Source organism: Enterobacter nematophilus (genome assembly GCF_026344075.1).
In the GTDB taxonomy this organism is placed as follows: domain Bacteria; phylum Pseudomonadota; class Gammaproteobacteria; order Enterobacterales; family Enterobacteriaceae; genus Enterobacter; species Enterobacter nematophilus.
On record NZ_JAPKNE010000006.1, the window covers coordinates 1 to 114,286 of the forward strand.

Below are 114,286 nucleotides of genomic sequence, written 5' to 3' on the forward strand. Positions count from 1 at the left end.
AGCCCTGAGCTAACGCTCAGGGCTTTTTTCTTATCTATCGTTTAATTATTGCTGAATTAGCAAAAATCCTCTGCGTTTTGCGATCTTTTTCTCTATAACTGCGCCAGCGATAATCTTCCTCAGTTTACGAACATAATGATTGAGGAATATATGACTCTCCCTGCATTTGGTCTGGGCACCTTCCGCCTGAAAGACGACGTAGTTATCGCATCGGTTAAAACCGCTCTTGAACTTGGCTATCGCGCAATTGATACGGCACAGATCTATGAAAACGAAGCAGCCGTTGGACAGGCTCTCGAAGAGAGCGGTGTACCGCGTAATGAGCTGTTCATCACCACCAAAATCTGGATCGAAAATCTCAGCAAAGACAAGCTCATCCCAAGCCTGAAAGAGAGCCTGAAGAAACTGCGTACCGACTATGTCGATCTGACGCTGATCCACTGGCCGTCACCGAACGATGCCGTTTCAGTGGAAGAGTTCATGCAGGCGCTGCTGGAAGCGAAAAAGCAGGGCCTGACCCGTGAAATTGGTATTTCCAACTTCACCATCCCGCTGATGGAAAAGGCGATTGCCGCTGTTGGCGCTGAGAATATTGCGACCAACCAGATTGAGCTGTCTCCATACCTGCAAAACCGCAAAGTCGTGGATTGGGCAAAGCAGCACGGTATCCACATTACCTCTTACATGACGCTGGCCTACGGTAAGGCTCTGAAAGATGAGGTAATTATCCGTATCGCAGAGAAACATAACGCGACTGCCGCGCAGGTTATTCTGGCATGGGCAATGGGTGAAGGCTATGCCGTGATCCCATCATCAACTAAACGTGAAAACCTGGCCAGCAACCTGTTAGCGCTCGATCTTCATCTGGATGACGATGACAAAAAAGCGATCGCAGCACTGGAGTGCAACGATCGCCTGGTCAGCCCGGAAGGTTTAGCCCCTGACTGGGATTAAGTCTGTCCCACCCTCTGTAACCTGAACCCTCACACAGCTCCTCCGGGAGCTGTTTTTATATGCTCGCTCAGGAAGTCGATAAAGGCGCGTATGCGCGTACTCACCGCTCTGTCGCTGTAATATACCGCGCTGAAAGGCATCTCTACCGGCAGACGTTTATCGGCCATTAGCTCCACCAGTTCACCCCGCGCTATCTCCTTATCAATCATATAGTCTGACAAGCAGGCGATCCCATTCCCTTCCAGGCAAAGCTGCTTCAGCGTTTCTCCGCTGTTAGAAGATATCCCGCAGGTAATTTCATGAAGCTGGCCATCATGACAGGCAACAGGCCAGGTGTTCAGCGACACCGGCTCCGTAAAGCCCAGGCACAGATGTTGCTTCAGTTCTTCAACCGTCTCCGGTTTACCATGTTCAGCAATATACTGTGGCGACGCGATAATTTTGCGGTAGCTGGCAAACAGCGGGCGGGCCCGCAGGCTGGAATCCGTCAGGGTTCCCGCCCGGATAGCCACATCCACTTTTCGCTCGATGAGGTTAATAAACGTCTCGGACGAGACCAGAGAGAGCGTCATCTCAGGATAGCGTTCACGGAAAGGTTTGATTAGCGGCATCAGAAAATGAAGCACAACCGGCGTGGCTGCATCAATACGCAGCAACCCGCGCGGCGTGCTGCGGGTTTCCATAATCTCCGTCTCCGCTGCGGCCATCTCCTGCAGCACCGACTGCACGCGGCGGAAATAACGTTCCCCTTCTTCCGTCAGGCTGAGCTGCCGCGTCGTTCGGTTGAGCAGACTCACCCCAAGCTTCATCTCCAGCTTTTTCACCGAACGGCTTATGGCCGAGTTAGCCTGTCCCAGCTGCTCGGCTGCGCGGCTAAAGCTGCCGCTTTCGACGACGGCGACAAAGATTGTCAGCTCTTCCGACGTTGCTTTCATTGTTGCACCACCTGCAAAATTCTATTGATATTTTGACCATTTTTGTTATTTAAGCACTGGCGCATACTGCCTGTCATCTTAATCCTGATGATACGGAGTATTTTATGCCACTGGCGCTACTTGCCCTGACGATCAGTGCCTTTGCAATTGGCACGACCGAATTTGTTATCGTGGGACTGGTTCCCACCATCGCTAACCAGCTTGCCATCTCGCTGCCCTCAGCCGGATTGCTGGTGTCCATCTACGCCCTGGGGGTTGCCGTCGGCGCGCCGGTGCTGACGGCCCTGACCGGACGTTTTCCGCGCAAGCAGCTGTTAGTCGCGCTGATGGTGCTGTTTACCGCTGGCAATATTCTGGCCTGGCAGGCACCGGACTACACCACGCTGGTGATTGCCCGCCTGCTGACCGGCCTGGCACACGGCGTGTTCTTCTCGATTGGTTCCACTATTGCGACCAGCCTGGTCCCAAAAGAAAAAGCGGCTTCGGCGATCGCTATCATGTTCGGTGGGTTGACCGTCGCGCTGGTCACGGGCGTACCGTTGGGAACGTTTATCGGACAGCATTTCGGCTGGCGTGAAACGTTCCTGGCCGTCTCCTTACTGGGCGTTATCGCTCTCGTGACCAGCCTGCTGCTGGTACCGTCGAATATCCCGGGACGGGCAGGCGCCAGCCTGCGCGATCAGCTGAAAGTGCTTACCCATCCGCGTTTGCTGATCATCTATGCGGTTACGGCTCTGGGCTATGGCGGCGTATTCACCGCCTTCACCTTCCTGGCGCCGATGATGCAGGACCTGGCGGGCTTCTCCCCGAATGCCGTGAGCTGGATTTTGCTGGGATATGGTATTTCTGTGGCCATCGGCAATATCTGGGGCGGCAAGCTCGCGGATAAGCATGGTGCGGTACCGGCGCTGAAATTTATCTTCGCCGCCCTGGTCGTTCTGCTGATGATTTTCCAGTTCACGGCTTCAATGCAATACGCCGCGCTGATCACGGTACTGGTGATGGGGATCTTCGCCTTCGGTAATGTGCCCGGGCTGCAGGTTTACGTTGTCCAGAAAGCCGAGCTCTATACGCCAAATGCGGTGGATGTGGCATCCGGTTTGAATATTGCCGCTTTTAATATTGGTATTGCGCTGGGCTCCATTATTGGCGGACAAACCGTCGAACACTTCGGATTAACCCAGACCCCATGGATTGGTGCGGTGATTGTCCTGGTCGCCTTCCTGCTGATTGGCCTGAGTGGACGCCTCGATAAGCCAGCCCGCGTAGCGCTGGGATAATATCAGTAAGTGCTTGCTTACAAAACTGGAAAGCGGTTTCTCAGAAATTGCGTTGAAAGTGTGACCTAAAGTCCCTATAACATTAGAACCAGTCCGTTTTCAGGGCTGGTTCATGTTACAGGGGCTGTTTCCAAAAGTGCGAAAAAATACCTATGCCATGCGTTATGTTGCCGGAATGCCCGCGGAGAGGATCTTACCTCCGGGGTCGTTTGCGAGCATAAGCCAGGCATTACCCGCCGGCACACCGTTAAGCAGCGATGATAAAATCCGGGTTCTGGTCTGGAATATCTTCAAGCAGCAGCGTGCGGAGTGGTTATCGGTCCTCAAAAATTTTGGAAAAGATGCCCACCTGGTTTTGCTCCAGGAGGCACAAACTACCCCTGAACTGGTTCGGTTTGCCACCACTAACTACCTTGCCGCCGACCAGGTGCCGGCATTTGTCCTGCCGCAGCATCCCTCTGGCGTAATGACGCTTTCTGCTGCACATCCGGTCTACTGTTGCCCGCTCCGCGAGCGCGAACCTATCCTGCGTCTGGCGAAATCCGCGCTGGTGACGGTCTATCCGCTGCCGGATACCCGAATGCTGATGGTCGTGAATATCCACGCGGTAAACTTTAGCCTCGGCGTGGATGTATATAGTAAGCAGTTACTTCCCATTGGCGATCAGATTGCGCATCACAGCGGGCCGATCATCATGGCCGGCGATTTTAATGCCTGGAGCCGTCCGCGCATGAATGCGCTGTATCGCTTTGCGCGCGAAATGTCCCTGCGTGAAGTTCGCTTCAGTGATGACCAGCGTAAAAAAGCTTTTGGTCGTCCTCTCGACTTTGTCTTCTATCGCGGTTTGAACGTGCACGACGCCTCCGTTCTGGTGACGCGCGCTTCGGATCACAACCCTCTACTAGTTGAATTCAGTCCCGGCAAGCCTGATAAATAATGGTGTGTCAGGTCTGCCGTGGGGCAGGCCTGCGCGGGTGCTGCCCTTTTATTTTTAACCAACAAAGGACAGTACGATGACAACAACACACTCCCATCATGACAACGTAGAAAAACAGTTTGGTTCTCAGGCAAGTGCTTATCTGAGCAGCGCCGTGCATGCCTCAGGTCGCGATCTGGTGCGTCTCGGTGAACGTCTGGCGGCATTCCCGCAGGCACACGTGCTGGACCTGGGATGTGGGGCTGGGCACGCCAGCTTTACGGCTGCGCAGAAGGTGGCCCGCGTTACCGCATATGATTTATCGAGCCAGATGCTGGACGTCGTTGCTGAGGCGGCGAAAGCGAAAGGGCTGAACAATATTGATACGCGGCAGGGCTATGCGGAGTCTTTACCGTTTGATGACGCGTCGTTTGATGTGGCGATCAGCCGTTATTCCGCACACCACTGGCATGACGTTGGCCAGGCATTGCGCGAAGTCAGACGAGTTCTGAAGCCGGGTGGCACCTTCATCATTATGGATGTGATGTCTCCCGGACATCCGGTGCGTAATATCTGGCTGCAGACGGTCGAAGCGCTGCGCGACACCTCGCACGTGCAAAACTACGCCAGCGGGGAGTGGTTATCGTTTATCACTGAAGCCGGGCTGATTGCGCGCTCGTTAATAACGGACCGTTTACCGCTGGAGTTCAGCTCCTGGATCGCCCGTATGCGTACCCCGGAGGCGTTAAGCCAGGCAATCAGGCTTTACCAGGAGAGTGCGTCCGCAGAGGTGAAGGCGTACTTTGAACTGCAGGCGGATGGCTCATTTACCAGCGACACCATCATGGCTGAAGCGCAAAAAGCGGGATAAACAAAAAAGGCACCGAGGGGAATCGGTGCCTTTTTATCTTTCGATCGTGCTATCAGGAATCTGGCGTGGCGCTGTTCTTCACAAACAGCGTCAGCTGGTCGCCCGGTTTCAGATTGTCAGTATCATTATTCCAGCGCATTACATCTTTGATGTTCACGCCGTGTCGTTTTGCGATACTGGACAGTGAATCGCCTTTGCGCACGCGATAGGTAATGCTATCGCTGTTGCTGGCGAGACGCTGTGCGCTGCTACCTGCACCCACGGTCAACGTCTGACCCACTTTCAGCCCAGAGCTGCGTAGATTATTCCACTGCTGCAGATCTTTCGCCGTCACGCCAAGACGTGAGGCAATGCCTGAAAGCGTATCACCTGAACGTACCTTATAGCTGCGGCTGCTAACGGATGAAGCATCGGCGATCAGCGTTGACTGAACGGCGGCAATTTCACCCGATGCTAAAGACTCACGTAACTGCTCAGCATGTTTCTGCGGAACCATTACATACTGCGGGCCACTAGCCCCCAGCGTTGAGCCTTTAACGCCTGCATTAAAGGTTTTCAATTTACTTACCGACATACCCGTCATATCAGCAACCTGTTGGATATCAACCGGATTGCTGAGGCGAACGCGCGCCAGTGCACGACTTTCGTCTGGTGTTGGCAGTTGTACACCGTAACGCTTGCTGTTCTTGAGAATATCGCTCAAGGCCAGCATTTTCGGTACGTAAATCTTCGTTTCCTGTGGCAGTGAGAGCGACCAAAAATCGGTGGATTTACCCCGTGCTTTATTCGCTTTCATTGCCTTCAGTACACGACCTTCGCCGCTATTATACGCTGCGACCGTTAACAGCCAGTCGCCGTCAAACATCTTGTTCAGACGTTGCATCATGTCGAGAGCGGCTGTCGTTGAAGCGACAACATCGCGACGCGCATCATAGTTGCGGGTCTGTTTCAGACCATAGTTTCGCCCGGTGCTCGGAATGATCTGCCAAATGCCTGCGGCATTGGCGCCAGACGTCGCGTGTGGGTCAAAAGCGCTCTCCACTATGGGTAGGAGTACCAGCTCCATAGGCATGTTACGTTTTTTAACTTGCCCGGCTATCCAGTACATATACGGCTCTGCCCGTAACGTTACATCGTGGAGATAGCTCTTATTTCTTAAATACTTCTGTTTCTGTTCGCGAATCCGGCTGTTTTCCGGAATTCCCATCTTTAGCTCGTCGCCGATAGAGGTCCACAAGTCTTGCTCCTGCGCGAAAGATGTCCCATCGTCCAACCATCGCGCCTGACTTGTAAACTTCCCTGCTTCCCCTTGACCAGCTGCAGAAAGGCTCTGTGCATGCTGTTGTACGTTGCTGCCGTTCTGCGACTGGCAACCTACAAGCAGGACAGAGGCGAGTAATATCGCTTTTGCCTTCATGTGTGTGTCAATAGTTGCTTAAAAGACGAGCGATGATAACGGCGAAATTTTGAAAAGGCAACCCGCATTTATCTGAAGTTATCTTTCTTTGACCTTAACCATGCAAATCGCTGTTCTGGTTGTTGCAAATTTGTTTCTTGGTTAATTTTATTAATTAAATCAATATCATCTGTTCGTAAAAATAAATTAATTCGGCGCTCATTTTTCAGAATTACGGGCAGTGTATTTTGGTTTTTTGCACGTAACTCCTTCACTTTGTGATAATAATCCTGAATCGCCCGATCCTCAGGTAAGAGGCTTGCAGCAAACTTCATATTCCCTAATGTATACTCATGGGCGCAACAAATAAGGGTGTCATCGGGTAACGCACTAATCTTTTGTAAAGACTGATACATCTGTTCAGGCGTGCCTTCAAACAGTCTTCCGCAGCCGCCGGAAAACAAGGTGTCGCCACAAAAAAGATAAGGCTTGCTGTAGAAACACAGATGTCCCAAAGTGTGACCAGGTGTGGCAAATACGGAAAACTCCCACTCGCGGATGAGGATATTTTCGCCTTCTTCGACTACTTGCGTCGTTCCCTTATTTTGTGTCTCAGCCGGTCCGTAAACCACAAGATGCGGAAAATGGGCGCGCAGATCCTGCACGCCGCCAGTGTGATCGTTATGATGATGCGTCAACAGAATGGCTTCAGGCCGCCAGCCGTTATCCTTTATGGCGCGCAGTACTGGGGCGGATTCGCCGGGATCGACAATGACGCATCGACGCTCGTCATCGACCAAAACCCAGATGTAATTGTCCTCAAAAGCGGGAATACTGATAAGATTCATACATTACCTCTTATAGCGTGGCGGGTGTTTTGATGAAACCGGCAAGGATACCTCAGACTGTCGCAGCACCGGAACGTTGGGCGGAATTGCCCTGGGGTGAATACTATCGCGAAGCACTGGAGCAGCAGCTGAAGCCCTGGCTCGCGAAAATGTATGGCTTTCACCTGCTTAAGATTGGCAATCTCAGCGCGGAAATCAATACCGAAAGCTGCGCTATCTCACATCAGGTTAACGTCTCTCTCGGCGGATCGCCGGTTCAGGTGAAGGCAGACCCGTTGCATCTGCCGTTTGCAGAGAAATCCGTTGATGCGTGCCTTCTTGCACACGCGTTGCCCTGGTGCAGCGATCCTCACCGTATGCTGCGTGAAGCCGATCGCGTGCTGATTGACGACGGCTGGCTGATCCTCAGCGGATTCAATCCGCTGAGCCTGATGGGGCTGCGCAAGCTGGTGCCCGTGCTGCGCCGAACGCCACCCTATAACAGCCGAATGTTCACCATGATGCGCCAGCTCGACTGGCTTTCACTGCTGAACTTTGAAGTGCTCTGCTACGGCGGTTTTCAGGTACTGCCGTGGGCGCGGAAGGGGGGAGTGCTGTTAAGCACGCATTTGCCCGCCTTAGGCTGCATGCAGTTTATCGTTGCGCGTAAGCGAACCATCCCCCTTACGCTTAATCCGATGAAGCAGAGCAAATCGAAAACGCCTATCCGGCAGACAGTTGGCGCAACGCGGCAGTACAGAAAGCCCTGATCAGGATTCAGGCTGGTAGCCTGCATCCTCATGGGCCGGGTTTAAAGCCGCCGCGCGCGCCAGTTCGTCGCAGCGTTCGTTCTCAGGGTGACCAGCATGCCCTTTTACCCATTCCCATTTAATCTGGTGTTGACCCAATGCCGCATCCAGACGCTTCCAGAGATCGACATTTTTAACCGGCTTCTTATCCGCTGTTTTCCAGCCGCGCTTTTTCCAGTTATGGATCCACTGGGTGATGCCCTGGCGCACGTACTGGCTGTCGGTACTCAGCACCACGTCGCAGTGTTCTTTTAAGGCTTCCAGCGCCACAATGGCCGCCATCAACTCCATACGGTTGTTGGTGGTCAGGAAATAGCCTTCGCTAAAAGTTTTTTCATGCTGGCGATAGCGCATAATCGCGCCGTAGCCGCCGGGTCCTGGGTTGCCGAGACAAGATCCATCGGTGAAAATTTCTACCTGTTTACGCATCTCTGGTAGACTTCCTGTATTTGAAACGTTCAGTTAAACGATAAGTCTGACATAAATGACCGCTATGAGCACTGCAATTACTCGCCAGATTGTCCTCGATACCGAAACCACCGGTATGAACCAGATCGGCGCGCACTACGAAGGGCACAAGATCATCGAGATCGGTGCCGTTGAAGTGGTGAACCGTCGTCTCACGGGGAACAACTTCCACGTGTACCTCAAACCCGATCGGCTGGTGGATCCAGAGGCGTTCGGCGTTCACGGTATTGCCGATGAGTTCTTGCTGGATAAACCGACCTTTGGTGAGGTGGCTGACGAGTTTCTGGAATACATCAAAGGCGCCGAGCTCGTCATTCATAACGCCTCGTTCGATATCGGCTTTATGGACTATGAGTTTAGTAAGCTCCATCGCGATATTCCGAAAACAAACACCTTTTGCAAAGTGACCGATAGCCTGGCGCTGGCGAGGAAGATGTTTCCCGGCAAGCGTAACAGCCTCGATGCACTCTGTTCACGTTACGAAATAGACAACACCAAGCGAACGCTGCACGGGGCATTGCTCGATGCCCAGATCCTGGCCGACGTCTATCTGGCAATGACCGGCGGACAGACGTCGATGAAGTTCAGCATGGAAAATGAGTCACAGCAGACGCAGGGCGAAGCGGGCATTCAGCGCGTTGTCCGCCAGGCAAGCCGCTTGCGGGTTGTTTTAGCCAGTGATGAAGAGCTACTTAACCATGAATCCCGTCTCGACCTGGTGCAGAAGAAGGGCGGAAGCTGCATGTGGCGCGCCTGAAAAAACGTCACAATGCCTGTAAAATCATCGGTTGGGTGAATTTTGCAGCAAACGATTCAAAACGTGAGAAAAAGCGTTGACGAGATCGGAGGCACACCGTAATATGCGCCTCGTTCCCCAAGCGGGAACAGTGGAGCGGTAGTTCAGTCGGTTAGAATACCTGCCTGTCACGCAGGGGGTCGCGGGTTCGAGTCCCGTCCGTTCCGCCACTATTCAGGCCCACGTTATTTATAACGTGGGCCTTTTTCATATCTGTACTTTTTCGTCTGCGCTTTCAATCTTCACGACTTTCCTTTGCGAGGCGCGAGAGCAGAGGGCAATGCCAAACAGAATCAGTACCGTGCTGACCAGATGATACGAATGCAACGTAACGTGCAGGAACATCACGCTGAACAGACCGCCGCTCAGCGGAATAAGGTGGGAATAAATCTCCCCGCGGGTTGCACCAATAGCCGCTATGCCTTTATTCCACAGCACGTAAGAGAGCCAGGAAGGAAAGACCACCAGGTACAGCAGGCCGCTTAAAAAGCCCGGCGCGGTATAGGCCGCCCAGTCAGGTAAGCCGGTCTTTATCAACGTTATCGCCAGTACCGGTAACAACACCAGGGCACCGAAGATGGCGCTCACGGCCACAAAGGCGTTCCCACCGACGTTGTTCGGCTTCATCCGCAAGAAGGCACAATAAACGGCCCAGCTGGCGGCAGAACCCATGGTCCAGATATCACCGCGATTCAGATTTTTAAGCGTATCCAGATGCAGCAGATCGCCCTGCATTACCAGCCAGACGACGCCCAATGAACTGAGAACAACGCCGGCAATATTCTGCACCGATATTTTCTCTTTAAACACCAGCTTATTTATCAATAAAACCAGGGCTGGCGTGGTGGATAAATAAATAGCTGCATTAAGAGATGAAGTATATTGCAGGCCGATATAGAGCGTGAGCGGGAACATAACCTGTCCGCAAAGCGCAAGAAATATAATCGTACCTTTTGCTTTTTTCATGATCGGCCACTGGGCGCGAATCTGCCTGATATAAAGCATAGATAAAAGAAGTGCCGTCAGTATCCAGCGTGCGGCGGATAATATAATCGGGTCTGCATGCGCCACCAGTAAATGACCGACGACATAATTACCCCCCCAAAAACAGGCCGCGAGACTGAGTAAAAAATAGGGCATAGAGGCTCCTGATAATAAACGTTTTGTCTGCCTTTAGGGTACTGCCGGTGCAGAATTAAATGCTAATATAATATTTTCATCTCACGGTATTGGCTGAAACTATGAAGTTTACTCTCAGGCAACTTGAGTTCTACATTGCGTTAGCGGAAACACTACAAATTTCCAAAGCGGCCAGCCGTTGTCATATATCGCAATCTTCCATGACGGTCTCTATGCGTAATCTGGAGGAGGCGGTGAATGCCCCTCTCTTTATCCGCCATGCAAAAGGGATCCAGTTAACGCCCGTGGGCGAGCGATTTCTCAACCATGCCCGCAAGATCCTCCACGATAGCCGCGCGGCGGTGGAGGATCTCCATCAACAGCCTGAGGCGATTAACGGCGTCGTGCGCATCGGTATTGCCGAAACCCTTTCCGCTTATCTGCTGCCGAATCTCTGGGGCGATATCGCGCAGCGTTTTCCGCTGCTGGAGACGGCGTTTCATGAGGCACCCGCATCACAGCTGCTTCAGGCCTTGCGTCAGGGTGATCTCGATTTTTGTCTTTTGCTGACCTCCAATATCAGCCACGATAGTACGCTTGAGGTCGAAACGTGGATCCGTTCGCCGCGCCGGTTATGGACCGCCATCGGCCATCCTCTCCTCAGCCTGCCGGAGCTTCGGTTAAAAGAGGTGGAAAAGGTGCCCTTCCTGTTGCTGGTGACGGACGACTATCCCGATGTGATATCCGACTACTGGCAAAGCCGGGGCTGTCATCCTGACATTCATTTTCGCACCAACTCCTTTGAGGCGATTCGAAGTCTGGTCGCGCAGGGAAAGGGGGTGACGATTTTATCCGATCTGGTCTATCGCCCGTGGGCGCTCAGCGGTCAGCGCGTGATCCGGCGCACCATTGACGACTGTATCACCTATATGGATGTGGGCATTGTCAAAAACGCCGGGCAGCCGCTCTCTCCGGCCTGTTTGCGGTTGATGGATTTTTTACGACAGCAAACGGCACGCCTGGGCGAAGCGCTCTGAACCGCGCCCCTGAGATTTCCGTTATCCGCCAGATATTTCCTGATTTCCCTGAGGGCCTTCTTGCCCGCAGGTCGTGTATTCCGCTGCAGGGGATGAAGACAATAAGCGCCTTGCTTATTTTCTTTACCGAAACGGAATTGTGTTATGTCTGGTATCACCGCGAGCGGCATTCGTTCCCTGCTCGCCTCCCGTCCACTCTTGTTGGCTCTCAGCTGTGCCACCGCTTTGCCGGCATACGCTGAAGAGTCGATGACCGTTGAGGGGCACTATCGCGATCCCGCGTCATTTATCGCTCCGGCTCATACTCCAGCACAACAATTGCCTGCCAGCGACGGTGCGGGCGCGCTAAAAAACATCCCGGGTTTTTCCGTGCTGCGCAGCGGCGGGAGTAACGGCGATCCGGTGTTGCGCGGGATGTTCGGCTCCCGGCTGACGCTGCTTGCAGACGGCGTCAGCACTCAGGGGGGCTGTGGCTCGCGCATGGATACCCCAACGGCCTATATCACGCCGCAAAGTTACGACACGATAACCGTCATTAAAGGTCCACAAAGCGTGCTCTGGGGGCCAATGGGGTCCGCCGGAACATTGCTTTTTGAACGCCAGCCGGACTACTTCAGCGTCCCTGAGCTAAAAGGCAGCGCTGAGCTGCTGCGGGGCGCTAACGGACGCGCGGATCAAAACCTTAATCTCGCGTTTGGCGACCCGCGCGGCTACGTCCGCCTGGACGGTAATCATTCGGAGGCGGATGACTACCGGGATGGTCACGGCAACCGCGTGCCCGGCCTGTGGCGCAGATGGAACAGCGGCGTCACGGTAGGGCTCACGCCTGATGAGGACACGCTGGCGGAGCTAAGCGTGGGGGCCAGCGACGGTAAAGCCCGCTATGCGGGTCGGATGATGGATGGTAGCCGCTTTGCCCGTAAAAGCGCGGCGTTAAAACTGGAGAAGTATCACCTGAGCGAGCACGTCAGCAAACTTAGCTGGCAGCTCTATGCCAATGATACTGACCACATCATGGATAACTACAGCCTGCGTCAGCCCGTTGGACCGAAGCGTAAGTCTGAAGTTGGCGGCGTGGTGATGGGCAGCCGCCTTGCCGGCATGTGGGAAGATGAAACCACCACGCTTACCGCCGGCGCGGACGTAATGCGTAAAAGCCATCGTAAAAAAAGCGCCGGATCGTGGCGTGACGATGCCCGTTTTACTCAGGCGGGTTTGTTTAGCGAATGGCGCCAGTCCGTCACGGCAGACGACACGATCATCGTGGGTGCGAGACTGGATAGCCTCCGCGTGGACGATCGGCGCAGCGAGCAAAATAGCTCCCGGCACGACCTTCTGCCCGGCGTGTTCACGCGCTATGAGTATCGCGTACCTGACGCACCCGTCATGCTTTATAGCGGCATCGGTTATACCGAACGTTTTCCTGATTACTGGGAGCTTTTTTCCGGTAAAGCCGGAGAACAAAGCTTTCGTCAGCTGAAAACAGAAAAGACCCTGCAATGGGACAGCGGCGTGCAGTTACACGGCGACAAGGTCAGCGCCTGGGCATCGGCCTATGTCGGGCGGACTGCCGATTACATTTTGTTTGATTATAGCCGCACGCCGTCGCAGGCCAGCAACGTCAATGCCGCCGTAATGGGCGCGGAGACGGGCGCAAGCTGGAGCCTGACGCCCGGCTGGGCGCTGACGGGAAGCCTGAGCTACGCCTGGGGCGAGAATCGTAGCGATAAACAGCCGCTGCCGCAGATGCCGCCGCTCGAAGGGCGGCTGGCGCTGGACTATACCGGACAACAGTGGCGCACCGGGTTACTGTGGCGTGTGGTTGCGCCGCAGCATCGCGTGGCGCAAAACAAAGGTAACGTCACCGGCCAGGATCTCGGCCCGAGCGCGGGGTTTGCCGTGCTTTCGTGGAGCGCGGGCTACACATTTAACGACCATTTTGAGTCCCGCGTGGGTATTGAGAATCTGTTCAATAAGTACTACAGCGAGCACCTCAACCTGGCGGGGGCCAGCCAGTTCGGATACGCCGCAAATCAGCAAATCCCTGAACCGGGGCGCGTCTGGTGGCTGGCTATGACATACCATTTCTGATCCTGAGCGTCATTGCTGAGAGCGACCGTTGAGGCGTATGTTTGCCTCTACCGCCTGTTTACAGGCGGTTTTTTTATTTCAGATAGCAATATCGAACATTTGCGTTTTCGCAAGCAGGCAATAGAGCTGACAGTCGCTGTTTACCCCCAGCTTTTCCATCGCGCGCAGTTTATGGGCGCTGACGGTTTTATTACTCAAATGCAGCTGTCTGGCGATCTCGGTCAGGCTCATCCCTTTGCAGAGCATACGCAATACATCAATTTCACGGGGCGAGAGCTCCTGCTCCGTTTGCGCGCCGGTCTGGAACAGGGAATGCATCAGCTCGCGCTCAATATAGACTTCCCCATTAATCACTGACGTCAGCGTTCTGCTCAGGGTTTTCTCACAGGTATCCCGACTAATATAGGCTTTGGCGCCTGCCTCCAGCGACATGCGGATAAGCTGCGTGTTTTTGTAGGGCGAAAGTACAATGATTTTAAGCTGCGGATATTTACGGCTGAGCCATTTAATCAGCAATACGCCGTCCATTCCGTTGAGCGGGTTAACGGTTTGGCTGGTGGCAAGCGAAAAGCCAAGGAACAGAATGTCGACAGGCTGTTGGGATAGCAGTGAAAGCAGCTCAGATGGTGATGCCGTATCGCCCTGGATGCAAAACTCCGGGCGGGGGGAGCCGTCGCTGAAAAGAGAGGGCATATTGGTGATCATGGATAAGACGCCACGACGGATAATGGTGTGCTCATCGGCAATAGCGATACGAACTTTCATGGTTTCTCCTTCGAAAATGCGGGCGACGGTAGGGATAACGCCGCCGGATGACCAGAAAGATACAGATCCTGTGCAGAGCATTCTTTAGTACTTGTCAGATAATTCCTTCAGTGCGGTATCGAGTTGCTGCAGATTCGCTTCCATGCGCGCGCAGAAACGCGATGTCAGCGCAGGCAGGGCTTCAGGCGTTATTACCCCTGCCGCCAGCATCTCCGGCAACACTTCAATCGCCTGACAGGTCCGGGTGGCGTTGCGCATGGCAAAGAGGCTCCAGGAGGCCTTCAGACGATGCGCAAGCTGGCTTAACGTATGCGGTGAAGGGGTGTTTTCCCGTAGCTGGCGTATATCAAGGGTAATGGCTTCGCGCATTTGCTGGCGCATCAGGGCCATGATCTCCGGTTGACCGTTGGCCAGACGCCGGAGTTCGCTGAGGTCAGGCACCTGTTTGCGCAGGCTGTGATGCTGCGCCAGCGCCTGGTGCAGGGCATTGAGGGAGAGCGGTTTTCGCAATAGTGCGTCCATTCCGGCATGTTTTGCCCGATCGTCCTCACTCTGCAGCGCGCTGGCGGTATAACCAAGAATAGCGGCCGGCGCGGTGATACTGCCTGCAATATCGCGCAGGAGTATTAACGATGTAAGTTGGTAGCCGTCCATGAGGGCCATCTGGCAGTCGGTTATCAGGATATCAACCGGCTCGTTTTCCAGGCGCGCAAGCGCTTCGCCAGCGCTGGCGCAGGGAATAACCTCCTGACCCAGCTCCTGCAGCTGAAGCGCCAGCACCGTCAGGTTAGCCGGAAAATCGTCAACGATCATAATGCGATGCGGTGGCAGGGGGGTTATAACAGGTGTCTCATCGGCCGTTGCCGCCGTGCTGGCGACGTGAAGCGGTATGCTCACCGTCACCTGCGTACCGCTCCCCGCTTCGCTGGCTATCGTCAGAACGCCTCCCATCAGCTCGACTAGCTGATAACAGATCGCCAGGCCCAGCCCGCTGCTTTGCGGCGTGCTGCTGTCAGTCTGAAACCACGGCTGGCCGAGGTGTGGAAGGGCATCGGCCGGGATACCGATGCCAGTGTCGCGAATCAACAGCTGCAAATGTTCACCGTTGAGCTGGGCGTGAAAAACAATTTCTCCCTGCGGCGTATATTTAATGGCGTTGCCCAACAGATTGGCGATGACCTGATTCAGCCGTGCTTTATCGAACATGAACCAGCCGTCGTGCGGCACGTTCAACTCGCTGCGCCAGTGGAGGCCTTTAGCGTTGGCGCTGCTGGCAAAAATCTCCGCGCTGGCGTTGAGCGTCTGCCACAGGGGCCAGGCCTGTGGCTCCAGCCTTAGCTCGCCTGCTTCAATGCGCGACAAATCCAGTACGCCGCCAATCACGTCGCGCAATGACCCGGCTGCCTGCCAAGCGATGTTAAGTGATTCGCTTTTGTCGCGCTCCATCTCCAGCAGGCCCAGCATGGCGTTGAGCGGCGTGCGAATGTCATGGCTCATGCGGGCGAGGAAGTTCGATTTCTCAGTGCTGGCCTGCTCCGCCTGCGCCAGCGCCTGATTGAGCGCAGCGGTCAGCGCGGCTTTTTCAGTGATATCGATCCAGCCCCCGACCACGCCCTGAGGCCGCCCCCGCGTATCGGTATAGCGGCAAAGCCACCAGTAAAGGGTGGAAGTGTTCTGAGTGGTTTCACCCGTTAACGGCGACGCGGCATGGAGCAGCGAGAGGCGATGCGGCAACGTAAATTGTTGGGCAAGCTCGCCCAGAGGCAGGCTGGAAAAGGGAGTGCCCTCTTCCGGCAGTGCCGTGAGCAACGGTGAGTGAATAAAGGAGTCGTTATAGCGCGTCAGCCGCCCGGCCGGATCGCAGACAAACAGCGGCACCGGGACATTGTTCATCAGGGTTTGCCAGAGGGAGAGCGCGTTGTGCAATTCTGCCGTGTCCCGCTCGCGCTGGCGCCGCTGGCTCTGCGCGGCGCTAAAGGTCAGCAGGGCGACTAATGCCGCGCAAATCGCCACCACGGCGAGCATGACCAGCCATAGCGATTGCACCGGGGCGGTGGTTGTCGTCTGTGCGGGCTGCGGCAGATTAAGGCTCGCGTAGATATCAGCCTGCGTTACGGACGCCATGACCGCATTCACCCTTTTGGCATCCGCCGGGTCAGAAATATTTGGTACAAACCATAGCGGCACTTCCGGCAGCGCCAGCGGCGTCAGCGACAGATTGCTGGCGTTGTGCTGGCGCAGCAGGTGATGGAGTATAAACGCATCGCCCGCAAGCCCGTCCGCGCCTCCGGCTTTAAGCAACTCAAAGCCTTGTTCGAGAGAGTTAACCAGCACCAGGTTATCCGCAGGTAACACCTGGCGCAGTAACGTGACGAGCGGTGAGATGCGCATGACGGCAATCCGCTTATGCTGTAATGCGGACAAGGAGCCGGAAAGCGGGTTGCTGTCCTCAGTGAGCAGGGCCCAGCTCAGCGAGTCAAACGTGATGGCACTCTTTGACGGTGGCGTCGCGCTGGCGACTATGCGCAACGTGTTATCCGCATACTGCAGCGGAGGCGCATCAAGGTTGAAGGTCAGGCTATACAGGTTGGACGGAAACAGATCGAGCAGCAGATCGCGCCATACGCCCTGAATACGGCCGTCCGCCGTGAGCGTGACCATTGGCGGAGAAATGGCGGGAAGCAAAACGTGCAGCGCGATTTTGGGCGCATTTTCCTTCACGGGGGAATGGCGGGCGTCAAAGACGCTGCCGTCCGGCAAAAGCCACTTTTGTTCCAGCCATTCAGCGTCTTCCGGGTTAAGGGTGTGAATACGCTCGTTGAATATTTCCAGCGTGTTTGCCTGCTCGGGCAGAGCCCAGGCGCGAAAATGTAGCGGGGGAGCATCATCCAGCGGCGTCAGGGCCAGCGTGGTGGCGGGGGAGTGGGTCAGCCAGTTACGTAAAACAAACTCCGGAGCGATGAATTCCCGCGCTTTCCCTGCTGCCAGCTGCCTGACGTTTTCCCCCGGCGAGGCTGAACCTGTCGCAGAGCAGCGGGTCGCGACCTCTGACGGTAATTCAGGAAAGCACAGCGTACCGCCGCGTCCCTCTTTTATGCTCAGGGACGCCAGCGGGAAAGCGAGCATTGGCTCGCTGGCCACCAGATCGGCAGCAGGACGCCGGGCGGCAATTAATACATCGATGCGCTTTCGCTTCAACGCATCCAGCGCCGTTGCCGGGTCGCTAAAACTCTGGACGTCCGGCAGCGTCATATTGCTAAACAATATGCTGAGCTCATCATCCAGAATCCCCGGCGGCCGGTCGACAGCGAGAAAAGGCGGCGCGGCGCTCAGCAGGCCCACGCGCAGCACGCTGGCCGCCGCGTGCCCGCTTATCAGCATGAGAATAAATAATATCGCCAGCCAGCCTCTGCGCATGCTCAGCTAACCAGTCCCAGACTTTGCGCGCACTGGAGAAGCTCGAAATCATTCCTGGCGTTGAGTTTGCTCATGGCACTCTTTTTTTGCGTACTGATGGTCTGCTTCGTCCGGTTTAGCTGGGCGCTGATCTCGTTCACGGTGAAACCGCGCACCAGCAGGCGCAGCACTTCTGTTTCCCGTTCGGTCAACTGTGCCTGAGGCTTCACCGGCTCGATTTGCCCCCGCAGGGTGCTGCGCAGCGTCTGCAGCAAATTGTTGGACAAACTGGCCTTGTTGAGAACGGCATGCACCCCGCTGCGACGCAGCGAGTCCAGAAGCTCAGGATTGGTGATCATGGTGACCACCACAATCATGCTCTGTGGATAATGGCGAATCAGCGAGCGGATCATGGTTAATCCGTCCGGGCTGCGCGTGCCGGGCATACTCAGATCGGTGATGATGATATCGACAGGCTCGCTCGCCAGTTTATTCATGAGTTCATCAGCACTGAGCGCTTCGTGAACGACCCGATAATGGTCCGGGCGCGTCTGCAGCAATGTGCGCAAGCCTAATAAATAGACGGGGTGGTCGTCGGCAATCAGAACTGTTTTTAGCATGACATCCGATCCGGCAAGGAAAAGACAGGTGTTCTCCGCACATCTTAGCGAATGGCGCTTTAGCATCACTCTTACAGTGTAGAGCAGAGTGAGGTGAAAAAGAGTAGCTAAAAAGTGGTGGGCTGTATAGTTGCTGGGGGAGCATCAGCCGATCCTGATGGAAAACCGAAAGGTAAAGTAACGACGTTTTCACATTCTACGAAATAGATTTTTTTCGGAGCAGCTGAATGGTTTGTTATTTATCACGAAATAGCGGCATGGAGGGCGATATTTCTCAGGTACGGAAAGGAATTCCTTATTGTTCAGGTTGAATATCAGGTATTACTCAGGCGTTACTCAGAATAAACTTTCTGAAATCATGAATTGGTTGTGGAAAAATCAGGACGGTAAATAGTGCAAAAGGCGAAGGTACTATCATTTATAGGGATATGTTGTTAATTTGTGCCTGAATTAGATAACAGAGATGTAACTGTTAATATCTGCACTTTTTCGTCATAACAATGTAAACGCTGTAATTTTATTATCCAGGACCTACCCGTGAATAACGAAGAAATCTCTCTTTCAGCGTCAGTAACGTTCGTACCGGAAAAATCATCTCTGGCAACCGTGGATCATGGCGATATACATCTGACGCCCAACGAGCGTCGTTTGCTGGAGTTGATCCTCAGCGGCAAATGTAAAAAAGAGACCATATTTGAAGAGATCTGGCTCAACCAGGGCATGATTGTTAGCGAATCCAGTTATCACCAGCTTATAAAAATGCTGCGCCGCAAGCTGCAAAATGCCGGCCTGCCGGGCTCGATCATCAAAACTATTCCCCGGTATGGTGTAGTACTGGCCCCCTGCGAAACGCAGGACAGTGAGGTAGCTTGCCCGCCAGAAGAGCCAGATAACGCGTCTTGTCCCACTCCCGTCGATTGCCCGTCGTTGCCTGCTATCACGGCGGAGCCATTGAAAACGCCCTCACGTCAATACGGGGCTCTGCTGGCGGCGCTGTGCAGCTTGTTGATCATCCTTCCAACGCTGGTGGTGGTCTGCACGGCGGACACGCCGCAGGCCTTTCAGGAAAATATCTACGTAGATGGCGTCATGTTTCATCTCTCTTCGCTGCGCAGCGTCGATCGGCAGGCGCTGGCGAGAAAGCGGCATGCCCTGCCGGCGGGCATCAATAACGTTTACATCGCGTCGAACGGTCCAAAAGTGTTCGTTGCGCAATGTGAAGGCGAACTATCTCAGGAGGGAAAATGCGGTTACGAATACTATTCGTCATACTGATGGTTTGCATCAGCGTTTCGCTGGGTGGCGCGCTGGCTTACCTGACCAGCAACTACCTGGAGAGCAGAAAAGTGCCCGCCGAGCCCTGCAGCAGCGTCATACGTAACGGCAAATTTATTGATGAAAGCCTGCAGCATTACCAGTTTAATGGTGTGATCACCTGGTGGCCCAAACTGCACAGGCTAACGTTATTTGGTGTAAAAACCGATGAGGCCGGAAATCGGGTATTCAACCGAACCCTGCAGTTAAAATCGGTGACACAGAAGGGAAGCGTCATCAATGGCCGGGTGGCAGAATTAAAAATTGCCGTTGGCGATCAGCTTCCGGAGAAGACCTTTCTGATAAGTGAAGACGATCAGTATATTAATCTGTTATTCAAACCGATTAATAAAGATAGCTGGCTGATGAAAATTAATGATAACTGGGTAGCAATGTGTGAGTATAAATAATCTCACGATAATTTTATTATAAGACATATCCAGGCTGGCGAGTTTTAAATCTGCTGCTGCAGTGAGCTGTTCTCCTGTTTTCAGGGAGATGAATATCCTATCTTGCGGGACAGGATTTCATTATTAAACCTGGAGCAGGATATCTCCCATGTTAAAGAAAAATAAAATATCTCTGAGCGCTATCGCCGCGGGGCTGGCGTTAAGCGGAATGCTGGTCAGCACGTTTAGCCATGCAGCCGCAACCGACGCCGCCTCACAGATGCCGGATATCAGTCAGAAAAAAATTCTCGTAGGTTATTGGCACAACTGGGGGATCAACCCGGAAGAGATAGACAAAGCGCGCGGCTATCAGGGAGGCTTACCTTCTGATATGTCGCTGCGTGAAGTGCCGAAAGGCTACAACGTCATCAGCGTTGCATTCATGAAAGTCATGGATGGGCAGGGTGAGATCCCTACCTTCAAACCCTACAACGCGAGTGATGAAGCGTTCCGCGCTCAGGTTGCAGAGCTGAACGAGCAGGGGCGCGCGGTGCTGATTTCACTGGGCGGCGCTGACGCGCATATTGCATTGAACAAAGACCAGACTGAAGCGCTTGCGGCGGAGATTATTCGCCTGACCGATCGCTATGGTTTTGATGGTCTTGATATCGACCTGGAGCAGACGGCCATTGCCGCGGCTGACAACAGTACGGTGATCCCGGCGGCGCTGAAAATGGTGCGCGCCCATTATCAGCAGCAGGGCAAACACTTCATCATCAGCATGGCGCCAGAGTTCCCTTATCTTCAGTCCGATCGCGGGGTGAACTACAAAGCCTACCTGCAAAATCTTGAGGGCGTGTATGACTTTATCGCTCCACAGTATTACAACCAGGCGGGCGACGGCGTGAATATGATGACGCCTGAAGAGAAGGCCGAAGTGGGCGAGTGGTGGCTGCCTCAGGAATGGGGTACGGGCTACAGCGACCGTCAAAAAGAGCTTTTCCTTTACTACCTCACCGACAGCCTGGCAAACGGGACGCGCGGTTATGTGAAGATCCCGGCGAACAAGCTGGTGATTGGTCTCCCGGCTAATGCGGATGCGGCAGGAACCGGCTATGTGAGAGACGCGCAGAGTGTCTTTAACGCGCTTTCGCGCCTCGAAGCGAAAAATGAGGCGGTAAAAGGGCTCATGACCTGGTCAGTCAACTGGGATAATGGCAACACTAAAAATGGCCAACATTACGGCTATGAATTCCTGAACCGTTACCAGAGCATCCTTGATGGCAGCCTGCCCGGTGGGGGCGACGAAACGGATACTCAGGCGCCAACACAGGTGCAGGGCGTCCAGGCCACTCTGAATGGGCAGGATGTTTCGCTCAGCTGGCTGCCAGCTAAGGATAATACCGGCGTGGCGGGGTATGCCGTCTGGCGCGGTCTGGAAAAGATCGGCGATACCCATGAACTCAACTTTACCGACACCCAAACCCAGCCGGGCATGAGCTATCGCTATACGGTCATCGCCTATGATGCAGCCAACAACTTCGCTACGCCGAGCCAGCCGGTCAACGTTACCGTGCCCGATAATGACGATAGCGGAGGCGAAGAGGGCGGCCAGGACGGCGACGTTACCGCATTCATGCCGGGCAAACTCTATGCCGTAGGGGATAAAGTTTTATATGAGGGCAAAGTTTACCGCTGCCAGATTGGCCATACAGGTGCCAGCCATTGGTCGCCGGATCGGGCCCAAAACTTGTGGGTAGCTGAATAACCTCTTTTTTTAGAACAGCATGGCTTCGCAGGGAGCCGTGCTGTTTGTTTTACAGGACAACGACTATGCAAACTTCTCTGGTTATTGCCAAACGTTACGATCGGTTTTCTCGCCTTCTGCACTGGGTGGTCGCAGCCGTTATTATCTACGCGATGTGCATGGGCTATATTCTGCACGCGCTCGAAGGAACCCGCTGGTTTACCTTCTTTTCCGTGCTGAATATGTCGCTTGGTACCATCGCCACGCCCATCATGATAGTGCGCTTCGTCTGGCGTTTCTTCCGCCCTTCGGTACCCTATCCGGCAACGGTGGCCGGACGTAAAAAACAGCTGGTGGTGTTTATTCATGAGCTGTTTTATCTGACTATTATGGTGGTGCTGGTTAGCGGTTTTTTGATGCTGCAAAAAGATTACAATCTGTTTGGCCTGGTGCCGGTTTCCCGCCCGATTGCCATCGCCGAAGTGAATGCGTTTTTCTTCCAGGTGCATCGCTATAGCTGCATCCTGCTGGGCGTAATTCTGCTTGGGCATGTGGCGGCGGTGTTGAAATACACCTTTAGCGGGCAGCGGGAGATTCTGCAGCGGATGCTGTGAGAAAGAGGCTCACTCCCCCCATCAGATGCGCGGTATTGCCGATCCTGTGAAAAATCACCATCCCGCGCATCTGCCTTCCGTGCAGCGTTTGCAGAACAACTTCCCGGGCAAAGCTGCTTTCACGTTGCTGTGAGTACCAGGCGCGAAAATCGGGCAGGAACGGCGTATCGCAGTGTGCGTCCAGTAGCGTCAGGGTGCTCAGCGTCTTTTCCTCACCAGGGAACAGCGCTTCCGTGCTGCCTTGCCAGCGAATCTCCTCCTCCGGCATCGAGAGGCGAAACACGACGCATGAACCCGTCTGCGACAGGCGAATAATGATGGCACTGGTGCTGGCCGCGAGTGCCTGTTGCTGTTGGATCCAGCGGCGGTACTGATATAAACAGTTGGCAAAAATCGCCGAAAATACCAGATACCACTGCGCCTGCCAGATTGCGGGGATAAGATCGGGCGTTAGCGTGTAAAAAATCCCTTCCCGCTGCTGGGTCGCCAGCACCACAATCAGGTATTGAATAAGCAGCAGAGCGCCAACACCGCGTCCGGAGAGCGCAAACACGCTCAGTAAAACCACCGTCGTTTGCACCAGCAGCAGGTTGAGCCCCTGCCAGAGCGGTGGCAGGAAAAAGTAGCCCGTCACCAGCACAAGGGTATTCGCGGCAAGAAGCAGAGCTTCCCGCCCGTTAAACCGCTGGTGCGACGGCATTTTGCTCTCACGCAGCAGCGGCAGAATGGCGAGAATGCCGGTTAACGCCGCCAGCACCCAGGAAAAAAAATGCAGTGGCGCAATCGGATACCCTGACAGTAACAGCGCCAGATTAAGCAGCAGGCTGCCGCAAAAAATGCTGAAGATTAACTGCAGGGGGTAGATCAGTTCACCAATAATCGGCCTGCGCGCAAAACGCAGCGCAGGCAGTTGCGCATTCAGACGAAAGACGGCGACGCACAGCGGAAATATCGCGACGTCGAAGAGGGCGAACAGGCACGCCAGCGTGAGCGGGCGGCCTATCCAGACGCCAACGAACACATGCAGCAGGCCCGCGGTAGCCAGCCACAGCGGCCACTCTCGCGGGGCCGTCAGCCATAACGCGGCGAAAAGCAGCGGCGCCGGAAGCCAGAGCGTGGTGGAGAGGCTCCAGCTATCCCGCGTATGAAAGCTCAGCAATGCCAGCAGGATGTAGAGACCCGAAAAGGCCAGCCAGCGGATAATATTGGTAATCAGCGTTGTTCTCCCACTGAGGCATTCAGCGTTATTCAGGTATTTATCATTTTAAGCTCAATTATTTTATCGTCGCTATTGATACGCTGGGATTTTTTCTAAAGGGCTTAACGATGGACTGGCAAAGCGACAAACGCGATCCTGCTACCCTGTGGTTTTCACTTTCTTCACGAGCGGCAGAACATGAGCAGGGAAAGGAGTGGCATATTGCGGCATTATTGTGGAAAGAAGCGGCACAATATGCAAAAGCGCATCTGAATATTGAATGGGCGAACTTGCGCGGAGACTTTTGTACTTTACGTGCAAACAGGCTGCCTAAATATAACGAATAGTCTCTGCTATTATCGGAGATTGCATGTCCCTCAGAGTGTGGAACCATGGTTGAGAGTGTAATACTCGTTTTTAGCGTTTTTTTGGGCGCCATTATCGGCAGCTTTTGCAATGTCATCATTTATCGGCTCCCCTTGATTCTCCACGGTGAAGCACTCTCTTTATCGTGGCCTGCTTCCCATTGCCCACGCTGTAAACACCCCATTAAATTTCGCCACAATGTTCCTCTGATTGGCTGGCTGCTGCTGCGCGGGCGCTGCGCCAGCTGTGGTCAGGCGATATCGTGGCGCTATCCGCTGGTTGAAGGGCTCATGGCGCTGCTGTACGGGGTGATTATCTGGCAGCAGGGCGTCACGCCGCAGAGCCTGTTCGACGTGCTGGCGGTGACGTTTTTGCTGCCGCTGCTGTTTATTGACCTGCGCACCATGCTCCTGCCCGACCGTCTGACGCTCCCGCTGCTGGCGATGTCGCTGGCGTTTGCCGTCAGCGGCTATAGCCGGGTGGAGCCAGTGCAGGCAGTCATCGCCGCTCTGCTGGGTTTTGGCGTGCCCTGGACGCTCTCTTTGCTGTTCCGTTTGTTGCGCGGCCATGAAGGGATGGGGATGGGGGATATGAAACTGCTGGCGGCGATCGGGGCGTGGCTTGGCCCGCTGGCGCTGCTGGATGTTTTTGTTGCCTCGACCCTGCTGGCGCTGGTCACGGCGCTGATTCTGTTGCGGATTCAGCCCGGTCAACCGTTTCCCTTCGGCCCGTATCCGATTATCGCCGCGATAGGATGGGTGATCTTGTACCGATAAAAAAAGCGCCGGAACGAAGGGGCGATTTCCGGCGCAAAATAGTTAACGAGTGCGTCATGGGGGAATGACAATGTCAGGCGCGGGTCGGTGAAGACCCGGCCAGAGTTAACTTACTGTATTATTTGCATTCTTTAGGCATGTTGGCAGCACCTTCTTTCTTCCAGACGCCCCACTCGCCATCGGAACCTGGCTTAACGCCTCGGGTTTCCCAGCTGTTCAGCCAGATGTTGCCCTCATAGCTCACTTTTTCACAAGGTGTCTTGTAAGTCTTGCTGTGATCCCAGGCTTTTACATCGGTTTGCGCCGGGCGCAGCTTGATCACCTTCGTTGCCGTGGAGACTTTACCGGTATCAGGCGCCGTCACTTTCACCTGCAGCGTCACGTCCACATTGTCGGTATACGGATGTTTGCCCATAAGGTTGGTGCTGAACGCATTTGGTGACGAGATCTGAATCTTATCGGCGTGATTCAGTGCGGACCATTCAACTTTTGACCCCTTTAAGGAATCATTGTTTTTTGACACGACGGCGGCAGCAATAATGTCACTGCCAACGATGGTGTCCTGGTTGTTGCCCGTATTGATCTGCACATCAGAAGCCTGCTGTGCATCCTTCACGGTCACGGTGATATCGTCGGTGCTGGTTTTGCCATTTTTGGCCGTTACCGTCAGGCGATAGGTCACTTTACCGATTTTGCCAGGTTTAATCAGCGCGCGGGCTTTTGCCGCGTGGACGGTTGAAACCCATTCGCCACCGTTAGCGACCTGCAAAGCACCAAAGTCCTGACCGGAAACGATAGTCCATTGATATTTTTCAGCATTGACGCTTGCGGAACCGTTAAGATCATAACCTCGGGATTCACTGTTGCTGTTAACGGTGAAGTCACTGCCTGCCTTCGCTACCGGTGCCGTGCTATCCGCTTCAGCCTTTGCATTCAGGGTAACGGTTTTTGAGTCACTCACGTTTTTATCGTTGGTGACGGTCAGCTTAACGTTGACGCTAAAATCGCTCTCAGGTTTAGCCTTCAGGCGAATGCTGGCTTTAGCGCTGGTGCTGTTTTCCAGAATGACCTTATCGGCATTGCTGGTGACGGCCCAGCTGTACTTCAGCTCTTTCCCCGTAGAGGCGCTACCGTCCAGCGACAGCGCGCTGGTTGACAGGTTATGGCTGGATGGCGTGACGTTGGCCACCGGTTTGCTAATGACTTCACCGCCGAAATCAACGTCGATCATCTGATAAAATGCGTTATCGGTATCACGCACGCGCCAGACGGCATAAATTTTCTGTTTACCTTCACGCTCCGGTACATCACAGGTGTGAGTTTCGAAGCCTGTCGGGATCGAAATATCGGCCGACGGGTTGCCTGGCGCATAGGTATAAATCTTATGGCAGAATGGCTTATCTTCGAACATCGCCCTGGTCAGGCGCGAATCCGCACCCGGAACAGACTGCCAGTCCGGCTTAGTGATGTAGTAGGTAAAATAGGTGGTGCGGTGCTTAGCCGGTAAATGCCATTTAAACTGGTGCGGGCCCGCAGACATCGGGTTGTTGTAGGTATTCTGCTTTTCGTCATCCAGCTTGCTGAAGTCCGGACTTGCCGTTGAACCACCGCTTGCCAGTTTTCCATCCGGCGGGAACTGGAAGAGCTGTTCGTTAGCGATCGGGGTTGGGCTCATATCGTTGCCAGCCGGGAGCTTCGGCGCTTCCACGGCGTCAGCAGGCCATACGTTACTATGTTCACCTTTATCATTCATCGGCGGGAAATGAACCACCGAACGGGATTTTGGTTCAAAAACATAGCCATGCGCCAGTGCGCCCGTGGAATACATGCCAATCAATGCCACGGCTAACGCCGACGTAATATTATTCATCTTGAGTAGTTTCAAAATAATCTTCCCTGAATTAATTGAAGGACACTTCTACGTGACTGAGGGGGTTGTTCTCTTTGGCATACACCTTATTTGGCTGCGACTCATCGGGCGTAATCTCGCCGTTGCTGTGCCTGAAACCGGCACGCAGTTCGGGGTGCTGCTGGTTGATAGCCTGGGCGAGGGCGTAGGACCAGTGGGCCTCTTCGCCAGCAAGAATGGTGACGCGCGTTTCCAGGTTTGGCAGTTCGGTTCCGTCGTTAAAGAAGCGCGCACGAATCGTTTGCCCTTCAACGACCTTCACTTTCACACCGTTGACGGCGCGTTCCAGTGAACCAAGTTCTTTCATGCAGTTCTGATGACCCTGTTCGCAGTTTGCCGATGGCGAGGTCGTGGCGGCGTTAGCTGAAACGCTGACGCCCGCCCCTGCCAGTAAAGTGGCAAGGACAAAAGCAGATCCTGTTAATTTCATAAGTTCCCTTATTAATTACTGAACAATAACGAGAGGTAAATCTCACCTGCAGCGCAGGTAAAAAAGGCGTTATTACCGTGTGATAACAGGGACAAATAGTAACGGGAGGAGACAGCCGGCTTGAATAAGAGACTTCTCTGAGCCATTAAGAGTCGGGGAGTTTCGGCAGAGAAGAGCGACCGTTCGTGCTGTAAAGAGGGCGGAGCGCGACAGGGTATGAAATAGTACTGCCAATTTCAGTCCTTTAGCTTATTAGTAAAATCTGAGCGAGTACGGTTGTTAAGAAATGTCTTTTTTACGGTTTTCCTGAGCGTTGAGTTAATAAAATAAAGCCTGGCTTATATCCAGGCTTTACTATTATGTTAACCAAAAGGGTATTTAAGGGCAGCTATTATTGGCTGCATCCGACGCTCGCCATGCCCCCCACTCACCGCCGCTTCCTGGCTCCTCTTGTCCTGCGTTGACATACCACTGATTCAACCAGATTTTGCCGTTATGCGATACGCGGGTACATTTCACCGGGTAGGCGATCCGTGGGTTATACGCTTCTGCGCCGTCATCAGGAATATCAGGTAACTGCGGTTTTTTCACCGTTACGGTGATCTTCTCAGAATTCACGCTTCCGTCTTTGCCCGTCACGGTTAACCAGTAGGTTGCTTCTCCGTCAGTATTAGCGGGAATGAGTGCCCGGACGGTAGGGCCTGAAAATTCACGTATCCAGCCTCCGGCATGTTTCTCCTGTAGCCAGAATTTGTCTGCACTGTTTTTGTCGATGGTCCATTTCCAGGAGACGGCATTCTTGCTGGCGCTCCCGTCTAACTGATACGCCCGGGAGGAATCGGTCGTGCCGGTAACGGTAAAGCTTTCTCCAGGCACTGCCTTTACTTCCTCCTGCTCTTCTTCTTTGAGTTCCAGAATCCTGGCTACCGCTTTCGCCATATTTGGGTGAGTACCTACTTTCGCTGAATCCCCTGCCGCTAAAGGTGTACCGGTTTCCTGCAGGATGGAGCGCATCTGTTGAGGCGTGACGGTGATATTGTGAGCTTTTGCAATGGCCGACAGGCTGGCGACCACGCCTGCGATAATCGGGTTCGCGGAGGACGTGCCGGAGAAACTAGAGGTGTATTCCGCATTTTTTATGCTATGCAAACCGCCGTAACCCGTCGTAACCACATCCCAGCAGCCCCAGCTGGCGCTGGTCACGCGTGAGCCATAGGTGCTGAAAGAGGCTTTTTTGCCATTGTTTGCACAAAACGCGCCCGCAATGATCGCGCCGGAATCCCGCTTCTTAACGTCAAATTTTCCATTAAATCCGGCGTGATCGAGGTTGATATTGCCATTGCCTGCCGCCTGAATAACGTGCACTCCTTTATCCGTCAGCGCTTTTATCACGTCGTAATAGGCTGGAGCGTTTTCCTGCGGGACATAGCAAGAGGAGGTGCAGCCTGTCACATCCCCTCCGCCGGTCTGCATACCAATTTGCACCACATCGCCTGCCTGGAGTCTGGGGATCATATTGTAGAGATTATTGGCCTGCCATTTGACGTATCCCATACGGGCGTTCCACGTCAGGCCTTTGATGCCCGCATTGATATCTTTCGCCGCCATAATCCCGACGGAGCTGGTGTCGTGATCTTCACCTGGCGTATAGCGATTATCACCTTCATGGAAATCGATCGGCGGCAAATTCACATGGCTGGTATTCCACGCGTTGTTTTCCATTGAGACCAGCGAAATGCCGCTACCATCGTGCCCTGAATACTGACTCACGCTGTCGCGATTAACGCCACCCATATAGTAGCCGGGCCGTTTTTCCTCTGGCGATTTGCTGTAATCCTGCAATCCACGAAAATCCGGGACGGTGGCCTGGCTGGCACTGTTCAGGGCATAGCTCAGCCCGGAATAGGGCGGCACGTCGGGAGCATTGACACCCTTTTCCAGCGACACCGGCATGGATTCCGGGTAAGCCAGCTCAATATCTTGTCGCGTCGCCAGTTCATTAATTACGCCATTGATATAGGCTGCGTCATGTTGCTTATCGGCTGGCAGGGCTATACGTAAATAACGATTAAAGCCGTAGCGTTCATTAAGCGCATCCATCTCGCTTAATTCACTGCTGCGCAAATGATTTGCCGTAAATAACGGACTCACGGTGAGGGTATTGTCGCGTAATGAGAAGGGTGAAGACTTATTAAGAGTCGTGCCGGGTTTTAATTTCACGATAACGGAGAGATACGAAGTGCCTTCCCAGGCTTGCTCGTGCGTGACGGCATTTTGCGCAAAAGCGGGAGCACTCAGTAGTGCACAAATAAGCAGGGCCAGTCCAGTTTTATTCATGTCAACGATCTTCCTTATAAAAATGACATCCAGAGTATTGCCGGGAGCATCCTGCCATTAGGGGAAAACCTGCATAAGGAGACGGTCAGCAATAAAATTGCGAGGTGTCTGGTCGGTGTTGAGAATTACCTGCTCCGGAAAATATAAGGCTGAAATTAGGCTGAGGGATTTATGAAGCAGGCTGAAAGAGTTTTTAAACATCAACGCGTAACTATTGAATTTAATGAGAGACGGAAAATCTCATGAACATCTCCTGAGTGCTGTATGGAGTTTAGGAATTATCTGGAACTTAATATCACTAACCAGGGAGTTTAATTAATAAGGGATGCGTCACAATGCCCGGTGTTTCGTACTGTTCTTTACGTCAAAAATTATCCGTGTGGATAATCCTCTTACATTATTTATTTTCCATCTTTTTACTCACGGTTCCCCCCGTCGCGCGGGCGCAAACTGAAACTCACGCAACCGTTGAAAGCGAAAGCAATCAACCCCTGCGGGATAAAATGGCCGGCATGTGGGGAAGCGCCCAACAAAACGGCGCGGGCGATGCCCTGCGCGGTGCGGCAAACAGCGAGGTGAATGCCGCGTTAACCCAGGAAGTGGAAGCGTGGTTAAACAATATCGGCGGGAAAGCCCGCGTTACGGCAGACGTCGGTATTGGCGGGAGCGAGAGCCGCGATTTTGGGCTGGACTATCTGTGGCCGGTTAAAATCTGGCAACACGACATTCTGTTCACTCAGATGAGCGCACACCGGTGGAACGAGCGCGATATCCTTAACGTTGGCCTGGGCTGGCGACATACTTTTAACCCGCATCTGATGGCGGGTGGAAACCTCTTTTTCGATCAGGATGTCACGCGCCACCATAACCGAATGGGGGCAGGCGCCGAGCTGTGGAGCGATGGGATTCGTGCGTCCGCGAACTACTACCTGCCTCTGAGCGGCTGGCGTCATTCTGACGACAGCATGTTTAATGACGATCCCGACCGCTATGAACTGTATGAACGTGCCGCCCGCGGCTGGGATCTCAATCTGGAGACGGCCCTTTCACAGCACGTTGCGCTCAAATTGGGCTGGTTCCAGTGGTATGGCGACAAAGTGGACGTTAACGGCAGCCGCAGCGAAGCCAGCCACAATCCTCACGGGCTTAACCTCGGGCTTAAGTGGCAACCTGTGCCGCTGGTGGGGATCAGCGCGGAGCAGAGCATGATTAGCGGCCAGCGGGATAACTTCTCTGTGGGGCTGAATTTCCACTGGGAGTTTGGCCGAAAACTTTCCGAGATGCTGGCAAGTGAAAATGCGGCGGCGTTGCCATCGCTGATGCAGTCCCGCACGGAGTTCGTCACCCGTAATAACAACATCGTTCTTGCCTATAAGCAGGAAGAAAAAGACAGACGCCTCTATTTCAGCCCTACGGAAAAAACCACGCAGGCTGGCGTGCCGCTTCTTCACGCGGTGAAAGGTGGGCAGGGGGGCGTCATTCGCTACACCTCCTCCAGTACGGCGATCGCTACCGTGGAGCCGGGCAGCGGTCTGGTGAACCCAACGCATCGGGGCGATGTCACCATCACCGCGACGGAAACGTCACCTGTCGATCCGGAGCACGTGCTAAGTTCCGCCAGCTATCACCTGACCGTTACGCCGGGCGATTTTGCCCCTTCCGTCGAAAACGTTGCCATTAAGGGTGTCATGTCACCCGGCAAGATCCTGGAGGGAAGTTACCTCTATAAAAGCAATGAAGGGGAAGATGAAGATCCTGAGCAAACCCGGCTGCGGTGGTATGACGCAGTATCAGGCGAGACGCTGAAGGAAGGGAGTGCTACGTATGAGGTGCAAACGCGTGATATGGCCCGAAGCGTGATCTTTGAAGTCACACCGTTCAACAAAAAAGGGATACCCGGGGAGAGCGGAACGGCGAAAATTACCGGTAGCGCAACGATAACTACCCTTCGTATCGATCATCTGCTTTCACCCGGTGAGATCCGCCGTGACGGCAGCGTGAAGTTCTTCGAAGAGAGTCACGGGGCGTTGCTGGTGTTAGCCGAGGTGAAAGACGGTCAGGGCTCCCCTCTGACCGAACAGATGGTGTACTGGCAGAGCAGGAACTCGCTTGGCTCGTTGTCGCAAAACAGCGTACGCACCGATGAGCACGGTCAGGCGTTGGTAAAAATAGAAAACATCATGGCGGATGGTGAAGATGAAATCACGGCCTCGCTGATCCCGCCTGGCGGGAGCCAGACCCTGAGCACCGCCAGTGATAACAATGCTCAGCAGGAGAAGATGGCGCTGGTTGTCGATTTTGCCCACCCGCTTGCCATCCGCTTCGTAGAGTCTCCCGAGCGTGCAGAAGTTGCCACAGAAAAGACGTTCACGATTGAAGTTACCGATCAGGATGGTAAGCCTCTGACGGTTGAGAAAAACGTCACGTGGAGCAGTAACGGTGAAACCCTGAGCGGCAAAACGAATAGCGAGGGAAGAGCATCCATCGCACTTATCGCGCCGCAAAAAGCAGCAGAAAAGTGGGTGGTGAACGCCACGGTAGATACCGTGAGTAGCCCGTCAGCGCCCGTAAGCCTTGAGCCGGGTCCGGTGGCAAAAGTGGTGCTGGACGTCCCGGAAAACGCGGTTGCAGGCGGTGAGGATAAAACCGTCAGCGCGCGGCTGTATGACCGGTTTGATAACGCGGTTATCAGCCGTAAACAGGCCATCACCTGGCGGATAGAAGGGAGTCAGTTCCGGGAAGCGCCCACCGGAGACAGCGATGAGCACGGTATTGCCAGTGCAACCGTGGTCGTACCTGAAAAAGCGCCATCGGAGGTGAAAGTCTCCGCCGGTGATGTGCAGAAGATCATCAGTGTGAATGTCGGGAAGGTGAATCATATCGAGCTTAAAGGTACCCCAGATACGCTGAATGCCAATGGGAGCAGCACTTCGACGCTGACCGCCATCGCGCTGGATGAGCACAACAATAGCGTACCGGACGCTCCCGTAACGTGGACGCTCATCACGCAGCAGTTTGGCGCGCTGAGCAACGCGGTTGAAAAAACCGATGCAGAAGGCAAAGCGACGGCCACGTTTACGACCGCATCAGCGGGGGGCAATGCGCAAATAGAGGTCGACATTGGCGGGCAAAAACAAGCGACGCAGCTGACGCTCAACGGTTACCCGATTATCCGCAGCATCACGCTGAACCAAACCGCCGGGCTGAAGGTGGGCGACACGGTACGTGTGGAAAAAGTGGACGTGGAGCAGAACGGCGGCGGTGAGGTGACGCTGAGCTACCAGTGGCACCGTGACGAGGGGGAGATCGATGCCGCCACGTCGGACACTTATCACCTGACGGAACAGGATACGGGGGCGACTCTCTTTGTGGTGGTGACCGCGACCAACGCGGCCAAAAATGAAGGCGATAAGGCGTCGTCGAAAACGGAGCCGGTCACCGGGAAGGCGTCAGATGTGACGGTAACCGCCAGCGCGGACAGCGTGGATGCGAACGGGCTGAACACCATTACCTATACCGCCACGGCGAAGGACCGCTTTGGGCGTGCGGTCGTGGGCGAGGCGATCGTCTGGGACATCGACAAGCCGGAGCTGGTGAGCCGGGGAGAGGCCAGCGCCGTCACCGGTACAGAAGGCTCGGGTACGATGACCGTCACCACGAAAAATACCGGCGGAACCGTTACGGTGAGCGCCACGGTCAACGGCAAAAAAGGCGAGTCCGGCGTGGCGTTGCAGGGAATTCCGACGATCAAAAGCATCACGCTGAGCAAAACCGCCGGGCTGAAGGTGGGTGACACGGTAAGCGTTGAGAAGGTTGACGTGGAGCAGAACGGCGGCGGCGAGGTGACGCTGAGCTACCAGTGGGGACGTGAAATAAACAACGTGTCCGGGGGCATCAGCGGTGCGAAAGAGGCCAGCTATACCCTGACAGAGCAGGATACAGGGGCAACGCTGTTTGTCGCGGTAACCGCCACCAACGCGGCCAAAAAAGAGGGCTATAAGGCGTCGTCGAAAACGGAGCCGGTCATCGGGAAGGCGTCAGCCGTGACGGTCACTGCCAGCGCGGCCAGCGTGGAGGCTAACGGACTGAACACCATTACCTACACCGCCACGGCGAAGGACCGCTTTGGCCGTGCGGTAGTAGGCGAGGCGATTGTCTGGGATATCGACAAACCGGAGCTGGTGGCCCGGGGGGAAACCAGCGCCATCACCGGAACCGGAGGCGTAGGGATGATGACCGTCACCACGAAAAATACCGGTGGAACCATCACGGTGAGCGCCACGGTCAACGGCAAAAAAGGCGAATCCGACGTGGAGATTTACGGCGCGCCGTTGGTGACAGACCTGCATATCTCCGGCACGCCGAAGGTGGGGCAGACCCTGAGTGCGGAATACACTTTCTCGGCAAACGGGAGCGGGGCGGATGCGTCCACCTTCCAGTGGCAGTGGAAGGACGGTGAGACCTGGAAGAATGCGGCAGCCGCTGGCAATACGGCACGAACGTTCACGCTGCCGGACAGCTATGCGGGCTACAGCGTGCGGGTGGTGGTGACGCCGAAGGGCAGCAGTCACCCGTCGCTGACCGGAACGATCCAGGAGAGCCAGGCGGTGACGGCTTACGGCACGCCAGCGGTGGAGGACGTGCGCACATCCGGCACGCCGGAGGTGGGGCAGACCCTGAGGGCAGAATACACCTTCAAGGCGAACGGAACCGGTGCGGATGCTTCAACCTATATCTGGGCGAGGTATGAGAGAACCAGCTGGATGCCGATTGAAGGGGCCAACGGCCGGGAATACACCCTCCAGGCGGGAGATGCGGGTTACAGCATTAAAGTAACGATAATACCGGAGGGCAGCAGTCAGCCGTCGCTGGTCGGGCCGGTGCAGCACAGCCCGGCGGTAGATGTTTACGGTGCGCCATCGGTGACAGATCTGCACGTTTCCGGCACGCCGGAGGTGGGGCAGACATTGAGGGCGGAATATACCTTCACGGCGAACGGAAGCGGTGCCGATGCCTCAACCTATATCTGGGCGAGATACGAGGGAACCAGCTGGATGCCGATCGATGGGGCCAACAGCCGGGAATATACCCTCCAGGCCGGAGATGCGGGTTACAGCATTAAGGCGGTGGTGACGCCGACGGGCAGCAGCCATCCGGCACTGGCCGGAGCGGTACAGAGCAGCCCGGCGGTAGACGTTTATGGCGCGCCGTCGGTAACCAATCTGCACATCTCCGGCACGCCGAGGGTGGGGCAGACCCTGAGGGCGGAATACTCCTTCACGGCAAACGGCACCGGGCCGGATGCGTCCACCTTCCAGTGGCAGTGGAAGGACGGAGAGGCATGGAGGAATGCGGCAGCCGCTGGCAATACGGCACGAACGTTTACGCTGCCGGACAGCTATGCCGGCTACAGCGTGCGGGTGGTGGTGACGCCGAAGGGCAGCAGTCACCCGGCTGTGGTCGGAGTGGCGCAGGAAAGTTCAGCGGTCGCGGTATATGGCGCGCCGTCGGTGTCGGGCCTGAAGATTTCCGGCACGCCGAAGGTAGGGCAGACCCTGAGGGCGGAATACACCTTCACGTCAAACGGAAGCGGTACGGATAAATCCACCTTTATCTGGGGAAGGTATGAGAGAACCAGCTGGATGCCGATCGAGGGAGCCACGGGTCGGGAATACACCCTCCGGACCGAGGATGCGGGTTACAGTATTAAAGTGACGGTAATTCCGGAGGGCAGCAGCCAGCCTCAGCTGCAGGGCGAGACACAGCACAGCCCGGCGGTGGATGCTTATGGTGCGCCGTCAATAACCAATCTGCATATCTCGGGCACGCCGAAGGTGGGGCAGACCCTGAGTGCGGAATATACTTTCACGGCAAACGGGGCCGGTACGGACGCCTCCAGCTTCCAGTGGCAATGGCAGGATGGCGCAACATGGAAGAATGCCGCAGGCGGCACGGCAAGAACGTTTACGCTGCCGGACAGCTATGCGGGCTACAGCGTGCGGGTGGTGGTAACGCCGAAAGGCAGCAGCCAGCCGTCGCTGACCGGTGCGGTACAGGATAGTCCGACGATGGCAGCCTATGACGCGCCGTCTGTGGCGGGCCTGAGGATCTCCGGCACGCCGAAGGTGGGGCAGACCCTGAGTGCGGAATACACCTTCACGGCAAACGGGGCCGGTACGGACATCTCCAGCTTCCAGTGGCAGTGGCAGGATGGTGCAACATGGAAGAATGCTGCAGGCGGCACGGCAAGCACGTTCACGTTGCCGGACAGCTATGCAGGTTACAACGTGCGGGTAATGGTAACGCCGAAGGGCAGCAGCCAGCCGTCGCTGACCGGTGCGGTACAGAACAGCCCGGCGGTAGCGGTGTATGGTATGCCGTCTGTGACGGGGCTGAGGATCTCCGGCACGCCGGAGGTGGGGCAGACATTGAGGGCGGAATACACCTTCACAGCAAACGGGGCCGGTACGGACATCTCCAGCTTCCAGTGGCAGTGGAAGGATGGCCAGACGTGGAGGGATGTCGCAGGCGGCACGGCAAAAACGTTCACGCTGCCGGACAGCTATGCGGGCTATGACGTGCGGGTGGCCGTGACGCCTAAAGGTTCAGGGCAGTCCTTATCTGGCACCGAGGCCTTTAGTGGCGCTGTTACCATAAGATCTAAGCCTGCGCCTTTCGTTACAAACCTGGGCTACAGCGGCAGAACCGGAGCCTGTAACAGAATAACGGCAACGTACACTTACAATGCGAATGGCGGTGCGTCTGAAGGCAACACGATATTTCAGTGGAAGTGGGGGAGCACTGTGGTTTCCAACGTACAAGGCGTTACGTTAGGCTACTGGGGGGAAGTCACACTTTATGTGACGCCAGTTAATAAAGACGGTATCAGAGGAAAGACGGAATCAAAAACGTTTAAAAATACGGGCTCAAGTAGCTGTGATTGGTAAACACGTTAATTCATTCTGAGGTGTTTTTGTAAACAGGGGGGCATAAGCCCCCCTGAATCCTACCTGTCGAATATTTCTTTACGGAGCGCAGGGCTAAAATTTATGAATAACGTTTATCCTGAAAAGCAAGCATCAATACTCATTGGCGACGCCGCCACGCATTTATCCTTGCAGGGGATTAACATTGATCATGTTTCGCTTAGCCACTATCTGGGTAAAAAACTCGAGTATGCCCGGAGTATTGATGATTGCTTGTACGCTGAAGTTATTTGTATTGCGCTATCAATGTTGAAGGAAAACGCTAAGTCATCCGGGCAATGCTGCTGTAAATATAAAGAATGGCTTGAGGTATCTCTTGATTAAGGGATGGTCTTATTACGTTTTCAGACCTGCCTTTTACTGTCTCGGGCGATTTTCACTTGTTCAGCAAAATCCAGTGCTTCTTTGTAATCAAAGCTACGCGTCCTGGCATTATGCCTGCCCGGTAACGGTGCCGGTATTTTCACGCCGAACAGCTCACCCGTCGTCATAAGCGCATAAACTAATTCAGCTTCAGTGACATCGGCCATCTTCGCCATAATATTCGTCCTGATACAAAAACTTAACTTCACGTTTAGTCCTCCTTTTGCAGAAGTGGTTCAACCATGCTTCATTTGTAAAAATCAATAACGCTGTCGAGATTGGGTAGCATAAAGTTCATGGCATCGATGGTTTCACGCCAGCCTGACAGGGATTCATTTGCTTTCACATACCATCTATGCTGCTCGCTTCGGGGATGATGACCCGTGATCAAAACAAGCATGTCGGGTTTAATTTTTCTGATGAACTCCAGATACTTCACCAGGCGCAACGTCGTGCCAAACGTGTCAGCATCGATAATGCAAAGCATTTTATCTCTGGCGATAAAATAAAATCGTGCTATTTCTTCAAGTCCTTTTTCGAATAAAAAAGAGTTCGTTCGCACGCAAACCCGAATTTTTTCATGAGTCTGTTTAATTAATGGTTCCATCTTATGTCTCGCTCATCAGGGTAAAATATATGAGATGGCTTTTAAGCCTACTATTCCAGCCTGAATAGTGGCAAGGCATTATATTCATTCCTCAGAATAAAATAAGACGGTACTGGTCTTCTGATTAATAAGAATCTTCTCTGTATCTATGAGTTAAAAATAAATAAACGATGATTTTACCTGGATGTATGTTTTACGGCCTGACGCATTAAGGTATGGTCACTGTTGCGTAATCTTGTTGTTTTTCTTTTTCTCAAAGAGGATTTTTTCATGTCAAAGACAGCCGTAGCATTAGCAATGCTTAGCGTTTTTTCAACAGCGTCAGTATATGCCAGTGATTACTCGCGCATGATGAATGTTGAAAACCCTGACCGTCTGAAACTCACGATTAACAATGCTACCTACGAGGAAGGGTACAGCAATGATTTCATTCCTCATTTATACGTCGGAAGTGAAGACAATGGCGTAATGAACATTGTTGTTGATAATGGTATAGTGCTGAACGAATCTATTGAAAACGGTCTTAACTGCAACTATGCCATGATTGTCAGTAAAGATAACGGTGTTAACTTACAGGCGAACGGGAAAAACTGTAGTTATAAGAAAAAGAATTACCGTTCCATTAACTCTCCGGTCGTCACCATTATCAATGATTCCTCTTTAAATCTCAGACCCAATTTCTCAATAAACGGAAATGATTTTTTTGCAGATAACTATAGTATTAATCCGAACGGGATTCGCATGTTCACCGGGGACAGTGGCACATGGAAAAAACAGGGTGTTCGCCACGGTGACAACCTGAAAGTGAAATTCAGCTACACGCTGGAAGAGTCGGGGGCGCAAAAAGAGGTCGTCTGTCCGTCACTGGACTCCTTAACTGAAAACCGGCTTTATCGCCTTCAGGGCGGAGAGCAAAATGCGCTCTGCGTCCTTGAGAGCAACGATATTCATATTAAAAACGATCGTATTGTTGCCGGATGGTACAAACCCCTGACCAAAGCAGAACTTCTGCAACGGATCGAAGCCACCGCCGCAGACGATGACGTCATCATTGATATGCCGGATGATAAATACATGGCCCTTTATACCCAGCCGGGTGAATATAAAATCCCGCTGAAAGCAGGGGACGCAAAGGCGACGATTACCTTAGTGGTTATCAAAGGGACCATTCCCATCGCGCAATAAAAACGGAAATAGGTTAGCGAAAAGCTAACTAAGCAGTCAGGCAACGCCTTATAGAAAGTGTTGCCTGACGCATTATATGCTTAAGGAATGGCAGTCATACCCCGTTGTGGTCGATATTTTTGCTCCCATCTTTCATATACATTGGCAGGTCGTTTTACATAGTTAGGTTCGGATGCCTTTAGCGGCCACAGGCCGAAGGCAACGGGGCCTGCGGATCGCTCTCTACCTGAAATTTCCAGTCGTAATACGTTTTCGCTTTGGCAAACTGTTTTGGATCGTGGCGAAAGCCGATTTTTTTCCGTGGCGTCCCTTTTCCTAGGCTGCGCACGCCAATCCAGCGCCCCTGAGGATCGAGGATCATTCCCCAGTTTTTACTCCCGGTTAGCGGGTCGGCGTAGTGCTGGCGCAGGTGATAAAGCGGTTTTCGCCCGCGTTTATCAATAAGCAGCTGTTCAAAACGCACCGGAAAACAGCCATCACCGTTGCCGCGGTAGGCTAGTATCGCCGCGCGGATTTGATCGCCGCGAAATAAAAGCTCAGCTTCCTGCTGCGCCTGATAACGCATCTGCACCTCGTCGCGGCTTTTCAGCAGCGACAACGCCAGCGTGGAGAGCGCAATCAGCAGCAACAGATAGGTAAAACCCCCCTGTCCTTTAATCGAACGCATCGGGATGATCCTGCCCGGGTTTAGGTGGCGTCTCGACGTCAATAATTTGCCCTTCGTCATCGGTCTTCGCCTCCCAGATATCGCGGCGGTTGGTGATCGGATCCAGCGGCATCTGGCGCAGATAACCGGCCTCGATCAGATCCTCCAGGCTGTATGGCCCCGCCAGGCGATCGCGGCGGTAGTGATCGATCGCGCTGCGCAGCGCATGCAGGTTATGCTCGCGCACCACCTCTTTGGCTCTGTCCGCGTGCTGGAAAAAACGTGGCGCGACAAGGGTCATCAATGTCGCGATGATTGCCATCACCACCAGCAGCTCGATGAGCGTAAAACCTTTTTCACCATTGCGCATAGGGCACTCCATTCAGGCCGCTGGCCGTACTGGTACTACTAACATCAAACACGTCTTTCCCTCCGCCGCTGAAATCGCCGGGTGGCTGCGTGGATGCGCGTAACCGCCAGGTCTCTTCATCATTTTTTCCCTCGCAATCGCACATCGGATCGCGCGGAATATGGCGCAGGAAGTAGATCATCGCGCCAGTGGGCGATGTCTTATCCCGGACGCCTTCCACCAGGCTTTTTAGCGACGGCGGATATCCCGATTCGCTGGTTTTTTTCTCAATGATGCCGTCCACGCTTGCCTGGTGATAACGGTCAATGGCATCGCGCAGCGTGCGCAGCGATTCGCGTAGCTGCGTCTCCTGCTGCCGTTGATGGTAGTTACGCATCAGCGGCGCAGCGGCAGCGGCAAGCGTGGCAAGTAGCGCCAGCGTGACGATCATCTCAATCAAGGTAAAACCGCGCTGGCGCTGCATTACGATGCTCCGTTTTCCGTCTCTGAATCATCTAGGATCGGTGGCGGCAGCGTGGCCGCCCGGTCAGGGAAATGGGCCGGCGGCGCTAGCGCCGGTGCGGTAAACCCGCTGCCCGGCTCGTCGCGCTGCAGGTCGCGCAGCTGAATGCTGTCGCCCGTTAAGTCGTCGCTGCCCATCTCAATGGTACTGACGTGGCTTCCCGGTAAATCGAGGTTGCGCTCAATGGTCGGCGTAATTAACAGCACGACCTCCGTGCGCTCTTTGTTGTCGGAATTGCTGCTAAACAGGCGGCCCAGCCCCGGGATGTCACTTAATAATGGCGTTCCTTTTTGGGTCGTGGTTTCATCCTGCTTGATCAGCCCTGCCAGCATCTGGGTCTCGCCGTTCATACTGCTGAGCGTGGTATTGGCTTCGCGTTTCGTGGTGCGGTAATACTTTGCGCCGTTCTCACCGGGTTCCTCGGCGCCCAGGGCACTGAGCGTGAACTTCACCTCCATTGAGATATTGTCATCCATACTGACTTCCGGAGTGACTTCCAGCTTCAGGCCGACGTCCTGATAATCCACTTTCTGTTGCGAAATCCCGTCATTAACGGTTGTGGTCAGCACCGGGATTGTTTGACCAATATCGACCAGCGCTTTTTTATTGTTTTTCACCCGGATCCGTGGGTTTGCCAGCACTCTGGCGTTGCTCAACACCTTTTTCATGTCAATGGTCATATTGTCGACATCGACCATGATATTTTTGGCGCTCAGGTCGCCCAGCGGGATCCCGCTTCCCTTTAAATCACCGTCTTTACTTTTGGCAAAACCCGCGCTGATGGTTTGCGGCAGCTTCATGCCAAGCGCTTCAAGATCGTTGGTGTTCACTTCCAGCACCTCAACGGCCAGCGTGACCTCCGCTTCAGGCCGGTCGAGCGTCACTAACAGGCGCTCCGCTTTTTCCACGCTCTCTTTTGGCCCGCGCAGGGTGACGGAGTTGGTTCGCTCATCAACGTGCACATCCTTCAGCTTGACCATGTTGCGCAGGGCGACGTTGACCTCTTTCGCTTTCGCGTAGCCCAGGAAGATGGTTTTGACGACCACGTCGCGATAGATCTTCTCTTTTTGCGCGGTGGCGGGGTAGATCAGCAACGTATTGCTGTTCAGCACTTTCTTCCGCAGGTTATTCGACAACAGCAGCACGTTGATGGCATCTTCCGCAGTGGTGCGTTTGGCTATCAGGCTCCCGGTGGTGCTGGAGGAAATATCTTTGTCGAAGATGATATTGACCCCGGTCATCTGGCTGATGGTGTTAAAGATGGCCATCAGGCTGTGCTCGCGAAAATTAAGCGCTATCGTTTTTTGCAGCTCCCGGTTCAGACGCTGCTCCGGCTGGTTGATCCGCGACACCTCACGCATCAGGTGATCGCGCAGGGCGCGCGCCTGGGGCCAGTTGGGATCTTCTTCCAGCACCTGCTGGATTTTGTGCAGCGCGCGCGCCGGGTCGCGGGTGCTGTTAGCCACCGCATCCTTATACAACGCGTCCAGCGCCCGACGGGCATCAAGTTTGCGTAACCCCTGCAGGGCGCGCAGGTTACCGGGCTCATAGGTAAGCGCATCGCGCCACATTTGCGTCGCCAGGGTGTAGTTGTTCTGACGCACCGCGAGATCGGCGTTTTTCAGATAGTCATTTACCAGCTTTTTGCTGATGTCAGCCTGCTCGGCGCGAAGCGCAATATCCTGCGGGCTGGCGATGCGCTGCTGGTCTATCTCCTTCAGCCGCTTAACCAGCACCTGCGGCGAGGCGGTCACTGATTCCCGGACCGGAGGCGCCGCACGTTGTGCACAGCCGCTCAGTAGCGCGCATGACAACAAAAAAGTGAGAGCAATTGTTTTTTTCATGATTAATGTGTCGGTTCCGATTGCAGCTCATCCAGTTCCAGCCGCTGCTGGCTATGGGTGGGCTGCCATTCAAACAGGAGGTGGTCGTTCGCCACCGCTTTTAAAATCCAGTTGTTGACCGGCGAGCTGCCGATCCAGATCCTGCCGTCCGCCCTGCAGCGCTCGCAGACCGGCCAGGTCTCTTTGCCATCCGTCAGCACGACGATCCTCTGACTGTTGTCCCACCAGGCGCCGAGGAGCTGTAGCGGTAGCGGCGGTGCGGCTGGTGCCGCCTCTTCAGGCCGATCGTTCTCCGGCGGCTTTTCTGCTGCGTCCTGCCCCCTGCTGTGTGGGGTTGAAAAGAGATCGACGCGCGTTGCGTGAGCCGTCTCCAGCTTTGCTGGCGCGGGGCGCGAGCGTGAGACCGGCTGCGCCTCAGGCGGCGCTTGCGATATCTCGTCATCGGCAAACTGGCTCCAGAACACAGCACCGGCGGTCAGCACCAGCGCCAGCTGTAAATAGCGCGGCAGTTTCATGGCGACTCCTTCAAAAGACGAAGCTGCACGGTGGCGCTGAGCTGGCTTTCCGATGGCCCGGCGCGCCGCAGGCTTAGCTGTTCAATGCGTAACGGCAGCGTGCGGCTTAGCGTTTCCAGAGCATCCATCAGCGGCAAATATTCCCCGCGCAGCGGAATATCCAGCCGTAGCGCGGTTTTACCGTCGTCGTTTTCCAGCTGATAGCGGCTGGCGTCGACCTTCATCCCCCGGCTCCTGAGCTGCTCAAAAATGAGCCTGACCTGCTGATATTCTCCGAGGCTGATGCGGTTTTGCAGCTCCGGCTGCTGTTTATCCAGCGGCAGCGCGGTTTGTAGCTGCGTCTGGATCCGCGCAAGGTTCTCCTGCAAATGAACGGTATGCGGCCGCACGCCGCCAAGCCATAACAGCAGCAGCCCTGCGGGCAGCCCGGCGAGCACGAGCGGAACCGTTCCGATGCGTCCGGCAAATAACGCCGCCTGCCAGCGCAGCACCGCGGGTTTATTCTGAAGCCGCATGGTGCTCCTCCGTCGTCACCTTAACGTCGAGTACCGCGTTAATCGGCCAGGCGGGATCGCCCTGGGCCGACTGGCGATGGTTCTCCAGCACCACATGTGCGGGTAACTGCTGTAGCCGCTCGCTAAAGGCGAGGAGGGCGTCAAGACTGCCTGCATTTACCGTAAGCCGCGCGTCGCCTTTACTGGCAATGACGTCAATGCTCAGGAGCGCAATATCAGGCGTCAGTACGCTGCCAATGTTGTCCAGCAGCTTGATGGCCGGCGGGACGGCCTGCAGTTGCCGAGCGTGGCGCAACCGGCGCTGCTCTGCTTCACGCAGCTGGCGCAGCACCTGCTGCCGTTGGGCGAGCTGATGCTCTACCTGCGACGTCTCCAGCTCAAGGCGCTGGTGCTCAAACAGGCCATACACCACGGCACCGGTGAGCGGTAAACAGAGGAGTCCGGTTAACAACAGCGTGCGTGCGGCCCACGGGGAGCTACGCGTAAACAGCGGTGTCATGAGGACTCTCCTGTAGCGCGACTTCCTGGTGATGCTCACCGTCGGTATGAATGACGTAGCCAGGACAGTCCTGCATGCCGCTTAGCCGGGCGATAACCCGCAGCTGAGCGTCCATCTCCTGCTGTGGCAGGGTGAGCGTCCAGACGTCGCGCCAGCTGTGGTGCTGACGGCTGGCAATCCGGCTATGGTGGGGACTCATCGCCACAAACAGGCCGTTTTCCGGCAGTGTGCTGGCGAAGTGGCTCAACAGCTTTTGGAACGGCGTAACAACGCCGCGAAAACGCAGCCGCTCCCGACGCGCCAGCGCGGCAAGCAGGTGCCAGCAAGGTTGCTTCAGGCACGCGGCCAGCGCCGACTGCTGCCAGCTAAGGGTCTCGAAGCGCACCTGCCAGTCGACGGGCGGACTCGCGCGAAGAACCGCCTGCTGTCGGGCGAGCTGGAGCAGCTCCTGCGGCGTGGTCACGCCGTCATGCCAGGGCTGAATTAAAAACGTCAGATCGTCGGTATCGAGGTGAAACTCCACCGCGTCACGCCACGGTAAGACGGAAGGGCGCAGGCGCAGCAGCGTTTCGAGCGCGGCTTCAAGAGGCTCATCTGGCTGGCGTTCACGGGTGGCGAGAACCACGCTGTTGCGGCGCAACCGCACGGCATGAGGCCAGATATCGCACTGCCAGGTGTTAGTGAGTGATAACACGGTTCACCTCCTCCCAGGTGGTTTTGCCTTCGACCACGGCGCGTAGCGCGATGGTCGAGAGCGGAACAAAACCGTCATTCAGCGCCACTTCCTTTAGCCTGCGCCGGGGCGATCGCGCCAGCATTGCCTCTTTCATCGCATCGCTGAAATGCAGCACTTCCGCCAGCGCCAGCCTTCCGCGAAAACCGCTGTCGCGGCAGGTATCGCAGCCTCGCCCTCGACGCCAGCGGGGCGTGAGCTGCTGCAGCGGTCCGGATTGCCACGCCGCGAGAAGGTCATCCGTGGGCGTGGTGTCATCAATACAGTCCGGGCAAATCTGGCGCACCAGCCGCTGCGCCACGACGCCGTTAAGGGCGGTGATCAGGCTGGCGGGCTCTACCTGCATATATAAAAAACGTTCCAGTACGCTAAAGACGTCATTGGCGTGAACCGAGGAGAGCACCACGTGGCCGGTGAGCGCCGCCTGCACGGCAATGCCGGCGGTTTCACCGTCGCGGATCTCACCCACCAGGATGATATCCGGGTCGTGACGCAAAATGGCGCGCAGGCCGCGGGCGAAGGTGAGACCTTTTTTATCGTTGACCGGAATTTGCAGCACGCTGTTGAGCTGGTACTCCACGGGATCTTCAATGGTGATAATTTTGCATTCACCGCTGTTGAGTTCACTGAGTGCTGAATAGAGGGTGGTGGATTTCCCGCTCCCCGTTGGCCCGGTGACGAGCACCATACCGTGGGGCAGATGGGTTAACTGACGAATAGCGCCCAGCGTGTGCTCATCAAAGCCGAGCGTCTCCAGGCGCAGGTTTTGATCGTGAGATTTATCCAGCACGCGCAGTACGGCGTCCTCGCCATAGACGCCCGGCATGATGGAGACGCGAAAATCGACGGGACGCTGGAGAATCAATGCCTTAAAGCGCCCGTCCTGTGGCGTGCGGCGTTCGGATATGTCCATGCAGCTTAATACCTTGAGACGGGAGATCACCTGTTCCGCCTGCTGAAGCCCGGCGCAGTGGCGAATGCTGTGCAGAACGCCATCGATGCGGTACTTCACCATCAGACCATCCGCGACGGCGCAAAGATGAATATCGCTGGCGCGGCTTTGCAGGGCATCAAACAGCGTGGCGTTAACCAGCTTAATGACGGCGTGGGGTTCACTGGCGATGGCCGCTGGGGTGATCTCCAGCCACCGGGCCTCTTTATTCTCTTCACTCTGCTGCTGCTCCAGCTGATCGAGCGTGCGCTGCTGTTTTGCCAGTTCATCAAGGCGGGCGTTGAGCTGAGAGAGCGGGGCGAGCGCGGGGAGCGCATTTACGTTATAAGCCCACTGGCGCAGCGCCAGTGAAAACGGATCGCCCAGCGCAACGTGGAGCCGACCATTAACGCGCAGCGGCAATGCTCGCTGGCTGAGCGATTCGGTCAGCGGCACGGCTTCGAAATCCTCCTCGCTGTCGGCGAGCTGTGTGGGTGAGAGCGGCGTGAGCCCCAGGGAGCCGGCGGCTTCTTCTAACGCACCGGGGAAACTGTCCAGCAGTTCCGCCAGCGCCCGACAGCGCTGCTCGTCTGGCAGGTCGAAAAGGGGTTCTACAGACGGTGAGTGAGACATTATTGCAATCCTCCTGCCAGTTCAAAAATGGGCATGTACAGTAAAAACACGACGAGCCCAACGATGCCGCCAACGACCATCATCAGAATCGGTTCAAAAATTTTGCTAAAGGTTTCAATCGCGCGTTCCAGCGATTCATCATAAAAAGCGGCGATCCGCTCGCACATGGCAGGCAGTTCGCCGCTGCGCTCGCCGACCTGCAGCAGACGGCTGGCGACAGGGGTCGTCATCCGTTGCGCTTCCAGCATGCGGGAGAGCGACTCGCCGGCAGCGACGTCGCGGATAACCTGTTCAACCTGCTGACGATGCGTAGCGGGCAGGATCTCCCGGCTCAGCATTAACGCATCTGGCGCGGGAAGGCCGCCCTGTAACAGCAGGCCCAGCGTGCGGTAAAAACGCACCAGCACAGAAAGCTGATGCTGCTGGCGTAAGGCGGGAATGCGCAGCAACAAACCGAGCGCCCGCTGGCGCAGGCGCGGGCTACGCACCGCCATCACCACGCCTGCGACCGCTGCCGCACAGCCGGCCAGCAGCAGCGAGCCATGGGTCTGCGTCAGGCGTCCCCACCAGAGGATAAGCTGTGCGCTGGCGGACGGGTTCTTCATCCCGTCAAACACCACGGAAAAACGCGGAATAATAAAGCCGAGCAGAAAGAACAGAATTATCCCGCCGGCGGCAATGACAATCGTCGGATAGAGCAGGGTTGATTTAATCCGCTTGCGCAGAATTTCCATTCTTGATTCGTAAAACTGAAAACGCTTTAGCGCTTCGGGTAAATGTCCGGTTTGCTCAGACGAGGCAACGGTGTTAATCAGCAGAGGCGGAAACAGTGCTGGTAGCGCCATCATCGCCTGGGATAGCTGTGCTCCTTCATAGAGCTTTTTAACCAGCGTATCCAGAACCAGCGAGGTGCCACCGTCGCGGCTGCTTTCGCGCAGCGCTTCGACGGCCTCGACCACGACCAGCCCGGCCTCCAGCAGCGCGATAAGTTCCTGCAAGAACAGATTCAGTGGAAAGCGTTTCTCCTTGCGGGCGGGGCGTTCCTGTACCTGCAAAACGATGCCGCCGCCGGCAATAATGCGGGCGCTGGCATCGTCAGGCGACGCGGCAAGCACGGTCTGATTGACGCGTTTCCCCCCCTGGAGCATGGTGACGGTATATGGTTTCATTTTGGCGACAGTGTATGGCTCTGCCTTTTAAGGCGGGCATAATGCGGAGCCACTTTTCTTATGTATTGTTGACGAAGCGCGCGGCGCTGGGGGGTATTTGCCGTTCCGGCGTTATACGCCCCCACCGCGTCCCAGGTATAACCAAAGCGCTGGATTTGACCTGCCAGGATCCAGGCGCCGGTCATGACACTTTGGCAAGGGTCGGTTAGCAGATCTTTTTGACTAATACGAAATTTACGCAGCGCATCGAAGTGAATGCTATTGATCTGCATCAGACCGACATCCATTGAGCCATCACGATTTTTATTGATGGCTCGGGTATTACCGTTGGATTCCACTATCGCTATCGCCTGTAATAGCTCTGGCTCAATGCCGTAACGTTCACCCGCCAGCTGCCAGCAATCGGCCCGGCAGGAAAATACGCTGAAGATAAACAGCGAATATAAGGACAGGCGCAGCATATTCAGAACCCGTAAGTCACAGGCTTACCGTCTTTACCGCCGGAGGTTATTTCGACTTCATTAATGGCGTCTTTTGTCCGGGCGGGGTTATGCCACTGGTACGGATTGCCCCACGGGTCTAACGGCACATGCTGGCTGAGATAAGGGCCATTCCAGTTTTGCGCGTTGGAAGGCTTTTCAGTCAGCGCTTTCAGACCTTGTGTTTCACTTGGATAACTGCCGGTGTCGAGGCGATATTGCCCTAGTGCCTCAGCAAGCGAGCGCATCTGGCGCATGGCGGTCTTCTCCTTAGCCGAGTCGACATTTGAGAAGACTTTTGGCCCGACAAATCCTGCCAGCAGCGCAATAATCATCAGCACGACCAGCAATTCAAGCAGGGTGAAACCACCCTGTTTTCGCATCACGTTTGTTGCATATTTCATTGAGAGCGTCCCTTGTTAGATAATAGTTGTGATTAATTCCTGAATTTTCCCTGATAAAAGAGCAGGCACACAGGTATGCCATCTTTTTTAATTGGTGAAGATGGGAAAATTAAATAAAGAAGCGTCTTACAGGATGCGAGAATTTTCCCGGGCTGTCGTTGAAGTATTTATTATAAATGCGAGAGATATTTCTTATTTAATACGGAGGGTTTCCTGATTCACCACTCTATTATCCCCAACGATCTCAGCGCTAAAAAAAAAGACAATTTGCGAGGTAATCCACAGGACTATCATCACAAAGCAATAAGGAACTTTGATGAAAAAACTTACATTATCTCTGTTAATTGGTAGCGCATTAATGGCGCAGTCGGCTTTCGCGGCGCAGGCACCGAGAGCGGTAACTTATCTGACCTCCTGGGGCGTTTCGGTCGAGTCCGTTGAGGATATGAAAGAGGTGAAAGCGGATACGCTCCTGCTTTCATTTGGTGGCTGGGATGCAAGCGGTAAGCTGTCCAGTTCCGATAATATTGTTGCAGTACCACAATATGATCCCTGGTACATTAATGCGCCAGCCTATGTCGTGTGGAGTCAGTTGAAGCTGGCGCACCCGGAGAAAAAAATGATGCTGGCGCTCGGCGGTGAGACGTATTCCGCCATGTGGTCTTATCTGAATAACGCGCAAACGCGAGAAACGCTGGCGCAGAATCTGGTGAATCTGCTTAACACCAACTTCCCGGTGTATAAAAAGAACATGAAGCCTGAAGAGATGGTCGGCGAATGCCTGAGTACCAACTGGGAAGGCAAATGTAATATGGCGAACTACCAGAAGGCGGGTACCGTTCAGCTTGACGGCATCGATTTTGACTTTGAAAAATCCGATCGCGTCACGCCAGAGGAAAATGCAAACCTGCTGGATCTGGCTGAACGGGTTCGTAATAAGCTCAATGCGTCCGGCAGCAAAAAGCTGCTGAGTCTGACTACCTATCACGTTGGCGCTGACCCGGAGAACTGCGACGATAGCGCGGTAACCGAGAATTGCTCCTTCGTTGAGCCGAAGCGTTCTTCACACCACGGCGAAGTTCTGCCGCTGCTGACGCAGGGGAAAAACGTTTTCGATTTCTTCAACGTCATGGCCTATGACGCCGGTCCGCGCTTTAAGTATGACGTGGCGATGGCTAACTACGCCCGGGCGGTGGGTGATAAGAGCAAAATCGTTCTCGGTCAGACCATCAACTCCCAGTGGGGGCCAGAAGGTCGCTTTGTTGAAAGCCGACAGAACAACGTAAACCGTGCGGGCTGGCAGGCGGAAAACGGCTATGGCGGGTTCTTTATCTGGACGTTGGGTTCAAACGATCAGCAGCTGTCCATGTCGCAGCAGGTTGACTATTTCAATGAAATGAAAGAGCGCGCGGACCTGATGTCGCCTGAACGCCCTCAGGACACCGTCGCGCCAACTGCGCCAACAGAACTGAAGGTGCTGAGCAATGGTTTAACGATCGCCCTCGCCTGGCAGCCCTCCACCGATGACCATGGCGTAGCGGGATATGACATCTACCGTAACGACATAAAAGTCGGGTCTTCAACGGACACCCAGTGGACCGATAATGCGGTTGAAACCGGCGGTGTGGTGTACCACTACCGCGTGAAAGCACGTGATGCAGCGAACAATATCTCTGAAAGCAGCAACGTGGTTAAGGTAGAAACCGTACAGGTCGAAGAGGGACGTCCGGACGCGCCAACCGGCCTGGCCCTGGTTTCTTCCACGGAAAACAGCCTGACGGTGAAATGGAATGCGGTAGACAAAGCGGTGAAATACCACGTCCTGCGCGATGGCGCGGAGTTACTCACCGTAAGCGGAACGCAGATCTTCGACAGCGGCCTGCGCGCGGGTACAACCTACAGCTACCAGGTGATCGCCGAAAATGCCAAAGGTCATCAGTCTCTCGCCAGTACACCGTTTAAAGCCACGACGAAAGAGGGGTCAGTGACGCCTGAGCCGGAAGGCGAGTGGAAAGTCGGTACGCGCTATAAGACTGGAGAAATCGTCACGTATAACGGCACGCAGTACCGCTGCGTGCAGGGGCATACGTCTCAGTCCGACTGGGCACCGTCTGCGGCTGCGACGCTTTGGCAGCCTGTTCCTTAATCTTTCGCGGCCCTCGCAAGGGGGCCATTTTCAGATGTGAGCACGCCTTATTTATTACTTTTTGTTAACTTATTATTATCATTCTCAGTGCAAAAATTTAACATTGGCACCATTATAGTGCGATATTTGCACTGACTTTGTGCATTTCATGTTCTTTTCTCGCCTTTATTGTCTCAGGATGCCGCCTGCATCTGTAACAATACGTTGCTGTAACCCCTTCATTTACTATCGCTTTTTTAAATCTTTTTCGAACCAATAAAGAATTGGTTCGTTTATTGCTTAATCATTAGCACGATAAGTAGCACGCCATATCAATAACTTATCGTTCATAAAAAGAAAATAATGATGATAGTGAGCGAACCAATATGGAAAAACCGTCACGGTTTCTGGCCAATTCCAGCACCGCGCTTGAGCAGCTGCGCGGGCTAATCAACCAGCATGAGTCAACACCAGGCACTCCGCTGCCCACGGAACGTGAGCTGTCGGAAACACTCGGCGTAGGACGACGCGAAGTGCGTCGCGCGCTGGACGTGCTGGAAGAAGAAGGGCGGATCTGGCGTAAACAGGGCAAAGGCACCTTTATTGGTCCGGCTGCCCCGGTTGAACCGCTGGCCCTTCAGGGATTGGTTCAGCAGACCAATCTGCTGGAAGTGATGGAAGCTCGTATACAGATCGAACCCGGCTTAGCCCGGCTTGCGGCACTGCGTGCCACCAGGGAAAACCTCGCGCTCATGCAGCGCATGCTGGAACGCATCGACAAGGTCAGCCCGGATGACCGCGATCTCAACGAACTGTGGGATAGCGCCTTTCACCGCGCCATTGCCGAGGCGGCGGGCAACCGCCTGATGCTCGGCCTGTTTGACGCCATTGATGCCGTGCGGCGCGAACCCGGCTGGCAGCATCTGCGTGAATTAGCCCGCACGCCCGAACGTGTCGACAGCTACAACGACCACCATCACAAGATCATGTCCGCGATTATCCATCGCCAGCCTAATGAAGCAGCGGCCGCCATGCGCGAACACCTGCTCAGCCTGCAAAACGCCCTGATTCAGGCGATCCACCTTGAGGACGATTTCACGCTATGACGACGATCCCGTTTAAGGACTCCACGCCCGTACTCCGGCTGAATAATCTCAACGTTAAGTTTTCCGGCTCGCCGGTCAGCGTCCTGGACGGCATTTCTCTGACGGTCAAAGCGGGCGAAACGCTGGCGCTGGTGGGGGAGTCCGGCTGCGGGAAAAGTATCACCTCACTGGCGCTGATGGGGCTACTGCCCGCCAGCGCGCAGATCGTTAGCGGCGAGATGCAGTTTCGCCGCCACGACCTGCGCAAGCTTTCGCCGCGGGAATATGCCGACCTGCGCGGCAGCGAGCTGGCGATGATTTTTCAGGAGCCGATGACCTCGCTCAATCCGGCCTTCACGTTAGGCGATCAGCTCAGTGAAGCGGTCATGCGCCACCAGAACGTTACGCGCCCGGAGGCGATGAAGGTCGCGCTGCAGATCCTTGAGAAGGTGCAGATCCCGGCGGCGGAGATGCGCCTCAAGGCGTATCCGCACCAGCTTTCCGGCGGCATGCGCCAGCGCGTGATGATTGCCATGGCGCTGATCAACCACCCTAAACTGCTGATTGCCGATGAACCGACCACCGCGCTCGACGTCACCATCCAGGCGCAAATCCTGACCCTGCTGAACACCCTAAAAGAGGAGACCGGCACGGCGGTGCTGATGATCACCCACGATTTGGGCGTGGTGGCTGAAGTCGCCCAGCAGGTGGCGGTGATGTACGCCGGGCAGGTGGTGGAGCAGGGAAGCGTGGAGGCGATATTCGCTGACCCGCAGCACCCGTACACCATCGGCCTGATGGGCTCGATCCCTTCGCTGGGCGCACGCAAAGGCCAGCTCTCCACCATTCCCGGATCGGTTCCGCTCCCGGAGTCCATGCCGAAAGGCTGCCGTTTCGCGACGCGCTGCCCGTTTGCGCAGTCGCGCTGCCACGATGAAAAACCGCAGCTCACCACGCTCGGCGCGGGCCATCAGGTCGCCTGCTTCCGCGTGCCGCTCGAACACCACATTGCTCTGGGAGAGACCGCATGACCACGCCCATTCTTGAAGCCCGGGACCTCAGCAAGCTTTTCCCCGGCCCGAAAAAGCTCTTTTCCCCGGCCCGGTTTGTCACGGCGGTCGATCGCGTTTCGCTTTCCGTGATGCCGGGCGAAACGCTGGCGATTGTCGGCGAGTCCGGCTCCGGGAAATCCACCCTCGGCCGTCTGCTGCTGCGGCTGCTGGCCGCCAGCGAAGGGCGCGTGTTTTATCAGGGGGAGGAAATTACCCACGCCACAGGCGCCCGTCTGAACCAGCTCCGGCGCGAGCTGCAGATTATTTTTCAGGATCCTTTTGCCTCGCTCAACCCGCGCATGACGGTGGAGCAGATCGTCGGTGAGCCGCTGTGGCTGCACCAGAACATGAAGAAAGCGGATCGTCAGTACCGCGTTGCCGAGTTGCTCAAGACCGTTGGCCTGCCTGCCGCCTGGGCCGGGCGCTATCCGCACGAGTTTTCCGGCGGGCAGCGCCAGCGTATCGGCATTGCCCGCGCCCTGGCTTCCGGGCCAAAGCTGCTGCTGGGCGACGAGCCGGTTTCCGCGCTGGATGTGTCGGTGCAGGCGCAGGTGGTTAATCTGCTGGAGAGCCTGAAGCACCAGCTGGGGCTGACGATGGTGATCGTCGCCCACGGTCTGGCGGTGATCCGCCACATGAGCGATCGCGTGGCGGTGATGTACCTTGGGCAAATCGTCGAGCTTGCCACCGTCGATGAGATCTTTGACGCCCCGCTGCACCCTTACACCCAGGCGCTGATCGCCTCGGCGCCGCAGATGCAGCCGGGCGTTGAGCGCGACGCGCCGCTGCTGCAGGGGGATCTGCCGAACCCGGCTAACCCGCCGTCGGGGTGTCGCTTCCACACCCGCTGCCCGTACGTCACCGACGAATGCCGCCAGGTCGAGCCGATTAATCAGGTGCTCGACGGCGGGCGTCAGGTTGCCTGCCACCGCTGGCAGGACATTAACCGCGATCGCAGCGTTATCCAGATCGCACCACCATCCGCAGCCTTTCTGCGCCGCCGCGCGCTGTTTGAACACGCGGCCACTCACTCCTCCCTTCCTTCAAGGAACTCATGATAATGACAATGCGTAATTCTCTTTTGACCGTACTGGGAAGTGTTATGTTGCTTGGCGCGGCGCTGCCCGCCCATTCTGAAAACGTTCTGCGGATCGGCCTGGGGGCAGACCCGGACATGCTCGACCCGCACCTGGCGCGCACCTACTATGGCCGCTTCGTGTTTGCCTCCCTGTGCGACAGGCTGGTGGACGTCGACGAGCATCTGAAGGTCGTGCCGGGTCTCGCGAAATCATGGGCCTGGAGCGCCGACGGCAAAACCCTGACCATGGATCTCCGCGAAGGCGTGACCTTCCATGACGGAGAGAAATTCGATGCCGCCGCCGCGAAATACAACCTCGACCGCGCTCTGACCCTCAAAGGCTCCCTGCGCAAAAGCGAGATCTCCTCCGTGGAGTCGGTAGAGGTCACCGGCCCGATGCAGATTGCGCTGCACCTGAAAACCCCGGACGCCGCGCTGCTGATGCAGCTTACCGACCGCGCGGGCGCGATGATGGCACCCGAAGCGGCGAAAAAGCCGGACTTTGCCGCCCATCCGGTCTGTTCCGGCCCGTATAAATTCGACAGCCGCGTGTCGCAGGACCGCATCGTTCTGACCCGCTTCGACAACTACTGGAACAAAGGCGCCTACCACTTCGATAAAATTATCTATCTGCCGATCCCGGATGCCTCCGTGCGCCTTGCGAACCTGCGCGCGGGCGATCTTGACCTGACCGAAGGCATCGCCGCCAGCGACGTCAAAACCGTCGAAGCCGACAGCAAGCTGGCGCTGGCGAAGGTCACCGGCCTGGGCTATCAGGGGATCACCTTCAATATTAACAACGGCAAGGTCCCGGCGAACGATCCGTTCAAGGATGCCCGCGTGCGTGAGGCGTTTTCTCAGGCCATCGACCGTGAGGCGTTAAACCAGGTGGTCTTCGAAGGCCTCTACACCCCGGCAAACCAGGCGTTTTCAACGGTGAGCCCGTATCACGTGAATCTGCCGGTTCCGCCGCGCGACGTTGATAAAGCCAAAGCGCTGCTCAAAGCGGCAGGCGTCACCGCGCCGCTGACCGTCAACCTGCTGGTGCCGAACAACCCAACCTCGCAGCAGGTGGGACAGGTGCTGCAGGCGATGGTCGCCGAGGCCGGCTTCACGCTGAACCTGCAGATGACCGAATTCGCCACGCTGCTGGATCGCCAGCAGAGCGGTGATTATCAGCTGAGCTTCTCCGGCTGGTCGGGTCGTCCGGATCCGGACGGCAGCATCTACGGCTTCATCCACAGCAACGGCACCCTGAACGACGGCCGCTACAGCAACGCGCAGGTCGACGAGTGGCTGACCCAGGCGCGCCAGAGCACCGACCAGGCCGCACGCCAGCCGCTGTACGACAAGGTGGTGAAGCAGCTGCAAACCGACATGCCGATTGCCTACCTCTACTTCGAGCCGCGCATTTTTGGCCTGAACAAGCGCGTGCAGGGCTTTAAGCCTTACCCGGACGGCATCGTGCGTCTGGCAGATTTGACGCTGGCGAAATAAACGTCCTGAGGAGAACCCATGCTGGAACTGATTTGCAAACGTCTGCTGCTGGCTGTCCCGACGCTATTGCTGGTGAGCATGATGGTGTTCGGGCTGCAAAAGCTGCTGCCCGGCGACCCGCTGATTGCAATGGCCGGAGAGGAGCGCGATCCGGCGGTGATCGCCCAGCTGCGCGCGGAGCTGAACCTGGATGCGCCGATCCCGGTGCAGTATTTCCACTGGCTGACGCGGGCGCTGCAGGGCGATCTGGGCGTCTCCTTGCGCACGCACGAACCGGTGACCGAGCTTATCGCCAGCAAGCTGCCGGTTACGCTGGAGCTGTCGCTGCTGGCGATGATTATCGCGCTGGTGTTTGGCATCAGCATGGGGATCGTCGCGGCGGTGAACAAAAACAGCTGGGTCGATCACGGGGCGAACTTCGTGGCGATCTCGGGGATCTCAATTCCCCACTTCTGGCTGGGGATCCTGCTGATTCTGGTCTTCTCGGTGAACCTGCAGTGGCTGCCCGCGTCCGGCTACGTGCCGTTCAGTGAAGATCCGCTTCAGAACCTGCGCACGCTGCTGCTGCCCGCATCCGTGCTCGGAACCGGGCTGGCGGCGACGCTAATGCGCCATACCCGCGCGTCGATGATTGCGGTACTGAAAGCGGATTATATCCGTACCGCACGCGCCAAGGGGCTGTTGCCGAAGGCGGTCATTCTAAAGCACGCGTTTCGCAACGCGCTGGTGCCGGTGATCACCCTCACCACGCTGCTGTTCGGCGAGCTGCTGGGCGGCGCGGTGCTGACCGAGCAGGTGTTCACCATTCCGGGCTTTGGCAAGATGATCGTCGATTCGGTGTTCAACCGTGACTACGCGGTGGTGCAGGGCGTGGTGCTGATCGTGGCGATCGGCTTCCTGCTGCTCAACCTGCTGGCCGACGTGCTTTACGTCCTTATCAACCCGAAAATGCGAGGTTAACCATGGCGGAACTGACGACGCAAACCGTAGCCCCCGCGCTGCCGCGCGCGCAGAACCGGGTGCTGAAGAAATTCCTCGCCAATAAAAGCGCGGTGATTGGCGCCGTGGTGGTGGGCTTCTTTGTACTGGTGGCGCTGCTGGCGCCGTGGATTGCCCCGTTTGATCCGGTTAAAGCCAACTTCCTCGCGGTGCGCAAAGCGCCGTCGGCGATGTACTGGTTCGGCACCGACGAGCTGGGGCGCGACATTTTGTCCCGCATTATCTGGGGAGCGCGAACCTCGCTGATGGCGGGCTGTATGTCGGTGGTTATCGCGGTGGTCATCGGCGTGCCGCTGGGGCTGGTGGCGGGCTACTTCCAGAAGATGTGGGACGGCGTGATCTCGCGCTTTATCGAGGCGCTGCTGGCCTGTCCGTTCCTGATCATGGCGATCGCGCTGGGGGCATTTTTAGGCCCGAGCCTGACCAACGCGATGATCGCCATCGGTCTGTCGGCGATGCCGATCTTCGCCCGCCTGACGCGCGGGCAGGTGATCGCCATTCGCAACGAAGAGTACATCGACGGCGCGCGGGCGATTGGCCTGCCGGATCGCTGGATCATCATTAAATACGTTCTGCCAAACGTGATGTCGCCGATCCTGGTTCAGGCCACGCTGGCGATTGCCTCGGCGATTATTGCCGAAGCCAGCCTGTCGTTTTTAGGGCTGGGGCAGCAGCCGCCCAATCCGTCCTGGGGGTCCATGCTCAATACCGCGAAAGGCTTTCTTGAGCAGGCGCCGTGGATGTCCGTTTTCCCCGGCGTGGCGATTTTCCTTGCCGTGCAGGGCTTTAATTTACTTGGCGACGGGCTGCGCGATGCGCTCGATCCGCGCCACGACTAAGGAGTCATGATGACCAAAGCGCTTGATTTTACGTCCGGTTACGATTCACGCCGCCCGCCGATGATGGGCCATAACGCCGTTGCCACGTCGCAGCCGCTGGCGGCGCAGGCGGGAATGAAAATGCTGCAGCTGGGTGGCAATGCCGTCGATGCGGCCATTGCCACCGCCATGGCGCTGACGGTGGTTGAGCCGACCGGCAACGGGATCGGCAGCGACGCCTTTGCCATCGTCTGGGACGGTGAAAAGCTGCACGGCCTGAACGCGTCCGGGCGCTCGCCGGCCAGCTGGCATGCGGATCTGTTTGCCGGTAAAACCGCGGTGCCGGAAATCGGCTGGGACGCGGTGACCGTGCCGGGTGCGGTGTCGGGCTGGGTGGCCCTGGCGGAACGCTTCGGCACGCTGCCGCTGACCACGCTGGCGCAGCCTGCGATTGACTACGCGCGTAACGGCTTCCCGGTCTCGCCGCTGATTGGCCATCTCTGGCAGCGCGGCTATAGCAAGCTGAAAGATCAGCCGGGCTTTAGCGCCTGCTTTGCGCCGGAGGGCCGCGCCCCGCGCGTGGGGGAGATTTTCCGTAACCCGGCGCAGGCTCATTCGCTGGAGCTGATTGCCAAAACCAACGGTGAAGCCTTTTACCGCGGCGAGCTGGCGCGGAAAATTGCCGCCTTCGCCCAGGAGCACGGCGCTCACCTGACGGCTGAAGATCTGGCAAACCATCGCGTGGACTGGGTTGATCTGCTGTCGCGCGACTTCGCGGGCGGCTCGGTACAGGAGCTGCCGCCAAACGGGCAGGGGATCGCCACGCTGATTGCGCTCGGTATTCTGGAGCAGTGCGGCATTGAGAAACATCATCCGGACTCCGTGCAGTCTCTGCACTTGTCCATTGAAGCCATGAAGCTGGCGCTGGCGGATCTCGACCGCTACGTGGCGGATGAAGAACATATGGAGTTCGCAGCAAAAGAGCTGCTGAGCGACCATTATCTGAAGTCGCGCGCGGCACTTATCAACCACGACAGTGCCTCAGACTTCGTTTACGGTTCCCCGACGCAGAGCGGCACGGTCTACATCAGCACCGCGGACGCCAGCGGAATGATGGTTTCGTTTATTCAGTCCAACTTTATGGGCTTCGGTTCAGGCATTGTGGTGCCGGATACCGGAATCAGCCTGCAAAACCGGGGCTGTGGATTCGTGCTGGATCCCAGTCACCCGAACGCGCTGGCGGGCAGCAAGCGTCCGTTCCACACCATCATTCCGGGCTTTGCGATGGACGGCAGCGGCAAGCCGCTGATGTCCTTCGGCGTAATGGGCGGCCCGATGCAGGCGCAGGGGCACATGCAGATGGCGCTGCGCATTATGCTGCACGGGCAAAACCCGCAGGCGGCCATCGACGCGCCGCGCTGGCGCGTGGTGCAGGGCAGGGAGGTGATCGTCGAATCGACGTTCGATCGCAATACCATTGCCGCGCTGCGCGAGCGCGGGCATCAGATCGTGGTGGAAGATCCGCTCCAGGATTACAACTTCGGCGGTGCGCAGGTGATCTATCGTATGCCGGAAGGACACTACGTGGCCGCGACGGAGAGCCGCAAAGACGGGCAGGCGTTAGTGAGTTAATATTTTATCCCCCTAATGCGAGCAGCGAACAATCCCCTCTCCCCTTTGGGGAGAGGGTTAGGGTGAGGGGAAAATTTCACCCAATACTAAACGGATCCGCATCCTGCCAGGCTGGAAACTTCTCCCGATACTCCTTCAGCGCCGTCAATGACAGCTCTGCATCAATGCGCGTCGCCTGATGCGGCTCGGCGGTGGCAATAATCTCGCCCTGCGGGTTCACCACCCGGCTGTCGCCGCGGTAGTGATGGCCGTTGCCGTCCGTTCCCACGCGGTTACAGCCCACCACGTACGCCTGGTTCTCAATCGCACGCGCCACCAGCAGCGCCTGCCAGTGCAGCGAGCGCGGCGCGGGCCAGTTGGCGACGTAAAGCGCCAGGTCGTAATCGTTGCGGTTGCGCGACCACACCGGGAAGCGCAGGTCGTAGCAGACCAGCGGCAGGATGCGCCAGCCGCGCCACTCGAACACCACGCGTTCGTTGCCGGCTTCATAATGATGATGTTCATCGGCCATGCGGAACAGGTGGCGTTTATCGTAAAAATGCACTTTTCCTTCCGGCTCAACCAGCAGGAAGCGGTTCACCGGGCCGCGTTCCGTTTGCAGTGCGGCGCTGCCGGCGATCAGCGCGTTGGTTTGCTGCGCTTTGGCATGCATCCAGGCGACCACCTCTTCCTGGGGCATCGACTGTTTAGCCGCTTCCATCGCGAAGCCGGTGGTAAACATCTCCGGCAGGACAATCACATCTCGCCCGGTAATCTCTTCCAGTTGACGATCAAAGTGGCGCAGGTTGGCAGGGCCATCCATCCACACTAAAGGCTGCTGCAAAATCGAAATCTTCAAACCAGGCACGATACAGACTCCTCAAACGACCCCTTTTTGACACTGTAGCACGTCATTACGAGAAAATGTGGCAATAAAAAACCCCGCACCGGGCGGGGTTTGTATAAGCGAAACGCGTTATGCCGCTTCAGGTTTGCGGTGCTTCTCCGGCAGCTTTACCGGCTGCGTCGCCAGCTCTTCCGGTTCGAAATCATCCACGTTAATACTGCGCAGACGGCTCTCTTCGGCTTTCACCAGCAGCGCAGCTTCGTCGTTATTGATAATGCCACCGGCCAGCGCCTGTTTCGCCAGTTCGTCCAGACGGGTAAACGGCAGGTTTTTGCCCAGCTGTTTGCAGATCTTCTGGTGAATCGGGTCGGCGGCCATCACGTCCAGCAGCGCCTCTTCCAGCAGGCCCACCGGGTTATGCGGCGTTGGCGCCAAGTACTGACCGCGGCCAATGCGGGAGCGGGTTGCGCTCGGAACCTGCAGGATCTTCGCCACCTTGTGGTCCAGCTTGTCGGACGGCGCCAGATGATGGCGACCGGTCGGGAAGATCACCGCGCGCAGGGCGCCAGCCACGAAGCGGTTCGGGAAGTTGGCCAGCAGGTCGTCAATCGCCTGTTCCGCCTGATACATCGCATCCTGCACGCCCCAGTGCACCAGCGGCAGATCCGCTTCCTGACGGCCTTCGTCGTCGTAGCGTTTCAGCACCGCAGAGGCCAGGAAGATCTGGCTCAGCACGTCGCCCAGACGGGCGGAGATACGCTCGCGACGCTTCAGGCTACCGCCCAGCAACGCCATGGAAACATCCGACAGCAGAGCCAGGTTGGCGCTCAGGCGGTTCAGATGCTGGTAGTAACGTTTGGTCGCATCGCCGGTTGGCGTTGCGCTGGTCAGGCCGCGCGTCAGGCCGAGCCAGAAGCTGCGCACCTTGTTGCTGCCCACGTGACCGATATGCTTGAACAGCAGCTTGTCGAAGGCGTCCACGTCGTTATTCTGCGCGGCGGCCATCTCCTCCAGCACGTAAGGATGGCAGCGAATTGCCCCCTGACCGAAGATCATCATGCTGCGGGTCAGGATGTTTGCCCCTTCCACGGTGATGGCAATCGGTGCGCCCTGATAGCCGCGCGCCAGGAAGTTGCCTTCGCCGAGCATAATGCCTTTACCGCCCGCGATATCCATCGCGTCAATGATCGACTGCTGCGCGCGGTGGGTACAGTGGTACTTCACAATCGCGGACAGCACGGCCGGTTTTTCGCCCAGCATAATGCCGTAGGTAATCAGCGATGCAGCGGCGTCCATCACGTAGGCGTTGCCCGCGATGCGCGCCAGCGGCTCTTCGATACCCTCCATCTTGCCGATGGAGATTTTGAACTGACGGCGAATGTGGGCATAAGCGCCAATTCCCATCGCGACGGACTTCAGGCCGCCGGTTGAGTTCGACGGCAGGGTAATTCCGCGGCCCACCGACAGACATTCCACCAGCATGCGCCAGCCCTGGCCTGCCATTTTCGGGCCGCCGATGATGTAGTCAATCGGCACGAAGATATCCTGGCCGCGGGTCGGACCGTTCTGGAACGGCACGTTCAGCGGGAAGTGACGACGACCAATTTCAACGCCCGGGGTAGAGGTTGGGATCAGCGCGCAGGTAATGCCGAGGTCTTCTTCGCCGCCCAGCAGTTTTTCCGGGTCAGAGAGCTTAAAGGCCAGACCCAGCACGGTGGCGATAGGCGCCAGGGTGATATAACGCTTGTTCCAGGTCAGGCGCATGCCCAGCACCTGCTGGCCCTGCCACTCGCCCATGCAGACCACGCCGGTATCCGGGATTGCACCTGCATCGGAGCCCGCTTCCGGGCTGGTCAGCGCGAAGCACGGGATTTCCTGACCGCGCGCCAGACGCGGCAGATAGTGATCTTTCTGCTCTTCCGTACCGTAATGTTGGAGCAGTTCGCCCGGGCCTAAGGAGTTCGGCACGCCGACGGTAATCGCCAGGATCCCGGAGACGCCCGCCAGCTTTTGCAGCACGCGAGCCTGAGCGTAAGCGGAGAACTCAAGACCGCCGTACTCTTTCTTAATGATCATCGCGAAGAAGCGATGCTCTTTCAGGTACGCCCACAGCTCCGGCGGCAGGTCGGCCATTTCGTGGGTGATAGCAAAGTCGTTCGCCATGCGGCACGCTTCTTCCACCGGGCCGTCAATAAAGGCCTGTTCTTCGGCGGTCAGGCGCGGCTGCGGATAGTTGTGCAGCTTTTTCCAGTCCGGGTTGCCCTGGAACAGGTCGCCTTCCCACCAGGTGGTGCCCGCATCAATCGCTTCTTTCTCGGTGCGCGACATCGGCGGCATCACTTTGCGAAAGCCTTTAAACACCGGTGCGGAGATCATCGACTTACGCATCGGAGCCAGGTTAAACGGCAGCAGAATGATGGCAAGAGGGACCAAAATCCAGATATTCCAGAGACCTGCGACGCCAAGCGCAGCCGTCCAGGCCAGAAGAATCAGGCTGCTCAGGAATAAACTGACGCGGTGATAGAACAACACACCGAGCAGTACAACGGTTGCGAGAATGCTCAAAATCATCATAAAGAAAAGCTCCCTTGCTTGTAGGAGGTCTGACCACTTGTGATGATATGGTTGTAGTTGATGTAAATTCCTTTAGCAATGTGTTTACAAAATAATTACAACTTGGTTCACATTGTTCGCGTTTTCGCCGGCACAAAAAATCAAAACGCCGGACGATTCGCATGGCTTTAGCTTCTCGCTTTTCCCGCTATCCGGTACACTCCACTGTGTTATTTCATCAATACTGAAGGATTATCCTCATGTACCAGGATCTTATTCGTAACGAACTGAACGAAGCGGCGGAAACGCTGGCGAACTTTCTGAAAGATGATGCCAATATTCACGCTATTCAGCGCGCGGCGGTCCTGCTGGCCGACAGTTTTAAGGCCGGTGGCAAAGTGCTCTCCTGCGGTAACGGCGGTTCCCACTGTGACGCCATGCACTTCGCCGAAGAGCTGACCGGACGCTATCGTGAAAACCGTCCGGGCTACCCGGCGATTGCGATTTCCGACGTGAGCCACATCTCCTGCGTAGGCAACGACTTCGGTTACGACCACATCTTTTCCCGCTACGTTGAGGCAGTAGGCCGTGAAGGCGACGTGCTGCTGGGTATCTCTACCTCCGGTAACTCCGCGAACGTGATCAAAGCGATCGCCGCCGCGCGTGAAAAAGGGATGAAGGTCATCACCCTGACCGGGAAAGATGGCGGTAAGATGGACGGTACGGCGGATATCGAAATTCGCGTTCCGCACTTCGGCTATGCAGACCGGGTTCAGGAAATTCACATCAAAGTGATCCACATCCTGATCCAGCTGATCGAAAAAGAGATGGTTAAGTAAGACTTCGCTGGGGGGCACCGCTGCCCCCCGCTGTTGTGGAGGTGATATATGTGCGAACTGCTCGGGATGAGCGCCAATGTGCCAACCGATATCTGCTTTAGCTTCACCGGGCTGGTGCAGCGCGGTGGAGGAACCGGGCCGCATAAAGACGGCTGGGGCATCACCTTCTACGAAGGCAAAGGGTGTCGCACGTTCAAAGATCCACAGCCCAGCTTTAACTCACCGATTGCCAAACTGGTGCAGGATTACCCCATTAAATCCTGTTCAGTGATCGCGCATATTCGTCAGGCAAATCGCGGCGAAGTGGCGCTGGAAAATACCCATCCCTTTACCCGCGAGCTGTGGGGCCGTAACTGGACCTACGCGCACAACGGGCAGCTTACGGGCTATAAATCGCTGGAGACGGGCAACTTCCGTCCGGTCGGCGAAACGGACAGCGAGAAGGCCTTCTGCTGGCTGCTGCATAAGCTGACGCAACGTTATCCGCGCACGCCCGGCAACATGGCCGCCGTATTCAAATTCATCGCGACGCTGGCAACGGAATTGCGTGAAAAAGGCGTGTTTAACATGCTGCTGTCTGACGGGCGCTACGTGATGGCGTTCTGCTCGACGAATCTCTTTTGGATCACGCGCCGCGCGCCGTTTGGCGTCGCTACGCTGCTCGATCAGGATGTGGAGATAGATTTTCAGAAAGAGACCACACCGAACGATGTGGTCACAGTCATTGCAACGCAGCCGCTGACGGGCAACGAAACCTGGCAAAAGATTATGCCAGGCGAGTGGGTGCTATTTTGTCTCGGGGACCGTGTAATTTGACGCCAGCTGCGGGTGGACGACTTCGTGGCTCAGCGGTTTGCTGACCACGTAACGGCCATCGACGATTGAGACCACAGGTGGTTTGTGGGTCTGCTCAAAGTAGTCATAACCCGGCTTCAGCTGTTTCCAGAAATCGGCGTAGTAAGAGTACTTATGGCGCGCCATGTTGGCATCCGTCATGCGGAACGGATAGATGCTGACCTGAACGTTAGGCTGCCCAAAGACCAGCGCGCCGGTCACGAACTGGAAAATTTCATCAATGCCGGAGTCGGTCATCGCGTAGCAGCCGACAGACACGCAGGCACCGTGGATCATCAGGTATTTCCCTTCGTAACCGTGAGCACGGTCATAGGCGTTCGGGAAACCGATGTTGATTGCTTTATAGAAGCGGCTATCCGGCTTTAACTGGTTACGCTGAACGTTGTAAAATCCTTCCGGACTCTTGAAATCGCCCTGGCGCTGTTTTGGACCCAGTCCGCCGGAATAGTTACAAATTTTGTAGCTATCAAGCAGCTGATACGTCTCGCCCATTTTTACAAACAGATCGAGCGTGCGCTCTTCCTTGAAGATCTGAATATAAACCGGGGATCCCATTAACTGCTGTTTGTATTCTTTGCTGATCGGCGTGGTGGAGCTGTTGCTGCTGAGCAGCCCGGCAAACGATACGCACGGAATCAGAAGCATCGCAATGAACAATGCGATTTTACGCATACTACAAATTCCTTGATAAAACCTGGACTAACTTGCCAGGACGGCAAAAGAGACCCGAAATCAGATTATTCTGTTAGGTGCGCTCACATTAGCACCGCTATAGATTTTCGCAAGAGCCGGGCGGTGAGTTTACAAATTAGTTTTACTTTATAAACCATCAAAAACGCGCTGGCTCCAGGAACTTTGCGTAATAGCTCGCAATTTGGCGCGCTCAAAGGCGGATTCCCTGCCCGAGAGAGAGGAGAAAATGGTACACTTCGCGCCCACTGGATTGTTGTTTATGGAAACCTGCTAACCACATGTTTAAAATAAAAAAAGGACTTAATCTGCCGATTGCAGGCGTGCCTGAGCAGCACGTCTCGTCTGGCGCAAGCGTCCGTCATGTCGCAATTTTGGGTGACGATTATCTGGGAATGCGTCCTTCAATGCTGGTGCAGGAGGGCGATCGCGTGATCAAAGGGCAGGCGCTCTTTGAGGACAAAAAAAATCCCGGCGTCTTGTTCACGGCCCCCGCCAGCGGTACCGTTGTGGCGATCAACCGCGGCGAGCGTCGCGTGCTGCAGTCGGTAGTTATCCGCATCGAAGGCGATGAACAGCGTGAGTTTGCTCGTTATGATGCGGGAGACCTCGCGACGCTTAGCCGCGAAGATGTGCAGGCTCAGCTGCTGGCATCCGGGTTGTGGACGGCGCTTCGTACGCGCCCATTCAGCAAATCACCTGTTCCTGATACCGCCCCGGCTGCCATTTTCGTTACGGCCATCGACACCAACCCGCTCAGCGCAGATCCGCAGCCCATTATCCTGGCGCAGCGTAAAGCCTTTGATGCCGGGCTGACCGTTCTGACTCGCCTGACGCCCGGAAAAGTGCACGTTTGCCAGGCCGGCGGCGGCAAGCTTGGCGGCCATCCGCTGGGACAGGTCACGTTTAATGAATTTTCCGGCCCGCATCCGGCGGGGCTGGTCGGGACCCATATCCACTTCCTTGAGCCGGTGAGCCTTAAAAAACAGGTCTGGCACCTTAATTATCAGGATGTCATTGCCATCGGTAAGCTCTTTACTACGGGTGAACTCTGCGCTGAACGGATCATTGCTATCGGCGGGCCACAGGCCGCAAACCCGCGTCTGGTTAAGACGCTTCTGGGAGCAGACATTAATGAACTGCTGGCAGGGGAAACGAAAGAGGGTGAAAACCGCCTGATTTCCGGTTCGGTACTCAGCGGCCGCCGCGCTGTCAATGCGCACGCGTACCTGGGACGTTTCCATCTTCAGGTGAGCGTCGTTCTGGAAGGGCGTGAGAAAGAGCTGTTCGGCTGGGTTCTGCCTGGCGCAGAAAAATACTCCGTCACCCGCACCACGCTTGGCCATTTCCTGCGTCATAAGCTCTTTAACTTCTCCACCAGTACGAACGGCGGCGAGCGCGCGATGGTTCCGATTGGCAACTACGAACGTGTAATGCCGCTGGATATTCTGCCGACCGTGCTGCTGCGCGATCTTCTGGCCGGCGACACCGACGGCGCGCAGGCGCTCGGTTGTCTTGAGCTGGATGAAGAAGATCTGGCGCTCTGTACCTATGTGTGTCCAGGTAAATACGAATATGGACCCGTATTGCGCGAGGTGTTAACCCGCATTGAGCAGGAAGGATAACCATGGGATTAAAACACCTCTTTGAAAAAATTGAGCCGCACTTTACCGAAGGGAAGCTCAAAAAGTACTACCCGCTGTATGAAGCGACGACGACTATTTTCTACACTCCGGGTCTGGTGACGAAAGGGGCAGCGCACGTTCGCGATGCCATCGATCTGAAACGCATGATGATCCTGGTGTGGTTTGCGGTCTTCCCGGCCATGTTCTGGGGTATGTACAACGTCGGTCTGCAAACCATTCCGGCGCTGCATCATATGTACGATGCTCAGCAGCTGGCGCAGGTGATCCAATCTGACTGGCACTATCGTCTGGCGCAGTCGCTGGGCGTCAGCTTTGCGGCTGATGCAGGCTGGGTCAGCATGATGACGCTGGGGGCCGTCTTCTTCCTGCCGATCTACATGACCGTCTTTATCGTGGGCGGCTTCTGGGAAGTGCTATTCGCCATCATCCGCAAACACGAGATCAACGAAGGCTTCTTCGTCACCTCCATTCTGTTTGCGCTGATTGTTCCGCCTACGCTGCCGCTCTGGCAGGCGGCGATGGGGATCAGCTTTGGCGTGGTGATTGCTAAAGAGATCTTCGGCGGAACCGGACGTAACTTCCTCAACCCGGCGCTGGCGGGGCGTGCGTTCCTGTTCTTTGCTTACCCGGCACAGATTTCGGGCGACCTGGTGTGGACGGCAGCGGACGGTTTCTCCGGCGCGACGCCGCTTTCTCAGTGGGCGGCAGGCGGCGGCGAAACGCTAGTCAACAATGCTACCGGCCAGCCGGTGACCTGGTTTGATGCGTTTCTTGGCAACATCCCGGGCTCCATTGGTGAAGTGTCTACCCTGATGATTTTGATCGGTGGGGCCATCATCCTCTTTGGCCGCGTGGCGTCCTGGCGCATCGTTGCGGGCGTTATGCTCGGCATGGTGCTTACCGCCACGCTGTTCAATCTTATTGGTTCAAACACGAACCCGATGTTCTCCATGCCGTGGTACTGGCACCTGGTGCTGGGAGGCTTTGCGTTTGGCATGATGTTCATGGCCACCGATCCCGTCTCGGCCTCCTTTACCGACAGGGGGAAATGGTGTTACGGCGCGCTTATTGGCGTGATGTGTGTACTGATTCGCGTGGTCAACCCGGCCTATCCGGAAGGGATGATGTTGGCCATTCTGTTTGCCAACCTGTTTGCGCCGCTGTTCGACTACCTGGTCGTGCGCGCCAACATTAAGCGGAGGAAGGCGCGTGGCTGAGATTAAAAATAACGACAGCATCAGCAAAACGCTGCTGGTGGTTTTGGTGCTGTGTCTGGTCTGCTCCATCGTGGTTGCCGGCTCTGCCGTAGGGTTAAAACCGCTCCAGCAGGAGCAACGCGCGCTGGATAAACAGCGCAACATCCTGGCCGTAGCCGGGCTGATGCAGGAAGGCATGACTAAGGACGACGTCGCGGCCGTGTTTGCTGAGCGCATTACCGCGCGGCTGGTGGATTTAAAAACCGGCGAGCTGATGGATAAAGACCCGGCGAAATACAACCAGGCGCTGGCGCTGAAAGATCCACAGATGAGCACCGTGCTTGATGCCTCGCAGGATCCGGCAGGCATTAAGCGCCGCAGCAACATCGCGGAGATTTACCTGGTGCGTGATGAGCAAAAGCGCGTGCAGGAAGTGGTTTTGCCGATCTACGGTAACGGGCTATGGTCAATGATGTACGCCTTTGTGGCACTGGATACCGATGGCCGCACGGTCAAAGGCATTACTTATTACGACCAGGGCGAAACCCCGGGGCTGGGTGGTGAAGTGGAAAACCCTAACTGGCGTGCGCAGTTTGTCGGTAAAAAAGTGCTCGACGAAAACGGCCAGCCCGCGCTGAAGGTGGTGAAAGGAGGCGCGCGTCCCGGAGATGAATTTGCCGTTGACGGCCTTTCCGGCGCTACGCTCACCTCTAACGGGGTACAGCACAGTTTTGATTTCTGGATGGGTGAACTGGGCTTTGGTCCCTTCCTGAAAAATGTACGTGAAGGAGCGCTGAACAATGGCTGATACGGGTGAACTGAAAGAAGTTAAAAAAGTGCTGATTGGCCCACTTTTAGCCAATAACCCGATAACCCTGCAGGTGCTGGGAGTCTGTTCAGCCCTGGCGGTGACCACTAAGCTGGAAACGGCGGTGGTGATGACGATGGCGGTAACGCTGGTGACGGCGTTTTCCAGCATGTTTATCTCCATGATCCGCCACCACATCCCTAACAGCGTGAGGATCATCGTGCAGATGGCGATCATCGCCTCGCTGGTGATCGTGGTCGATCAGCTGCTGCGCGCTTTCGCCTACGAAACCTCGAAGCAGCTTTCGGTGTTTGTCGGCCTGATTATCACCAACTGCATCGTGATGGGGCGCGCTGAAGCCTACGCCATGAAAATGCCGCCGCTGGCGAGCTTTATGGACGGTATCGGCAACGGCCTGGGCTACGGCGTGATCCTGCTGACGGTCGGTTTCCTGCGCGAGCTTATTGGCAGCGGCAAGCTGTTTGGCGTTCAGGTGCTGGATACGGTACAGAACGGCGGCTGGTATCTGCCGAACGGCCTGTTCCTGCTGGCCCCAAGCGCGTTTTTCATTATCGGTTTGCTGATCTGGCTGATTCGTACGTTGAAGCCTGAACAGCAGGAAAAGGAGTAACCGACAATGGCTCATTACCTGAGTTTATTTGTGCGCGCGGTGTTTGTTGAAAACATGGCGCTCGCCTTCTTCCTGGGCATGTGTACGTTCCTTGCCGTTTCTAAAAAGGTCTCGACGGCATTTGGCCTGGGCGTGGCGGTCACCGTTGTGCTGGGGCTTTCGGTTCCGATTAACAACCTGGTGTTCAACTTCGTGCTGCGGGACAGCGCGCTGGTGGAGGGCGTTGATCTCAGCTTCCTTAACTTCATCACCTTCATCGGGGTGATTGCGGCGCTGGTACAAATCCTGGAGATGATCCTCGATAAGTATTTCCCGTCGCTGTACAACGCGCTGGGGATTTTCCTGCCGCTGATCGCGGTGAACTGCGCCATCTTTGGTGGCGTCTCGTTTATGGTGCAGCGTGATTACAACTTCAGTGAATCGGTGGTGTACGGCTTCGGTTCCGGTATCGGCTGGATGCTGGCGATTGTCACCATGGCGGGGATCCGTGAAAAAATGAAATATGCCAACGTGCCCGCTGGGCTGCGTGGCTTAGGGATCACCTTTATCACCACCGGCCTGATGGCGTTGGGCTTTATGTCCTTCTCCGGTGTGCAGCTATAAGGGCTAACAGATGGAAATTATTCTTGGCGTGGTGATGTTCACGCTGATAGTACTGGTGCTGTCAGGGCTGATTCTGGCGGCGCGCGCAAAGCTGGTTAATTCCGGGGATGTGATCATTGATATCAATGACGATCCGCAGAACCAGATCCGCACTCCGGCAGGGGACAAGCTGCTTAATACGCTCTCGGGCAACGGGATTTTTGTCTCGTCAGCCTGCGGTGGAGGCGGCTCATGCGGGCAGTGCCGTGTGACGGTGAAAGAGGGGGGCGGAGATATTCTGCCAACTGAACTGTCGCATATCACGAAGCGTGAAGCGAAAGAGGGTTGCCGCCTGGCGTGCCAGGTCGCGGTGCGTCAGAACATGAAGATTGAGCTGCCGGAAGAGATCTTCGGCGTGAAAAAATGGGAGTGCGAGGTTATCTCGAACGATAACAAAGCTACGTTCATTAAAGAGCTTAAGCTGCGTGTCCCTGAAGGGGAGAGCGTGCCGTTCCGTGCAGGCGGGTATATCCAGATTGATTGTCCGGCGCACACCGTGGCGTATGCGGACTTCAACGTGCCCGATGAGTACCGGGCCGACTGGGATAAATTTAATCTCTTCCGCTTTGTTTCCGAGGTAAAAGAGCCCGCGCTTCGCGCCTATTCCATGGCTAACTACCCGGAAGAGAAGGGCATTATCATGCTCAACGTGCGTATCGCCACGCCGCCGCCAAACGTGCCTGACGCGCCGCCGGGCGTGATGTCGTCGTATATCTGGTCCCTTAAGCCAGGGGACAAGGTGACGATCTCCGGTCCGTTCGGTGAGTTCTTTGCTAAAGATACCGACGCGGAAATGGTCTTTATCGGCGGCGGTGCGGGTATGGCCCCTATGCGCTCGCACATCTTTGACCAGCTCAAGCGGCTCGGCAGCAAGCGTAAAATCAGCTTCTGGTACGGTGCGCGCTCGCTGCGCGAAATGTTCTACGACGATGAGTTCGAACAGCTGGCGCGTGAGAACCCTAACTTCACTTTCCACGTGGCGCTCTCCGATCCGCAACCGGAAGATAACTGGACGGGCTATACGGGGTTCATTCACAACGTGCTGTATGAAAACTACCTCAAACAGCATCCGGCACCGGAAGACTGCGAGTTCTATATGTGTGGTCCGCCAATGATGAACGCCGCCGTGATCAAGATGCTGAAAGATCTCGGCGTGGAAGATGAGAATATCCTTCTTGATGATTTCGGAGGCTGATCGTGCTGACCTTTCTGGCAACCTTTGCGGTATTTTTGCTGGTGATCTTCGGCATGTCTTTAGGCTGGATCATCAAGCGTAAAAGCATTCAGGGCAGCTGTGGAGGTATCTCTTCCATCGGAATGGAAAAGGTGTGCGACTGCCCGGAACCGTGCGATGCGCGTAAAAAACGGATGGCTCGGGACCAGCATAGGATCATCTAGAAAAAGGCCGCTTCTTGCGGCCTTTTTCATTTATTTCCAGCTTTTGGCTTTGGCTGGCGAGTCCACAAGAACCCCTTCGGCACCCAGTGTTTTCGCCTTCTGGTAATCCTCTTCAGAGTTCACGCCGATAAAAATCAGATGGGCATTGCCCTGAGAGCGGAAGCAATCAACGGCCTCTTTGTCCCACGTTAATGTTGCAGGAGAGACACCTTCGCCTAAGGTGAATTTCTCAACCACCTCTACTTTTCGATTTAACTCAAGCCCATACCAGTAATCGTCCATTTTTTGTGAAGGAGGCAGACATTCGTGGCTCAGCGAAATCGTGGCCAGACGCGTGCGAGTCTCGCTGCGTGTGACAAAGCGGGGGATTTCGGCAGGCAATGCTTCCATATAGCGATCTTCGGTTGAATAGACGCGAACCCGATTCAGGCTGTTGGTCTCTTTCAATACGTTAAGCAGCGCGTTGCTCATGGTCGCCGGATCGGCATCCGGCGATTTGATGTCAATGAAAAATCGCGTGTCTGGCCAGGCGCTCAGTACCGACTTCAGCGTCGGTATCGGGGAATTAAGCAGGTTTTCCGGCAGGCCCTTATCTTTCCACTTCACGCTGGCATCCGCCTTTGCCAGTTCTTCAGCGGTATACTGTGACACCTTTCCCTGCAGATTGGTTAACGCTTTCAGATCGGCTGGTCGATAGAGAACCGGTACGCCATCCAGACTTAGCTGCACGGTTATCCAGACGATATCTGCTTTGTTTTCAAGCGCGAGCTTAATGGCTGGCAGAGTGTTTTCAGGTGCATCCGCAGTGCCACCCCGATGAGCGATGATTTCTGGATTTGCTGATGCAGCACTCGCCAGAAACAGTAGCGAAATCGATAGAATTTTCTTCATGAATGATTACCCTCCATTAATTCCCTAAATATATGTATATAAAGGCTTTATTACGAATGTTTGTAACACATTTATATGACAGCCGTGAGTAAGGAAAATAGCTGACGCATTTTTTGCCTTTTGTTATACTGTATATAAATACATGTGTGGTATGACCGATGCGCAAAATAATCCATGTCGATATGGACTGCTTTTTTGCCGCAGTGGAGATGCGTGACAACCCGGCGCTGCGGGATATTCCCATCGCCATTGGCGGCAGCCGCGTTCAGCGCGGTGTGATCAGCACCGCCAATTACCCTGCACGCAAATTTGGCGTGCGTAGCGCCATGCCGACGGCGATGGCGCTGAAACTGTGTCCGCACCTTACTCTTTTGCCCGGGCGCTTTGACGCCTATAAAGAAGCCTCAAACCATATTCGGGAAATTTTCTCCCGCTACACCTCACTGATTGAACCGCTTTCGCTGGACGAAGCTTATCTGGACGTCACCGATAGCCTGCACTGTCATGGCTCCGCTACCCTGATGGCGCAGGAGATCCGCCAGACCATTTTTAACGAGCTGAATCTCACCGCGTCGGCAGGCGTCGCGCCGGTAAAATTTCTCGCCAAAATCGCTTCCGATTTAAATAAACCCAACGGCCAGTACGTCATCACCCCTGAAGAGGTCCCGGCGTTTTTAAAAACGCTGCCGCTTGGCAAAATTCCCGGCGTAGGTAAAGTCTCCGCCGCGAAGCTGGAAAGTATGGGGTTACGTACCTGCGAAGACGTGCAGCGAAGCGACCTGGCGATGCTGCTCAAGCGCTTTGGGAAGTTTGGCCGCGTGCTGTGGGAGCGCAGCCAGGGCATCGATGAGCGCAGCGTAAGCAGCGAACGGCTTCGTAAATCGGTCGGGGTTGAGCGCACGCTGAGCGAAGACATCCATGACTGGTCGGAATGCGAAACCATTATTACGGAACAGCTCTATCCGGAGCTGGAACGACGCCTGATCAAAGTAAAGCCTGATTTACTGATTGCCCGACAGGGCATAAAACTGAAATTTAACGACTTTCAACAGACAACGCAGGAGCACGTCTGGCCGCGCCTGAATAAAGACGATCTTATCGCGACAGCGAAAAAGGCGTGGGAAGAGCGGCGGGGCGGAAGGGGAGTTCGGCTTGTGGGACTGCATGTCACATTACTGGACCCGCAGTTAGAACGTCAGTTGGTTTTGGGATTGTAATAGCCCGGTGGCACCAGATTGTTCACCCTCTCCCTTGAGGGAGAGGGCTGAGGTGAGGGTATTACTTCGCAGGAATCGCCTTCAGCAGTTCCGTCAGCAGCGTCCAGTAATGGCCGACGCTTTCGATATGAACCTGCTCATCCGGCGAATGTGGACCGGTAATGGTTGGCCCGATGGAGACCATGTCCATGTCCGGATACGGCTTCTTGAACAAGCCACATTCCAGACCCGCGTGGATCACCTGGATGTTCGGGGTGCTGTTGAACAGACGCTGATAAGTTTCACGCACCAGCGCCATTACCGGAGAACTTGCATCCGGCTGCCAGCCCGGGTAACTGCCTTTTGCAGACGTTTTCGCGCCCGCCAGCGCACCCAGAGATTCCAGCATGCTTACTACATACTCTTTACCGCTGTCGATCAGGGAGCGGATCAGGCAGATAATTTCCGCGCTGTCGTCGCTCATGGTCACCACGCCCACGTTCAGAGAGGTTTCCACCACGCCTTTCGCCACGTCAGAGTTACGAATAACGCCGTTTGGCGTCGCGTTCAGCAGCTGAACGAAGCTGTCGCGAGACTGCGAGGTCAGCGCGGCTTTATCCGTAGACACAGATTCCAGCACCACGGTCAGGTTTTTCTCTTTCGCCGACAGTTCGTTTTTCAGGATATCCAGGTAGACGCTGGAGAGTTTTTTCAGCTCGTCCGCTTTCGCCGCTGGCACCGCCACGGTGGCAAAGGCTTCGCGTGGGATCGCGTTACGCAGGGTGCCGCCGTTGAAGTCCACCAGACGCAGGTCCAGCTCGGCCGCGTGGCCCGCCAGGAAGCGCGCCAGCAGTTTGTTAGCGTTACCCAGGCCCAGATGAATATCACCGCCGGAGTGACCGCCTTTCAGCCCTTTCAGCGTCAGCTTGAAGGTCTGGAAGCCCGCAGGAATCGCTTCGCGGGACAGCGGCAGGGTGGAGATGAAATCAATCCCGCCCGCGCAGCCCATGTAGATCTCACCTTCTTCTTCGGAATCGGTGTTAATCAGGATATCTGCCTGCAGCCAGTTCGCCTGCAGACCGAACGCGCCGTCCATGCCCGCTTCTTCGGTCATGGTCAGCAGCACTTCCAGCGGGCCATGCTCAACGCTGTCGTCTGCCAGCACGGCCAGCGCAGAGGCCATACCGATGCCGTTGTCCGCGCCCAGGGTGGTGCCGCGCGCTTTTATCCAGTCGCCGTCGATGTAAGGCTGGATTGGGTCTTTAGTGAAGTCATGAACGGTGTCGTTGTTTTTCTGTGGCACCATGTCCAGGTGCGCCTGCAGCACAACAGGTTTACGGTTTTCCATGCCTGCGGTAGCCGGTTTGCGGATCAGAATGTTGCCAACCTGGTCGCGCTCTGCGTGCAGACCTTTTTCCTTCGCCCAACCCATAATATGTTCGGCAAGCTGTTCTTCATGGTAGGAAGGGTGTGGAATGGAGCAAATTTTGGCAAAAATATCCCACAGCGGCTGCGGAGATAATTGAGACAGTTCAGACACGATAAGTCTCCTTGTCGAGGCGCTGCAAACAGGGTTGCAGGCCACAGGGTTAGCAGGTTAATAGTTACCACAAGACGGGCTTGCGAGATGCAACTGAGAATACCACTTTCTCTGCTGGCTGGTAGCATAAAGCATGTAAAAACTCAGGCAGGGAGCGCTAAACACTGGTTTTTAGTGCGCCAGATCTCTATAATCTCGCGCAACCTATTTCCCCCTCGAACACTTTTTAAGCCGTATAAAAACAGGCTGGGACACTTCACATGAGCGAAAAATACGTCGTCACCTGGGACATGTTGCAGATTCACGCACGCAAACTGGCTGCGCGTCTGATGCCTTCCGAACAGTGGAAAGGCATTATTGCCGTCAGCCGTGGCGGTCTGGTACCGGGGGCGCTGCTGGCACGTGAGCTGGGTATTCGTCATGTCGATACCGTCTGCATCTCCAGCTATGACCATGACAACCAGCGTGAGCTGAAAGTGCTGAAACGCGCTGAAGGCGACGGTGAAGGCTTCATCGTTATCGACGATCTGGTGGACACCGGCGGTACTGCGGTCGCTATTCGCGAAATGTATCCAAAAGCGCACTTCGTGACGATCTTCGCTAAGCCAGCGGGTCGCCCACTGGTTGACGATTACGTCATTGATATCCCGCAGGATACCTGGATTGAACAGCCGTGGGATATGGGCGTGGTCTTCGTACCGCCTATTTCAGGCCGTTAATTTCAGTACGTAACTTTACACGCCCGGCTATGCCGGGCGTTGTTCTTTTTATCCCGCCACGCGTTACAATGGGCACTATATGACGTATCCATGGAGGCAACGCAATGACGCAGGCGAATCTCACCGAGACTCTCTTCAAACCCCGTTTCAAACACCCTGAAACGTCGACGCTGGTCCGTCGGTTTAATCCGGGTACCATGCCTGCCGTCCAGTCTGCGTTAGACGGTAAAAACGTGCCCCACTGGTATCGCATGATTAACCGCCTGATGTGGATCTGGCGCGGTATTGACCCCCGTGAGATCCTCGACGTGCAGGCGCGTATCGTGATGAGCGAGTCGGAGCGTACCGACAGCGAGCTCTACGACACGGTGGTGGGCTACCGGGGCGGGAATTGGATCTACGAATGGTCTAAACAGGCGATGCTCTGGCAGCAAAAAGCCAGCCAGGAGGAGGACGCCACGCGAAGCGGCAAGCACTGGCTGCATGCGGCCAACCTCTACGCCATCGCCGCCTATCCGCATTTGAAAGGGGATGAGCTGGCCGAGCAGGCTCAGGCGCTGGCGAATCGTGCCTATGAGGAGGCGGCTCAACGCCTGCCGGGCCAGATGCGCGAGCTTGAGTTCGCCGTTCCGGGCGGTGCGCCCGTCACCGGGTTCCTGCACATGCCTGAAGGCGACGGCCCGTTCCCGACCGTGCTCATGTGCGGCGGGCTGGATTCCCTGCAAATCGACTATTACAGCCTGTATGAGCGCTACCTCGCACCAAAGGGTATCGCGATGCTGACGCTCGATATGCCTTCTATTGGGTTCTCGTCGAAGTGGAAGTTAACGCAGGATTCGAGCCTGCTGCACCAGCATGCGCTTAAAGCGCTGGAAAATGTTCCGTGGGTTGACCACACCCGCGTCGCCGCATTTGGCTTCCGTTTTGGGGCGAACGTCGCTGTGCGTCTGGCTTACCTTGAATCTTCACGTCTGAAAGCTGTCGCCTGTCTGGGGCCGGTGGTTCATGCCCTGCTCAGCGATCCTGCCCGTCAGGGGAGCGTGCCGGAGATGTACCTGGACGTGCTGGCCAGCCGCCTTGGCATGCATGACGCCTCAGACGAAGCGCTGCGCGTTGAACTCAATCGTTACTCGTTAAAAACGCAAGGGTTGCTTGGACGCCGCTGCCCGACGCCGATGCTTTCCGGTTTCTGGAAAAACGATCCGTTCAGCCCGGAGGAAGAGTCGCGCTTAATCACTTCGTCATCTGCGGATGGCAAATTGCTTGAGGTGCCGTTCAGCCCGGTGTATCAGAATTTTGACAAAGCCTTGAAAGAGATCACGCGCTGGATCGCCCAGAGAGTGTGTTAATAGATTGCTAAATTTCGCTGGTTTGGTAAAACAGTGGCTTCACAAAAGGAGATCGCAATGACGTTACCGAGTGGACACCCGAAAAGTAGGCTGATTAAGAAATTTATGGCTCTTGGCCCGTATATTCGAGAAGAGCAGTGTGAAGAGAATCGCTTTTTTTTCGACTGCCTGGCTGTTTGCGTCAACGTGAAGCCTGCACCCGAAAAACGTGAATTCTGGGGCTGGTGGATGGAAATGGAAGCAGAGGAGAAACGTTTTACGTATAGCTACCAGTTTGGCCTGTTTAACAAAGACGGCAACTGGCAGGCTACTACTATCAAAGATCAGGAAGTGATCGATCGCCTGGAATATACCCTGAAAGAGTTCCACGACAAAGCGAGCGCGCTGCTGGCCACTCTGGACCTTAAGTTCGAGCCAGCGGATGACTTTTCCAGCGAAGCGGTGAAGCTGACCGCGTAATGGTCTTCTCCCTCTCCTGTGGGAGAGGGCCGGGGTGAGGGCAGCAGACTGCATTTATCCTGGGCAAAAAAAATCCCGGCTTATCTGCCGGGATTTTCTTATTTGGATAATCTTAGAACTGATACGTCACACCCAGCGCAACGATATCATCGCTGCTCACGCCCAGTTTATTATCGTCGTCAATCTGGTTGATTTTATAATCAACAAACGCGGACATGTTTTTGTTGAAGTAATACGTGGCACCCACGTCAATGTATTTCACGATATCTTCATCGCCAATGCCTTCGATATCTTTACCTTTGGACTGTACATAACCCACGGATGGGCGCAGACCAAAGTCAAACTGATATTGTGCAACCACTTCGAAGTTTTGCGCTTTATTTGCAAAACCACCGGAGATAGGGGCCATATTGCGGGTTTCAGAATAAATAGTGGCCAGGTAAATATCGTTGCCGTCATATTTCAGACCGGTTGCCCAGCCCTCGGCTTTTTTACCTTCACCGCGCGCCAGTAGGTTCTGCTCGTTGGTGCGATCGGAGCTAGCATAAGCACCAATGACGGAGAAATCGCTGCCGCCAAAGTCATAGGCCAGAGACGTACCAAAGCCGTCACCGTTCTGCTTTTTCACGTCGCGGTTTTCGTTTTTGCCCTGATATTGCAGGGTCATATCAAGACCGTCTACCATGCCGAAGAAGTCGGTATTGCGGTAGGTGGCCAGTCCGGAGGCACGTTTCGTCATGAAGTTGTCGGTCTGTGCCAGGCCGTCACCACCGAACTCAGGGAACATATCGGTGTATGCCGCGACGTCATAAAGCGCGCCCAGGTTACGACCGTAATCCAGAGAGCCAAAGTCTTTCAGCTTCAGACCAGCAAATGCCAGACGTGTTTTCTGCGAGGAGTCGCTCTCCGCTTTGTTACCCGCAAATTCTGCTTCCCAACGGCCGTAGCCCGTCAGCTGATCGTTAATCTGGGTTTCGCCTTTAAAACCGAAACGAACGTAAGTCTGGTCACCATCTTTGGTGTCATCATCACTGATATAGTGCATAGCTTTCACTTTGCCGTACACGTCCAGTTTATTACCGTTTTTATTATAAACTTCTGCTGCGTGAACAGATGCGGAAGCCACCACGCCCATAACCACTAATGCCAGAGTGCTCTTTTTCATTTTCGATCCTGTCTTATAAACGCGCTTTAAAAATTCGCTGGACGATAAGCTGATGCTTAAGTCCCGTGAAAAAACAGGAAGGGTTTTATCGTTCTGGAATGAAGCTTTTATGACAAACTAAGAATAATTTTAAAAAACTGTGATTTATTATTACGGTAATAAATTTGTCAAATTCTGCCGCTACGCTTCCTGATCCCGCGCAACAAAGTGCCTGGTGATGCACTAAGGCAGTTGGCAACCGGGCTGACTCCTGTTAAAACGTTCGTTCGACATTACTTTCCCTTATCGTTGAACGGCAGAGAATCATGAGTGACAGCCAGACGCTGGTGGTAAAACTCGGTACCAGTGTGTTAACAGGCGGATCGCGCCGCCTAAATCGCGCCCACATTGTTGAGCTTGTACGTCAGTGCGCTCAGCTGCATGCCGCAGGGCACCGTATTGTGATTGTGACCTCCGGGGCAATTGCCGCCGGGCGTGAACACCTGGGCTACCCCGAACTCCCCGCGACGATCGCCTCTAAACAGCTGCTGGCCGCCGTGGGACAAAGCCGACTCATTCAACTCTGGGAACAGCTGTTCTCCATCTACGGTATTCACGTCGGGCAGATGCTGCTGACGCGTGCGGATATGGAAGACCGGGAGCGCTTCCTGAACGCGCGCGATACCCTGCGCGCGCTGCTGGACAACAATATTGTTCCTGTTATTAACGAAAACGATGCCGTTGCCACCGCTGAAATCAAAGTGGGCGATAACGATAACCTCTCTGCGCTGGCCGCTATTCTGGCCGGTGCCGATAAATTGCTGCTGCTGACCGATCAGCAGGGACTCTTTACCGCCGACCCGCGCTCCAATCCGGAAGCCGAACTGATTGCCGACGTTCACGGCATCGACGATGCCCTGCGCGCCATCGCTGGTGACAGCGTTTCAGGCCTGGGTACGGGTGGAATGGGCACTAAGCTGCAGGCCGCTGACGTGGCCTGCCGTGCCGGGATCGACACCATTATCGCGGCGGGCAGCCGCCCAGGCGTGATTGGCGACGTGATGGAAGGCATCTCTGTCGGCACTCGCTTCCACGCTCAGGAATCCCCGCTGGAAAACCGCAAGCGCTGGATCTTTGGCGCGCCTCCCGCTGGCGAGCTCGTCGTTGATGAAGGCGCGACGGCGGCGATTCTGGAACGTGGGAGTTCATTGCTTCCCAAAGGAATTAAAAGCGTGACAGGCAACTTCTCCCGTGGTGAAGTGATCCGCATCCGTAACCTTGAAGGTCGCGACATCGCGCACGGCGTAAGCCGCTATAACAGCGATGCCCTGCGCCGCATTGCGGGCCACCACTCGCAGCAGATCGACGCCATTCTGGGCTATGAATACGGTCCGGTTGCCGTGCATCGCGATGACATGATTATTCGTTAAGGAGCCAGAACATGCTGGAACAAATGGGCGCAGCCGCGAAGGCCGCCTCTTACAAACTGGCGCTCCTTTCCAGCCGCGAGAAAAACAGCGTGCTGGAAAAAATCGCTGATTATCTGGAAGCACAATCCCAGGAGATTTTGCTCGCCAATGAACAGGATCTGCTGGAAGCGCGTCGAAACGGCCTGAGCGAAGCGATGCTCGACCGCCTGGCGCTGACCCCGGCACGCCTGAAAGGCATCGCCGACGATGTCCGTCAGGTTTGTAATCTGGCCGACCCGGTAGGGCAGGTGATTGACGGTGGACTGCTCGACAGCGGTCTGCGTCTGGAGCGTCGCCGCGTGCCGCTTGGCGTCATCGGCGTGATTTACGAAGCCCGACCAAACGTGACGGTTGACGTCGCTTCCCTGTGCCTGAAAACCGGTAACGCCGCCATTCTGCGCGGCGGGAAAGAGACCTGGCGCACCAACGCCGCGACGGTGAAAGTCATCCAGCAGGCGCTGGAAGAGTGCGGCTTGCCGGCGGGGGCCGTGCAGGCGATTGAGAGTCCTGACCGTGCGCTGGTCAACGAGATGCTGCGCATGGACAAATACATCGACATGCTGATCCCACGCGGTGGCGCGGGCCTGCACAAGCTGTGCCGCGAGCAGTCGACCATTCCGGTCATCACGGGCGGTATCGGCGTATGCCATATCGTGGTCGACGACAGCGCTGAGATTGAACCGGCGCTGAAGATTATCGTTAACGCGAAAACCCAGCGTCCAAGCACCTGTAATACCGTGGAAACGCTGCTGGTGCACCAGGGGATTGCGAGCGCCTTCCTGCCTGCTCTGAGCAAGCAGATGGCGGAGAGCGGGGTGACGCTGCACGCTGATGCCAGCGCCCTCGCGCTGCTCCAGGGTGGCCCGGCTAGCGTGGTTCCTGTAAAAGTGGAGCAGTACGACGACGAGTTCCTGTCGCTGGATCTGAACGTGAAGGTGATTGCGGATCTCGACGACGCCATTGCGCACATTCGTGAACACGGCACGCAGCACTCTGACGCCATCCTGACGCGCACGCTGCGCAATGCCGATCGCTTCGTGAACGAAGTGGATTCCTCGGCGGTATATGTGAACGCCTCTACCCGCTTCACCGACGGCGCCCAGTTCGGACTTGGTGCAGAAGTAGCGGTCAGCACGCAGAAACTGCATGCGCGCGGTCCGATGGGCCTTGAAGCGCTGACCACCTACAAGTGGATCGGCTTCGGTGACGATACGATTCGTGCGTAAATAATCACGGGTGATGCAAAAATAGCCGTTTGATTCAAAAGGGCATTGACGCATCACCCGGTTAGATCTAACCTTTTGCCCCGTGGTTACATTCGTAACCGGCCTCTCAGGGCCGATATAGCTCAGTTGGTAGAGCAGCGCATTCGTAATGCGAAGGTCGTAGGTTCGACTCCTATTATCGGCACCATTTCTTTCTCATAAATCCATAATTCCTCTAATTTATAAAGCTTTCTATTCATAGCTAGCGGCAGTGTTTTCAGATAAAAGTGAGACATAAGCGGAAACGCTAAGTATCCTGTTACTGGGTGAGTCTGGCGTTTTACTCGGAGCGGTAGAAATGACTGGTGCAACAGCATTATGTATTGCTCGTAAATTGACTGGACTAATGGAGGCGGGATGTGATGTTGTTGGAACTCAAATCCTTACCCGGCGTTGGAAAAACGGTGGACGTATTTTTTGGGTTTCTTGATGACCGTGCCTCGGCTTGCCCTTGACTAGCAATAAGCGTCGCGGCATAAGCAACTTAAGCCTCGTCCTCACTCTGTAATACACTGCGCAGGATTCGGCTCGATTCCAGTATCGGCAGATCTTCCATTAATAACGCCGATCGCGATGGCAATTTATTAAACAAGCGCTCCGTTTGCGAGGCGAGATAGGCCACCAGAGGATGTGCGTCAGGGTCGCCTGAAATCAACTCCACGTTGTATTGCGTGACCGTGCCTTCACCAAAGACCCCCGAGCAGTAGTTGGTCCCGCCCATGTATCTAAAGTCTTCAATAAAAAAGCTGAACATACGCATTATTTTGTGAACATCGCGTTGGTCAGTACGGTTGTCTGCTACCCGAAACAGTATGGTATTACCTTCAATATCATATTGATAACGAAGGCGATGCTGCTTAAACAACAAGATAAGCAGTAAACGATTTATCCTGCTGAACTGTTCCGTCACCGTGACAACGTTGCTAATCATAGTATCTGACCGCTTTTTCATTTCCGCGTGGCGGTGCGCCGCGCTTTTGCCGGGCCGAAGCTGTGGCTTTTCGATTCCCTGAAGGAGCTGAGCATTAATGACCCCATGCTCAATAACGTAATGAATATGCTTAATGGCGGGCTCCAGCGCCTCAATGGAAAACAGCTCGGTATAGCCGTCGCCGGCATCAATGCCCGTTTGATATTTGGCCAAAAGAAAATGCAGCATTTTTTCCAGCTTAAAGACCTCGGACTGCGGCAAGGCAATGCGATATGAATGGGCATAATCCACATCGCCCCAGACCCGTTTTAGCGACTGAATGCGGTTATAGATGTTGTTAGCTTTACCCACTTTCATCATTTTTTGTGCCGGGAAAAGCAATAAATAGAGAAAAGAAGGGGGGTCCATAAAGCGCCTGTGATTGTGGTAACGGAAAAAGCAATGATAGAAGTTTTTTCATGTTAGGCGTAGCGCATCGTTCACAATGCTAGCGCTTCCTGCTTAAGGCGGTATAGCCCCTTCAGTCTATACCGCCACTCTTTCCTATCGTGCAATTAACGCAAACACGCCCCAGCCAATATATTCCCTTGTGTAAGCCACATGGCGCTTAGGCGCTACCGTCAGCTCCGCGCGCACCTCCTGTGCAAAATCATCGTCGGGGTTTTGCTCCAGCCAGCGGCGCATTGTCATCCATTTCGCGGCTTCGTATCTGTCCCAGCCCTCCTGGTCTGCCAGCACCATTTCGACCAGGTCATAGCCCAGGCGATCGAAAGACGCGACAAGGTCGGGCAGGGTGAGAAAATCTGCGGTGGACGAGACGCCGCAAGCCCGAGCCATCTCCTCCGTTGCGGGAACCTGTCGCCAGTAAGGTTCACCGATGAGCATGATTCCCCCGGGCCTAAGGCTTTTTGCCAGCAGGTCCATTGTCCCGGCAACGCCGCCCGCAATCCACGTGGCGCCAACGCAGGCCGCCACGTCGCATGGCTCATCCGCGACGTAGCCTGCCGCGTCGTTATGCATAAAATGAACGCGTTCGCTGACGCCGAGCGCCTCTGCGCGCCGCTTTGCCTGCATGGTAAAGAGCGGGCTCATGTCGATGCCGGTACCGGTAATCCCGTGATCGCGTGCCCAGGTGCAGAGCATCTCTCCCGAACCGCTGCCGAGATCGAGAAGGCGTGCGCCTGGCTTCATGCGTAACACGCGCCCCAGCGTTGCGTACTTTTCTGGCGTGAAGGGGTTATGAATGCGATGTTCGCTTTCGCTAATGGTAAAAATACGTGGGATATCCATTATCCTCTCCTTAACGATTATCAGGCTGGGCACGGACGTTGTTCAGCCCGGTAGTATTGATGCGGTAGGGCTGACCGTTAACGGATTTGATCAGCTTTTTGGTTTTAAGCTTTTTGAAGACGGCGAGCGTGCAGTCGCTGAGCAGCAGACCTTCGCGGCTATAGCATTCAACGGCGGTGACGCGGCCGGACGTATCGCGGACGTGCACAATACGGCCACCTTTGGCGAGAACGTGTAAGGTACGCTGTTCCTGACGGGATAAATTCATACTGGAAAACCTGTTTAATCATCATGTGCAAAACGTGCAAACACACAGCGGTGTCCGCATTCGATTTCGGCGCATTGATAATCAGTCCGGCCTGAAAAGGTCGGGGAGCTGATTATCGGATGATTACATTCTCCAGCATCAAAGCCTCGGATTGAGTTGAAAGGTATTTACGGGGTGAATGATAACATCGGGTCACTGTATGTGTATACCCAGGGCTGAAAAGTGTGATCCCGGTAGGATCACACGGTACCGTTTTTTATATTTTTATCGATTTCAGCCTGCGGCTTTCCGAAAAGATAGCCCTGTACGAGATCGCAGCCCAGCGCCTGAAGCCTTTCAAGCTGCGCTTCGGTTTCCACACCTTCTGCAATGACCCGCATATTCAGGCTCTTCGCCATGCCGGTAATCAGTTTAACGATATTAAGCGCATCGTCTTGGGTGGATATTGGATTCACAAAGGATTTATCAATTTTAATTTTATCAAAATTGAGTTCACTCAATCTTGAGAGCGAGGAATAACCCGTTCCGAAATCATCAATGGAGATTTTTACCCCCAGCGATCTGAGCTTTTTGAGAATAGTGAGCGGCGTGTTGCTGTCACTGAAGAGCGAAGACTCCGTAACTTCCAGCTCAAGGCGGCTGGCCGGCAGGCCTGTCTCTTTCAGGATGGACTGAACCATTGCAGTAAATGATTTAGTGCCCAGCTGAACAGGGGAAACGTTTACCGAGATTCTGGCCGGAACCGCCCAGGAAACCGCCTCCCGGCAGGCAAGTTCCAGCACGTTTTTGCCGATCTCGTTGATCATTCCTGTTTTTTCAGCAACAGAAATAAAGTAATCAGGTGACAAAATCCCCTTCACCGGGTGCATCCAGCGAATAAGCGCTTCATAGCCGTAAATTTCATTGCTGAATGAATCGACAATAGGCTGGTAATAAACAACGAATTCATGGTTGTCGATCGCGAGAGCCATATCATGCTCAAGGGTTCTGCTTTCCTGCAGCTTCTGCAGCATCCACTGACGAAAGACTTTTATCTGCTGGGAGCCCTCTTTTTTGGCTTCGTAGAGGGCCAGATCGGCAAATTTATAGAGATAATCAGAGCGCCGTTCATTATCAGATAAAACGATACCGACACAGGTGGCAATTTTTATCAGCTGGTTATTGATCGTATAGGGCAGACTGATGTGAGCGCTGATCTCTTTGGCGCGCGACACCGCCGCGCTCTCGGTCAGGCCGCTGGAGAGAAGTGCAAACTCGTCACCGCCCAGGCGGTAAAACGTATCCGTCGCGTTGCTCATTGAGGTAAGCCGTCGGGATACCTGATTCAACAGTAAATCGCCGGCGTCATGGCCATAGGTATCGTTGACCTCTTTGAAGCGGTCTAAATCAAATAACATCACCGTCACAGGGATGTGGTCTTTATCCGCCTCAAGGTTAATTTTATTGAGATCGTCCCAGAAGAATAGACGGTTTTTCATGCCGGTGAGGGAATCATGATACACATCGTATTCCAGCTTCGAATTCTGAATTTGCAGCGTCTCTTTTGACAGCTGAAGTTCGTCAGCAAGGGTTTTAACCTGCATGTGGGCTTTAAGAATATTTTTATTCTGATAGATCATTAAGAACCCCAGAATAAAGCTTAGTATCACCAGAAGTAACGAAAGTGCGGAGTAGATATAATAAAGTATCTGTATTTTATGGTTGGATTCATTAATCGTGTTAATATCTTTTGTTAAGGCGGTCGAAGAGAGTTGACTGAGCGGCGCATCGAGCTGGTGCATATATGCCAGGTACGTTTTTAACTCTGCATGGCTCATTTTTTCCAGGTTGCTGTCCAGATACGCCAGTATTTCTTTCAGGCGTGCAGCGATCTCTTGATGCGTTTTATCGCTCGCAATATAGCGGCCTAAATCTCCCCCGTTCAGTAACTCGCCCTGGCTAAGCATTATTTCGAGACGCATGCGGGCCTGGTCTATCGTAACGTCATCGGTATCGGTTGCGTATAGACCAAGCCATGATTCAAATCGGTAATACTCAGATACCAGTTGAGCCACGGACCAGGACTCAGTGTAGTGAGTCAGTTTTTGCAGCTCTTGCTGACGATCGTAAACAAGAAATGCAATATATCCCGTCGTGATAAAAAGAGAAAAAATGATACCAACCAGTATCCTGTTCATTATGTTCTCCTGAACTGCTATTCAATCTTCATTTTGCTAACCTGCCATGCTGAACGCGAGTAATAAATTTGATTATTCAACTCAGGAAGACTGTCATAAGGGTATACAATGAATGATGGGCCTTTATCGCGGATACGCATATATTCGCCATTAATTTTTAAGGCAAGAATCGCGTTATATTTTTTAAAATCGCTGAGAGGAATAGCGGTAGCGTAATCATTAAGGGCAATAACGTTAACGACAGAACCCTTTGCGCCAACATAATCCATGAGTTTGTTCATTGGAACACCCTCAAACTTCGTTCGGCCCGTATACCAGGGGGACGTCGTCTCGAAACTCACCATCCCGAGTTTTTCAAGGCTTGCGAGATCAAACACTGCTTTTCCATCTTCGTTAGTATTTTCTATATTCCCGTAAATCGTCAAAATAGGTTTTCCCGTGGGTTTCGGCAGTTCACCCGCCCAGGCTAAACTCTGAACCAGACAGCATACCAACATTAGGATTAATCGCATTATGGCCTCCACTTTTGCACAGAAGTATATGAATTATAATTTAGTTATCACAGTAGTTTATGTATTTTATTGAGTCGCTATTACTTCTGTACTCTCATGATGGGTAAGTGCAATGGAATCAATGAGTTATGTGGTTCTGGAAGAGTGATTTGCATCACATACAACGCCTCTTTTTTTTGAGGCACGCTACACTTACTTGAATAAACTCTCTTACGTTTAAAAAACGATCGTTTTAATTGAGCGTTATTTCCTCATCTCGAAGAATGTACCTGTGATGGGCAGGTAAAAAAAACGCCACCCAATGGGCGGCGTCGTCATATTTAGCGGTTGTCCAGCGTAGTGCACCGTTACTTTTTCGTGCCCGGTGAAGCACTGAGCGGCAAACGCCATAGCTCGTAGCGTTCATGACCGGGCTTGACCGCGCCAGCAAAGTGGTCATTAAGGCTGCTTGAGGTGAAGACCAGGTCACCGTCCGGACGAATAGCCGGCGTGTCTGGCCAGCGTACGGCTTCATTTGCAGCAATAAGCGACATTGTACGGGTCTTCGGATCATACCGGACAATGCCGTTGCGGGTGACGTCCGTAATATAGAGGTTGCCCTTTGCATCGGTCACCAGACCGTCCGTGTTACCTCCCACCGTACCCAGATTCTGAATTTGCCCGGCAATCTGCGCATCGGTTGAGCCCTGCTGCTTCAGAACGGCGGTCGGGAGCGCGTACGCATGTGTTCCCGTTGTTACCGTCCAGTACAATGTCTCTGCATCGGGAGAAAGCGCAATCCCGTTGATGCCAATCAGCAGCGGTTTACCCGGCCACACTTCCGCACCGTGGGAGACGACTTTTACGCCGGGTTCAATCTGCAGGGCAGGGTGGCGATCCAGCACGCGTCGGGCTGTACCGGTGGTGAAATCCACAACGATCAGACCAACGCGGTTTTCAGGCGCACTTCGCGATCCGCTGTCGGAAATGTATGCGATACGATGATCCTCATCGACAACGACATCATTGAGGAAGCTCGCCTTACGGTCAGCCACGCCGTCCAGGGGGATCCGTTTAACCGTGCGGCCCGAGTCGAGATCCAGCACGACGAGCTTCTGCGAGCCAGCGGGGGATTCCGCTTCTCCCGCGACGAACCCCATATCCAGCGCCCATAACCAGCCGTTCTTACGATCAACATAAAAGCCGAGCACGTTGCGCAGGTTCCGGTCGGGAGCAGAATCTACCGCATTACCCTGGCGGGACGGAAATGCCGTCAGGCGCGCGGGGCCCGACTGCGTGCGGGTATCCAGAATGCTTAACGTGGCGGGCGCACTGGCTGAAACCAGTCGCGGCATGCTGACAAAGGCGCGGCCCTTTGCATCAAAGTGAATACCGGCGATTGGGGCATTAACCGACCCGGAAAAAAGCGCCGGCTGCCCGTTCTCTGGTGAATCCCAGCTTACGCCTGAATAGCTGCGCCAGCGTTCAAGAGGCAGTTGATTTGCCGCGCTGGCGCAGCTTGCGAAAGAGAACAATGCCGCCATCGCAATGGCGGAGAAAGTACGGGTAGATTGGGACATACATGCTCCGGTGAAGAGAGTAAGAAGCGGCGTCTTAATCCGGTATCAAAGAATGGAGCGGAACGTGCCGCCCTCGACGCGTACCGCAGCTCCGTTAGAGGCTGCGCCGAGTGGGCTTGCCAGCAGCGCGACCATAGCGGCTATCTCGTCAGCCTCGATCATGCGTGCGATCAGCGAGCTGGGGCGGTAGGTCTGGAAGAAATGCGCTTCGATCTCCTGGTCTGTCATGCCCGGTTTGGGGGCGGTCTGGCGCAGGTAGTCGATGATGCCGTCAGAGCGGGTTGCGGAAGGTAGTACGCTGTTGACCGTCACGCCCGTGCCCTTTGTCAGCTCGGCCATTCCTCGCGATACGGCCAGTTGAGCCGATTTGCTGACGCCGTAATGCACCATGTCAGGCGGCGTGAAAGCCCCCACTTCGCTGGACATAAAAATCACCCGGCCCCAGTTGCGGGCAAGCATGCGTGGGAAGTAATGGCGGGAAAGACGCACCCCGGACATCACGTTAATGTTGAACATACGCAGCCACTCTTCGTCGGTTATGTCGGCGAAGGCTCTGGCTTCATAAAAGCCCAGGTTGTTGATAAGGATATCGGTATCCGGGCAGGCCTTGAACAGCGCTTCTGTACCCTCAGCGCTCGCCAGATCGGCGACAACGGCGGATACCTGCGCCTGGGGAGCCGCGTGGGTTATTTTCGATACTGCATTTTGTAATTTTTCCCGATCGCGTCCGGTAATCGTAACGGCAACGCCTTCGCGCGCCAGCGTGCCGGCGATAGCCAGCCCAATTCCTGCGGTAGCTCCAGTGACAAGTGCGGTCTTACCAGTGAGTTGAAGATCCATAATTTTTGCCTTTTGGTGATGAGAGCGGTCACTTTACTCATCGCCCAATCGGAGATAAATTAGCGAAATTGAAAAACATTTGTTCCTGAAAGAGCAAAATGAGCAGAAAATTCGATTATCTCGGCGATGTTGAAGTCTTCATTACTGTCGTTGAACATGGCTCATTTACCGCGGCTGCGGTTGCCCTTTCAACCACCCCTTCAGTCCTGAGCCGCGCGGTGTCCCGCCTTGAAGTGCGTCTTGGACGACAGCTATTACAGCGAACCACACGCCGCGTGGGGCTAACGGAAGCCGGACGGATTTATCTTGAGCAGGCACGTTCTGCTTTTTCCCTGCTTGATGAGGCCGAACGCGATGGCCGGGGGCAGGGGGGCGATCTGACCGGCCGGGTACGGATCAGCGTCCCGACCACGTTCGGACACTATTGCCTGCCGCCCTTGCTGTCTCGCTTTTCCCGGCACTATCCGCGCGTTAAGGTGGAGCTGAACATCACCAATCGCAACGTAGACCTGATAGCCGAAGGATTCGATCTGGCTATTCGTCTGGGTCAAATGCCTGACAGTGGATTCGTCGCGCGTAAACTGCAGGATGCGGCACTGCTTTTGGTCGCCTCGCCCGCTTACCTTCAGCGGATGGGAATGCCGCAAACGCTGGATGAACTGCAGCAGCATATGTGTCTGCCTTTTATCATGCCGCGTACGGGCCGCATTGCCCCCTGGGTATTTCGCATGGGCGAACGCGATGTGGACTGGCTTCCGGCTTCCACCATCGAAACGTCAGATGATGTTCTTGGCGTGGTATCGCTGGCTGAATGCGGGATGGGGATCTGTCAGAGCTATGAGTTTATCGTTCGTGAGCGGATACAGCGCGGCCAGCTCGTTGAGGTGCTCCCGCAACTGCGCGGACGTTCGCGGCCTTTCTCGCTGATTTATGCGCCACACCGACGTCAGTCGGCAGCCACCCGGGCCATGATCGATCTTCTGACCACGGAACCATGACGCGGGTGTCTCCGTCATGAAAAAAGCGTCTTATTCTTAACCCGCCTCCAGCATCCCAAAACTCACAATTCGCGAGCGTCCCAGCTCTTTCGCCCGGTACAGGGCCACGTCCGCGGCGCGCAGCAGGTTGTCACTCTCGGCATGCTCTGGATAGCTGGCGATACCTATAGAGACATCCACCGGCCCAATCTCGGTCAGCCCGTAGCGAAGCGACAGACCATGCACGCCGTTGTAAATCTTCTGCGCGCAGGCGTGCGCCTCTGCTTCACCGGCACCGGGAAGCAGAACCAGAAACTCCTCGCCCCCGTAGCGGAATGCCAGCCCGCCGTCGTGCGCGGCCCGCTGAACAATCGTCGCCACGTTTTTGATTACCCCATCGCCGGCCTCGTGACCAAAGCGATCGTTAATGCTCTTAAAGTGATCGATATCGATCATCATGCAGCTTAACGGCTCGCCGTTGCGCACGGCCTGCGTCATTTGCGTGTGCAGGGTGTCTTCCAGATGATGACGATTACGCAGGCCGGTAAGCGGGTCAAACAAGGCTTTTTCCAGCAGCGCGTCGCGCAGGCGCTGATTCGCCAGCGCCAGTCCGAGCGCCTCGGCCATCAGTTCCAGATACGCGCGTGCAGGGGCATTTTCCGGTGTGATGTTCTGGAACGAGAGCAACCCAATGGCCTCGCCCTGGGCGATAAGCGGTACGCACAGCGCGCTTTCCGCCTGTGACGCCGGGAGATGATAGCAGGCGACATCCGGCTCACCGTTAACCGGCGGGTGGCTCTGACCGCGACGCACGGCCCAGCACGCATCGGGGTGGAACGTGGTCTCATCATCTGCCGGTGAAAGCCACTGGGCGACGCAGCGCATTTGCCACGGATCGCGGTCAAAAACGTAGATCCGGCCCGCTATCCCCGGCGCGATATTGGGCGCAAACTGCTCCGCCACGTTAATCACGTCTTTAAAATTTTCACACCCCTGCAGCCGCTGCGTCATGCGCGCCAGCAGCTCGCGGATGGCCCAGTCGGCATCGCGCTCTTTTTCCAGGCGCTGCCGCGCAAGGCCATTTTCGCGGAAGATGCGGATGGCCTGAGCCATATCGCCTATCTCATCAACCTGGGTGAAATTCGGGGGTTCGACGGCATAATCCTGTGATGCCAGACGATGAACCACGTCGCTCAGGCGAACCACCGGGCGCAGCACGCGGCGCTTGAGGATAAAGCCCATCACAAACAGGAAGAGCACGGCGGTCAGTCCGACCATCACCTCAGAAGCGGTACGAAGCGCTTTGGACGTTCTGGTGGCAGCCTGCACGTCGGCAATAATGCGTTTGTCCAGCAGCATGCGAAAGCGGTCGATATTACTCTGCGCCCGCTCTAGTTCCAGTTCATAACTTTTACCGAAGAGTAGCGCAACGGCTTGCTGTTCCTCGCCGCGGGCGATGCCGTCAATGGCTGCCTGCTGCTCATCCTGCAGTTCGTCAACAATCTTCAGTCCGTCATACAGCAGCGCCAGCTCCTCACCCGATGCCCCCGTGTTTTTGAGCTGTTGCAGCGTATGTTCAATATTCTTCAGTTCAGCTTCTTTTGCCTGATATTTTTCCAGCACATCAGGCTCTTTTTTGATGGCGTAAAGTCGCGCCAGATCAGAGAGCATCCAGGTGTCTATTTCAATCTCTTCCGTAAGCTGATCAAAGGTTTGTCGTTGTTTAACGGCCTCACGTTCTATGTTGTCGGCATGGGAAGCCATCAGCATGACGATGCCGGAGGCAATGGTCAGGCATACCGTGACCCCGTAAGCCCAGTTTGTGATCGTGGCGATTCGCACCTGATGGTTTCCTCTACGACAAAATGGAAAAGCGTACTTATCAAAGTATAGAAAACCTCTGATTCAAGGCGAAAAAAAAGGCGGCACAGTGCCGCCTTTCAGAACGTCCGTTCTTACAAATCTGGAGAGTTTTTTCCCTCTTCGATGAAATCCGCGTCCAGCTCTTCGGCATTGCCCGCGTGATCGCGGCCGGAGAAGAGGTTCCAGCAGGCGATAAACAGCGCGGCAATGAGCGGCCCAATCACAAAGCCGTTAATGCCGTACAGCTCCATACCGCCGAGGGTGGTGATCAAAATCAGGTAGTCCGGCATTTTGGTGTCTTTCCCCACCAGCAGCGGGCGCAGGATATTGTCCACCAGCCCGACGATAATCACGAAGAAGCCAACAATAAACAGCCCCTGCCAGAGCTGGTGCGTGGCGAACAGGTAGATGGCGGCCGGCACCCAGACAATCGCCGAGCCGACGGCGGGGACCAGCGAGAGGAACGCCATCAGCGCGCCCCAGAGCACGCTGCCGTCGATGCCCGCGATGGCAAACGCGATCCCGCCGAGCGTGCCCTGAACGACGGCCACCACCGCCGTCCCTTTCACCGTCGCCCGGGAGACGCCGACGAACTTGGCGAACAGGTGCTGCTTAACGAAATCAGACAGCGGCAGGGAGTCGAGGATCTGGCGCACCAGATACGGCCCATCCTTCAGCAGGAAGAACAGCAAATAAAGCATGATGCCGAAGCTAATCGCAAAGCCAAACGTCCCTTTGCCGATCAGGAACGCGCTGCCCGCCAGATACTGCCCGCCCTGCAGCGCGACGTCGGACAGTTTTTTCTGAATCTGCGCCGCGTTGGTCAGGTTGTGATCCGCCAGGAAGCCGCTGGCCCAGTCCGGGAGGTGGTTGAAGATGCTCGCCACCACTTCCGGGAATTGGGTGTTGTTCTCCTGAAGCTTCGTGTAAACCACGTTCAGCTCAATGGCGAGCGAGGAGAGGATCACCATCAGCGGGATGAAGACGATCAGGCAGATAATGCCAATCGTCAGCAGCGAGGCCAGCCCGTTGCGATCCCCCAGCGCGGCGCGCAGTTTGTTTTTTACCGGGTTGAAAATGACGGTCAGAATAGCGGCCCACAGTATCGCGGAGAAGTAGGGCGACAGCACGTCGAAGAAGGCCCAGGTCACAAGGGCGAGAATGAAAATAAAGAAACCTTTGGTCAGTCCGTTAAAGCGCATCAGTCAGTCCTGGTTACTAATAAACTGTGTCGACTATAGAACCGATTACGAGAATTACCAACCCGGCGGCCAGTGGAGCAATATCGCGGTATGAATTTAGCACTTTCGACTGACCGTAAATCGCACGCTCCCGCACCATGCTGTGAGTATCTGCTTGCGGAGGTGCTTATGGCCTGGCGTCCCATTCTTTATGTGATCCTCACGACCCACCCCAGACTCAGCGCGCGACGCGCACGTTTGCGTCTGGTCATCTAGCTTTTTATTAACAATCGCGGTATAACACCTTCTTTGGATGTTTAGATGTCCATACGTATAGAAGGTAATATGCAAACACAACAAGAAAATGGACAGCTTAAGCGCACCATGAAAACACGCCACCTGATTATGCTCTCGCTGGGCGGCGTGATTGGGACAGGGTTATTCTTCAATACCGGATACATCATTTCCACCACCGGTGCGGCAGGCACGCTGCTGGCGTACCTGATCGGCGCGCTGGTGGTCTGGCTGGTGATGCAGTGTCTGGGCGAGCTCTCCGTGGCGATGCCGGAAACCGGCGCGTTCCACGTCTATGCCGCCCGCTATCTTGGCCCGGCGACGGGCTACACCGTGGCGTGGCTCTACTGGCTCACCTGGACGGTGGCGCTCGGGTCGAGCTTTACCGCCGCTGGGTTCTGCATGCAGTACTGGTTCCCGCAGGTGCCCGTCTGGGCGTGGTGCGTGGTCTTCTGCGTGGTGATTTTCGGCCTTAACGTCATCTCCACGCGCTTCTTTGCCGAAGGGGAATTCTGGTTCTCGCTGGTGAAGGTCATCACCATCATCGCCTTTATCATCCTCGGCGGGGCGGCGGTCTTTGGCTTTATCCCGATGCAGGACGGTTCACCCGCGCCGGGCTTAAGTAACCTCACCGCCGAGGGCTGGTTCCCGCACGGCGGCCTGCCGATCCTGATGACCATGGTGGCGGTGAACTTTGCCTTCTCCGGGACCGAGCTTATCGGCATCGCGGCGGGTGAAACGGAAAATCCGCACAAGGTCATTCCGGTTGCGATCCGCACCACCATCGCGCGGCTGATCATCTTCTTTATCGGCACCGTGTTTGTGCTGGCGGCGCTGATCCCGATGCAGCAGGCGGGCGTGGAAAAGAGCCCGTTCGTGCTGGTGTTTGAGAAGGTCGGCATTCCTTATGCGGCTGATATTTTTAACTTCGTGATCCTGACGGCGATCCTCTCGGCGGCGAACTCCGGCTTATATGCGTCCGGGCGCATGCTGTGGTCGCTCTCGAATGAGAAAACGCTCCCGCGCTGCTTTGCCCGCGTGAACAAAAACGGCGTGCCGCTGACGGCGCTCTCGGTTTCCATGCTCGGCGGCGTGCTGGCGCTGTTCTCAAGCGTGGTGGCCCCGGACACGGTGTTTGTCGCGCTCTCGGCCATTTCTGGCTTTGCGGTGGTGGCGGTGTGGATCAGCATCTGCGCGTCGCACTTCGTCTTCCGTCGTCGCCATCTGCAGTCCGGCCAGCCGCTCTCTGCGCTGCAGTACCGCGCGCCGTGGTATCCGCTGGTGCCGGTGCTCGGTTTTATCCTCTGCGTGGTGGCCTGCGTCGGCCTGTGGTTTGACCCCAGCCAGCGCATTGCCCTTTATTGCGGGCTTCCGTTCGTCGCCCTGTGTTATGGTGCCTACTACCTGACCCGAAATATGACATCGCAGGAGCCTGAACATGTCGCAGAATAATCCGCTTACCGCCATCCTTGAAAAACAGCCGTTTGTGGTGCTGGATGGCGCAATGGCAACGGAGCTGGAAGCGCGCGGCTGTAACCTTGCTGACAGCCTCTGGTCGGCCAAAGTGCTGGTGGAAAATCCGGATCTTATCCGTGAAGTGCATCTTGATTACTACCGCGCGGGCGCGCAGGTGGCGATCACCGCCAGCTACCAGGCCACGCCTGCGGGCTTTGCGGCACGCGGTCTGGACGAGGCGCAGTCCCGCGCGCTGATTGGCAAAAGCGTGGAGCTGGCGCGCAAGGCGCGCGAAGCGTACCTGGCGGAAAATCCGCACGCGGGTACGCTGCTGGTAGCGGGCTCCGTTGGGCCTTACGGCGCGTATCTGGCGGATGGCTCAGAGTATCGCGGCGACTACGTGCGCAGTGCCGAAGAATTCACAGAATTCCACCGCCCGCGCGTGGAGGCGCTGCTGGACGCGGGTGCAGACCTGCTGGCCTGCGAAACGCTGCCGTCGTTCACGGAAATAAAGGCGCTGGCCGCGTTGCTGACGGCGTATCCCCGCGCCCGGGCGTGGTTCTCCTTCACCCTGCGCGACAGCGAGCACCTGAGCGACGGCACGCCGCTGCGGGAGGTGGTTTCTTCTCTGGAGGGCTATCCGCAGGTTGTCGCGCTGGGCATCAACTGTATCGCGCTGGAAAACACCACGGCGGCGCTGAAGCAGTTGCAAAGCCTGACGGCGCTGCCGCTGGTGGTCTACCCGAACTCGGGCGAGCATTATAATGCGGTAACCAAAACCTGGCACCACCACGGCGAAGCGTGCGAGACGCTGGCGGGGTATCTGCCGCAGTGGCTGGCGGCGGGAGCGAAGTTAATCGGCGGATGCTGTCGCACCACGCCGAAGGATATTGCTGAGCTGAACGCGCAGCGCTGAGGTTTAATGCGAGCAGTGAACAATCCCCTCGCCCCTTTGGGGAGAGGGTTAGGGTGAGGGGAAAAACCAACTGCACAATACTGACTATCCTTTCCCGCTTTTTTTCTAAAAACGAATCGTCATTAGCGATTCTTTTTTATTCCTTTATCAAAATTCCCGCGCCGGAAATACTGCCCTCATAACAACAAGGGGAGCAGGCATTATGGCAATTTCATCGCGAATCACACTTCTCGGCGCGCTGGCGCTGTGGGCATTTCAGGCGCAGGCGGTGGACGTTACCGTTGCGTATCAAACCTCGGCGGAGCCGGCGAAGGTTGCGCAGGCGGACAACACCTTTGCGAAAGAGAGCGGCGCGAACGTCGACTGGCGCAAGTTCGACAGCGGCGCGTCCGTCGTGCGTGCGTTAGCGTCCGGCGACGTGCAGATCGGCAATATCGGCTCCAGCCCGCTGGCGGTCGCGGCCAGCCAGCAGGTGCCGATTGAGGTTTTCCTGCTTGCCTCGCAGCTCGGTAACTCTGAAGCGCTGGTGGTGAAGAAAAACATCACCAAACCGGAAGACCTGATCGGCAAGCGCATCGCCGTGCCGTTTATCTCCACCACCCACTACAGCCTGCTGGCGGCGCTCAAACACTGGGGCATCAAGCCGGGTCAGGTGCAAATCATCAATCTTCAGCCGCCGGCGATTATCGCCGCCTGGCAGCGTGGGGATATTGACGGGGCCTACGTGTGGGCACCGGCAGTGAACGAGCTGGAAAAAGACGGCACCGTGCTGACCGACTCCGAAAAAGTGGGCCAGTGGGGCGCGCCGACCCTCGACGTGTGGGTAGTGCGCAAAGACTTCGCCGAGAAGCATCCTGAGGTGGTGAAAGCCTTCGCCAAAAGCGCGATTGCTGCCCAGCAGCCGTACATCAGCAATCCGGATGAGTGGCTGAAGCAGCCCGCCAACCTGGAAAAACTCTCCCGCCTGAGCGGCGTGCCGGAAGCGGACGTGCCGGGGCTGGTGAGGGGCAATACCTATCTGACCCCCGCGCAGCAGGTGCAGCAGCTGAACGGGCCGGTGAGCAAAGCGATTGTGGATACCGCCACCTTCCTGAAAGAGCAGGGCAAAGTGCCCGCGGTGGCGGCGGATTACAGCCAGTACGTCACTGACCGCTTTGTGAAATAAGGAGTCCGTCATGCTGAACATTACGAACCTGTATGCCGATTACGGTGGTAAACCCGCGCTGGAGGACATCAACCTGACGCTGGGCAGCGGTGAATTGCTGGTGGTGCTTGGCCCGTCCGGCTGCGGAAAAACCACGCTGCTGAATCTGATCGCCGGGTTTGTACCGTATCAGCACGGCACCATTCAGCTGGAAGGCAAAAAGGTGGAGGGCCCAGGCGCCGAGCGCGGCGTGGTCTTTCAGAACGAAGGATTACTTCCCTGGCGCAACGTGCAGGAAAACGTGGCGTTTGGGCTCCAGCTTGCGGGCATCAATCGCGAACAGCGGCTGGCAACCGCGCGGGCGATGCTGAAAAAAGTGGGGCTGGACGGGGCGGAAAAGCGCTTTATCTGGCAGCTTTCCGGCGGCCAGCGTCAGCGCGTCGGGATCGCCCGCGCGCTGGCGGCGAATCCGCAGCTGTTGCTGCTGGACGAGCCGTTCGGGGCGCTGGACGCCTTTACCCGCGAGCAGATGCAAACCCTGCTCCTGCGCCTGTGGCATGAGACGGGCAAGCAGGTGCTGTTAATTACCCACGATATCGAAGAGGCGGTGTTTATGGCGACGGAGCTGGTGCTGCTCTCACCGGGGCCGGGGCGCGTGCTGGAGCGTTTGCCGCTGGATTTCGCCCGTCGCTACGTCGCGGGAGAACCCGTGCGCAGCATCAAATCCGATCCGCGGTTTATTGAGCAGCGTGAATACGTCTTAAGCCGCGTGTTCGAACAGCGGGAGGCCTTCTCATGAGCATCGTCTTCAGTGAAAAAACGCGCCGCACGCGTCCGGCGCTGCGCTGGCCGTTCTCGCGCCCGCTCGCGTTGAGCGTCGGCACGCTGCTGGTGCTGCTGGCGGCGTGGTGGGCGGTTGCGGCCCAGCAGTGGGTCAGCCCGCTGTTTCTGCCGCCGCCGGGGCAGGTGCTGGCGAAACTCATCAGCATCGCCGGGCCGCAGGGCTTTATGGACGCTACGCTCTGGCAGCATCTCGGCGCAAGCCTGACGCGCATTCTGGTGGCGCTGCTGGCGGCAGTAGTTATCGGTATCCCGGTCGGGATCGCGATGGGCCTAAGCCCGACGGTGCGAGGCATTCTCGACCCGCTGATTGAGCTTTACCGCCCGGTGCCGCCGCTGGCCTATTTGCCGCTGATGGTGATCTGGTTCGGTATCGGGGAAACGTCAAAAATTCTGCTGATTTATCTGGCGATTTTCGCGCCGGTTGCCATGTCGGCGCTGGCGGGCGTGAAGAGTGCCCAGCAGGTGCGCATTCGTGCAGCGCAGTCGCTGGGCGCCAGCCGCACGCAGGTGCTGCTGTTCGTGATTTTACCCGGCGCGCTGCCGGAGATTTTAACCGGATTACGCATCGGCCTCGGCGTGGGCTGGTCCACGCTGGTGGCGGCAGAGCTGATCGCCGCCACGCGAGGATTAGGGTTTATGGTGCAGTCGGCGGGAGAGTTCCTGGCGACTGACGTGGTGCTGGCAGGGATCGCGGTGATTGCCGCGATCGCCTTCGGATTAGAACTGGGGCTGCGCGCGCTACAGCGCCGCCTGACGCCCTGGCATGGAGAAATACAATGAGTGAACGACTGACCATCACCCCGCTGGGGCCGTACATTGGTGCGCAGGTGTCGGGCCTGGATGTGACCCGCCCGCTAAGCGACAATCAGTTTGAGCAGCTGTACCACGCGGTGCTGCGCCATCAGGTGGTGTTCCTGCGCGAGCAGGCAATCACCCCGCAGCAGCAGCGCGCGCTGGCGTTGCGTTTTGGCGACCTGCATATTCACCCTGTCTATCCGTATGCGGAAGGGGTGGAGGAGATTATCGTTCTGGATACCCACAACGATAACCCGCCGGACAACGACAACTGGCATACCGACGTGACCTTTATCGAAACGCCGCCCGCGGGCGCGATTCTGGCGGCAAAATTGCTGCCGGAAACCGGCGGCGATACGCTGTGGGCCAGCGGGATTGCGGCGTTCGAGGCGCTCTCCGCGCCGTTCCGGACGCTGCTGAGCGGGCTGCGGGCGGAGCACGACTTCAAAAAATCCTTCCCGGAATACAAGTACCGTAAAAGCGAAGAGGAACATCAGCGCTGGCTGGAGGCGGTGGCGAAACATCCGCCGCTGCTGCACCCGGTGGTGCGGACCCATCCGGTCACGGGCAAGCAGGCGCTGTTCGTGAACGAAGGATTCACGACGCGCATTGTGGACGTGGCGGAAAAAGAGAGCGAGGCGCTGTTAGGTTTCCTGTTCACGCATATCACTAAGCCGGAGTTTCAGGTGCGCTGGCGCTGGCAGGAGAATGACCTGGCGATCTGGGATAACCGCGTGACGCAGCACTATGCCAATGCGGACTATCTGCCGCAGCGAAGGATTATGCAGCGGGCGACGATTTTGGGGGATAAGCCGTTTTATCGTGCGGCTTGAACCCCTCACCCTAACCCTCTCCCCAAAGGGGCGAGGGGACTGTACGGTGCGGTTTTCACCTTCTGCACAAAGGGCAAGGGGCTGTGTGGTGCGGTTTTCACCCTCTCCCTTTCAGGGAGAGGGCTGGGGTGAGGGTGTTAAATGCGCCTCAATATACCGCTGATAGCGGTTCGCCTTCAGGTAACACAAATCCACCAGCACCAGACCGTCGACGCAGTTGTTGAACGCCGGGTCGCTGCCAAAATCAATAAACTGCACGCCGCCGGGCTCGCACAGCTCGGAATACTGTTTGTAGAGCGGCGGTATGCCGCAGCCCAGATTACCGAGCAGGGATTTCAGCTTCGTCAGGTCATCCACGTAGTCCACGCCGCCAAACTGCGCGAGCACGTCCGGTAACGACGCCGGATACGGCTGACGTGACGCGGCTAGCGGGTGCGTCGCAGGGAACCACAGGCGGTAAAAGGCGACCAGCAGATCCCGCGCCGCAGGCGGTAAGCCGCCGGAGATGGAGACGGGGCCAAACAGGTAGCGATAGTGTGGGTAACGCGCCAGATAAGCCCCGATGCCGGACCACAGATAGTCCAGACCGCGACGCCCCCAGTAGCGCGGCTGAATAAAGCTGCGCCCCAGCTCAATGCCGTGCTCCAGCACGTCCTGCATTTTGTCGTCGTAGTGGAACAGGCTGTAGCTGTACAGCCCGTCAACGCCGCGTTTTTCCAGCTGCATGGCCGTCGGCATAAAGCGATACGCGCCGACGATCTCCAGATCCGCTTCATCCCAGAGGATCAGGTGCAGATAATCGTCGTCGTAGCTGTCGGTGTCCCGGCGTTTCCCGCTCCCTTCCTCTACCGCGCGAAACGCAATCTCGCGCAGGCGGCCCAGCTCGCGCAGAAGCGGCGCCTCTTCCTGCCCGTTGCGCTGCCACAGGTAGATGGTTTTGCCGTCGCTGGTTTTACCCAGACACTCGGCCTGCGCCAGCTCGCGTTTCAGGGTGGCCCGGTCTTCCGGACGGGCGATGGCGCACTGGGTTTTGAAGACGCCAGGCAATCCCTTGCCAAGACGCATCACGTGCTGACGGCACTGCTCGGCCATCTCACGCGACGAAAGGGTGGCGCTATGCCAGTGATGCCAGGCGATCTGCTGGCCGATTTTAATCGGCAGCTGGCTGTGGCGGCGGCGGAACATCTGCTGCATCAGCAGCAGCATCGACAATGTCGGCGACACCAGCGTGCTGGCATAAAAGAGCAGGCTGTTGTGCGCCTGAATATGCACCGGCAGCAGCGGGGCGCGCAGCTTGCTGGCGAGTTTGATAAAGCCGGAGTGCCATTTTTTATCGCGAATGCCTTTGCGCGTGGGGCGTGAAACTTCTCCCGCCGGGAAGAAGATCAGCACGCCCGCGTTTTGCAGATGCTGCTCCATCTGAACCAGAGACGATTTCGCCGTCCTGCCGCCCATATTGTCCACCGGAATAAACAGCGAACTGAGAGGCTCAAGGTGGGTCAGCATCCGGTTGGTCACGACTTTAACGTCGCGTCGCACGCGGGAGACGGCGTACATTAGCGCCAGCCCGTCCAGCGTGCCTGTCGGGTGGTTGGCAATAATGACCAGCGGGCCATGTTCGGGGATTTGTTCAAGATCGCGGGCGGAAACGGTGCAGAGAATATCAAGGTGCTCCAGAACTTGCTCCACCATATCCAGTCCTTTCAGGTGGCGGTGAGCGGCGGCAAACTGCTGGAACTCTTCTTCGTAAAACAGCCTTTTTAACAGACTTTTTTGCCAGGGTGCAGGCCTCGCCTGAGGCCAAAGATCGTCGAGAACGCTATCGAGGCTAAACATGATTACTCCTCCTGCCGTCTTGCGAAGACAGTAGAAGGAGCAGATGTCGGTTGTATTGCAGTTTGGTGAAGATTAGCGGAGGATTTTTTTCTCGGCCAGATCCAGCGCGAAGTAGCTGAAGATCAGATCAGCGCCCGAGCGTTTGATCGCGCCCAGGCTTTCGAGGATCACTTTCTCTTCGTCGATTGCCCCGGCCAGCGCGGCGAATTTGATCATCGCGTATTCGCCGCTCACCTGGTAAGCCCCCAGCGGCAGTTCGGTGCGCTCGCGGATGTCGCGCAGGATATCGAGATACGCGCCAGCCGGTTTCACCATCAGGCAGTCTGCGCCCTGGGCTTCATCAAGCAGGGATTCACGAATCGCTTCCCGGCGGTTCAGCGGGTTCATCTGGTAGGTCTTACGATCGCCCTTCAGCGCCGTACCCGCTGCTTCACGGAACGGGCCGTAGAAGGAGGAGGCAAACTTGGTGGAGTAGGACATGATGGCGGTGTCGGTAAAGCCTGCCGCGTCCAGCGCCTGACGGATCGCCTGAACCTGGCCGTCCATCGCCGCAGACGGCGCGATGAAATCCGCACCCGCAGCGGCAGCCACGACCGCCTGCTTGCCGAGGTTCAGCAGGGTGGCATCGTTGTCTACGCCGTGATCGCACAGCACGCCGCAGTGGCCATGGGAGGTGTATTCGCAGAAACAGGTGTCGGACATGACCACCATCTCCGGCACGGTCTCTTTGCAGATGCGGGACATGCGGGCCACGAGGCCGTCTTCTTTCCAGGCATCGCTGCCGGTCGCGTCGGTATGATGGGAAATGCCGAAGGTCATCACCGAGCGGATCCCCGCATTGGCGATGCGTTCGATCTCGCGCGCCAGGTATTTTTCAGGAATGCGCATCACGCCCGGCATGGCTTCGATGGCTTTGTAGTCATCAATCTCTTCTTCGACAAAAATCGGCAACACCAGATCGTTTAAGGTCAGTGTTGTCTCTTCAAACATAGCGCGCAGTGCAGGTGACTTGCGCAGGCGGCGGGGACGTGCAATTAAATCGGTCATGGTATGCCTGATGTTTGTGGAACAAAGAAGGTTAGTGTAACCGAAAGCGTCGTGAGGTGTTTATTAAAGTGGGCGGTTTAGCGGTAGATAATGCAAGACTGCGGGAGGGGGGAGCGTTCGGGGCAAACGGTTTAACATCAACCGCTTGCCCACGGAGTATTAAGATTAGTTAGACGCGGTAAGTACCTGGGCTTTATTGGCGCTCAGTTCGGCCACCAGGTTATTAATGCCGTCACTCATATTAACGAAGCGCGTGTTCGGAGAACGGGTGACCACCACAAACGCGCCCACGTTGGACTGCGGAATCATTGCCATGTAGGTGATGAATCCGCCGCCGCCGCCGGTTTTCTGAATAATGCCCGGACGGCCATTTTTCGGTGCCATATAGACCCAGCCCAGGCCGAGCGCATCGGCTTTACCCGGCACGTCCATCCCGATGACGCGGTGCAGCTGAGTACGCTGATAGATGAGGGTCTGCATACGATCGGCCTGACTGCTGCGGGAGTAGAAATCCGAAGAAAGGAACTGCTGCATCCAGCGCATCATGTCGCCAGGGGTGGAATAGACTCCGCCGCTGCCGACGGCCGCCAGCGTGTTGTTACACGGGCTTGCGCCTTTCTCTGCCACCATCAGGCGTTTGCACTGGTCCGGGGAAGGGGTAAAGGTGGTGTCTTTCATGCCCAGCGGACGCGTGATCTGCTCTTCAAAAAGCTGCGGGTAAGGTTTGCCCGCTGCCGCTGAGAGCGCATCCGCCAGCAGATCGAACGCCAGGTTCGAGTAAGAGGCCTGCGAGCCCGGGGCGGATTTCAGCGTGGCGGTGCTCAGGTAGTTCCAGCGCTGCTGGCGCGTTGGCCAGACAAAAACGTCGCGGTGCGCCGCGCCGCCCGGCTGTTCGCGGGGCAGAGCGCTGGTGTGCGTCGCGAGGTTAACAAGGCGAATTGGCGTGCCCTGATACGTCGGCACGCGGGCCCCCGGCGGGGCGTATTTGCTGAGCGGATCGTCGAGCTTCACCACGCCCTGGTCGAGCAGCTTCACCAGCATTTCACTGGTCATCAGCTTGGTTAAGGACGCAACGCGCACAACGGAATCCAGCTGCGGGCGAACGTTATTACCTGGACGCGTTTCACCAAAGCTGCGGAAAACGCGCTGGTTGCCGTCGATGACCACCATTGCCATCCCGGTCGCGCCGCTGCCGTAATAGATAAGGTTCGCGTAGCGATCGGCAATATCTGAAGCCAAAACGGGTGCCGTCAGCGGCTGGGCTGCCTGGGCGGTGGAGAAGCTCACCGCACACAGCGCGGCAAAAGAGAGCAGACAACGTTTCAACGAAAAGCATCCATGAAGTGAATGAGGAAAGTAATGGGTATTTATACTACTAATCGGCACCGTGCAATGCCCCGAATAGTATAACCATAGCGAGAAAAACGTAACCATGGGTAAATATGAAGAATTTCCCTGCGAGCGCTCTCCCATTTTGTGACATCGGGCTTATGATAGGCACCAGTGTTACTCAATCTTGCGGAGAACGGTATGTCTGAAAAGCGTGTGGTAATGGTGGTTGATATGCAGAACGGGGTGTTTGAAACCCCGCGTCATCAGCGCGAGAAGTGTGTCTCTTTGATCAACCAGCTTACGCAGGCTGCCGACACGGTGATTTTTATTCAGCATGCCGAGGCCGGGGGGCTGGAAGAGGGAAGTGACGGGTTTGCATTGCTGCCTGAACTCTATCAACCTGCTGGCGCGCTGTACGTGACCAAGACCGCCTGTGATGCTTTTTACGACACCACGCTTGAAGCGCTGTTACGCGAGCAGGGCATTCGCGAGTTTGTCATCTGCGGGTGCGCCACCGATTACTGCGTTGACGCCACGGTCAAGAATGGCGTCAGCCGCGGTTACCACATTACCGTGGCGGAAGATGCCCATACCACCGCCAACCGCCCGGCTGCCGAAGCACAGATCCTGATTAACCACCACAACGACGTCTGGCGAAACTTCATTGCGCCGGCGAACCCTGTCGCGGTGAAACGCACCGAAACAATTCTCGAAAACTGGAAAGCGAACTAATAATCAACCCACGGGTCTGACCTTTTTGCCCGAGCCGGGGGACCGGCTCGGGCAAGGTATTCGTGTGGTGATGTGTTGAGCACAGCAACAACCATAACAACAAGAAGGAAGTATCATGTTTAAGTCTTTTTTCCCAAAGCCGGGGCCTTTTTTCCTGTCGGCATTTATTTGGGCACTGATCGCCGTCGTGTTCTGGCTGGCGGGCGGCGGTGCATGGCTGACGCGCATCGTGGGGGCAACAGGCGAGGTGCCGATTAGCGCGGCGCGCTTCTGGTCGTTCAGCTATCTGCTGTTTTATGCCTATTACGCTCTGTGCGTCGCGCTGTTTGCGCTGTTCTGGTTTAATTATTCCCCTCATCGCTGGCAGACGTGGTCCATTCTGGGAACGTCGCTGATTATTTTTGTCACCTGGTTTCTGGTCGAAGTGAGCGTAGCCATTAACGCGTGGTATGCCCCGTTCTACGATCTCATCCAGAAAGCGCTGAGCGCCCCTAACCGGGTGCCAATCGGCGAGCTTTACAATCAGTTAAAAATTTTTATGGGCATTGCGATGATCGCCGTCACCGTGGCGGTGCTGAATAATTTCTTCGTCAGCCATTACGTCTTTCGCTGGCGTACGGCGATGAACGAATTCTACATGACCCACTGGGAGCGTCTGCGCCATATTGAAGGTGCTGCTCAGCGCGTTCAGGAAGACACCATGCGTTTCGCGTCAACGCTTGAGGATATGGGCGTCAGCCTGCTTAATGCCATCCTGAAACTGTTTGCGTTCTTACCGATTCTGGTTGCGCTTTCTCCCCATATTTCAGCCTTGCCGATTGTCGGACATTTACCGTACGGCCTGCTCATCCCGGCGCTGGTCTGGTCGCTTATGGGCACAGGCCTGCTCGCCGTCGTCGGGATTAAGCTGCCGGGCTTAGAGTTTAAAAATCAGCGTGTTGAAGCGGCCTATCGTAAGGAACTGGTCTACGGAGAGGACGACCCAACGCGCGCTGCGCCCCCGACGATAAAAGAGCTGTTCCGCAACGTCCGTTTCAACTATTTCAGGCTCTATTTCCACTACATGTATTTCAATATTGCCCGTATTTTCTATCTGCAGGTCGATACTGTTTTTGGACTATTCCTGTTGTTCCCGTCTATTGTTGCGGGAACAATCACGCTGGGCTTACTGACCCAGATTACCAACGTGTTCGATCAGGTCAGAAACTCGTTCCAGTATCTGATCAACTCCTGGACTACGCTGGTGGAGCTGATGTCCATATACAAACGTCTGCGCAGCTTTGAACATGAGCTGGACGATCGGGACCTGCAGGAAGTCACCAACACATTTAGCTAATACAGGGAGTTGCTATGTCTTTTGCCGTACCGCGTGCGTTACCGCTGTCCTTGCTGGCTGCCCTCGTTCTGGCGGGCTGTGCCGAAAAAGGGGCTGCTCCGCTTAAAAAGGGCGAGAAGCCCGTGGATGTCGCAAGCGTTGTGCGGCAAAAAATGCCCGCCAGCGTGAAGGATCGCAGTGCGTGGGCCGATGCGCTGGCAAAAACCTTTGAAAGCCAGAAGATTGCCCCTACCGAGGAGAATATCTGCTCGGTGCTGGCGGTGGCGCAGCAGGAGTCGATGTACCAGTCAGACCCGGTGGTGCCGGGTCTCAACAAAATCGCCTGGAAAGAGATCGACCGCCGCGCGGAATCGATGCATATCCCGGTGTTCCTCGTGCATACCGCGCTGAAAATCACCTCGCCAAACGGCAAAAGCTACAGCGAACGGCTGGACACGGTGAAAACCGAAAAACAGCTCAGCGCCATCTTTGATGATTTCATTAACATGGTGCCGATGGGGCAGAAGCTGTTTGGCTCTCTGAACCCGGTTCATACCGGCGGCCCGATGCAGGTGAGCATTGCGTTTGCCGAGAAGCATACCGACGGCTACCCGTGGGAAATTGACGGTACGGTGCGTCAGGAGGTCTTCTCCCTGCGCGGCGGGCTGTGGTTCGGCACCTATCATCTGCTGAACTATCCGGCGAACTACAGCGAGCCCCTGTACCGCTTCGCAGACTTTAACGCGGGCTGGTATGCCAGCCGTAACGCGGCGTTTCAGAGCGCGGTCAGCCGCGCAAGCGGCGTTAAGCTGGCGCTGGACGGCGATCTTATCGCCTACGGCAGCAGCGAGGCGGGAAGCACCGAGCGGGCGATCCGGAAATTATCGACAACGCTTGATATGAGCAACAGCGACATTCGCCGTCAGCTTGAGAAAGGCGACAGCCTGGCATTTGAGAAAACGGATCTCTACAAGAAGGTGTTTGCCCTTGCAGAGAAGAAGAGTGGGAAAACGTTACCGAGGGCTGTCCTGCCGGGGATTCAGCTGGAAAGCCCGAAGATCACGCGTAATCTGACCACCGCATGGTTCGCGAAACGCGTGGACGATCGACGGGCTCGCTGTATGGGGCTTTAATGGCGACGACGAAAGCGCAGGACGAGCGCGACAACGCCTAAAATCATACACCCCGCGAGGAAAGGAACGAGGCCAAACAGCGTGCTCACGCCAAACCCGATTTCAACCCGCGGGCGTCCGTTATCCTGCACCTGCATCAGGTGTTCATAAACGCCTGGCGCGTGCACCAGCATATTAAGCAGCTGGGAGCCAGCCCAGAAGCAGAACAGGACAAACAGGGCATACGCGATATTACCCGCCGTGGAGGTTTTTGGTTTGCCGCCAAAAATCGGTTTCGACAATGTAAAGTCAGCCATGTTGACCTCCCGAAATATCACTCTGTTTTAATACGCGTCTTACGGGGTGAGTTTGACAGGTCAACGCATTTGTCAATATCAGAATCGTGGTAATTTTCGCTCAGGATTTCTCCTGGATTGTTGATTTCTGCAGCATGTCACAATTTGTTAACTTAAATGAAACTGCGCCGCATTTCAGAATTTCCGCATCTGCCACAGACCTGGCGGTAAAACTGTGAGAGGATGTCTTTTTTCCCTGCCGGAGTTGTTATGAAGCTCACGTCCAAACTTCGCCGTGACTGGCACTACTACGCCTTTGCCATCGGGCTGATCTTTATTCTTAACGGCGTCGTGGGGCTGTTGGGATTTGAAGCAAAAGGCTGGCAAACCTATGCCGTGGGTCTGGTGACCTGGGTGATCAGTTTCTGGCTGGCAGGGTTGATTATCCGCCGCCGTCCGGAAGAGACGACAGCGGAGGAGACGGCTAAGGGTGCCGATTAACCTTTAACAGAACTCTTCAGAGCGCTGTCGGCGGCGTGACGCTCCAGCGCCAGTTCGATCAGGCGGGTGATCAGCTCAGAGTAGCCAAGCCCGCTGGCCTGCCACAGTTTTGGATACATGCTGATATTGGTGAAACCCGGCAGCGTGTTGATTTCATTGATCACCACCTCGTTCTCCGGCGTCAGGAACACGTCCACGCGCGCCATGCCGCTGCAGCCGAGCGTCTGATAGGCATGAATGGCGATCGTCCGGATCTTATCGTTGATGGCCGGATCGATATCCGCAGGAACAACAACCTGGGCGCCTTTATCATCAATGTATTTGGTGTCGTACGAGTAGAAGTCGCTGTTTAAGACCACTTCACCGCAGGTGCTGGCCTGTGGAAAATCGTTGCCCAGCACCGCGCACTCAATTTCTCGGCCTTTGATCCCCTGCTCAACCACCACTTTATGGTCGAACTCGAACGCCAGACGGACGGCTTGCGTGAACTCTGCTTCGGTGGTGACTTTGCTGACCCCCACGGAGGAGCCCTGGTTGGCTGGCTTCACAAACAGCGGCAGACCCAACTCAGCGCTAATCTGTGCGAAGCTGTGCTTGTCGCGGTTGGCGCGGGTGAGGGTCACGAATGGCGCAATATTCAGCCCGGCATCGCGCAGCAGCCGTTTGGTGACGTCTTTGTCCATGCAGGCGGCGGATCCCAGCACGTCCGAGCCCACGAACGGCAGGTTAGCCATGCGTAACATCCCCTGCAGGGAACCGTCTTCGCCGAGGGTGCCGTGCACGATAGGGAAGACCACGTCGATCTGGGCGAGAGCCTGCGCGTTGCCGGCGTCGATAAGCTGTCCCTTCACAACGCCGGGAACGGTGGCAACGCTAATTTCCGAAGGATTAAGGGCAATGTGTGCCGGATCGTGGGCATTCAGCAGATACTGGCTGGCATCGTTAACGTGCCACTGGCCCTGTTTATCAATGCCCAGCAGCACCACGTCGAAACGGCTTTTATCGATCGCATCGACGATATTTTTAGCCGATTGCAAGGACACCTCGTGCTCCGCTGATTTTCCCCCAAAGACAATACCTACGCGCTGCTTTGCCATCTTACTCTCTTCCAGTCTGACGAAAAGCCAATAACATACCACGATGCCCTGCGGGTTTCGCGGCCTTCTGCCATAATGTTTTGGGAACAGTGAGGGGGGAGAGTGAAAGGAAAAACGCTGCTGACCATTTTCATCCTTGGAGCAATCGCAACGGCGGGCTATCGCTGGTTGCCGTCTCACTACAACCCTTTCACGCCGCTGAACCTGGACGACCCGCCTGGCCGTATTACCCAGTATAAGCTGCGGCGCTTAACGCCCGAAGCCTGCGCGAGCCTGTTAGCACAGGCTAATCAAAAAAACCTGATCCGCACCCAGGCGGTCGCTGACAGCGACGGGGAATGCCCGCTGAACAACGTCGTGCGCGTGCGTGACTTCGGCCCGGTGAGCCTGAACGGCAGTTTTCTTGCCAGCTGTCCGCTGGCGCTCAGCTCAGCCCTGTTCGTCAGCCAGCAGGCCCGGCCCCTGACCAAACGCTTTACCGGCAGTGAACTGACGCGCATTGAGCACCTCGGCAGCTTTGCCTGCCGCAATATCTATCACCGGCCCGATGCGCGGCGCAGCGAGCATGCCACGGCAGACGCGCTGGATATCGCCGCTTTTCGGCTGGCGAACGGAGAGCGCGTTACGGTACTTAACGGCTGGAAATCGGCAAAAACGCAGCCCTGGCTGAAGGCTCTGCTGGCGGCAAGCTGCGGCTACTACGGAAACGGTCTTGGGCCGGAATATAACGCGGCGCACGCCAGCCACTTTCATCTGGGAATGCGCGGCTTTGGTCTCTGCCGCTGAAGCATAATCTTCCGCCAGAAAATGGATGAATTGTGACTTATTTCACAAATATGATGACTGGGAAGATAAAACACCAAAGTCAGCGAGGCCGCATCTCTGGTGCGACGTTAAGGCGCGTAACTTGCTAATCTGACGGCGAATTCGCCTAAAAATGAAGACTATTTCTGTATGGAATCCTGGAAAGTTAATCTTATCTCGGTCTGGTTCGGCTGCTTCTTCACCGGGCTTGCCATCAGCCAGATCCTGCCGTTCCTGCCGCTGTATGTGTCACAGCTGGGGGTCACCTCCCACGAAGCGCTCTCCATGTGGTCCGGGCTGACGTTCAGCGTTACGTTTCTGGTCTCCGCCATTGTGTCACCGATGTGGGGCAGCCTGGCGGATCGGAAAGGGCGCAAGCTGATGCTGCTGCGCGCCTCGCTCGGGATGGCGATTGCTATTCTGCTCCAGGCCTTCGCCACCAACGTCTGGCAGCTGTTTTTCCTGCGGGCGGTGATGGGGCTGACGTCCGGGTATATTCCCAACGCCATGGCGCTGGTTGCCTCTCAGGTGCCGCGCGAGCGCAGCGGCTGGGCGCTGAGTACGCTTTCCACCGCCCAGATCAGCGGCGTTATCGGCGGCCCGCTGCTGGGAGGCTTTCTGGCTGACCATGTCGGTCTGCGTGCGGTATTCATCATCACCGCAATCCTGCTGGTGATCAGCTTTCTGGTTACGCTCTTTCTTATCAAAGAGGGTGGCCGCCCCGTTATCAGTAAATCTGAGCGCCTGAGCGGCAGGGCCGTCTTCGCCTCGCTGCCTTACCCCGGACTCGTGATTAGCCTGTTTGTCACCACCATGGTGATCCAGCTCTGCAACGGTTCGGTCGGCCCGATTCTGGCGCTGTTTATCAAGTCGATGGAGCCGGACAGCAATAATATCGCCTTTCTCAGCGGCATGATCGCCGCCGTGCCGGGCGTCTCCGCGCTGATCTCTGCCCCGCGTCTGGGAAAACTGGGCGACAGGATCGGCACGGCGCGCATCCTGATGGCGACGCTGATTTTTGCGGTGGTGCTCTTTTTCGCCATGTCGTTTGTTACCTCTCCGCTTCAGCTGGGCGTGCTGCGGTTTTTACTCGGCTTTGCGGATGGCGCTATGTTGCCGGCCGTACAGACACTGCTGGTCAAATATTCCAGCGACCAGGTCACGGGGCGTATTTTTGGCTATAACCAGTCGTTTATGTATTTAGGCAACGTTGCCGGTCCGCTTATTGGTGCATCCGTTTCTGCAATGGCGGGTTTTCGCTGGGTATTTGCCGCGACGGCGATTGTCGTTTTAATCAATATTATCCAGCTGGCTACTGCCCTGCGTCGCCGCAGGCAATTAGCGGAGGCGAAATCAGCGAAATAACCTTTTTGCAGATGTATTATATATTCTTATGGTAGCCGCATTTTTATATAACAAAATGCGGCGTTTTTTTATAGAAAAACGTTTCGCTGAAAAGATCGCTGCGCTAATTTGGCGGCAATGTCACTTTTGCATAAGATAATACTTTTCTCCGCTTTGCATATTTCATTCCTGGTGTTAATTTCAGAGGAAATCCCATAAGGAAATAGCACGATGAAAAATCTCATTGCTGAGTTGCTGGTTAAGCTTGCACAAAAGGAAGAGGAGTCGAAAGAGCTGGTCGCCCAGGTCGAAGCGCTGGAAATTGTTGTCACCGCGCTGCTGCGGCAGATGGCAACATCTGACCAGCAGGCGTTAATCGATAGCATTGAAGGGGCGCTGGATAAGGCACGGCCCGATACCCAGGTTCCGCCAGAGGATGCCGAGTTGCTGCAGCAATACGTAAAGAAGCTGTTGAGGCATCCGCGCAGTTAAGCCGTTACTGACATGTCATAGGATTGTCATGCAGGATGCCTGAGTCGCTCTGTTTTATTTTTGTATTTGTACATGAAGAAATTAAATTGAAACAGAGCGCGCTTTTTATCGCGTTACATCCCCTGTTAATTACCCCGGCGATTTATGCCGATACCGCCAATTCCTGCGCGCTGGATCTGAAATGATAAATTCCCGGCGTAAATCACATCTGCCGGGTGGTTTTTTTCCCGTCACGAACCAGACTTACAGGGAATGTTCACAAAAGGATGGTGCAATGAAAACAACATTACTGGTTACTCTGCTCTCCGGCCTGTTCCTGATCTCCTCGGCGAACGCGGAAGAAAAAACATTAACGCCGCAACAGCAACGCATGACCACCTGTAATCAACAGGCGACGTCCCAGAGTCTGAAGGGGGATGCACGTAAAACCTATATGAGCGACTGCCTGAAAAACGGTGCCGCGAAACCCGGTGAAAAAAGCCTGACGCCGCAGCAGCAAAAAATGCGCGAGTGTAATGCGAAAGCGACCGAGCAGTCCCTTAAGGGCGACGATCGCAGCAAGTTCATGAGTGCCTGCCTGAAGAAAAAAGTGTAGTTCTAACGGGTGAGCGGCTCCGGCGGCTCACCCGAAATTTCATACTTTCCCCGCAGACCCCCTCTCTATAATTTGGGAAAATGTTTCAGAATATTCCCAAAAATGATGAATGATGACGTTTATTACAATAAAAAGCGCATTCGGGGAGAGTGGAGTTTAACCCTTTCTCAGGATGACCCTCACCGTACCGGCATCCAGTTTGCCAGGCGAGCCCGGCTGGCCCGCGTTGTCGGGCTGGCGGCGATGTTTTTCCCCGTGGCGGAGATGCTGGTCAGCCGTTTTTTACCTGGCGGCTGGTGGTTGTTGCTGGTGGGGTGGGCATTCATCTGGCCGCATTTTGCCTGGCAGTTATCCTGCCGCGCCGCCTCACCTCATCAGCAGGAGATCTTCAACCTTAAGACGGATGCCATTGTCGCCGGGCTCTGGATTGGCGTGATGGGAATTTATGCGTTACCTGCGGCAGCGCTGGTGATGATGGTGGGAATAAATATGATGGGCTCAGGGGGCTGCCGTCTGTTTATTTCGGGGGTGGCGCTCACCGCGCTTTCCGTGCTGGTCACATTACCCCTCGTTGGCAGCGCGGTGCCCTTTAATCCGGGGGCGCTGGAGTGGGGCTTAACGCTTCCCATCCTTATGCTTTATCCCATGCTGTTTGCCTGGCTTAGCCATCGAACGGCCGTCAGGCTGGTGGAACATAAGCGGCGGCTGGAAATGATGAGCACCCGTGACGGTATGACCGGGGTCTTTAACCGCCGACATTGGGAGATGCTGCTGCGCAATGAATTTGAGCGCTGTCGCCGGAGCCACTGCACCGCCACGATATTGCTGATTGATATCGACCACTTTAAAAACATCAACGATACCTGGGGGCACGACGCAGGCGACAAGGCCATCGTGGCCATCACCCGCCAGCTTCAGATGTCGGTACGGTCGGGCGATGCGATTGGCCGGTTTGGCGGGGATGAGTTCGCGGTGATTATGTCCCAGACTGCCGCTGAAAGCGCCATCGCCGTCATGTCGCGGGTTCACGCGCGGCTGGAAACGCTGTCGTTACCGTGCGCGCCGAAAGAACCTCTGCGCATCAGCGTGGGCGTGGCTCCCTGGGGGCCGCAGTTTGTGCACTATCGGGAATGGCTGAAGGCGGCAGATGTGGCGCTGTACAAGGCGAAAAATGCCGGGCGCGGCCGCACCGAAGTGGCCGCCTGACGCCCGGCCAGATATCAGGATTTACTCAGCTTCTCTGACTTTTCCATGCATTTTGCCATCGCCTCGATGACGGCCGAACGGAACCCGCGCTCTTCCAGCACCCGCACCGCTTCGATGGTGGTACCGGCCGGGGAGCAAACCATATCCTTCAGTTCACCCGGGTGTTTACCGGTCTCCAGCACCATTTTGGCGGAGCCCATGACGGCCTGCGCGGCGAATTTATACGCCTGGGCGCGCGGCATGCCGCCAAGCACGGCGGCGTCCGCCATCGCTTCTAAAAACATGAAAACGTACGCGGGGGCTGAACCGCTCACGCCGACCACCGGATGGATCATGGATTCTGCAATCACTTCCGCCTCGCCGAAGCAGCGGAAAATGTTCAGCACGTCCGCCACCTCTTCTGAGGTCACCAGCGCGTTAGGGGTGACGGAGGTCATACCGGCGTTGACCAGTGAAGGGGTATTCGGCATCGCGCGGACGATTTTACGATCGTGGCCCAGCGCGCGCGCCAGCTGATCGAGCGTCACGCCTGCGGCAATCGACACGACCAGCGTCTCTTTGTTCAGGCTGGAGGTGATGTCGCTTAACACTTTGATCATGATGTTCGGCTTAACGGCACCAAAGACGATATCGGCAACCTGGGCCACCTCCTGCGCGCTTTCGGCGGCGTTGATCCCGTATTGATCGCGCAATGCGGCGACGTTCTCCGGTGACGGGGTATAGACCCAAATCTGACCCGGCAGAACCTGCCCGCTGGCGATCAGGCCGCCCAGGATGGCTTTGCCCATGTTACCGCAGCCGATAAACCCGATTTTCTTGTCCATCATGATTCTCCGTCATTATGCGTTGTTTTCTCTGATTGATAGCTTAACAACGAAATGCAGGCGACAATAGTCGGCAGAGTCATTATGGGGAGACAACATGGCGATTTGGGTTGATGCGGACGCGTGTCCGAATGTGATTAAAGAGATTTTATTCCGCGCCGCCGAGCGCGTTCAGATGCCGCTGACGCTGGTGGCGAACCAGAATATTCGCGTCCCGCCTTCGCGGTTCATCCGTTCTTTACGCGTGCCAGCCGGGTTCGACGTGGCGGATAATGAAATTGTTCGTCTGTGCAGCGCGGAAGATCTGGTCATCACCGCCGATATACCGCTGGCGGCGGAAGTGCTTGAGAAAGGGGCGGCGGCGCTCAATCCGCGCGGCGAGCGTTATTCGCCTTCGACCATCCGGGAAAAACTCACTATGCGTGATTTTATGGATACGATGCGGGCCAGCGGCGTGCAGACCGGCGGGCCGGACAGCCTGTCCCAGCGCGATCGCCAGCAGTTTGCTGCCGAACTGGATAAATGGCTGCTGGAAGTGAAGCGCCGTACGGCGTAATGATAATTATTGTCAATATGTGGTACAGTGTGGCCTCCACAGGGTTGTCATCCCGTACCGCTTTGCAGTAAAGTAATCGACACATCTTCTGCAATTATTTCTTTACACTCTTCAGCCATTCGGCATCAAGGGGAACACCTGGCTATGACCCAACCCATCTTTTTAGTTGGCCCCCGCGGCTGTGGGAAAACCACCGTTGGCGTGGAACTGGCACGCGCGTGTCATCGTCAGTTTGTTGATACCGACCACTGGCTGCAGACCGAAGCCGGCAAAACCATCGCCGACATCGTTGAGCAAGAGGGATGGGAAAGCTTTCGCGCCCGCGAAACGGCCGCGCTGAAAGCGGTCACCACGCCGTCAGCCGTCATTGCGACGGGAGGCGGCATTGTTCTGGCCGAATGTAATCGTCACTTTATGCGCGAAAAAGGCATTGTGATCTATCTCTGCGCGCCGGTGGCGGCTCTGGTAGGGCGCCTTGAGGCATTTCCTGAAGAGGGACAACGCCCGGCGCTGACGTCACGACCGCTCAGCGAAGAGGTGAGCGAAGTGCTGGCCGAGCGTGATGCCCTCTACCGTGAAGCGGCGCACCATGTCGTGGATGCCTCTGCGGCCCCGGAAGATGTGGTAATTCAGATTATTACCGCCCTGCGTCTGGCGTGTGCCAGCTAACCGCCGTCTATACTGATAGCTCAGACATAAAAAAAGGATGAGCTATGCCAACCAGACCTCCCTATCCGCGCGAAGCACGTATCGTTACCGTTGAAAAAGGCAATGGCGACCAGACCGTGACCTGGTACCAGCTGCGTGCCGATCACCCCAAGCCGGACTCGCTGATCAGTGAACATGAGACTGAACAGGAAGCGCTGGATGCCAAACGGCGCTACGAAGATCCCGAAAAGTCGTGAATGTTTTCCTAAACGCTCCAATACCGTGCCTGAATCACACTTTTTACTCATCGCAAATGTTAAGCAGGAGTTAATATTTAGTTATTACAGGTAGCTCCGTTACCGGCAGGCGATCTTTACATTTCGGGGCAGAGATCGCCTGCTACGCTTGGTGCTGTTTTGTTGAAAAAACGAACTGTACAGCGTAGTGAGCCTGTACCTGTGTACACGTTTTTGTAGTGATGGAAGGCGAAGAAGATGAAGGCAACGTTGGCGATCCTCACCATTGGTG

General features: G+C 55.9%; 107 protein-coding genes and 2 tRNA genes (1 of these 109 cut by a window edge). 62 read left to right on the plus strand and 47 right to left on the minus strand.

Annotation, left to right across the window (positions count from 1 at the left end):
- The first annotated feature begins 150 nt into the window (after positions 1–150).
- A complete protein-coding gene (gene dkgB / locus OSH03_RS15720) occupies positions 151–954 on the plus strand; it encodes a 2,5-didehydrogluconate reductase DkgB (RefSeq protein ID WP_028015602.1) in 804 nt (267 codons plus the stop codon).
- Positions 955–983: 29 nt separating this feature from the next.
- Here dkgB and yafC read toward each other — a convergent pair whose 3' ends face one another.
- Positions 984–1,889 carry a DNA-binding transcriptional regulator YafC gene (gene yafC, locus OSH03_RS15725; protein WP_061099153.1) on the minus strand — a complete coding sequence of 302 codons (906 nt, stop codon included), beginning with the start codon at positions 1,887–1,889 and terminating at the stop codon, positions 984–986.
- A gap of 104 nt (positions 1,890–1,993) precedes the next feature.
- Between yafC and OSH03_RS15730 the strand changes: the two genes are divergently transcribed.
- From OSH03_RS15730 to OSH03_RS15740, 3 genes are all read left to right on the plus strand, one after another.
- Positions 1,994–3,169: an MFS transporter gene (locus OSH03_RS15730; RefSeq protein WP_266179535.1), complete on the plus strand. Its 1,176-nt coding sequence runs from the start codon at positions 1,994–1,996 to the stop codon at positions 3,167–3,169.
- Positions 3,170–3,305: 136 nt separating this feature from the next.
- A complete protein-coding gene (locus OSH03_RS15735; protein ID WP_061099701.1) occupies positions 3,306–4,106 on the plus strand; it encodes an endonuclease/exonuclease/phosphatase family protein in 801 nt (266 codons plus the stop codon).
- A gap of 76 nt (positions 4,107–4,182) precedes the next feature.
- Positions 4,183–4,956: a class I SAM-dependent methyltransferase gene (locus OSH03_RS15740; RefSeq protein ID WP_266179536.1), complete on the plus strand. Its 774-nt coding sequence runs from the start codon at positions 4,183–4,185 to the stop codon at positions 4,954–4,956.
- Positions 4,957–5,008: 52 nt separating this feature from the next.
- On the opposite strand, the gene mltD is transcribed toward OSH03_RS15740, so the two are convergent.
- Both mltD and gloB read right to left on the minus strand, forming a co-directional pair.
- Positions 5,009–6,373: a murein transglycosylase D gene (mltD, locus tag OSH03_RS15745; protein WP_061099150.1), complete on the minus strand. Its 1,365-nt coding sequence runs from the start codon at positions 6,371–6,373 to the stop codon at positions 5,009–5,011.
- Between the two features lie 68 nt (positions 6,374–6,441).
- Positions 6,442–7,200, minus strand: coding sequence for a hydroxyacylglutathione hydrolase (gloB, locus tag OSH03_RS15750; protein WP_061099149.1), 759 nt, complete (start codon positions 7,198–7,200; stop codon positions 6,442–6,444).
- A gap of 32 nt (positions 7,201–7,232) precedes the next feature.
- Here gloB and OSH03_RS15755 point away from each other — a divergent pair, with 32 nt between their 5' ends.
- On the plus strand, positions 7,233–7,949 hold the full coding sequence (locus tag OSH03_RS15755) for a class I SAM-dependent methyltransferase (RefSeq protein WP_028015609.1): 717 nt from the start codon (positions 7,233–7,235) through the stop codon (positions 7,947–7,949).
- Here the strand turns inward: OSH03_RS15755 and rnhA are convergent, their stop codons facing one another.
- Entirely contained in the window at positions 7,950–8,417 is a 468-nt protein-coding gene (gene rnhA, locus OSH03_RS15760; RefSeq protein ID WP_028015610.1) for a ribonuclease HI, read from the minus strand.
- Positions 8,418–8,481: 64 nt separating this feature from the next.
- Here rnhA and dnaQ point away from each other — a divergent pair, with 64 nt between their 5' ends.
- Together dnaQ and OSH03_RS15770 are read left to right on the plus strand one after the other, a co-directional pair.
- Positions 8,482–9,213 (plus strand): DNA polymerase III subunit epsilon, encoded by a 732-nt coding sequence (gene dnaQ / locus OSH03_RS15765; protein WP_266179537.1) that lies wholly within the window; start codon positions 8,482–8,484, stop codon positions 9,211–9,213.
- A gap of 132 nt (positions 9,214–9,345) precedes the next feature.
- Positions 9,346–9,422, plus strand: a tRNA-Asp gene (locus tag OSH03_RS15770).
- 37 nt (positions 9,423–9,459) lie between these two features.
- Here OSH03_RS15770 and OSH03_RS15775 read toward each other — a convergent pair.
- Complete coding sequence (locus tag OSH03_RS15775; RefSeq protein ID WP_266179538.1) at positions 9,460–10,392, minus strand: DMT family transporter; 933 nt, start codon at positions 10,390–10,392, stop codon at positions 9,460–9,462.
- Positions 10,393–10,493: 101 nt separating this feature from the next.
- On the opposite strand from OSH03_RS15775, the gene OSH03_RS15780 reads away from it, so the two are divergent.
- On the plus strand, positions 10,494–11,408 hold the full coding sequence (locus tag OSH03_RS15780) for a LysR family transcriptional regulator (RefSeq protein WP_061099145.1): 915 nt from the start codon (positions 10,494–10,496) through the stop codon (positions 11,406–11,408).
- A gap of 144 nt (positions 11,409–11,552) precedes the next feature.
- A complete protein-coding gene (locus tag OSH03_RS15785) occupies positions 11,553–13,499 on the plus strand; it encodes a TonB-dependent copper receptor (protein ID WP_266179540.1) in 1,947 nt (648 codons plus the stop codon).
- 78 nt (positions 13,500–13,577) lie between these two features.
- On the opposite strand, the gene OSH03_RS15790 is transcribed toward OSH03_RS15785, so the two are convergent.
- From OSH03_RS15790 to OSH03_RS15800, 3 genes are all read right to left on the minus strand, one after another.
- Positions 13,578–14,264: a LuxR C-terminal-related transcriptional regulator gene (locus tag OSH03_RS15790; RefSeq protein WP_266179541.1), complete on the minus strand. Its 687-nt coding sequence runs from the start codon at positions 14,262–14,264 to the stop codon at positions 13,578–13,580.
- Between the two features lie 84 nt (positions 14,265–14,348).
- On the minus strand, positions 14,349–17,681 hold the full coding sequence (locus OSH03_RS15795; protein WP_266179542.1) for an ATP-binding protein: 3,333 nt from the start codon (positions 17,679–17,681) through the stop codon (positions 14,349–14,351).
- Between the two features lie 2 nt (positions 17,682–17,683).
- Positions 17,684–18,280, minus strand: coding sequence for a response regulator (locus OSH03_RS15800; protein ID WP_266179543.1), 597 nt, complete (start codon positions 18,278–18,280; stop codon positions 17,684–17,686).
- A gap of 537 nt (positions 18,281–18,817) precedes the next feature.
- On the opposite strand from OSH03_RS15800, the gene OSH03_RS15805 reads away from it, so the two are divergent.
- From OSH03_RS15805 to OSH03_RS15820, 4 genes are all read left to right on the plus strand, one after another.
- On the plus strand, positions 18,818–19,555 hold the full coding sequence (locus OSH03_RS15805; protein ID WP_061099142.1) for a winged helix-turn-helix domain-containing protein: 738 nt from the start codon (positions 18,818–18,820) through the stop codon (positions 19,553–19,555).
- Positions 19,525–20,004 carry a hypothetical protein gene (locus tag OSH03_RS15810; RefSeq protein WP_266179544.1) on the plus strand — a complete coding sequence of 160 codons (480 nt, stop codon included), beginning with the start codon at positions 19,525–19,527 and terminating at the stop codon, positions 20,002–20,004. Before OSH03_RS15805 ends, OSH03_RS15810 begins: the two co-directional genes overlap by 31 nt.
- 148 nt (positions 20,005–20,152) lie before the next feature.
- Positions 20,153–21,751 carry a glycosyl hydrolase family 18 protein gene (locus OSH03_RS22090; protein ID WP_277614662.1) on the plus strand — a complete coding sequence of 533 codons (1,599 nt, stop codon included), beginning with the start codon at positions 20,153–20,155 and terminating at the stop codon, positions 21,749–21,751.
- Between the two features lie 65 nt (positions 21,752–21,816).
- The gene (locus OSH03_RS15820; RefSeq protein WP_061099140.1) at positions 21,817–22,344 is read left to right on the plus strand and encodes a cytochrome b; all 528 of its coding nucleotides are present in this window, start codon (positions 21,817–21,819) and stop codon (positions 22,342–22,344) included.
- Here OSH03_RS15820 and OSH03_RS15825 read toward each other — a convergent pair.
- Complete coding sequence (locus OSH03_RS15825) at positions 22,307–23,503, minus strand: hypothetical protein (RefSeq protein WP_266179545.1); 1,197 nt, start codon at positions 23,501–23,503, stop codon at positions 22,307–22,309. The two genes, OSH03_RS15820 and OSH03_RS15825, sit on opposite strands and share 38 nt — an antisense overlap.
- Positions 23,504–23,670: 167 nt before the next feature.
- Here OSH03_RS15825 and OSH03_RS15830 point away from each other — a divergent pair, with 167 nt between their 5' ends.
- Positions 23,671–23,889: an ANR family transcriptional regulator gene (locus tag OSH03_RS15830; RefSeq protein WP_120247323.1), complete on the plus strand. Its 219-nt coding sequence runs from the start codon at positions 23,671–23,673 to the stop codon at positions 23,887–23,889.
- Between the two features lie 45 nt (positions 23,890–23,934).
- Positions 23,935–24,684 carry a prepilin peptidase gene (locus OSH03_RS15835; protein ID WP_266179546.1) on the plus strand — a complete coding sequence of 250 codons (750 nt, stop codon included), beginning with the start codon at positions 23,935–23,937 and terminating at the stop codon, positions 24,682–24,684.
- 118 nt (positions 24,685–24,802) lie between these two features.
- Here the strand turns inward: OSH03_RS15835 and OSH03_RS15840 are convergent, their stop codons facing one another.
- From OSH03_RS15840 to OSH03_RS15850, 3 genes are all read right to left on the minus strand, one after another.
- Positions 24,803–26,569 (minus strand): lytic polysaccharide monooxygenase, encoded by a 1,767-nt coding sequence (locus OSH03_RS15840; protein WP_266179547.1) that lies wholly within the window; start codon positions 26,567–26,569, stop codon positions 24,803–24,805.
- 16 nt (positions 26,570–26,585) lie between these two features.
- Positions 26,586–27,023, minus strand: a complete 438-nt coding sequence (locus tag OSH03_RS15845) for a hypothetical protein (protein ID WP_061099136.1) — start codon at positions 27,021–27,023, stop codon at positions 26,586–26,588.
- A gap of 378 nt (positions 27,024–27,401) precedes the next feature.
- Positions 27,402–29,360, minus strand: coding sequence for a S8 family serine peptidase (locus OSH03_RS15850; protein ID WP_266179548.1), 1,959 nt, complete (start codon positions 29,358–29,360; stop codon positions 27,402–27,404).
- A gap of 503 nt (positions 29,361–29,863) precedes the next feature.
- On the opposite strand from OSH03_RS15850, the gene OSH03_RS15855 reads away from it, so the two are divergent.
- Positions 29,864–36,307 (plus strand): inverse autotransporter beta domain-containing protein, encoded by a 6,444-nt coding sequence (locus OSH03_RS15855; RefSeq protein ID WP_266179549.1) that lies wholly within the window; start codon positions 29,864–29,866, stop codon positions 36,305–36,307.
- A 102-nt stretch (positions 36,308–36,409) separates the two neighbouring features.
- The gene (locus tag OSH03_RS15860; RefSeq protein WP_061099133.1) at positions 36,410–36,670 is read left to right on the plus strand and encodes a hypothetical protein; all 261 of its coding nucleotides are present in this window, start codon (positions 36,410–36,412) and stop codon (positions 36,668–36,670) included.
- A 20-nt stretch (positions 36,671–36,690) separates the two neighbouring features.
- Here OSH03_RS15860 and OSH03_RS15865 read toward each other — a convergent pair whose 3' ends face one another.
- Both OSH03_RS15865 and OSH03_RS15870 read right to left on the minus strand, forming a co-directional pair.
- On the minus strand, positions 36,691–36,885 hold the full coding sequence (locus OSH03_RS15865) for a hypothetical protein (protein WP_266179550.1): 195 nt from the start codon (positions 36,883–36,885) through the stop codon (positions 36,691–36,693).
- Between the two features lie 71 nt (positions 36,886–36,956).
- On the minus strand, positions 36,957–37,316 hold the full coding sequence (locus OSH03_RS15870; RefSeq protein ID WP_266179551.1) for a hypothetical protein: 360 nt from the start codon (positions 37,314–37,316) through the stop codon (positions 36,957–36,959).
- 270 nt (positions 37,317–37,586) lie between these two features.
- Between OSH03_RS15870 and OSH03_RS15875 the strand changes: the two genes are divergently transcribed.
- Positions 37,587–38,501 (plus strand): hypothetical protein, encoded by a 915-nt coding sequence (locus OSH03_RS15875; protein ID WP_266179552.1) that lies wholly within the window; start codon positions 37,587–37,589, stop codon positions 38,499–38,501.
- A 178-nt stretch (positions 38,502–38,679) separates the two neighbouring features.
- Here OSH03_RS15875 and OSH03_RS15880 read toward each other — a convergent pair whose 3' ends face one another.
- From OSH03_RS15880 to gspG, 12 genes are all read right to left on the minus strand, one after another.
- The gene (locus tag OSH03_RS15880; RefSeq protein WP_266179553.1) at positions 38,680–39,168 is read right to left on the minus strand and encodes a hypothetical protein; all 489 of its coding nucleotides are present in this window, start codon (positions 39,166–39,168) and stop codon (positions 38,680–38,682) included.
- Positions 39,155–39,517 (minus strand): type II secretion system protein, encoded by a 363-nt coding sequence (locus OSH03_RS15885; protein ID WP_080442026.1) that lies wholly within the window; start codon positions 39,515–39,517, stop codon positions 39,155–39,157. Before OSH03_RS15885 ends, OSH03_RS15880 begins: the two co-directional genes overlap by 14 nt.
- Positions 39,504–39,980 (minus strand): type II secretion system protein, encoded by a 477-nt coding sequence (locus OSH03_RS15890; protein ID WP_061099126.1) that lies wholly within the window; start codon positions 39,978–39,980, stop codon positions 39,504–39,506. Before OSH03_RS15890 ends, OSH03_RS15885 begins: the two co-directional genes overlap by 14 nt.
- The gene (locus OSH03_RS15895; RefSeq protein WP_266179555.1) at positions 39,980–41,773 is read right to left on the minus strand and encodes a secretin N-terminal domain-containing protein; all 1,794 of its coding nucleotides are present in this window, start codon (positions 41,771–41,773) and stop codon (positions 39,980–39,982) included. Before OSH03_RS15895 ends, OSH03_RS15890 begins: the two co-directional genes overlap by 1 nt.
- 92 nt (positions 41,774–41,865) lie before the next feature.
- Positions 41,866–42,378: a hypothetical protein gene (locus OSH03_RS15900; protein ID WP_151413052.1), complete on the minus strand. Its 513-nt coding sequence runs from the start codon at positions 42,376–42,378 to the stop codon at positions 41,866–41,868.
- Positions 42,375–42,893, minus strand: coding sequence for a hypothetical protein (locus OSH03_RS15905; protein ID WP_151413053.1), 519 nt, complete (start codon positions 42,891–42,893; stop codon positions 42,375–42,377). The genes OSH03_RS15900 and OSH03_RS15905 overlap by 4 nt, the downstream gene beginning before the upstream one ends.
- On the minus strand, positions 42,877–43,392 hold the full coding sequence (locus OSH03_RS15910; RefSeq protein WP_266179556.1) for a hypothetical protein: 516 nt from the start codon (positions 43,390–43,392) through the stop codon (positions 42,877–42,879). Before OSH03_RS15910 ends, OSH03_RS15905 begins: the two co-directional genes overlap by 17 nt.
- Complete coding sequence (locus tag OSH03_RS15915) at positions 43,370–44,086, minus strand: hypothetical protein (protein WP_266179557.1); 717 nt, start codon at positions 44,084–44,086, stop codon at positions 43,370–43,372. Before OSH03_RS15915 ends, OSH03_RS15910 begins: the two co-directional genes overlap by 23 nt.
- Positions 44,070–45,689, minus strand: a complete 1,620-nt coding sequence (locus OSH03_RS15920; RefSeq protein ID WP_253540833.1) for a GspE/PulE family protein — start codon at positions 45,687–45,689, stop codon at positions 44,070–44,072. The genes OSH03_RS15915 and OSH03_RS15920 overlap by 17 nt, the downstream gene beginning before the upstream one ends.
- Positions 45,689–46,858, minus strand: a complete 1,170-nt coding sequence (locus OSH03_RS15925; protein WP_266179558.1) for a type II secretion system F family protein — start codon at positions 46,856–46,858, stop codon at positions 45,689–45,691. The genes OSH03_RS15920 and OSH03_RS15925 overlap by 1 nt, the downstream gene beginning before the upstream one ends.
- Positions 46,855–47,319, minus strand: coding sequence for a lytic transglycosylase domain-containing protein (locus OSH03_RS15930; protein WP_126300296.1), 465 nt, complete (start codon positions 47,317–47,319; stop codon positions 46,855–46,857). Before OSH03_RS15930 ends, OSH03_RS15925 begins: the two co-directional genes overlap by 4 nt.
- Before the next feature lie 2 nt (positions 47,320–47,321).
- Positions 47,322–47,741, minus strand: a complete 420-nt coding sequence (gene gspG / locus OSH03_RS15935) for a type II secretion system major pseudopilin GspG (RefSeq protein WP_045259779.1) — start codon at positions 47,739–47,741, stop codon at positions 47,322–47,324.
- Positions 47,742–48,057: 316 nt separating this feature from the next.
- On the opposite strand from gspG, the gene OSH03_RS15940 reads away from it, so the two are divergent.
- The 8 genes from OSH03_RS15940 (at position 48,058) to OSH03_RS15975 (ending at position 58,027) form a co-directional block, all read left to right on the plus strand.
- On the plus strand, positions 48,058–49,887 hold the full coding sequence (locus tag OSH03_RS15940) for a glycosyl hydrolase family 18 protein (protein ID WP_266179559.1): 1,830 nt from the start codon (positions 48,058–48,060) through the stop codon (positions 49,885–49,887).
- A 365-nt stretch (positions 49,888–50,252) separates the two neighbouring features.
- Positions 50,253–50,972, plus strand: coding sequence for a FadR/GntR family transcriptional regulator (locus OSH03_RS15945; protein WP_028012064.1), 720 nt, complete (start codon positions 50,253–50,255; stop codon positions 50,970–50,972).
- Complete coding sequence (locus OSH03_RS15950) at positions 50,969–51,982, plus strand: ABC transporter ATP-binding protein (protein WP_047367562.1); 1,014 nt, start codon at positions 50,969–50,971, stop codon at positions 51,980–51,982. Before OSH03_RS15945 ends, OSH03_RS15950 begins: the two co-directional genes overlap by 4 nt.
- The gene (locus OSH03_RS15955) at positions 51,979–53,061 is read left to right on the plus strand and encodes an ABC transporter ATP-binding protein (protein ID WP_061099115.1); all 1,083 of its coding nucleotides are present in this window, start codon (positions 51,979–51,981) and stop codon (positions 53,059–53,061) included. The genes OSH03_RS15950 and OSH03_RS15955 overlap by 4 nt, the downstream gene beginning before the upstream one ends.
- Positions 53,062–53,063: 2 nt before the next feature.
- Positions 53,064–54,578 carry an ABC transporter substrate-binding protein gene (locus OSH03_RS15960; protein ID WP_266179560.1) on the plus strand — a complete coding sequence of 505 codons (1,515 nt, stop codon included), beginning with the start codon at positions 53,064–53,066 and terminating at the stop codon, positions 54,576–54,578.
- Positions 54,579–54,596: 18 nt separating this feature from the next.
- Positions 54,597–55,538 carry an ABC transporter permease gene (locus OSH03_RS15965; protein WP_061099113.1) on the plus strand — a complete coding sequence of 314 codons (942 nt, stop codon included), beginning with the start codon at positions 54,597–54,599 and terminating at the stop codon, positions 55,536–55,538.
- Between the two features lie 2 nt (positions 55,539–55,540).
- A complete protein-coding gene (locus OSH03_RS15970) occupies positions 55,541–56,416 on the plus strand; it encodes an ABC transporter permease (RefSeq protein ID WP_048957588.1) in 876 nt (291 codons plus the stop codon).
- 9 nt (positions 56,417–56,425) lie between these two features.
- Complete coding sequence (locus OSH03_RS15975) at positions 56,426–58,027, plus strand: gamma-glutamyltransferase family protein (protein WP_266179632.1); 1,602 nt, start codon at positions 56,426–56,428, stop codon at positions 58,025–58,027.
- A gap of 76 nt (positions 58,028–58,103) precedes the next feature.
- Here OSH03_RS15975 and OSH03_RS15980 read toward each other — a convergent pair whose 3' ends face one another.
- The gene (locus OSH03_RS15980; RefSeq protein WP_041911141.1) at positions 58,104–58,874 is read right to left on the minus strand and encodes an amidohydrolase; all 771 of its coding nucleotides are present in this window, start codon (positions 58,872–58,874) and stop codon (positions 58,104–58,106) included.
- A gap of 108 nt (positions 58,875–58,982) precedes the next feature.
- A complete protein-coding gene (gene fadE / locus OSH03_RS15985) occupies positions 58,983–61,427 on the minus strand; it encodes an acyl-CoA dehydrogenase FadE (RefSeq protein ID WP_266179561.1) in 2,445 nt (814 codons plus the stop codon).
- 239 nt (positions 61,428–61,666) lie between these two features.
- Between fadE and lpcA the strand changes: the two genes are divergently transcribed.
- Positions 61,667–62,245, plus strand: coding sequence for a D-sedoheptulose 7-phosphate isomerase (gene lpcA, locus OSH03_RS15990; protein ID WP_003863232.1), 579 nt, complete (start codon positions 61,667–61,669; stop codon positions 62,243–62,245).
- A 48-nt stretch (positions 62,246–62,293) separates the two neighbouring features.
- A complete protein-coding gene (locus OSH03_RS15995; protein WP_266179562.1) occupies positions 62,294–63,061 on the plus strand; it encodes a class II glutamine amidotransferase in 768 nt (255 codons plus the stop codon).
- Here OSH03_RS15995 and dpaA read toward each other — a convergent pair.
- Positions 63,032–63,772 (minus strand): peptidoglycan meso-diaminopimelic acid protein amidase, encoded by a 741-nt coding sequence (dpaA, locus tag OSH03_RS16000; protein ID WP_253540844.1) that lies wholly within the window; start codon positions 63,770–63,772, stop codon positions 63,032–63,034. The genes OSH03_RS15995 and dpaA overlap by 30 nt on opposite strands.
- A 299-nt stretch (positions 63,773–64,071) precedes the next feature.
- Here dpaA and OSH03_RS16005 point away from each other — a divergent pair, with 299 nt between their 5' ends.
- From OSH03_RS16005 to nqrM, 7 genes are read left to right on the plus strand one after another with little or no spacing between them, the layout of a single operon-like run.
- Positions 64,072–65,415 carry a Na(+)-translocating NADH-quinone reductase subunit A gene (locus OSH03_RS16005; RefSeq protein WP_266179563.1) on the plus strand — a complete coding sequence of 448 codons (1,344 nt, stop codon included), beginning with the start codon at positions 64,072–64,074 and terminating at the stop codon, positions 65,413–65,415.
- A gap of 2 nt (positions 65,416–65,417) precedes the next feature.
- Positions 65,418–66,653, plus strand: coding sequence for an NADH:ubiquinone reductase (Na(+)-transporting) subunit B (locus tag OSH03_RS16010; RefSeq protein ID WP_151413060.1), 1,236 nt, complete (start codon positions 65,418–65,420; stop codon positions 66,651–66,653).
- On the plus strand, positions 66,646–67,440 hold the full coding sequence (locus tag OSH03_RS16015) for a Na(+)-translocating NADH-quinone reductase subunit C (protein WP_151413061.1): 795 nt from the start codon (positions 66,646–66,648) through the stop codon (positions 67,438–67,440). Before OSH03_RS16010 ends, OSH03_RS16015 begins: the two co-directional genes overlap by 8 nt.
- The gene (locus OSH03_RS16020) at positions 67,433–68,071 is read left to right on the plus strand and encodes an NADH:ubiquinone reductase (Na(+)-transporting) subunit D (protein WP_061099103.1); all 639 of its coding nucleotides are present in this window, start codon (positions 67,433–67,435) and stop codon (positions 68,069–68,071) included. The genes OSH03_RS16015 and OSH03_RS16020 overlap by 8 nt, the downstream gene beginning before the upstream one ends.
- Before the next feature lie 6 nt (positions 68,072–68,077).
- The gene (nqrE, locus tag OSH03_RS16025) at positions 68,078–68,674 is read left to right on the plus strand and encodes an NADH:ubiquinone reductase (Na(+)-transporting) subunit E (protein ID WP_061099102.1); all 597 of its coding nucleotides are present in this window, start codon (positions 68,078–68,080) and stop codon (positions 68,672–68,674) included.
- A 10-nt stretch (positions 68,675–68,684) separates the two neighbouring features.
- Positions 68,685–69,908, plus strand: coding sequence for an NADH:ubiquinone reductase (Na(+)-transporting) subunit F (gene nqrF / locus OSH03_RS16030; protein WP_266179564.1), 1,224 nt, complete (start codon positions 68,685–68,687; stop codon positions 69,906–69,908).
- The gene (gene nqrM, locus OSH03_RS16035) at positions 69,908–70,111 is read left to right on the plus strand and encodes a (Na+)-NQR maturation NqrM (RefSeq protein ID WP_266179633.1); all 204 of its coding nucleotides are present in this window, start codon (positions 69,908–69,910) and stop codon (positions 70,109–70,111) included. The genes nqrF and nqrM overlap by 1 nt, the downstream gene beginning before the upstream one ends.
- Positions 70,112–70,141: 30 nt before the next feature.
- Here nqrM and OSH03_RS16040 read toward each other — a convergent pair whose 3' ends face one another.
- Complete coding sequence (locus tag OSH03_RS16040) at positions 70,142–71,002, minus strand: glycerophosphodiester phosphodiesterase family protein (RefSeq protein ID WP_266179565.1); 861 nt, start codon at positions 71,000–71,002, stop codon at positions 70,142–70,144.
- Positions 71,003–71,160: 158 nt separating this feature from the next.
- Between OSH03_RS16040 and dinB the strand changes: the two genes are divergently transcribed.
- A complete protein-coding gene (gene dinB / locus OSH03_RS16045) occupies positions 71,161–72,219 on the plus strand; it encodes a DNA polymerase IV (RefSeq protein ID WP_061099099.1) in 1,059 nt (352 codons plus the stop codon).
- 61 nt (positions 72,220–72,280) lie between these two features.
- Here the strand turns inward: dinB and pepD are convergent, their stop codons facing one another.
- Complete coding sequence (gene pepD, locus OSH03_RS16050) at positions 72,281–73,738, minus strand: cytosol nonspecific dipeptidase (RefSeq protein WP_266179566.1); 1,458 nt, start codon at positions 73,736–73,738, stop codon at positions 72,281–72,283.
- 260 nt (positions 73,739–73,998) lie between these two features.
- On the opposite strand from pepD, the gene gpt reads away from it, so the two are divergent.
- The 3 genes from gpt to crl all read left to right on the plus strand — a co-directional run bounded on the left by gpt (position 73,999) and on the right by crl (position 76,265).
- A complete protein-coding gene (gene gpt, locus OSH03_RS16055; RefSeq protein ID WP_003863205.1) occupies positions 73,999–74,457 on the plus strand; it encodes a xanthine phosphoribosyltransferase in 459 nt (152 codons plus the stop codon).
- A 104-nt stretch (positions 74,458–74,561) separates the two neighbouring features.
- Positions 74,562–75,806 carry an esterase FrsA gene (gene frsA, locus OSH03_RS16060; protein WP_266179567.1) on the plus strand — a complete coding sequence of 415 codons (1,245 nt, stop codon included), beginning with the start codon at positions 74,562–74,564 and terminating at the stop codon, positions 75,804–75,806.
- Between the two features lie 57 nt (positions 75,807–75,863).
- A complete protein-coding gene (gene crl / locus OSH03_RS16065) occupies positions 75,864–76,265 on the plus strand; it encodes a sigma factor-binding protein Crl (protein WP_008500249.1) in 402 nt (133 codons plus the stop codon).
- Positions 76,266–76,377: 112 nt separating this feature from the next.
- Here crl and phoE read toward each other — a convergent pair whose 3' ends face one another.
- Positions 76,378–77,430, minus strand: coding sequence for a phosphoporin PhoE (gene phoE, locus OSH03_RS16070; protein ID WP_061099098.1), 1,053 nt, complete (start codon positions 77,428–77,430; stop codon positions 76,378–76,380).
- A 305-nt stretch (positions 77,431–77,735) separates the two neighbouring features.
- Here phoE and proB point away from each other — a divergent pair, with 305 nt between their 5' ends.
- The 3 genes from proB (at position 77,736) to OSH03_RS16085 (ending at position 80,291) form a co-directional block, all read left to right on the plus strand.
- Entirely contained in the window at positions 77,736–78,839 is a 1,104-nt protein-coding gene (proB, locus tag OSH03_RS16075; protein ID WP_266179568.1) for a glutamate 5-kinase, read from the plus strand.
- An 11-nt stretch (positions 78,840–78,850) separates the two neighbouring features.
- Positions 78,851–80,104: a glutamate-5-semialdehyde dehydrogenase gene (proA, locus tag OSH03_RS16080; protein ID WP_266179569.1), complete on the plus strand. Its 1,254-nt coding sequence runs from the start codon at positions 78,851–78,853 to the stop codon at positions 80,102–80,104.
- A gap of 111 nt (positions 80,105–80,215) precedes the next feature.
- Positions 80,216–80,291, plus strand: a tRNA-Thr gene (locus tag OSH03_RS16085).
- Positions 80,292–80,627: 336 nt separating this feature from the next.
- On the opposite strand, the gene OSH03_RS16090 is transcribed toward OSH03_RS16085, so the two are convergent.
- The 7 genes from OSH03_RS16090 to OSH03_RS16120 all read right to left on the minus strand — a co-directional run bounded on the left by OSH03_RS16090 (position 80,628) and on the right by OSH03_RS16120 (position 87,720).
- Positions 80,628–81,482: a GIY-YIG nuclease family protein gene (locus tag OSH03_RS16090; protein WP_266179570.1), complete on the minus strand. Its 855-nt coding sequence runs from the start codon at positions 81,480–81,482 to the stop codon at positions 80,628–80,630.
- A gap of 135 nt (positions 81,483–81,617) precedes the next feature.
- Positions 81,618–82,364 carry an SAM-dependent methyltransferase gene (locus OSH03_RS16095; protein ID WP_266179571.1) on the minus strand — a complete coding sequence of 249 codons (747 nt, stop codon included), beginning with the start codon at positions 82,362–82,364 and terminating at the stop codon, positions 81,618–81,620.
- 10 nt (positions 82,365–82,374) lie between these two features.
- Positions 82,375–82,632 carry a YjhX family toxin gene (locus OSH03_RS16100; protein ID WP_028012097.1) on the minus strand — a complete coding sequence of 86 codons (258 nt, stop codon included), beginning with the start codon at positions 82,630–82,632 and terminating at the stop codon, positions 82,375–82,377.
- 239 nt (positions 82,633–82,871) lie between these two features.
- The gene (locus tag OSH03_RS16105) at positions 82,872–84,809 is read right to left on the minus strand and encodes a GGDEF domain-containing phosphodiesterase (RefSeq protein WP_266179572.1); all 1,938 of its coding nucleotides are present in this window, start codon (positions 84,807–84,809) and stop codon (positions 82,872–82,874) included.
- A 17-nt stretch (positions 84,810–84,826) separates the two neighbouring features.
- Positions 84,827–85,321 (minus strand): putative pterin-binding protein, encoded by a 495-nt coding sequence (locus tag OSH03_RS16110; RefSeq protein WP_061099091.1) that lies wholly within the window; start codon positions 85,319–85,321, stop codon positions 84,827–84,829.
- A 347-nt stretch (positions 85,322–85,668) separates the two neighbouring features.
- Positions 85,669–86,880 (minus strand): L-dopachrome tautomerase-related protein, encoded by a 1,212-nt coding sequence (locus OSH03_RS16115; protein ID WP_266179573.1) that lies wholly within the window; start codon positions 86,878–86,880, stop codon positions 85,669–85,671.
- 45 nt (positions 86,881–86,925) lie between these two features.
- Positions 86,926–87,720 (minus strand): SDR family NAD(P)-dependent oxidoreductase, encoded by a 795-nt coding sequence (locus tag OSH03_RS16120; RefSeq protein WP_266179574.1) that lies wholly within the window; start codon positions 87,718–87,720, stop codon positions 86,926–86,928.
- 98 nt (positions 87,721–87,818) lie between these two features.
- On the opposite strand from OSH03_RS16120, the gene OSH03_RS16125 reads away from it, so the two are divergent.
- Entirely contained in the window at positions 87,819–88,718 is a 900-nt protein-coding gene (locus tag OSH03_RS16125; RefSeq protein WP_266179575.1) for a LysR family transcriptional regulator, read from the plus strand.
- Positions 88,719–88,754: 36 nt separating this feature from the next.
- Here the strand turns inward: OSH03_RS16125 and OSH03_RS16130 are convergent, their stop codons facing one another.
- The gene (locus OSH03_RS16130; RefSeq protein WP_061099087.1) at positions 88,755–90,539 is read right to left on the minus strand and encodes a diguanylate cyclase; all 1,785 of its coding nucleotides are present in this window, start codon (positions 90,537–90,539) and stop codon (positions 88,755–88,757) included.
- A 113-nt stretch (positions 90,540–90,652) separates the two neighbouring features.
- Positions 90,653–91,762 carry an AI-2E family transporter gene (locus tag OSH03_RS16135; protein ID WP_248094539.1) on the minus strand — a complete coding sequence of 370 codons (1,110 nt, stop codon included), beginning with the start codon at positions 91,760–91,762 and terminating at the stop codon, positions 90,653–90,655.
- 324 nt (positions 91,763–92,086) lie between these two features.
- On the opposite strand from OSH03_RS16135, the gene mmuP reads away from it, so the two are divergent.
- From mmuP to tauD, 6 genes are all read left to right on the plus strand, one after another.
- Positions 92,087–93,487: an S-methylmethionine permease gene (mmuP, locus tag OSH03_RS16140; protein ID WP_041911121.1), complete on the plus strand. Its 1,401-nt coding sequence runs from the start codon at positions 92,087–92,089 to the stop codon at positions 93,485–93,487.
- The gene (mmuM, locus tag OSH03_RS16145) at positions 93,474–94,406 is read left to right on the plus strand and encodes a homocysteine S-methyltransferase (protein ID WP_266179576.1); all 933 of its coding nucleotides are present in this window, start codon (positions 93,474–93,476) and stop codon (positions 94,404–94,406) included. The genes mmuP and mmuM overlap by 14 nt, the downstream gene beginning before the upstream one ends.
- A gap of 202 nt (positions 94,407–94,608) precedes the next feature.
- Positions 94,609–95,571: a taurine ABC transporter substrate-binding protein gene (tauA, locus tag OSH03_RS16150; protein WP_266179577.1), complete on the plus strand. Its 963-nt coding sequence runs from the start codon at positions 94,609–94,611 to the stop codon at positions 95,569–95,571.
- A gap of 10 nt (positions 95,572–95,581) precedes the next feature.
- On the plus strand, positions 95,582–96,349 hold the full coding sequence (gene tauB / locus OSH03_RS16155) for a taurine ABC transporter ATP-binding subunit (protein ID WP_061099082.1): 768 nt from the start codon (positions 95,582–95,584) through the stop codon (positions 96,347–96,349).
- Positions 96,346–97,173 carry a taurine ABC transporter permease TauC gene (gene tauC / locus OSH03_RS16160; RefSeq protein ID WP_266179578.1) on the plus strand — a complete coding sequence of 276 codons (828 nt, stop codon included), beginning with the start codon at positions 96,346–96,348 and terminating at the stop codon, positions 97,171–97,173. Before tauB ends, tauC begins: the two co-directional genes overlap by 4 nt.
- Positions 97,170–98,021 (plus strand): taurine dioxygenase, encoded by an 852-nt coding sequence (gene tauD / locus OSH03_RS16165; protein WP_266179579.1) that lies wholly within the window; start codon positions 97,170–97,172, stop codon positions 98,019–98,021. The genes tauC and tauD overlap by 4 nt, the downstream gene beginning before the upstream one ends.
- A gap of 111 nt (positions 98,022–98,132) precedes the next feature.
- Here the strand turns inward: tauD and olsF are convergent, their stop codons facing one another.
- From olsF to ampH, 3 genes are all read right to left on the minus strand, one after another.
- The gene (olsF, locus tag OSH03_RS16170) at positions 98,133–99,857 is read right to left on the minus strand and encodes a bifunctional ornithine lipid synthase OlsF (protein ID WP_266179580.1); all 1,725 of its coding nucleotides are present in this window, start codon (positions 99,855–99,857) and stop codon (positions 98,133–98,135) included.
- A 72-nt stretch (positions 99,858–99,929) separates the two neighbouring features.
- On the minus strand, positions 99,930–100,904 hold the full coding sequence (gene hemB, locus OSH03_RS16175; protein ID WP_061099078.1) for a porphobilinogen synthase: 975 nt from the start codon (positions 100,902–100,904) through the stop codon (positions 99,930–99,932).
- A 165-nt stretch (positions 100,905–101,069) separates the two neighbouring features.
- Positions 101,070–102,230, minus strand: a complete 1,161-nt coding sequence (ampH, locus tag OSH03_RS16180; RefSeq protein WP_061099077.1) for a D-alanyl-D-alanine-carboxypeptidase/endopeptidase AmpH — start codon at positions 102,228–102,230, stop codon at positions 101,070–101,072.
- Between the two features lie 204 nt (positions 102,231–102,434).
- Here ampH and OSH03_RS16185 point away from each other — a divergent pair, with 204 nt between their 5' ends.
- The 3 genes from OSH03_RS16185 to OSH03_RS16195 all read left to right on the plus strand — a co-directional run bounded on the left by OSH03_RS16185 (position 102,435) and on the right by OSH03_RS16195 (position 105,416).
- Positions 102,435–102,968 carry an isochorismatase family protein gene (locus OSH03_RS16185; RefSeq protein ID WP_253540883.1) on the plus strand — a complete coding sequence of 178 codons (534 nt, stop codon included), beginning with the start codon at positions 102,435–102,437 and terminating at the stop codon, positions 102,966–102,968.
- A 115-nt stretch (positions 102,969–103,083) separates the two neighbouring features.
- Positions 103,084–104,304: a peptide antibiotic transporter SbmA gene (sbmA, locus tag OSH03_RS16190; protein WP_266179581.1), complete on the plus strand. Its 1,221-nt coding sequence runs from the start codon at positions 103,084–103,086 to the stop codon at positions 104,302–104,304.
- A 14-nt stretch (positions 104,305–104,318) separates the two neighbouring features.
- Positions 104,319–105,416, plus strand: coding sequence for a DUF1615 domain-containing protein (locus OSH03_RS16195; RefSeq protein WP_151413375.1), 1,098 nt, complete (start codon positions 104,319–104,321; stop codon positions 105,414–105,416).
- On the opposite strand, the gene OSH03_RS16200 is transcribed toward OSH03_RS16195, so the two are convergent.
- Complete coding sequence (locus OSH03_RS16200) at positions 105,413–105,712, minus strand: DUF2755 family protein (RefSeq protein WP_014882725.1); 300 nt, start codon at positions 105,710–105,712, stop codon at positions 105,413–105,415. The genes OSH03_RS16195 and OSH03_RS16200 overlap by 4 nt on opposite strands.
- 249 nt (positions 105,713–105,961) lie before the next feature.
- Between OSH03_RS16200 and OSH03_RS16205 the strand changes: the two genes are divergently transcribed.
- On the plus strand, positions 105,962–106,192 hold the full coding sequence (locus tag OSH03_RS16205) for a DUF2754 domain-containing protein (protein ID WP_028012119.1): 231 nt from the start codon (positions 105,962–105,964) through the stop codon (positions 106,190–106,192).
- Here the strand turns inward: OSH03_RS16205 and ddlA are convergent.
- Complete coding sequence (ddlA, locus tag OSH03_RS16210) at positions 106,189–107,289, minus strand: D-alanine--D-alanine ligase (RefSeq protein ID WP_266179582.1); 1,101 nt, start codon at positions 107,287–107,289, stop codon at positions 106,189–106,191. The genes OSH03_RS16205 and ddlA overlap by 4 nt on opposite strands.
- A gap of 102 nt (positions 107,290–107,391) precedes the next feature.
- Between ddlA and OSH03_RS16215 the strand changes: the two genes are divergently transcribed.
- The 5 genes from OSH03_RS16215 (at position 107,392) to adrA (ending at position 111,730) form a co-directional block, all read left to right on the plus strand.
- On the plus strand, positions 107,392–108,075 hold the full coding sequence (locus OSH03_RS16215) for an extensin-like domain-containing protein (RefSeq protein WP_266179583.1): 684 nt from the start codon (positions 107,392–107,394) through the stop codon (positions 108,073–108,075).
- Positions 108,076–108,243: 168 nt separating this feature from the next.
- Entirely contained in the window at positions 108,244–109,458 is a 1,215-nt protein-coding gene (locus tag OSH03_RS16220; RefSeq protein ID WP_266179584.1) for a multidrug efflux MFS transporter, read from the plus strand.
- Positions 109,459–109,668: 210 nt separating this feature from the next.
- The gene (gene iraP / locus OSH03_RS16225) at positions 109,669–109,929 is read left to right on the plus strand and encodes an anti-adapter protein IraP (RefSeq protein WP_061099070.1); all 261 of its coding nucleotides are present in this window, start codon (positions 109,669–109,671) and stop codon (positions 109,927–109,929) included.
- A gap of 274 nt (positions 109,930–110,203) precedes the next feature.
- A complete protein-coding gene (gene psiF / locus OSH03_RS16230; protein WP_041911105.1) occupies positions 110,204–110,524 on the plus strand; it encodes a phosphate starvation-inducible protein PsiF in 321 nt (106 codons plus the stop codon).
- A 102-nt stretch (positions 110,525–110,626) separates the two neighbouring features.
- A complete protein-coding gene (gene adrA / locus OSH03_RS16235; RefSeq protein WP_266179585.1) occupies positions 110,627–111,730 on the plus strand; it encodes a diguanylate cyclase AdrA in 1,104 nt (367 codons plus the stop codon).
- A gap of 14 nt (positions 111,731–111,744) precedes the next feature.
- Here the strand turns inward: adrA and proC are convergent, their stop codons facing one another.
- Positions 111,745–112,554: a pyrroline-5-carboxylate reductase gene (proC, locus tag OSH03_RS16240; protein WP_151413377.1), complete on the minus strand. Its 810-nt coding sequence runs from the start codon at positions 112,552–112,554 to the stop codon at positions 111,745–111,747.
- Positions 112,555–112,651: 97 nt separating this feature from the next.
- Here proC and OSH03_RS16245 point away from each other — a divergent pair, with 97 nt between their 5' ends.
- The 4 genes from OSH03_RS16245 to OSH03_RS16260 all read left to right on the plus strand — a co-directional run.
- A complete protein-coding gene (locus OSH03_RS16245) occupies positions 112,652–113,110 on the plus strand; it encodes a YaiI/YqxD family protein (protein WP_010428006.1) in 459 nt (152 codons plus the stop codon).
- 144 nt (positions 113,111–113,254) lie between these two features.
- Positions 113,255–113,779 (plus strand): shikimate kinase AroL, encoded by a 525-nt coding sequence (gene aroL, locus OSH03_RS16250; RefSeq protein WP_028012127.1) that lies wholly within the window; start codon positions 113,255–113,257, stop codon positions 113,777–113,779.
- Positions 113,780–113,823: 44 nt separating this feature from the next.
- Positions 113,824–114,015: a protein YaiA gene (gene yaiA / locus OSH03_RS16255; RefSeq protein WP_003859135.1), complete on the plus strand. Its 192-nt coding sequence runs from the start codon at positions 113,824–113,826 to the stop codon at positions 114,013–114,015.
- Between the two features lie 237 nt (positions 114,016–114,252).
- Positions 114,253–114,286 carry the beginning of an AroM family protein gene (locus OSH03_RS16260; RefSeq protein WP_266179586.1) on the plus strand. 644 nt of this gene lie beyond the right edge of the window, so the window shows 34 of its 678 coding nt (coding positions 1–34); its start codon is at positions 114,253–114,255; its stop codon lies off the right edge, out of view.

Excerpts from the sequence above, each read along its gene's own strand:
- dkgB (WP_028015602.1), top strand. The coding sequence starts at position 151 with ATGACTCTCCCTGCATTTGGTCTGGGCACCTTCCGCCTGAAAGACGAC.
- yafC (WP_061099153.1), bottom strand. The coding sequence starts at position 1,889 with ATGAAAGCAACGTCGGAAGAGCTGACAATCTTTGTCGCCGTCGTCGAA.
- OSH03_RS15730 (WP_266179535.1), top strand. The coding sequence starts at position 1,994 with ATGCCACTGGCGCTACTTGCCCTGACGATCAGTGCCTTTGCAATTGGC.
- OSH03_RS15740 (WP_266179536.1), top strand. The coding sequence starts at position 4,183 with ATGACAACAACACACTCCCATCATGACAACGTAGAAAAACAGTTTGGT.
- mltD (WP_061099150.1), bottom strand. The coding sequence starts at position 6,373 with ATGAAGGCAAAAGCGATATTACTCGCCTCTGTCCTGCTTGTAGGTTGC.
- gloB (WP_061099149.1), bottom strand. The coding sequence starts at position 7,200 with ATGAATCTTATCAGTATTCCCGCTTTTGAGGACAATTACATCTGGGTT.
- OSH03_RS15755 (WP_028015609.1), top strand. The coding sequence starts at position 7,233 with ATGAAACCGGCAAGGATACCTCAGACTGTCGCAGCACCGGAACGTTGG.
- rnhA (WP_028015610.1), bottom strand. The coding sequence starts at position 8,417 with ATGCGTAAACAGGTAGAAATTTTCACCGATGGATCTTGTCTCGGCAAC.
- dnaQ (WP_266179537.1), top strand. The coding sequence starts at position 8,482 with ATGAGCACTGCAATTACTCGCCAGATTGTCCTCGATACCGAAACCACC.
- OSH03_RS15775 (WP_266179538.1), bottom strand. The coding sequence starts at position 10,392 with ATGCCCTATTTTTTACTCAGTCTCGCGGCCTGTTTTTGGGGGGGTAAT.
- OSH03_RS15780 (WP_061099145.1), top strand. The coding sequence starts at position 10,494 with ATGAAGTTTACTCTCAGGCAACTTGAGTTCTACATTGCGTTAGCGGAA.
- OSH03_RS15785 (WP_266179540.1), top strand. The coding sequence starts at position 11,553 with ATGTCTGGTATCACCGCGAGCGGCATTCGTTCCCTGCTCGCCTCCCGT.
- OSH03_RS15790 (WP_266179541.1), bottom strand. The coding sequence starts at position 14,264 with ATGAAAGTTCGTATCGCTATTGCCGATGAGCACACCATTATCCGTCGT.
- OSH03_RS15795 (WP_266179542.1), bottom strand. The coding sequence starts at position 17,681 with ATGCGCAGAGGCTGGCTGGCGATATTATTTATTCTCATGCTGATAAGC.
- OSH03_RS15800 (WP_266179543.1), bottom strand. The coding sequence starts at position 18,280 with ATGCTAAAAACAGTTCTGATTGCCGACGACCACCCCGTCTATTTATTA.
- OSH03_RS15810 (WP_266179544.1), top strand. The coding sequence starts at position 19,525 with ATGCGGTTACGAATACTATTCGTCATACTGATGGTTTGCATCAGCGTT.
- OSH03_RS22090 (WP_277614662.1), top strand. The coding sequence starts at position 20,153 with ATGTTAAAGAAAAATAAAATATCTCTGAGCGCTATCGCCGCGGGGCTG.
- OSH03_RS15820 (WP_061099140.1), top strand. The coding sequence starts at position 21,817 with ATGCAAACTTCTCTGGTTATTGCCAAACGTTACGATCGGTTTTCTCGC.
- OSH03_RS15830 (WP_120247323.1), top strand. The coding sequence starts at position 23,671 with ATGGACTGGCAAAGCGACAAACGCGATCCTGCTACCCTGTGGTTTTCA.
- OSH03_RS15835 (WP_266179546.1), top strand. The coding sequence starts at position 23,935 with ATGGTTGAGAGTGTAATACTCGTTTTTAGCGTTTTTTTGGGCGCCATT.
- OSH03_RS15845 (WP_061099136.1), bottom strand. The coding sequence starts at position 27,023 with ATGAAATTAACAGGATCTGCTTTTGTCCTTGCCACTTTACTGGCAGGG.
- OSH03_RS15850 (WP_266179548.1), bottom strand. The coding sequence starts at position 29,360 with ATGAATAAAACTGGACTGGCCCTGCTTATTTGTGCACTACTGAGTGCT.
- OSH03_RS15855 (WP_266179549.1), top strand. The coding sequence starts at position 29,864 with ATGGCCGGCATGTGGGGAAGCGCCCAACAAAACGGCGCGGGCGATGCC.
- OSH03_RS15860 (WP_061099133.1), top strand. The coding sequence starts at position 36,410 with ATGAATAACGTTTATCCTGAAAAGCAAGCATCAATACTCATTGGCGAC.
- OSH03_RS15865 (WP_266179550.1), bottom strand. The coding sequence starts at position 36,885 with ATGGCGAAGATGGCCGATGTCACTGAAGCTGAATTAGTTTATGCGCTT.
- OSH03_RS15870 (WP_266179551.1), bottom strand. The coding sequence starts at position 37,316 with ATGGAACCATTAATTAAACAGACTCATGAAAAAATTCGGGTTTGCGTG.
- OSH03_RS15875 (WP_266179552.1), top strand. The coding sequence starts at position 37,587 with ATGTCAAAGACAGCCGTAGCATTAGCAATGCTTAGCGTTTTTTCAACA.
- OSH03_RS15880 (WP_266179553.1), bottom strand. The coding sequence starts at position 39,168 with ATGCGTTCGATTAAAGGACAGGGGGGTTTTACCTATCTGTTGCTGCTG.
- OSH03_RS15885 (WP_080442026.1), bottom strand. The coding sequence starts at position 39,517 with ATGCGCAATGGTGAAAAAGGTTTTACGCTCATCGAGCTGCTGGTGGTG.
- OSH03_RS15890 (WP_061099126.1), bottom strand. The coding sequence starts at position 39,980 with ATGCAGCGCCAGCGCGGTTTTACCTTGATTGAGATGATCGTCACGCTG.
- OSH03_RS15900 (WP_151413052.1), bottom strand. The coding sequence starts at position 42,378 with ATGAAACTGCCGCGCTATTTACAGCTGGCGCTGGTGCTGACCGCCGGT.
- OSH03_RS15905 (WP_151413053.1), bottom strand. The coding sequence starts at position 42,893 with ATGCGGCTTCAGAATAAACCCGCGGTGCTGCGCTGGCAGGCGGCGTTA.
- OSH03_RS15910 (WP_266179556.1), bottom strand. The coding sequence starts at position 43,392 with ATGACACCGCTGTTTACGCGTAGCTCCCCGTGGGCCGCACGCACGCTG.
- OSH03_RS15920 (WP_253540833.1), bottom strand. The coding sequence starts at position 45,689 with ATGTCTCACTCACCGTCTGTAGAACCCCTTTTCGACCTGCCAGACGAG.
- OSH03_RS15925 (WP_266179558.1), bottom strand. The coding sequence starts at position 46,858 with ATGAAACCATATACCGTCACCATGCTCCAGGGGGGGAAACGCGTCAAT.
- OSH03_RS15930 (WP_126300296.1), bottom strand. The coding sequence starts at position 47,319 with ATGCTGCGCCTGTCCTTATATTCGCTGTTTATCTTCAGCGTATTTTCC.
- gspG (WP_045259779.1), bottom strand. The coding sequence starts at position 47,741 with ATGAAATATGCAACAAACGTGATGCGAAAACAGGGTGGTTTCACCCTG.
- OSH03_RS15940 (WP_266179559.1), top strand. The coding sequence starts at position 48,058 with ATGAAAAAACTTACATTATCTCTGTTAATTGGTAGCGCATTAATGGCG.
- OSH03_RS15945 (WP_028012064.1), top strand. The coding sequence starts at position 50,253 with ATGGAAAAACCGTCACGGTTTCTGGCCAATTCCAGCACCGCGCTTGAG.
- OSH03_RS15950 (WP_047367562.1), top strand. The coding sequence starts at position 50,969 with ATGACGACGATCCCGTTTAAGGACTCCACGCCCGTACTCCGGCTGAAT.
- OSH03_RS15955 (WP_061099115.1), top strand. The coding sequence starts at position 51,979 with ATGACCACGCCCATTCTTGAAGCCCGGGACCTCAGCAAGCTTTTCCCC.
- OSH03_RS15960 (WP_266179560.1), top strand. The coding sequence starts at position 53,064 with ATGACAATGCGTAATTCTCTTTTGACCGTACTGGGAAGTGTTATGTTG.
- OSH03_RS15965 (WP_061099113.1), top strand. The coding sequence starts at position 54,597 with ATGCTGGAACTGATTTGCAAACGTCTGCTGCTGGCTGTCCCGACGCTA.
- OSH03_RS15970 (WP_048957588.1), top strand. The coding sequence starts at position 55,541 with ATGGCGGAACTGACGACGCAAACCGTAGCCCCCGCGCTGCCGCGCGCG.
- OSH03_RS15975 (WP_266179632.1), top strand. The coding sequence starts at position 56,426 with ATGACCAAAGCGCTTGATTTTACGTCCGGTTACGATTCACGCCGCCCG.
- fadE (WP_266179561.1), bottom strand. The coding sequence starts at position 61,427 with ATGATGATTTTGAGCATTCTCGCAACCGTTGTACTGCTCGGTGTGTTG.
- lpcA (WP_003863232.1), top strand. The coding sequence starts at position 61,667 with ATGTACCAGGATCTTATTCGTAACGAACTGAACGAAGCGGCGGAAACG.
- OSH03_RS15995 (WP_266179562.1), top strand. The coding sequence starts at position 62,294 with ATGTGCGAACTGCTCGGGATGAGCGCCAATGTGCCAACCGATATCTGC.
- dpaA (WP_253540844.1), bottom strand. The coding sequence starts at position 63,772 with ATGCGTAAAATCGCATTGTTCATTGCGATGCTTCTGATTCCGTGCGTA.
- OSH03_RS16005 (WP_266179563.1), top strand. The coding sequence starts at position 64,072 with ATGTTTAAAATAAAAAAAGGACTTAATCTGCCGATTGCAGGCGTGCCT.
- OSH03_RS16010 (WP_151413060.1), top strand. The coding sequence starts at position 65,418 with ATGGGATTAAAACACCTCTTTGAAAAAATTGAGCCGCACTTTACCGAA.
- OSH03_RS16020 (WP_061099103.1), top strand. The coding sequence starts at position 67,433 with ATGGCTGATACGGGTGAACTGAAAGAAGTTAAAAAAGTGCTGATTGGC.
- nqrE (WP_061099102.1), top strand. The coding sequence starts at position 68,078 with ATGGCTCATTACCTGAGTTTATTTGTGCGCGCGGTGTTTGTTGAAAAC.
- nqrF (WP_266179564.1), top strand. The coding sequence starts at position 68,685 with ATGGAAATTATTCTTGGCGTGGTGATGTTCACGCTGATAGTACTGGTG.
- OSH03_RS16040 (WP_266179565.1), bottom strand. The coding sequence starts at position 71,002 with ATGAAGAAAATTCTATCGATTTCGCTACTGTTTCTGGCGAGTGCTGCA.
- dinB (WP_061099099.1), top strand. The coding sequence starts at position 71,161 with ATGCGCAAAATAATCCATGTCGATATGGACTGCTTTTTTGCCGCAGTG.
- gpt (WP_003863205.1), top strand. The coding sequence starts at position 73,999 with ATGAGCGAAAAATACGTCGTCACCTGGGACATGTTGCAGATTCACGCA.
- frsA (WP_266179567.1), top strand. The coding sequence starts at position 74,562 with ATGACGCAGGCGAATCTCACCGAGACTCTCTTCAAACCCCGTTTCAAA.
- crl (WP_008500249.1), top strand. The coding sequence starts at position 75,864 with ATGACGTTACCGAGTGGACACCCGAAAAGTAGGCTGATTAAGAAATTT.
- phoE (WP_061099098.1), bottom strand. The coding sequence starts at position 77,430 with ATGAAAAAGAGCACTCTGGCATTAGTGGTTATGGGCGTGGTGGCTTCC.
- proB (WP_266179568.1), top strand. The coding sequence starts at position 77,736 with ATGAGTGACAGCCAGACGCTGGTGGTAAAACTCGGTACCAGTGTGTTA.
- proA (WP_266179569.1), top strand. The coding sequence starts at position 78,851 with ATGCTGGAACAAATGGGCGCAGCCGCGAAGGCCGCCTCTTACAAACTG.
- OSH03_RS16090 (WP_266179570.1), bottom strand. The coding sequence starts at position 81,482 with ATGGACCCCCCTTCTTTTCTCTATTTATTGCTTTTCCCGGCACAAAAA.
- OSH03_RS16095 (WP_266179571.1), bottom strand. The coding sequence starts at position 82,364 with ATGGATATCCCACGTATTTTTACCATTAGCGAAAGCGAACATCGCATT.
- OSH03_RS16100 (WP_028012097.1), bottom strand. The coding sequence starts at position 82,632 with ATGAATTTATCCCGTCAGGAACAGCGTACCTTACACGTTCTCGCCAAA.
- OSH03_RS16105 (WP_266179572.1), bottom strand. The coding sequence starts at position 84,809 with ATGAACAGGATACTGGTTGGTATCATTTTTTCTCTTTTTATCACGACG.
- OSH03_RS16110 (WP_061099091.1), bottom strand. The coding sequence starts at position 85,321 with ATGCGATTAATCCTAATGTTGGTATGCTGTCTGGTTCAGAGTTTAGCC.
- OSH03_RS16115 (WP_266179573.1), bottom strand. The coding sequence starts at position 86,880 with ATGTCCCAATCTACCCGTACTTTCTCCGCCATTGCGATGGCGGCATTG.
- OSH03_RS16120 (WP_266179574.1), bottom strand. The coding sequence starts at position 87,720 with ATGGATCTTCAACTCACTGGTAAGACCGCACTTGTCACTGGAGCTACC.
- OSH03_RS16125 (WP_266179575.1), top strand. The coding sequence starts at position 87,819 with ATGAGCAGAAAATTCGATTATCTCGGCGATGTTGAAGTCTTCATTACT.
- OSH03_RS16135 (WP_248094539.1), bottom strand. The coding sequence starts at position 91,762 with ATGCGCTTTAACGGACTGACCAAAGGTTTCTTTATTTTCATTCTCGCC.
- mmuP (WP_041911121.1), top strand. The coding sequence starts at position 92,087 with ATGCAAACACAACAAGAAAATGGACAGCTTAAGCGCACCATGAAAACA.
- mmuM (WP_266179576.1), top strand. The coding sequence starts at position 93,474 with ATGTCGCAGAATAATCCGCTTACCGCCATCCTTGAAAAACAGCCGTTT.
- tauA (WP_266179577.1), top strand. The coding sequence starts at position 94,609 with ATGGCAATTTCATCGCGAATCACACTTCTCGGCGCGCTGGCGCTGTGG.
- tauB (WP_061099082.1), top strand. The coding sequence starts at position 95,582 with ATGCTGAACATTACGAACCTGTATGCCGATTACGGTGGTAAACCCGCG.
- tauC (WP_266179578.1), top strand. The coding sequence starts at position 96,346 with ATGAGCATCGTCTTCAGTGAAAAAACGCGCCGCACGCGTCCGGCGCTG.
- tauD (WP_266179579.1), top strand. The coding sequence starts at position 97,170 with ATGAGTGAACGACTGACCATCACCCCGCTGGGGCCGTACATTGGTGCG.
- olsF (WP_266179580.1), bottom strand. The coding sequence starts at position 99,857 with ATGTTTAGCCTCGATAGCGTTCTCGACGATCTTTGGCCTCAGGCGAGG.
- hemB (WP_061099078.1), bottom strand. The coding sequence starts at position 100,904 with ATGACCGATTTAATTGCACGTCCCCGCCGCCTGCGCAAGTCACCTGCA.
- OSH03_RS16185 (WP_253540883.1), top strand. The coding sequence starts at position 102,435 with ATGTCTGAAAAGCGTGTGGTAATGGTGGTTGATATGCAGAACGGGGTG.
- sbmA (WP_266179581.1), top strand. The coding sequence starts at position 103,084 with ATGTTTAAGTCTTTTTTCCCAAAGCCGGGGCCTTTTTTCCTGTCGGCA.
- OSH03_RS16195 (WP_151413375.1), top strand. The coding sequence starts at position 104,319 with ATGTCTTTTGCCGTACCGCGTGCGTTACCGCTGTCCTTGCTGGCTGCC.
- OSH03_RS16200 (WP_014882725.1), bottom strand. The coding sequence starts at position 105,712 with ATGGCTGACTTTACATTGTCGAAACCGATTTTTGGCGGCAAACCAAAA.
- OSH03_RS16205 (WP_028012119.1), top strand. The coding sequence starts at position 105,962 with ATGAAGCTCACGTCCAAACTTCGCCGTGACTGGCACTACTACGCCTTT.
- ddlA (WP_266179582.1), bottom strand. The coding sequence starts at position 107,289 with ATGGCAAAGCAGCGCGTAGGTATTGTCTTTGGGGGAAAATCAGCGGAG.
- OSH03_RS16220 (WP_266179584.1), top strand. The coding sequence starts at position 108,244 with ATGGAATCCTGGAAAGTTAATCTTATCTCGGTCTGGTTCGGCTGCTTC.
- iraP (WP_061099070.1), top strand. The coding sequence starts at position 109,669 with ATGAAAAATCTCATTGCTGAGTTGCTGGTTAAGCTTGCACAAAAGGAA.
- psiF (WP_041911105.1), top strand. The coding sequence starts at position 110,204 with ATGAAAACAACATTACTGGTTACTCTGCTCTCCGGCCTGTTCCTGATC.
- adrA (WP_266179585.1), top strand. The coding sequence starts at position 110,627 with ATGATGAATGATGACGTTTATTACAATAAAAAGCGCATTCGGGGAGAG.
- proC (WP_151413377.1), bottom strand. The coding sequence starts at position 112,554 with ATGGACAAGAAAATCGGGTTTATCGGCTGCGGTAACATGGGCAAAGCC.
- OSH03_RS16245 (WP_010428006.1), top strand. The coding sequence starts at position 112,652 with ATGGCGATTTGGGTTGATGCGGACGCGTGTCCGAATGTGATTAAAGAG.
- aroL (WP_028012127.1), top strand. The coding sequence starts at position 113,255 with ATGACCCAACCCATCTTTTTAGTTGGCCCCCGCGGCTGTGGGAAAACC.
- yaiA (WP_003859135.1), top strand. The coding sequence starts at position 113,824 with ATGCCAACCAGACCTCCCTATCCGCGCGAAGCACGTATCGTTACCGTT.